The 115,343-nt window shown below is 42.3% G+C and carries 80 protein-coding genes (1 of these 80 running past the window's edge); 43 read left to right on the top strand and 37 right to left on the bottom strand.

From position 1 onward, the window contains the following. The 7 genes from LEP1GSC192_RS11660 to LEP1GSC192_RS11690 form a co-directional block, all read right to left on the bottom strand. Window positions 1-3,453, bottom strand: a 3,453-nt coding sequence (locus LEP1GSC192_RS11660) for a SpvB/TcaC N-terminal domain-containing protein (protein WP_020770202.1), incomplete at its 3' end; no start/stop codon positions are given. Window positions 3,454-3,479: 26 nt separating this feature from the next. Beyond that, entirely contained in the window at window positions 3,480-7,763 is a 4,284-nt protein-coding gene (locus LEP1GSC192_RS11665) for an LIC12048 family lipoprotein (protein WP_020770256.1), read from the bottom strand. Window positions 7,764-8,162: 399 nt separating this feature from the next. Next, window positions 8,163-11,132 carry a TonB-dependent receptor domain-containing protein gene (locus LEP1GSC192_RS11670; protein ID WP_020770195.1) on the bottom strand — a complete coding sequence of 990 codons (2,970 nt, stop codon included), beginning with the start codon at window positions 11,130-11,132 and terminating at the stop codon, window positions 8,163-8,165. Between the two features lie 30 nt (window positions 11,133-11,162). Beyond that, the gene (locus LEP1GSC192_RS11675; protein ID WP_036089927.1) at window positions 11,163-11,783 is read right to left on the bottom strand and encodes a hypothetical protein; all 621 of its coding nucleotides are present in this window, start codon (window positions 11,781-11,783) and stop codon (window positions 11,163-11,165) included. Between the two features lie 55 nt (window positions 11,784-11,838). Further along, window positions 11,839-13,110, bottom strand: coding sequence for a hypothetical protein (locus tag LEP1GSC192_RS11680; RefSeq protein WP_020770204.1), 1,272 nt, complete (start codon window positions 13,108-13,110; stop codon window positions 11,839-11,841). Window positions 13,111-13,244: 134 nt separating this feature from the next. Next, window positions 13,245-13,556: a hypothetical protein gene (locus LEP1GSC192_RS11685; protein ID WP_020770183.1), complete on the bottom strand. Its 312-nt coding sequence runs from the start codon at window positions 13,554-13,556 to the stop codon at window positions 13,245-13,247. A 172-nt stretch (window positions 13,557-13,728) separates the two neighbouring features. Next, the gene (locus LEP1GSC192_RS11690) at window positions 13,729-15,417 is read right to left on the bottom strand and encodes a bifunctional diguanylate cyclase/phosphodiesterase (protein WP_020770209.1); all 1,689 of its coding nucleotides are present in this window, start codon (window positions 15,415-15,417) and stop codon (window positions 13,729-13,731) included. A gap of 538 nt (window positions 15,418-15,955) precedes the next feature. Between LEP1GSC192_RS11690 and LEP1GSC192_RS11695 the strand changes: the two genes are divergently transcribed. Beyond that, window positions 15,956-17,077 carry an alkane 1-monooxygenase gene (locus LEP1GSC192_RS11695; RefSeq protein WP_020770213.1) on the top strand — a complete coding sequence of 374 codons (1,122 nt, stop codon included), beginning with the start codon at window positions 15,956-15,958 and terminating at the stop codon, window positions 17,075-17,077. A gap of 131 nt (window positions 17,078-17,208) precedes the next feature. On the opposite strand, the gene pepN is transcribed toward LEP1GSC192_RS11695, so the two are convergent. Genes pepN through LEP1GSC192_RS11710 form a run of 3 tightly spaced genes read right to left on the bottom strand, consistent with a single transcriptional unit; the run spans window position 17,209 to window position 21,611 of the window. Beyond that, on the bottom strand, window positions 17,209-19,755 hold the full coding sequence (pepN, locus tag LEP1GSC192_RS11700) for an aminopeptidase N (protein WP_020770222.1): 2,547 nt from the start codon (window positions 19,753-19,755) through the stop codon (window positions 17,209-17,211). 2 nt (window positions 19,756-19,757) lie between these two features. Then, a complete protein-coding gene (locus LEP1GSC192_RS11705) occupies window positions 19,758-21,017 on the bottom strand; it encodes an MFS transporter (RefSeq protein ID WP_020770198.1) in 1,260 nt (419 codons plus the stop codon). 9 nt (window positions 21,018-21,026) lie between these two features. Next, complete coding sequence (locus tag LEP1GSC192_RS11710; protein ID WP_020770218.1) at window positions 21,027-21,611, bottom strand: NUDIX hydrolase; 585 nt, start codon at window positions 21,609-21,611, stop codon at window positions 21,027-21,029. Between the two features lie 641 nt (window positions 21,612-22,252). Here LEP1GSC192_RS11710 and LEP1GSC192_RS11715 point away from each other — a divergent pair. Genes LEP1GSC192_RS11715 through LEP1GSC192_RS11725 form a run of 3 tightly spaced genes read left to right on the top strand, consistent with a single transcriptional unit; the run spans window position 22,253 to window position 27,187 of the window. Continuing rightward, a complete protein-coding gene (locus tag LEP1GSC192_RS11715) occupies window positions 22,253-24,274 on the top strand; it encodes an ATP-dependent helicase (RefSeq protein ID WP_036089954.1) in 2,022 nt (673 codons plus the stop codon). Window positions 24,275-24,278: 4 nt separating this feature from the next. Beyond that, window positions 24,279-24,923: a lipopolysaccharide assembly protein LapB gene (locus LEP1GSC192_RS11720; protein ID WP_020770254.1), complete on the top strand. Its 645-nt coding sequence runs from the start codon at window positions 24,279-24,281 to the stop codon at window positions 24,921-24,923. Next, the gene (locus LEP1GSC192_RS11725; RefSeq protein ID WP_232421014.1) at window positions 24,827-27,187 is read left to right on the top strand and encodes an AsmA family protein; all 2,361 of its coding nucleotides are present in this window, start codon (window positions 24,827-24,829) and stop codon (window positions 27,185-27,187) included. Before LEP1GSC192_RS11720 ends, LEP1GSC192_RS11725 begins: the two co-directional genes overlap by 97 nt. Before the next feature lie 138 nt (window positions 27,188-27,325). Here the strand turns inward: LEP1GSC192_RS11725 and lpxB are convergent, their stop codons facing one another. The 7 genes from lpxB to sucC are packed head-to-tail and all read right to left on the bottom strand — an operon-like array spanning window position 27,326 to window position 34,834. Beyond that, window positions 27,326-28,603: a lipid-A-disaccharide synthase gene (gene lpxB / locus LEP1GSC192_RS11730; protein ID WP_036089931.1), complete on the bottom strand. Its 1,278-nt coding sequence runs from the start codon at window positions 28,601-28,603 to the stop codon at window positions 27,326-27,328. Next, window positions 28,551-29,405 carry an LpxI family protein gene (locus LEP1GSC192_RS11735; protein ID WP_020770187.1) on the bottom strand — a complete coding sequence of 285 codons (855 nt, stop codon included), beginning with the start codon at window positions 29,403-29,405 and terminating at the stop codon, window positions 28,551-28,553. Before LEP1GSC192_RS11735 ends, lpxB begins: the two co-directional genes overlap by 53 nt. Before the next feature lie 2 nt (window positions 29,406-29,407). After that, window positions 29,408-29,647 carry an FmdB family zinc ribbon protein gene (locus LEP1GSC192_RS11740; RefSeq protein WP_020770251.1) on the bottom strand — a complete coding sequence of 80 codons (240 nt, stop codon included), beginning with the start codon at window positions 29,645-29,647 and terminating at the stop codon, window positions 29,408-29,410. A gap of 25 nt (window positions 29,648-29,672) precedes the next feature. Next, window positions 29,673-31,106, bottom strand: a complete 1,434-nt coding sequence (locus tag LEP1GSC192_RS11745; protein ID WP_020770215.1) for a hypothetical protein — start codon at window positions 31,104-31,106, stop codon at window positions 29,673-29,675. Between the two features lie 18 nt (window positions 31,107-31,124). Beyond that, complete coding sequence (locus LEP1GSC192_RS11750; RefSeq protein ID WP_020770230.1) at window positions 31,125-32,723, bottom strand: TolC family protein; 1,599 nt, start codon at window positions 32,721-32,723, stop codon at window positions 31,125-31,127. 27 nt (window positions 32,724-32,750) lie between these two features. Further along, window positions 32,751-33,635, bottom strand: a complete 885-nt coding sequence (gene sucD, locus LEP1GSC192_RS11755) for a succinate--CoA ligase subunit alpha (protein ID WP_020770232.1) — start codon at window positions 33,633-33,635, stop codon at window positions 32,751-32,753. A 26-nt stretch (window positions 33,636-33,661) separates the two neighbouring features. Beyond that, complete coding sequence (gene sucC, locus LEP1GSC192_RS11760; RefSeq protein ID WP_020770261.1) at window positions 33,662-34,834, bottom strand: ADP-forming succinate--CoA ligase subunit beta; 1,173 nt, start codon at window positions 34,832-34,834, stop codon at window positions 33,662-33,664. 496 nt (window positions 34,835-35,330) lie between these two features. Here sucC and LEP1GSC192_RS11765 point away from each other — a divergent pair, with 496 nt between their 5' ends. Beyond that, window positions 35,331-36,515, top strand: coding sequence for a hypothetical protein (locus tag LEP1GSC192_RS11765; protein WP_020770186.1), 1,185 nt, complete (start codon window positions 35,331-35,333; stop codon window positions 36,513-36,515). 102 nt (window positions 36,516-36,617) lie between these two features. On the opposite strand, the gene LEP1GSC192_RS11770 is transcribed toward LEP1GSC192_RS11765, so the two are convergent. From LEP1GSC192_RS11770 to LEP1GSC192_RS11780, 3 genes are all read right to left on the bottom strand, one after another. Further along, window positions 36,618-37,064, bottom strand: coding sequence for a DoxX family protein (locus tag LEP1GSC192_RS11770; RefSeq protein ID WP_020770258.1), 447 nt, complete (start codon window positions 37,062-37,064; stop codon window positions 36,618-36,620). Window positions 37,065-37,321: 257 nt separating this feature from the next. After that, entirely contained in the window at window positions 37,322-37,957 is a 636-nt protein-coding gene (gene ruvA, locus LEP1GSC192_RS11775; protein ID WP_036089959.1) for a Holliday junction branch migration protein RuvA, read from the bottom strand. Window positions 37,958-38,268: 311 nt separating this feature from the next. Beyond that, a complete protein-coding gene (locus tag LEP1GSC192_RS11780; RefSeq protein ID WP_036089935.1) occupies window positions 38,269-39,375 on the bottom strand; it encodes an MBL fold metallo-hydrolase in 1,107 nt (368 codons plus the stop codon). 191 nt (window positions 39,376-39,566) lie between these two features. Here LEP1GSC192_RS11780 and LEP1GSC192_RS11785 point away from each other — a divergent pair, with 191 nt between their 5' ends. Beyond that, window positions 39,567-40,508 (top strand): fatty acid desaturase, encoded by a 942-nt coding sequence (locus tag LEP1GSC192_RS11785; protein WP_020770214.1) that lies wholly within the window; start codon window positions 39,567-39,569, stop codon window positions 40,506-40,508. Between the two features lie 11 nt (window positions 40,509-40,519). Then, a complete protein-coding gene (locus tag LEP1GSC192_RS11790) occupies window positions 40,520-43,645 on the top strand; it encodes an efflux RND transporter permease subunit (protein WP_081603594.1) in 3,126 nt (1,041 codons plus the stop codon). 153 nt (window positions 43,646-43,798) lie between these two features. Here LEP1GSC192_RS11790 and LEP1GSC192_RS11795 read toward each other — a convergent pair whose 3' ends face one another. Then, on the bottom strand, window positions 43,799-44,278 hold the full coding sequence (locus LEP1GSC192_RS11795) for a hypothetical protein (RefSeq protein ID WP_020770181.1): 480 nt from the start codon (window positions 44,276-44,278) through the stop codon (window positions 43,799-43,801). Next, on the bottom strand, window positions 44,275-44,457 hold the full coding sequence (locus tag LEP1GSC192_RS11800; RefSeq protein ID WP_020770200.1) for a hypothetical protein: 183 nt from the start codon (window positions 44,455-44,457) through the stop codon (window positions 44,275-44,277). The genes LEP1GSC192_RS11795 and LEP1GSC192_RS11800 overlap by 4 nt, the downstream gene beginning before the upstream one ends. Before the next feature lie 306 nt (window positions 44,458-44,763). Here LEP1GSC192_RS11800 and pyrB point away from each other — a divergent pair, with 306 nt between their 5' ends. The 12 genes from pyrB (at window position 44,764) to LEP1GSC192_RS11860 (ending at window position 56,026) form a co-directional block, all read left to right on the top strand. Then, the gene (gene pyrB / locus LEP1GSC192_RS11805; RefSeq protein WP_020770246.1) at window positions 44,764-45,690 is read left to right on the top strand and encodes an aspartate carbamoyltransferase; all 927 of its coding nucleotides are present in this window, start codon (window positions 44,764-44,766) and stop codon (window positions 45,688-45,690) included. 10 nt (window positions 45,691-45,700) lie between these two features. After that, window positions 45,701-46,060, top strand: a complete 360-nt coding sequence (locus LEP1GSC192_RS11810; protein WP_020770201.1) for a DUF2203 domain-containing protein — start codon at window positions 45,701-45,703, stop codon at window positions 46,058-46,060. A gap of 4 nt (window positions 46,061-46,064) precedes the next feature. Next, a complete protein-coding gene (locus tag LEP1GSC192_RS11815) occupies window positions 46,065-47,291 on the top strand; it encodes an LL-diaminopimelate aminotransferase (protein ID WP_020770228.1) in 1,227 nt (408 codons plus the stop codon). A 199-nt stretch (window positions 47,292-47,490) separates the two neighbouring features. Next, entirely contained in the window at window positions 47,491-48,510 is a 1,020-nt protein-coding gene (locus tag LEP1GSC192_RS11820; RefSeq protein WP_020770220.1) for a hypothetical protein, read from the top strand. Further along, a complete protein-coding gene (locus LEP1GSC192_RS11825) occupies window positions 48,510-49,166 on the top strand; it encodes a hypothetical protein (RefSeq protein ID WP_020770255.1) in 657 nt (218 codons plus the stop codon). The genes LEP1GSC192_RS11820 and LEP1GSC192_RS11825 overlap by 1 nt, the downstream gene beginning before the upstream one ends. A gap of 108 nt (window positions 49,167-49,274) precedes the next feature. Next, a complete protein-coding gene (locus LEP1GSC192_RS11830; protein WP_020770264.1) occupies window positions 49,275-50,396 on the top strand; it encodes a PAS domain-containing protein in 1,122 nt (373 codons plus the stop codon). A 208-nt stretch (window positions 50,397-50,604) separates the two neighbouring features. Beyond that, window positions 50,605-52,032: a transcription termination factor Rho gene (gene rho, locus LEP1GSC192_RS11835; protein ID WP_020770244.1), complete on the top strand. Its 1,428-nt coding sequence runs from the start codon at window positions 50,605-50,607 to the stop codon at window positions 52,030-52,032. Between the two features lie 20 nt (window positions 52,033-52,052). Further along, window positions 52,053-52,253, top strand: coding sequence for a 50S ribosomal protein L31 (gene rpmE / locus LEP1GSC192_RS11840; protein ID WP_008592280.1), 201 nt, complete (start codon window positions 52,053-52,055; stop codon window positions 52,251-52,253). A gap of 377 nt (window positions 52,254-52,630) precedes the next feature. Next, window positions 52,631-53,425 carry a pentapeptide repeat-containing protein gene (locus tag LEP1GSC192_RS11845; protein ID WP_020770233.1) on the top strand — a complete coding sequence of 265 codons (795 nt, stop codon included), beginning with the start codon at window positions 52,631-52,633 and terminating at the stop codon, window positions 53,423-53,425. After that, a complete protein-coding gene (locus tag LEP1GSC192_RS11850; RefSeq protein WP_020770224.1) occupies window positions 53,412-53,603 on the top strand; it encodes a hypothetical protein in 192 nt (63 codons plus the stop codon). Before LEP1GSC192_RS11845 ends, LEP1GSC192_RS11850 begins: the two co-directional genes overlap by 14 nt. A 136-nt stretch (window positions 53,604-53,739) precedes the next feature. Continuing rightward, window positions 53,740-54,057 (top strand): hypothetical protein, encoded by a 318-nt coding sequence (locus tag LEP1GSC192_RS11855; protein ID WP_157186906.1) that lies wholly within the window; start codon window positions 53,740-53,742, stop codon window positions 54,055-54,057. A 43-nt stretch (window positions 54,058-54,100) separates the two neighbouring features. Beyond that, window positions 54,101-56,026: a triacylglycerol lipase gene (locus LEP1GSC192_RS11860; protein ID WP_232421015.1), complete on the top strand. Its 1,926-nt coding sequence runs from the start codon at window positions 54,101-54,103 to the stop codon at window positions 56,024-56,026. Window positions 56,027-56,628: 602 nt separating this feature from the next. Here LEP1GSC192_RS11860 and LEP1GSC192_RS11865 read toward each other — a convergent pair. Both LEP1GSC192_RS11865 and LEP1GSC192_RS11870 read right to left on the bottom strand, forming a co-directional pair. Continuing rightward, a complete protein-coding gene (locus tag LEP1GSC192_RS11865; RefSeq protein ID WP_020770245.1) occupies window positions 56,629-57,288 on the bottom strand; it encodes a TetR family transcriptional regulator in 660 nt (219 codons plus the stop codon). Further along, window positions 57,278-58,279, bottom strand: coding sequence for an SDR family NAD(P)-dependent oxidoreductase (locus LEP1GSC192_RS11870; RefSeq protein WP_020770252.1), 1,002 nt, complete (start codon window positions 58,277-58,279; stop codon window positions 57,278-57,280). Before LEP1GSC192_RS11870 ends, LEP1GSC192_RS11865 begins: the two co-directional genes overlap by 11 nt. 685 nt (window positions 58,280-58,964) lie before the next feature. Here LEP1GSC192_RS11870 and LEP1GSC192_RS11875 point away from each other — a divergent pair. After that, entirely contained in the window at window positions 58,965-63,296 is a 4,332-nt protein-coding gene (locus LEP1GSC192_RS11875) for an LIC12048 family lipoprotein (protein ID WP_020770190.1), read from the top strand. A 60-nt stretch (window positions 63,297-63,356) separates the two neighbouring features. Further along, entirely contained in the window at window positions 63,357-70,814 is a 7,458-nt protein-coding gene (locus tag LEP1GSC192_RS11880; RefSeq protein WP_020770208.1) for a SpvB/TcaC N-terminal domain-containing protein, read from the top strand. Between the two features lie 36 nt (window positions 70,815-70,850). Here LEP1GSC192_RS11880 and LEP1GSC192_RS11885 read toward each other — a convergent pair whose 3' ends face one another. Next, window positions 70,851-71,948, bottom strand: coding sequence for a helix-turn-helix domain-containing protein (locus tag LEP1GSC192_RS11885; protein WP_020770265.1), 1,098 nt, complete (start codon window positions 71,946-71,948; stop codon window positions 70,851-70,853). Between the two features lie 751 nt (window positions 71,949-72,699). Between LEP1GSC192_RS11885 and LEP1GSC192_RS11890 the strand changes: the two genes are divergently transcribed. Beyond that, complete coding sequence (locus tag LEP1GSC192_RS11890; RefSeq protein ID WP_198289319.1) at window positions 72,700-74,451, top strand: C45 family peptidase; 1,752 nt, start codon at window positions 72,700-72,702, stop codon at window positions 74,449-74,451. Between the two features lie 113 nt (window positions 74,452-74,564). Here the strand turns inward: LEP1GSC192_RS11890 and ispG are convergent, their stop codons facing one another. Beyond that, a complete protein-coding gene (gene ispG / locus LEP1GSC192_RS11895; RefSeq protein WP_020770260.1) occupies window positions 74,565-76,562 on the bottom strand; it encodes a (E)-4-hydroxy-3-methylbut-2-enyl-diphosphate synthase in 1,998 nt (665 codons plus the stop codon). A gap of 192 nt (window positions 76,563-76,754) precedes the next feature. On the opposite strand from ispG, the gene LEP1GSC192_RS11900 reads away from it, so the two are divergent. From LEP1GSC192_RS11900 to mdoH, 9 genes are all read left to right on the top strand, one after another. Then, window positions 76,755-77,381 carry a hypothetical protein gene (locus LEP1GSC192_RS11900; protein WP_020770184.1) on the top strand — a complete coding sequence of 209 codons (627 nt, stop codon included), beginning with the start codon at window positions 76,755-76,757 and terminating at the stop codon, window positions 77,379-77,381. A 350-nt stretch (window positions 77,382-77,731) separates the two neighbouring features. Further along, window positions 77,732-78,628: a hypothetical protein gene (locus LEP1GSC192_RS11905; RefSeq protein ID WP_036089940.1), complete on the top strand. Its 897-nt coding sequence runs from the start codon at window positions 77,732-77,734 to the stop codon at window positions 78,626-78,628. A 130-nt stretch (window positions 78,629-78,758) separates the two neighbouring features. Then, window positions 78,759-80,753, top strand: a complete 1,995-nt coding sequence (locus LEP1GSC192_RS11910; RefSeq protein ID WP_020770216.1) for a hypothetical protein — start codon at window positions 78,759-78,761, stop codon at window positions 80,751-80,753. 225 nt (window positions 80,754-80,978) lie between these two features. Next, window positions 80,979-81,296, top strand: a complete 318-nt coding sequence (locus LEP1GSC192_RS11920) for a hypothetical protein (RefSeq protein WP_020770179.1) — start codon at window positions 80,979-80,981, stop codon at window positions 81,294-81,296. A 70-nt stretch (window positions 81,297-81,366) separates the two neighbouring features. Further along, window positions 81,367-82,644, top strand: a complete 1,278-nt coding sequence (locus LEP1GSC192_RS11925; protein WP_020770231.1) for a hypothetical protein — start codon at window positions 81,367-81,369, stop codon at window positions 82,642-82,644. A gap of 287 nt (window positions 82,645-82,931) precedes the next feature. Continuing rightward, complete coding sequence (gene gltB, locus LEP1GSC192_RS11930) at window positions 82,932-87,419, top strand: glutamate synthase large subunit (protein ID WP_020770221.1); 4,488 nt, start codon at window positions 82,932-82,934, stop codon at window positions 87,417-87,419. Between the two features lie 155 nt (window positions 87,420-87,574). Continuing rightward, window positions 87,575-89,170, top strand: a complete 1,596-nt coding sequence (locus LEP1GSC192_RS11935) for a glucan biosynthesis protein (protein ID WP_232421016.1) — start codon at window positions 87,575-87,577, stop codon at window positions 89,168-89,170. Continuing rightward, entirely contained in the window at window positions 89,157-89,567 is a 411-nt protein-coding gene (locus tag LEP1GSC192_RS11940; protein ID WP_020770211.1) for a hypothetical protein, read from the top strand. Before LEP1GSC192_RS11935 ends, LEP1GSC192_RS11940 begins: the two co-directional genes overlap by 14 nt. Next, complete coding sequence (gene mdoH, locus LEP1GSC192_RS11945; protein ID WP_020770234.1) at window positions 89,564-91,738, top strand: glucans biosynthesis glucosyltransferase MdoH; 2,175 nt, start codon at window positions 89,564-89,566, stop codon at window positions 91,736-91,738. Before LEP1GSC192_RS11940 ends, mdoH begins: the two co-directional genes overlap by 4 nt. Before the next feature lie 165 nt (window positions 91,739-91,903). On the opposite strand, the gene cfa is transcribed toward mdoH, so the two are convergent. From cfa to LEP1GSC192_RS11980, 7 genes are all read right to left on the bottom strand, one after another. Then, the gene (gene cfa, locus LEP1GSC192_RS11950; RefSeq protein ID WP_020770237.1) at window positions 91,904-93,022 is read right to left on the bottom strand and encodes a cyclopropane fatty acyl phospholipid synthase; all 1,119 of its coding nucleotides are present in this window, start codon (window positions 93,020-93,022) and stop codon (window positions 91,904-91,906) included. Window positions 93,023-93,234: 212 nt separating this feature from the next. Further along, window positions 93,235-94,350 carry a hypothetical protein gene (locus LEP1GSC192_RS11955; RefSeq protein ID WP_020770207.1) on the bottom strand — a complete coding sequence of 372 codons (1,116 nt, stop codon included), beginning with the start codon at window positions 94,348-94,350 and terminating at the stop codon, window positions 93,235-93,237. Beyond that, the gene (locus LEP1GSC192_RS11960) at window positions 94,350-95,150 is read right to left on the bottom strand and encodes an RNA methyltransferase (RefSeq protein ID WP_020770194.1); all 801 of its coding nucleotides are present in this window, start codon (window positions 95,148-95,150) and stop codon (window positions 94,350-94,352) included. The genes LEP1GSC192_RS11955 and LEP1GSC192_RS11960 overlap by 1 nt, the downstream gene beginning before the upstream one ends. Further along, window positions 95,147-96,019, bottom strand: a complete 873-nt coding sequence (locus tag LEP1GSC192_RS11965) for a class I SAM-dependent methyltransferase (protein WP_020770248.1) — start codon at window positions 96,017-96,019, stop codon at window positions 95,147-95,149. The genes LEP1GSC192_RS11960 and LEP1GSC192_RS11965 overlap by 4 nt, the downstream gene beginning before the upstream one ends. 4 nt (window positions 96,020-96,023) lie before the next feature. Then, window positions 96,024-97,271, bottom strand: a complete 1,248-nt coding sequence (locus LEP1GSC192_RS11970) for a class I SAM-dependent rRNA methyltransferase (RefSeq protein WP_020770243.1) — start codon at window positions 97,269-97,271, stop codon at window positions 96,024-96,026. A gap of 66 nt (window positions 97,272-97,337) precedes the next feature. After that, the gene (locus tag LEP1GSC192_RS11975; protein WP_020770253.1) at window positions 97,338-98,624 is read right to left on the bottom strand and encodes a citrate synthase; all 1,287 of its coding nucleotides are present in this window, start codon (window positions 98,622-98,624) and stop codon (window positions 97,338-97,340) included. A 154-nt stretch (window positions 98,625-98,778) separates the two neighbouring features. Next, window positions 98,779-101,034 (bottom strand): lytic transglycosylase domain-containing protein, encoded by a 2,256-nt coding sequence (locus LEP1GSC192_RS11980; protein ID WP_020770189.1) that lies wholly within the window; start codon window positions 101,032-101,034, stop codon window positions 98,779-98,781. A 57-nt stretch (window positions 101,035-101,091) separates the two neighbouring features. On the opposite strand from LEP1GSC192_RS11980, the gene LEP1GSC192_RS11985 reads away from it, so the two are divergent. From LEP1GSC192_RS11985 to LEP1GSC192_RS12010, 6 genes are all read left to right on the top strand, one after another. Further along, window positions 101,092-102,372: a hypothetical protein gene (locus LEP1GSC192_RS11985; RefSeq protein WP_020770242.1), complete on the top strand. Its 1,281-nt coding sequence runs from the start codon at window positions 101,092-101,094 to the stop codon at window positions 102,370-102,372. Window positions 102,373-102,660: 288 nt separating this feature from the next. Next, complete coding sequence (locus LEP1GSC192_RS11990; protein ID WP_020770206.1) at window positions 102,661-103,431, top strand: hypothetical protein; 771 nt, start codon at window positions 102,661-102,663, stop codon at window positions 103,429-103,431. A gap of 119 nt (window positions 103,432-103,550) precedes the next feature. Beyond that, window positions 103,551-104,015: a GNAT family N-acetyltransferase gene (locus LEP1GSC192_RS11995; RefSeq protein WP_020770257.1), complete on the top strand. Its 465-nt coding sequence runs from the start codon at window positions 103,551-103,553 to the stop codon at window positions 104,013-104,015. A 166-nt stretch (window positions 104,016-104,181) separates the two neighbouring features. Beyond that, complete coding sequence (locus LEP1GSC192_RS12000; protein WP_008592184.1) at window positions 104,182-104,625, top strand: polymer-forming cytoskeletal protein; 444 nt, start codon at window positions 104,182-104,184, stop codon at window positions 104,623-104,625. 17 nt (window positions 104,626-104,642) lie between these two features. Beyond that, entirely contained in the window at window positions 104,643-105,617 is a 975-nt protein-coding gene (locus tag LEP1GSC192_RS12005) for a PdxA family protein (RefSeq protein WP_020770238.1), read from the top strand. Continuing rightward, window positions 105,617-106,081, top strand: a complete 465-nt coding sequence (locus tag LEP1GSC192_RS12010) for a hypothetical protein (protein ID WP_020770229.1) — start codon at window positions 105,617-105,619, stop codon at window positions 106,079-106,081. Before LEP1GSC192_RS12005 ends, LEP1GSC192_RS12010 begins: the two co-directional genes overlap by 1 nt. Here LEP1GSC192_RS12010 and LEP1GSC192_RS12015 read toward each other — a convergent pair. Then, the gene (locus tag LEP1GSC192_RS12015; protein ID WP_020770210.1) at window positions 106,056-106,754 is read right to left on the bottom strand and encodes a metalloregulator ArsR/SmtB family transcription factor; all 699 of its coding nucleotides are present in this window, start codon (window positions 106,752-106,754) and stop codon (window positions 106,056-106,058) included. The two genes, LEP1GSC192_RS12010 and LEP1GSC192_RS12015, sit on opposite strands and share 26 nt — an antisense overlap. A gap of 72 nt (window positions 106,755-106,826) precedes the next feature. On the opposite strand from LEP1GSC192_RS12015, the gene LEP1GSC192_RS12020 reads away from it, so the two are divergent. The 5 genes from LEP1GSC192_RS12020 to LEP1GSC192_RS12040 are packed head-to-tail and all read left to right on the top strand — an operon-like array spanning window position 106,827 to window position 110,792. Beyond that, window positions 106,827-107,399 carry a class I SAM-dependent methyltransferase gene (locus LEP1GSC192_RS12020; protein WP_020770226.1) on the top strand — a complete coding sequence of 191 codons (573 nt, stop codon included), beginning with the start codon at window positions 106,827-106,829 and terminating at the stop codon, window positions 107,397-107,399. 53 nt (window positions 107,400-107,452) lie between these two features. Then, a complete protein-coding gene (locus LEP1GSC192_RS12025; protein WP_020770236.1) occupies window positions 107,453-107,782 on the top strand; it encodes a helix-turn-helix transcriptional regulator in 330 nt (109 codons plus the stop codon). Window positions 107,783-107,823: 41 nt separating this feature from the next. After that, complete coding sequence (gene arsB / locus LEP1GSC192_RS12030) at window positions 107,824-108,888, top strand: ACR3 family arsenite efflux transporter (protein ID WP_020770180.1); 1,065 nt, start codon at window positions 107,824-107,826, stop codon at window positions 108,886-108,888. Continuing rightward, window positions 108,885-109,508 carry a phosphotyrosine protein phosphatase gene (locus LEP1GSC192_RS12035; protein WP_020770247.1) on the top strand — a complete coding sequence of 208 codons (624 nt, stop codon included), beginning with the start codon at window positions 108,885-108,887 and terminating at the stop codon, window positions 109,506-109,508. Before arsB ends, LEP1GSC192_RS12035 begins: the two co-directional genes overlap by 4 nt. Before the next feature lie 21 nt (window positions 109,509-109,529). After that, a complete protein-coding gene (locus LEP1GSC192_RS12040) occupies window positions 109,530-110,792 on the top strand; it encodes a hypothetical protein (RefSeq protein WP_020770185.1) in 1,263 nt (420 codons plus the stop codon). Between the two features lie 59 nt (window positions 110,793-110,851). Here LEP1GSC192_RS12040 and LEP1GSC192_RS12045 read toward each other — a convergent pair whose 3' ends face one another. Together LEP1GSC192_RS12045 and LEP1GSC192_RS12050 are read right to left on the bottom strand one after the other, a co-directional pair. Beyond that, window positions 110,852-111,706, bottom strand: a complete 855-nt coding sequence (locus LEP1GSC192_RS12045; protein WP_020770182.1) for a sterol desaturase family protein — start codon at window positions 111,704-111,706, stop codon at window positions 110,852-110,854. A gap of 69 nt (window positions 111,707-111,775) precedes the next feature. Beyond that, window positions 111,776-112,828 (bottom strand): AraC family transcriptional regulator, encoded by a 1,053-nt coding sequence (locus tag LEP1GSC192_RS12050; protein WP_020770192.1) that lies wholly within the window; start codon window positions 112,826-112,828, stop codon window positions 111,776-111,778. Between the two features lie 518 nt (window positions 112,829-113,346). Here LEP1GSC192_RS12050 and LEP1GSC192_RS12055 point away from each other — a divergent pair. Then, window positions 113,347-114,333 carry an ATP-binding protein gene (locus tag LEP1GSC192_RS12055; RefSeq protein ID WP_198289320.1) on the top strand — a complete coding sequence of 329 codons (987 nt, stop codon included), beginning with the start codon at window positions 113,347-113,349 and terminating at the stop codon, window positions 114,331-114,333. Here the strand turns inward: LEP1GSC192_RS12055 and LEP1GSC192_RS12060 are convergent. Further along, on the bottom strand, window positions 114,330-115,343 hold the 3' portion of the coding sequence (locus LEP1GSC192_RS12060; RefSeq protein ID WP_036089947.1) for a chemotaxis response regulator protein-glutamate methylesterase. The gene runs 57 nt beyond the window's last position; only the last 1,014 of its 1,071 coding nucleotides appear in the window; the start codon falls outside the window, past its right edge; its stop codon occupies window positions 114,330-114,332. The two genes, LEP1GSC192_RS12055 and LEP1GSC192_RS12060, sit on opposite strands and share 4 nt — an antisense overlap.

Raw genomic sequence — 115,343 nt, forward strand, 5'->3', positions numbered from 1 at the left:
CGCAAAATACCAAGTAGGCTCTTTAAGATGAATGATCCCTATATCGGTAAGTCCATCTCCGTTATAATCTCCTTGGATCCACTGGAACGGATACACCTTGGTCATCAAATCCGGGCGATCCATGGACAAGGCAAATACAGGAGAAGTAGCGGAGATAATTTTACTTTGGGAAAGATCGTAAACCTTATTCTCACCGTCAGAAACTATGATCGGGTTTCCTCTATGATCGAATTGGTTATTAAATCCTACAAGTCCCGGATTATATACCGTCCGTGTGACAGTAGTTGCAGTAATTCTAATTTTTGAAAATACGATAGAAGCAGGTTCGGTAGGATCTTCGTAAACGATCGAATTCCCGGAGACTTCCGGATACAATGCATATTGGATCCCAGCTTGGCTTGTTTTATCATATACAGTAGTGGAAACAGGAACGCTCACAGTGCCGGTTGGTGTTAATAGTTTAAAAGTAATGGCAGAAGTTCCTATGGTTCCTAAATACCATTTATGTGTAGTTCCGGTCCTATCTACGAGAAGAAGTTGAGCCTTTCCTACTCCTGAAAAATCTCCGGAGAAAATGCTGAAAAGATTTCTTCTGTTTCGATTCGTTTCACTTCCTACTTGGAAAAGATTTTGCAGATAAGAATCTAATACATCTCCCGCAGTTGTTAAATACTTAGTTCCACTCGGTCCTGTGAGTAAAAACCTTTGGGCGCTATTCGTAGTTAGGTCGTTTAAAACCAAAGCCGATTTGGAAGAAGTAGAATCAAAATAATCGATCGCGTATCCGCTTGAATTGATATCGAAAGATACAACTTGAGAATCACCGATACTAGCAAGATCCGTTCTTTTGAAAGCAACTCCGCTGTCTTGGGTCACGACAAAAAATTTACTAGTAGTTCCAAAGTCTCCGAAAAACAGAACTTCGTCGCGAGTATTTGCTGTATAACGATCCGCTTTTCCGTTATTGATAGCTACAATCCCACCGGTCTCCGGATTAAAACCGGTAAGAACCGCTTCCGTAAACGTAGAGCCCTTCTTAAAATCAAATACTCCTGTTCTTCTATCGAACAAAAGTAACTCAGGAGAAGCGCTGCAATCGTTTGCGGTAAAACATCCAGGATACGCGATCTCTCCCTTTCCAGGGTTGGAGTTCCCATCATATTGATAATCTAAAAGAACCGTTTTCGAATCGGAAGAAGTGGAGAAGACTCCGAATCCTTTCGTAGGTTTTACTTCATCCAGAGGTAGAGGAGTTTTCATCACCCTCTCTTGGTTTGGACCGTAACTCATATCGCTATAGATCTTATAACGGAACCCGTTAGACGTTGCTTCGCCGATCCAGAATTTTCCGTCACTCTCCGAGAAAAATCCGACATCTGTCGCACCATCCCCGTTAAAGTCTCCTTGCAACCAACGAGTGATCGTTTTGAATTGAGGAGCCTTAGACCAAATTTTAAAATTGATGGTCCTGTTTACGGTTTCTCCTAACGTCCATTCGCCGGAGGAACGATCGAATAGCAAAAAGTCGGATGTCCCGTCTCCGTTAAAGTCTCCGGAAAATTGGTCGTTCGAAAATAAAGCCTGCTCGGGTGCAGTAAATACTTTGTATAATACCCAATTGGTCTTAAAATAGATCGGATCCGACTTATCGGGATTTCGGAGATTTTCTCCTACAAACCATTTTCCAGTTCTTTGATCATAAAGAGAAATATCCGTTAGTCCATCCGCGTTATAATCTCCGCTTAAGAACTTAAGCTTTGCTCTATCTTTTCCATCGATACTAGTATCGTTGGTGCTAACACTATCCAAATTCGCATTCGGAGAATAATCTCCTCGAAATACATTCTGGAATTTTTTACCTACTTTCAAAAATTCGAAACTACTACCCTTGTTCAACATCAGGGTCCAAAGACCGGTGGGCTCGTCAAAAAGTAGGGAATCAGAAAGGCCGTTTCCATCATAGTCACCGGGAAACCATTCCATCCGGAAAATATCCGGTATCCCGCTCATGAGCCTTCCATAATTACGAAATTGGAATACTTGTCCGTCGTGTTCGGCTACGATAAAATCCCTGGTCTCAGGTAGATAGAATGCGATATCGGATCTTCCGTCTCCGTTAAAGTCCCCGCTTACATTTCCCTTGAAGAATCGGATCTTAGAAGGACCGTCATAGTTCTTATAACGGTTTGCATATGTTTTGAAATTATATCCGCCTTCTTTTCTGCCTTCTGCCGCTTTCCAATTTCCGGTTTGGGGATTAAAGAATACGATATCCGAGATCGCATCTCCGTTAAAATCTCCTTCGAAATATTCAGTTGAGGCCGGCAGAACTTCCGGCTCACTCGAAGCCTGATTTGCAATATTCTGCCAAGTTAATATACGAGAAGAATTGCTGTATTTGAAATCCGGTTTGGTAGTATGGCGATCCGATTCCACAGTTTTAAGGATAGGTCTTCCGGAATCGAAAGAAGTATCATACACCATTGTGTATGTCCAAAGTTTCCCGCCTGTCCAGCCAACCTCTATTTTATCCAGAAGTTTGTCCATGACCATGGTGAAACCGGGAGCCATACTCACATAAGAGTCTCCTCTGGACTTTGTGATAAATTTTACATATTGTTTCGCAGGAAATCCACTTCTGCTATTTCCGGTGTATTTAATTTCCTGAACGTATAAGTTTCGTTTTTCGGAATAGTTGGAAGTGTCGTAAGTAACTTGCATATAGTTTCCATTCCGATCTTCCGTTTTCGAAAGATACCAACTATATGTTCTCGAGATTTGGTTCGGATCATAGATCCGATTGGAAGAGGAATCTCCAAAGATCGTCTTGGTCCCATCGGAATCCAAAACCTCCCAGGTTCCCCCGTTTTCTATATTCGTTAATTTTAATAATGCAAAATCTTCTTCCGTGATCTCGGGTCTATACACCCCGTTCTCATTAGAAGTGGAACCGGAAACTTTGATCAGTCTTTTTCCGTTCCAAGTAAATGTATCTCTGGAATCATAGAACAAAGCTCCGTATTCAGGAGTCCTTGTGATCGCTCCAAGTCCTATACTCCAACCAATCCCAGTCCATCCATCTCCTCCTGTAGAAGAATAGGACAACGCTAAGCTCGGCTGAACCCCAGCTCTACCCGCCGGAACTTGGATCGGATAGTTTAAGGAAACCGCACCGAAATTATTCGGTTCCGGTGGTGCAATAAATAAAGCTCCGGCTAACGCATCCGCTTTTGTTTCCGGATCATCGATCGCCTCACTGTAGTTTGTCGAAATAGAAAATAGATCACTTCCTTCCGGTGCAGGCGCGGAACCAGGAGATAAGAAGGATGTGCCGGATGGTAAAACGCCGGCAAATCGGAAGAGACGATTCATCATGTCCGATCCGCCGGAACAGGAAGTGAGAAGAAGGGGAAAGATGGCCGAATAAACGACCATTCTTTTCCAATATTTCATATTCACTTTTTCCAAACGTTTCTACGTTACTCGGTAACTTTTGTCCAAATCGTAAAATCTCTCTCAATCATAGGGGCGATGAAGAAATTATTCATTCCATATTGAAGAGCGCCAGGGTTGGCTATATTCATATAGGCTCCTCGGACTCTCGGTTGTAGAATATCCTGCGATAGCCACACAGCAAATCCATTGTTTCCACTCCCCGAAATTTCGGGAGCTGTTTGATTTCCCTCATTTGTTGTGCTGACAAAGAAATCGCCCGGTCCCTTGACGGCCAATGGAGAAAGAGAAACGGACCTGCCTCGGATTGTGGATTTCCCACCTTCTAAATGTTCCCAGAGAAGAACAATAGTATTTCCGGAGATAATCAAACTGCCCATTTTCTTGCTAGTCGCTGAGTTTGTTGAGTCGACTACCAGTGGAGAGTTTGACTGGAATTGGCCGGAACTGAGGTCGACTGTTCTAATATAAATTCGATTAGCTTTCGAATAGCTTACATACGCAATATTGCCACTTGCTTCCGTCTGAACATTAGTTACACTCGTGTCAAATGTCAATTTTGAGCCGAATGAATTTCCGGAAGAATCCAAAATAGCTCCGTAAAGTGTTCCATCGGATTCGATCCAAGTTCCTAAATGTTTCGATCCATAGTCGGTCAAACTTAAATGAGATATGTTTCCTGCACTACTACTACTATCACTAAAGATGATTCCGCTTCCCGTAAGCGTTCCAGTCGTCAGATTTACAAGCTTAAATCCGACACGAAAGTCTTGTGCATTCGTATTCATAATTCCGCCGATAAATCCGATTGATCCTTCTGCTTCCGAAAAAACATGACTATTATAAGCGGAGGTGGCACTTTGAGATATTGCGGTAAAAGAATTGGCTAGCGGTGTAATCGGATCTAATTGGTAAACTCTTCCTTTTACATAATGAGTGGAGGTATTTGTTCCATCTTTCCAGGAAACGATAGCTCGGGTTTCCGTACCGGCTACGGAAACGCAGCTAATACAACTGTATTGATTCGACTCTGTTAGAGATTCCACTAAAACTCCTGTGCGAGAGGCGGTTGGCAAAGAACTGATATCGAAAGCATCAAAGTAAATTTCATGCGTATCTGTTTCTCCAGTTATCGTGCGACGCCAAGCCAATAATACTTTCGAACCTTTAATATCGATCGAATAGTCATTATATCCTCCATAATTACTTAGCAATGCAAATTCACCTGTAAGTGCTTGTCCGGTAGTAATATTAAAATATCTTCCTGTTAGGCTATTTGCAGTAGTAATACCTCTGACAACAAGAGCAATATTATTATAGACAACTACCTTTGGGCTGTATAAAGAACCCGATCCTACATTTTCACTTAAAATTGCATCCGATTTAGAAGCATCCAAACGATATACTTTTCCGGAATTAGTGGATAAGCCGAACAGTCCACTTGAGAGGAAGCTAGGAAAATAAGAAGCATCTGCCCATGAATTCCAGAGAGCCACACCTTTATTATAAGCCCCAGACCAGTTGATTGCGTCTAAATTCGGAGTGACTCCTAGGCAGCTTAAAGGATGAAATGGAGTTGAGCTGCAACTTACTGAAGATGTTGTTTCAAAAGGAAGAAATTGTTTCGTATTCCAAGCATCCGGAATAAAACTAGATTGTACCTGAGTATTCCAATCGGTTTGAAATCCGTTTTCAACGGTAAGTCGTACATCTGCCGCCGTAAGTGTTCCTTTGACAAATACTTCCGTGGTCTTTTTGCCTGTTTTTTTAATAGTCGTCCCTAGGGTAACTATATAAGACCCGTCCGAAGCAGGTGTCCCGATCGAAGAGATAGGATACGCATTCGGATCCCCTAAGATATAAATATTTTCTCCGACTTCCGCAAGGCCCGTTCCGTTCGAAACTTTAATTGTAGTATCTCCGATTTCGGCAGGGTTTCCAAGCTCTCCTCTCATTTTTCGAACGTCCTGGTAGGGCAGGGGCCAGATCGTTCTGCGGTATGCGTTACTTAAAGAAGGCCGCAGATACAAATTGATTAGGCTTACTTCCGGATCCACATATTCATGTTCGGTTGGCAATTCTATACAAAGAGTAAACAATTGGTTTACGTAATCTAGAGTCCTTCCGCAGTTTTTTAATTTAAACGAATTAGAATTATCTAAATCTTTTACGATATGGAACCAATCGGATCTTTGTCCTCCGAATCCCATCGATATTTCCAGGTCTGCTACCTGGTCGATGGATAATTTAGGAACGCTTGTCGTAATATTATAACTGAAGTTTGAAAAATATTGGAATAGTCCTCCATCAATTGGGGTTCCGAAGTTAGGAGTCAAATATTGGTTATTATCCAACTTGATATTTAACTCGAATCTTTCTCCGAATCCTAATTTCCCTAAAAAGAGAGATTTTACTTCCGGATCATAAGGATAACTTCCGAGAGAATTTAGATCCCAAGAAGTATTCAACTTATATTCTCTTTGTGTCTCTAAGGGATTTGTTCCGAAAGTTTGTTCTTCTTCCTTTTTTAAGAGATCCTTGAAGGAGATATATACGATATCATAATAATCTCCCGCCCAGATCACAGAATCTACTCCTTTTACCATTGGGGTTTTTTGGCTATTCGTAGGATCGAAAGTCCGAATAGAATCATCCAGGTCCTTAAAATATTCCGTTAGATTATAGTATCTTCCGTTCGAATAAATTGCCCAGACTCCCGCATTAGTTTTCTCTTCTTCCGTCCAGGTGCTGAGCGGCTTTTGGACACAAGCGGTTCTAGTTACCCCGTCGGAACCGGTATGAGTCTCATTTACGCAAGGGATATTGGTCGGGACTGGACCTAAAGTTTTGATTCCCTTTAAGTGCAATTTGTATTCTCCAAGCGCAGGGGCTATTTCGGATAGATCGATCACATAATCTTGGAATTCGATCTTTAAGCCGTTGCATTGCAATCTCTCTAAGGCTTTTCTCAAAGTGATCCCAGGAGAAAGAGAGGTCGCAGTTCTCGCGCATGGATCCGAACTATCCGGAACATCGAATGCGGCAACACGATACATTTGTCTCATGTTCGGACCGTAAACTCTTATTAATCCGGTCCTTCCTTTTGCATTCTCTTCTATAATTTTTAAGTTGTTACCTGAAAAATTCAAAAGTGCCGATTTATAGTTAGAATCCGGAACATGACTCATTTCATAGTCCACGATGAAAATTTTAGGGTTATATCCCGCAGCAATTGCGTTCTCTATCTCCGAAGTGTTTAATCCCGAAAGTTGTACTACATAAGGTCCGAATTCCGAACCGCCGTAAACGCTCACTTCGAAAAGGCTATAATCGTCGTTCCTTAAACGGAAACTCTGGATCGGAATTAGATCTCCGGTCCCGTTCTCGAACATAAGAGAGCAGAGTATATTCGTCAATTTTACAGGCATATTGACGGAAGTGTTTTTGATGTATAATGCGGCCCTTACGTAGCCTGCATTTGCATCTATTTGTGAGGTCTCGTTAATTTTTTGGGTCTTTTCCGATCTGTATTTTTTTGCTTTCGAGGCTGCCGAAGACGATTTTAGATTATTCGCCTGGGTATCAATATTATTTTTAAAAGGTTTATCGGCCCATTTGGTTGTTGTGGTAGAAAGTGAATTTTTTGCTTCCCAACTATTCGAATTGCTTGAAGCATAATTGAAGCCTAGACTAACGGGTCCAATTTTAGTTTGTGCGCCATAACTCATACTTGTGCTAGTGGAATTTGATAACTCATTCGAACTTGCATAAGAGTCTTGGAATTGGACTGTCCTTAAATTAACTTCATTTTGGTGAATTCGTTCAGAACCTTGGTTTTTAGTTGATTCGAAGTCGCTTGAATTAATTTCGCTAGTTATTTCATCCGATGTGTTTTGCGAATTCTTTAGGATTTCGATCTTCATTGTGACCGGAGGAGCTACAATAGCTTCGATTACCGGATAGTCTGCCACCCACACGTTAGTGGTGGTTTCATCCGTATTCAGTATACCATCGCCGTCAAAATCATTTACAATTGTGGTGCCGGTCGGATCGATTGTTCCGCCTAAGGCAGCCGCCTTTACTTTAGTACCAGGAGGAAGAGTGAAAAGATTATTTACGGGAGTTGTAGGCGTAACGCCTGGAACACCGCCCTTATCTACAACCAAGGGGACTTTTTCAGCTACGAGCCAGGTCGCTTTGGATAGATCTACGTTTCCGCTATCCCAGAAGTTCCAATTTCCGGAACATCCTATTATAAATTGGATAAGTAGATACGTAATAAAGGTTTTAATTTTGATTCGCTGGCTCATATATGAAATTCCTCGCAGAGATATTTAATAAAATATCCCTGCTGACATTTTCTTGTGTAATTTGTTTTTGAATTTTCGATAACTAAATTGACTGACTAACGTTGGTCGGTTTAGTGTCAATTATTTAAAAATTTATTTTATTACAATTTGATTATGTTAATATATCCGAGTTGGGATATTTGAGAGTGATCGGTTCTAAAATTCTCTGAACCGTAATGATTATTTATAGATGAAAAGAGGGACTCATTCCTGTTTTATAAGAAAGGAATAATGTTCTGGGGTTACACTGGTTTATTTGCGCGGAAATTTCGCTTTTTCGCAGGCGTCCGCGATCTGTGAACAAACGAGTCCCCGAACGAGAGTAAAAAGATCCGTTCGGGGAATTAGGCTGGTTGTGTCTTACATTTTATAACTTGCGGAAATCGAGATAGAGATACCTTCCCTATATTTGAAATAGGTTTGTTCTACCCCGTATACATTATCCACTTGAGTCGCTTTGAACATAGTGTTGGTAATATTCCGGACCGCAAATTTTAGATCTAGATGTTCTCCTTTTTGCCATCCGTAGATAAAATCCAAAACTCCTGCCGGTTGGTGGATTGCGTTTGGCACACCGTTACCTCCTACTACTACGATCCTTTCCGAGAAATAATTGTAGTATAATCCGAGACTATGGTGTTTTTCCTGATCCGGGAAGTAGGTAAACTTAAGATTGAACACTCTTTCGGATTGGCCTTGGAGAGATCTGGTTTTATCCGTAGGAGCAAGTCCAAATAATTCGGAATAAATGGATACAAATCCGAGTCTTGCCGCATAGTATTCGGAATCGTTTAGAACAGTAACCTTGGATTTGATGAAGAAAAGATTTCCTTCGATCCTAAAATGGTTCCAGAAATCTTTTCTATAGTCTAACTCGATCCCTTCTATATCCCCTTGTTTTGCATTTGCAAATGTATAACGAACTTGAGGTTGCCCTGCCACAGGGATACCGATCTGTTCGATCGGATCGGACATTCTCTTTTTGAAAATTGCCGCTCCGATATAATCGGTCGCAGTCAAATACCATTCGTATCTCAAGTCATAATTATGGATATAGGTCCTGTTCAGGTTTGAATTTCCTTGGATCCTATCCGCAGCGAAATAGGGAGAGAAATAGAAAGGAGAAAGTTCTCTTAGATCGGGTCTTGTTACCGTTTCCGAATATCCAAGCCTTAAGTTCATATCTTCTTTGAATTCCCAGGTCAGGTTTGCGGAAGGAAGAAGGTCCCTTGTTCTTAAATTTCCGATCCCGTTATTATCCGCCTGGCAGATCCCATTTGCAACTGCATATTCTCTGACAAGACTATTCTTAATGCTACACCCGCTTCCATAGATCTGAGAGAGAGAAGTTTCGTATAGATAAGAATCTCTTAATGCAAATGTTGCCACCGTTTGGCTGCTGTCCTCGTATCTGGCTCCCCCTAAGAAGTTCAGCTTGGAAGCGATTGGCATTTCCAATTGCAGGAAATAAGCATGTAATTTTTGTCCGGCGTTGTACGCGTTATTGTCCCCGAATCTTTCTCTAAACTGTCTATCCCCGTTCAAAAGAGTGATCGGATTGTAAGTGATCTCTCCCGGCACAGGATACAGATCTATCATTCCGGGTGCTGCGGCCAAGTTTTGCTGGAATTCCCTGAACCGGAACAATTTGGTCCGATCCAAAGCGGTTGCTCCAAATTTTAATTTGGACTGTAATCCGTCCCATTGTTTGAAAGGAACCGTATATTTAGCGTTTATGCTCGCTACATCATCGGTAGTATTAGAGAAGTATCTTTGTCCGTCCGGATTTCCTGTACGAGTGAAGTTGGAACTTGTGGAGTTAATGGAACGCTGCCAAAGTTGGTTTCTGAGGTCCGGTTGGTCTCTTTCTGCTCTGGCAAAGTTTCCATGCCATTCGAATTTATGAGGTCTATCTCCGAATGGAGTCCAAGCATGAGTTCCACCCACGGTTTGGTTGAAAAGTGTTCTACTAGTCCACTCCAGGGAATTATTGATATAATTGAAGGTATCTATATTATTATATCCGAAGGAACTTCTTACAATTTTATCGGACTGGATCGTATGTAATAATTTATAATAGATTTGTTGTCCTTCTTTTAGCTGAAAAGTTACGTTTACATTATTTCCGAAATTGACTTCCTCGTTCCAAGTTTGAACATCTTCTTTCTTTAAAAGATTTAGAGAGGTAAAGTCGGTGAGCAAAGGGTTTATTGAGTTAGCAGAGCTGTATCGATTTTCTTGAGTTTGACGATACCTAAAGTTCCTGGAGTATGTGGATCCGAGTAATACACCTAACCTCATATCTCCGTTTTGGTTTAGTTTGTATGTATTTCCGAAAGAAAGGTTAAAGGATTTATCCCAAGGAGCGGTGATCTCTTTGGAAGACCAATCGTTTGAAAAACCGGAAACAGCCATCGCGCTGATCGCTTGTTGTGATAAATTCGAGGTAGGGGAAAGCGGAAGAATATCCGGTAAAGAGCTTACCACTCCCGGTAATTTTTGATTACTCCCGGTCATCCCGAAAAGATTTGCCATTCCGCCACCTTCGAATGTCTGGAAGGCACGACCGGTCGTAATACTATTATAACCTAGGCCGAATCCTATACTCGCTTCTAATTTATCAGGATAATCTTTAGTCTCAATTTTTACGACTCCACCTGAAAATTCGCCGGAATCTTCCGGAGCAAATGTTTTAATGATACGAATGTTTTTGATGACACTTGCTGGAAATAGATCTAGAGGGATCACTCTCTTGTCAGGCTCGGTGGAAGGGACCACCGAATCGTTTAATACGGTAGTGGAGTATCTTTCTCCGAGGCCTCGAACGAAAACGAATTTTCCACCTACAAGAGTTATACCGGTAACTCTCCTAAGTACATCTCCCGCGGAGGAATCCGGACTTTTTTTGATCGCTTCTTCAGAGATCCCGTCGGAAACGGTCCCGGATTTTTTTTGCAATTGCAAAAGAGCCGATTCGGATTTATTCAAACCCCTACCTTGCACGTTTACTGTATCTAATGTCTTAGCACCCAATGTCACATTTACATTCACCGTTTTTCCGGCCTGAATGGTAACATCTCGAACTACCGGATCGTATCCTGAATACTTGAATTCCACCTTGTGTTGACCCGGAGGAAGTTCCATATTGAATTTTCCGTCAAAATCCGTACGCATCGCTTTACCTGCGGAGCGAACGATGACTGCTGTCAAATTAAGGGCATCCCCGGAGTCCGCATCTATAACGGTCCCTGTTAAACGTCCCGTAGCCTGTGCTTGCAAGTAGACTGTCGTTGTCAAAAACAGCGAGAGAATGGCTAGGTATTTTTTCATCTGGTTTATTTTCCCTGGTTGATATTTTTGTTACGGAGCGACAATACAAACTTTGTATTCACCGCCGACCGATAGTATGGATTTGATTTCTTCCAATATGATTACTTTTTTTTCAGGTACGGTTACTTTAATATTTTCTAAATTAATGAACCGGATCGCATTGTGTTGCCGAATTTTTTTAGTTTCTAGTTGAAAAGTGACTTCCGGACTATTGATAAGTGTCGGATTTCTAAATTTTGAACGAATGCGGGAAATCCCTAATAATTGACGAGTGCGGATAGTTGTCTGTCTATCTTCAGGGCTCATATATACCATCCCGTATTTTTCCAACAGAATATTCGGCATAATGATTTTTTCTATATCGTATGAATTGCAGATAGATTTCGGAAATTCAGTTTTGGGATCTAAAATTTCTAAAAGAAAATTACGAATTGCTTCTTCTTGATTTTTGTATGAGTTCTGTAAAGTGTATTCACTTTTTACTTGGGATAATAGCAGGTTAATCGATTTCTTTTTCTCTTCCGATTGGCTGGAGTAATTTTCAATTACGGACTCTTTGTATTTTTCTAATTCCCCTTTGCATTGGGGAAAAAATAAGAAACTGAATATCGTGAGTGTTAGAGATATTTGTAATTTATGTTTCTCTTTCATTCTTCTTGCAAACCGGTCCCCTTTTTTAAGGGAACCGGTTTCTTTACTTTTTAAGTTAGTTTGCTCTGTAGTAAGTCCAACCGCTATACCACTGTCCGTCTGCACCATTGCCCCCATTGATGGACGCATTAATAAGGGTGTAATTAGGCGTTGTAGTGAATTCACAGCTGCTTTCGCCGTATTCAGTAATATCAGCGTCAGCATCGTCCGTTATTGAGCCGGTAATCGATGGAGATCCGGTCACACTAGTCGAAGTGGCTGGTGTTTTGAAAACAGTTGCTGCGAAAGTAACAGTAGTTTCATTTGATCCGGTAGTATTCTCTTGTGTATTGCCTGCACTGGAATTATTTCTCGCCATAAAGATTCCGTTACTGAAATTTCCATGGAATCCTTCTCTAAATTTGTAAGCAGCGGATCCGGAAACACCGGCGGTAGGAATTCCGATCGCAGTAAAATTCGTGATCGTTGCGGTATATGTACCGTCTCTATATCCGGCCACTGGGTCTGCTCCTCCCCCTGCAAATCCGTCCATTTCGAAACTTCTTGGATCAGAAGAGTAAGTTCCACCACAAGCAACAGGGTATTTGTGAGTAATGAGAGTATTGATAGTACCTGCGTAAGCTTCATCCAAGTCGATATCGTCATCCATACCGCCTGTCACAAGAATATGGTCCATATTGACACTGCCGCCCCAAGCTTCGATACCGTCGTCTAAACCGCGGTGTACTTGAACGTAAGAGATCGTGGTCCCGGTTCCGACCCCGTAAAGAGAAAGGCCGTTTAACTCGTCACCGGAAGCGACTTCGTTACCTGCGAATTCGATACGAACATAATTTAAAATTCCCGAATTATCCGCTTCGTTCGCAGCGGCAACAGTTAATCCGTAAGGTTGAGGGTTTACTCCTTCAGTGTCCCCAGCGGCAGCACCGGAAGCTCTACCGATGATCACGATTCCACCCCAATCTCCTGGAGCCCGAGATCCCACTGCAATTCCGGATGTGAAAACGATCGGGCTTCCTGCGGTCCCATCTGCGAAAATTTTTCCGCCAGGAAGTACTAAGATATAAGACCCAGGAAAAGCTTTTACTGTAGTTCCTGGAGCAAATGTAATACTTCCTCCGCTCTTTACGGTTGCAATTCCGCAAAGTTCTACATTGCCGGAAAAACTTTGTGCAGAGGTAATATCTCCACAAAGTGAGCCTGAACTTAATAAAGCTAATAAGGCTGAAGCATCGTTAGATTTACTTGCCGGTGGGCAATTGATGTAAGTTATAGAAAGTGCAAAGACCGAAAAAACACTAAGCACTCTTTTTATTTTTGTTTTCATAAACAAAATATCTCCTTCGAATGATCCGAATATTCGCTTATTTGCGCTGAAATGTTTTCGAACCTGATATAGAACATAATCCTTTATCTTTACGTACACGTTACGTCTGGATTAGAGTTGGATTAAAAACTTGGTTACCAAGGTAAAAGAAGGAACAATAGTCCGAACCCGCCAAGGATCCCGTAATCAGTATATCTTTCCTTATCAGGATAGTTTTCCTGTTCCTTTTGTTTCCACTCCACAGGTTTGGCTTCTACAGTAACGGACGTTCTGTCAAAACCTCTACGGGAGCCGTCTTCGAACTCAACGATCACACCCTGTTCCGTCTGAGTGGTTTTTACGTTCTCGATCACTTCTTTGGTTTTGATATTGGTCACGGTGTCCGCAGAAAGGGTCCCCAAACATATTAGAAAAATTGAAATTGTAATAAAAGTTCTCGTAATCATAATGTAATACTTCCGATTCGCTCTATCCTCCTTATGGAAAGTATGGATACTCCTGCAATTCGATTAAGGAGAGAACTGTTACAAACAGATTAAATGTAATAAAGGGAAAGGCCGGAAAGTTTGGATACGGATCGATCGATGCGGACCAGTCGATCTGTTGTTAAAAGTTGTTTTAGGTTTGGACGAACTTCTCCAATTCTTCCAAAAGTATAGGTTTACTTAAGAAATATCCCTGCGCTTCATCGCAACCCAGATCCTTGATTTTCCGCATTTGAGCCTCGGTTTCCACACCTTCCGCGGTGATTCGAAGTCCTAAACTTTTTCCCAAAGCAACGATCGTTTTGGATATTGCCAAAGAATTCGGATCCGTTAGAATTTTGCGTACGAAGGATTGGTCCACTTTGAGTGTTTTGAGCGGAATTTTACTTAAATAAGAAAGGCTGGAGTAACCTGTTCCAAAATCGTCCAAGGCGAGGGAAATCCCCCAGGAATGTAACTCTCCTAAAATTTCCAAAGCTGGCTGCGTATTGGTGATTAAACTCGATTCGGTGATCTCCAATTCCAGATCTTCCACACTCAAATCGTTTTTCTCCAAGATATCTAAGACCTTCTTAGTGATATTCTTATCTTCCAATTGTTTTACGGATAAATTCACCGAGATACGGATCGGGGGAATTCCTCTTTTTTTCCAATTTCCTAAGTCCTCCATTGATTTGGAAAGGACCCATTCGCCCATCTCAGCTATAATCCCGCTTTCTTCCGCGATCGGTATGAAGATAGTAGGGGAGATGAGCCCGTATTCCGGATGTTTCCATCTGAGTAATGCTTCTGCGGAGATCTTTTTTCCGGTTTGTACTTCTATTCTGGGCTGGTACTGAAGGAATAATTGGTTTTTAGATATTGCAAGTCTTAGGTCTTTTTCGAGTAGGTATTTCTCCTTCATTCTTTCCTTCCATTCGGAAGAATAAGTTTGGATCTTTGTGGTCCCCGAAAGTTTTGCTTGGTTTAAAGCAGTCTCCGATTTCCATAAAAGTTGATCGGACGATTTTCCATCATAGGGAAAAACCGAAATTCCAATCTGTATCTCGGAAGAGATCTGATGGTCTACCACATTCAAAGGAGAAGATACGCTGTTTTGGATCTTCCCTGCCCAGATCTCCGAATCCGTTTCTAAAATTTGGGAAGAAGAAGGTGAAGGAAAGAAAGAAAACTCTCCATCTCCTGTCCTTGCCAGGATGGTTTCCGGGCCGAGCATCGTTTCCAATTTTTGGACTAAAGCTCTCAGATATAGGTCCCCTATATGCACACCGAAATTGGATCGGATCTGTTTTAAGTGAGTCGCTTCTAAAGATAGAACAGGAAAACTTAATATTTCCTCTCTCATGGAAAGTTCATGAAGGGAACTACTCAGTCTTTCCAAAAATAGATCCCGATTCGGTAGTCCGGATAAACCGTCATAGTTAGCCATATAATGGATGAGCTCGTCTAACTTGCGCACAGCGGTAACCGTGTCCGCCATCAAGGAACCGGCTTCATCTTGGAATATTGTGGGTAAATTCGGGAGCTCTCTCTCACTCAGATATCTATTCAATGATCTTGAAGTAAGCATCACCGGAGCTAAAAGTTTATGTAAGGCGAGAAGAGTGGCCGCAGTTCCTGTAAGAGTTGCCGCAAGAGCAATCCCTAAAATTTTAAGGGCGGTTTGAAAATCCTGTACGGTGGATAAAATGAAAAATAATAAAAGTGTGATTAAGGGAACATGTGTCCCAAAAAAGGCCACAAGCATAATTTTACTGGAATAGGTTTTAAGAATTCGGATACGACTAAGATAGGAATAGAAATTTAATCCGTTAAGACTCATTAAGGGTTTCCTCGGAATGGGAACGTTATACGTTTTCGCGTGGGGGAAGTTTTTCGTCTTAAGGAAGGTGAAGTTTTCTTCTTATAAACCATGCTTTTGAAGAGGCCTTCCGAAACAAGGATAAAAATCGAAGGGGCTAGACCGAAGTGTGTAGTTGATAATTTATTTTTTAGATGTAGGAGTTCGACAGGCCCACATGTATGAGATTCTTCCACTTGTAAGGGAAGACTATTGTAAATTCTGTAACAATGTTGCGGCAGAACCTCCGTGAACTCTGTCCGAATCAAATGCAAAAACATGTTTCGCACAGAGACACGGAGCACACAGAGAGTTGGAAAAGAGCAAATGTATCTCTACAGTTCCCGCACCATTCCTTTATGATTTCCCGATCCGGCTTATTATAAAACAATTGTTAGAAAAAATATTCGTTTTGAAATTTTTTTCTTGCCTCGAATTCAGCGTATGTTATAATACCAAACGTTCGAAATAAATTAAATCGATTGATTTTCCCGGAAAATCTGGGATAGGAGAGAGAGAAATGAGTGTTGGGAAAAGATTATCCTTTTTGATTGCATACCTAATTCCGGTTTTGGCCGTGTTAGGTTATTATTTGGGTGGATACTATAATTTTTTAACTTTGGCGGTGGTTTTCGGGATTCTTCCGATCATGGACCTTTGGATCGGTCCGGATGCGAGCAATCCTAAGGAAGAAGATGTCCCTGAATTGCAAAAGGAATTCTATTTTAGGTTCCTAACCTATGCTTGGGCTTGGATCCAGTTCGGATTGGTGATTTGGGCTCTGTGGGAAGTCCAAACCCAACCTCTTTCTACATTGGAATGGGGAGCTTTTGTTTTAGCGATCGGTGTGAATACAGGTGGGATCGGAATCACCGTAGCACACGAATTGGGGCATAAGAATACAAAGATCGAGCAATGGTATTCCAAGTTCATTCTTATGACCGTATGTTATATGCACTTCTTCATAGAACATAACCGAGGCCATCATGTGAATGTTTCCACTCATGAAGACCCGGCTTCCAGCAGGAAAGGGGAGTCCTTCTTTTCTTTTTATCCAAGAACCGTTTTTGGAAGTTTGACAAGCGCTTGGAATTTAGAGAAAAAAAGATTAGGTAAGCTGGGAAAATCCGTTTGGACTTTGGAGAATGAGATGATCACATCCATGATCATTCCTCTTTTATTTATTTCCGCGGTGACGGGGATATTTTATGCGATCACCGGTAATTTGAACTGGCAGGTGCCTGCATTTTTCTTTGTGCAAAGTTGGATCGCATTCTCTCTGTTAGAGTTGGTGAACTATATCGAACATTACGGCTTAGCTCGTAAGGAAGTTTCTCCGGGAAAATTCGAGAAGGTTTTACCGATCCATTCTTGGAACCAAAACTTTAGTTTGTCTAACGCGTTTTTGTTCCAATTACAAAGACATTCCGATCATCATGCAAACGCAGGAAGAAGATACCAATCCTTACGTCATTTCGAAGAAAGTCCGCAACTCCCTTACGGATACGAATTGATGATCCTTTTGGCTTTATTCCCACCTTTATGGTTTAAGGTAATGGATAAAAAATTAGATGAATGGAAAAAACAACATGGAGAAACTTCGGTAAACTCCTCCGGAAAAAGGGAACCTGCTACCACATAATCCAGTCTAAAATATAGATCTTTTTGGTTAAGAGTTGGAGGCTGCCCTCTAACTCTTCTTTTTTCTTAGGGAATTAGAAAGACCGTTTAGATCTTATAGACCGTTTCAAAAATTAGGTTATCGCTTAGTGTTTAGTCACGGGCTTCAAGTGCCGATAGGCTCTTATACTTTTCCAAAACTTTCAAGGTTCTTTGCATATCGTCCCTCTGCTGTTGGAGATCCTTTCTCAATAATTCCGGTAGTTTTTTATTTTGGTCCAGAAACTCTTGTGTCCTTTTTAACAGATTCGGATCCGGCTCAAAAGAAGGGAACATGAGATGTCCGAATGCGGAGGCAAAATGAGGATCTCTTGTTTCATACACGGAGATCACCGAGTTAAAATACTCCTCTGTATAAGTAACCAGCAGATCCTTTTGGTGATTCCATTGGAATCCTCTCATCCCATATCTTAAAAAATCCGTCGAATCTCCGTCGATCGGTTTCAAAAATCTTTCCCAGGATTCTTTTTTGGTTTTAGGGTCCGGGAAGGAGACTTTTGCTAAGAACGCTTTTTTTGCTCCCAGATCGGTATTGTCTTTAGTAACTTCTTCTTCGATCCGTTTAGAAGATTCCGGATCTCCGTGGGCGCTTAGTCTGGAAAGAATGACCCAACGTCTCTCTTGGTCCATTGCGATCCCTGGAATACTTTTTTTCTGATCCAATAATTCTTTTAAGTATGCGAGTTGTTCGGGAGATTTAGAGGTATTTTCTAATATTCTGAACCATAGGATCTGTTCTTGTTCCGGGTTTTGGGCTAAAAGGGATTTTTCCTTGGCGATACGATTAAGTTGATCGGACCAGGTTCGCTTTTCAGTCTCCGGAATATAATTGTCTATTACCGTCAAAGCTTTGGTAAGTATATGACTGTTTCGAACGGAAAGGTCAGGTTCTTTCAGTCCTTGGTCCAAGGCTAATTCCAAAAATTCCTTGGGAGAAAGTTCCGCATCTCTTACCATCTGCCATAAACTTCCCCATACAACTCTTCTGGAAAAACGATCCTTTAGAGTGTGTAAGCTTCTTTTTAAGATTGGAAGCGATTCTTTACTTAGATAGGTTTTGGCATAGGCGAAGTCTTCGGTGTTTAAGAGTAGAAGGTCCGCTTCTCCGGTATAATTTTCCTCCAATAGGGTTTCTTTTCCTTTTACGAGAACTCTTTTTTTCCAGACTTCTTCCAATACTCCGTTCTTTTCTCGGAATAATGTTGCTTGAAGTGCGTGCGTGCGTAAAAGTCCGTTTGTTGCGGAAGGTCCTTGGTGTAAAAACAATCTACCGTTTTGTCGGACAGGACTGAGAGTGTTGACTCCTGTTGTTTCCAACCATTCCTTACTCCATCCTCTGATATCGATGCCGCTTGTTTCCGACATACAGGAAAGAAAATCGTTTAGGACTGTGTTTTTCTCCGCATGTCTTTTAAAATAAAGTCGCATCGCTTCCCTGAATTTTTCTTCTCCCACGTAGTACATCAATTGGCGAAGAACAGAAGCTCCTTTGGAATATGAGATCCCGTCGAAATTGCTGATTGCTTCCAAGGTATTTTCCGCTTTTCCGGCGATCGGATGGGTGGTGGAAAGTTGGTCTTCTCTATAAGCCCATTCTTCTCTTACATAAAAATGTTCTAATGCATCTGGGAAAATTTTTCCCTTGGACATAGAATAATAAGAAAGATAATCCGCAAAACTTTCGTTTAGCCAGAGATCGTTCCACCATTTCATTGTGACCAGGTTTCCGAACCACATATGTACCATTTCGTGATACACAGTATTGGCTCTATTTAGATATTCCGAGTAGATCCGTGGCCCGCGGAAAATATAACTTTCGGAAAATGTGACCGCTCCCACATTTTCCATGGCTCCCATATTGAATTCAGGCACGAATATCTGGTCGTATTTTCCGTACGGATAGGGAATCCCGAAATATTCCTGTAAAAAACCGAACGCTTCCTTGGTGATCGCAAACAAATTCTCCGCATCCATATATTTGGAGAGGGATTTACGGCAGAATATTCTAAGAGGGATCGCTCCCGCTTTATCTTCCCAAACCGCATAAGGACCTACGATGAGAGAGAACAGATACGTGGAAAATTTTTTGGTCTTCTGGAACTTTATGTTTTTATAATTTCCCTGGGTCTCTTCCGATTTCGGGACCGTGTTGTGGATATAGGTCCATTCCGAAGGTCCGGTAATCTCCAGCTCGTAAGTCGCCTTTAGATCCGGCTGGTCGAAAGAGGGGAATAATCTATGAGCTTCGAACGGTTCGAAGTCCGTATGCATGTATTCCGCTTTGTCGGATGGGTCGGTGAATTTATGAAAGCCCGAACCGCTATGATCGAAGGCATTTTTGTATTTTACTTTGAGTTCGTTTTTACCTTCCGCTAATAATTCTCCGGATAAGAATAGTGCGGATTCTTTTTTTTCGTAATTTGTTTCTTCTTTACCGTTCAGCCAAAGGATCTCGATCTTTTTGGAAATAAAATCCACTTTGAGTTTCCCTTTTTTGCCGCCGTTGTATACGAATCGGACTGTGGTCTCTCCCTCGTATTCTTGGGATCCTTTTTCTAGTTTTAATTTTAAGGTGTAATCCACTTCGGAGATCTGTCCGGAGCGGAGCATTGCCTCTTGTTGGGTAAGAATATTATCCATATTTAAACCGTTATATCCTTTAGATCCATTTTTCTTAGACGAGGTGCGATCGCGGTAACGATCCCTACCGTTAAAAGAGTAAGAGTTCCTCCTAATACCACGGAAGGGACTAGGCCGAATGCTTTGGCGGCGGCTCCCGATTCGAATGCTCCCAACTCGTTAGAAGAACCTATGAAGATATTATTTACCGCGGAGACTCTTCCCCTCATATGTTCCGGGGTATACATCTGAACGATCGTATGTCGGATCACAACACTTACCATGTCGAAGGAACCGCTTACGACCAGGGCCGCGCAAGATAGATAAAAATTCTTGGAGAGCGCGAATACGATCATACAGATCCCAAAACCGAATACGCTACTGAGTAGTATAATTCCGGAATTTGTTTTGGGAGGTTTGACTGCGATAAATAGCGCACAAAGCACCGCACCGATCGCTGGAGCCGATCTCAATATTCCGTAATATTCCGGGCCCATTCCTAAAACTTCTCGGGAGAATGTCGGTATAAGTGCAACTGCTCCTCCGAATAATACCGCAAACAGATCCAAACTGATCGCGCCTAAGATCAATTGGTGGCCGAATACGAACTTCCAACCGGTTCCCAAACTTTTCCAGATGGATTCCTTCTCTCCTTGTTTTTCCGGAACAGGTTTGGACGGAACTAATAAAAGCAGGAATAAGGAAAAAACCATAATGCAGAAGTCCGCAAGATAAGCCGTTTGTACTCCGTTAAATCCTGTCAGAAGTCCGCCAAGCATCGGACCTAAAACCGCGGAACCCTGCCAAGCAACACCGCTCCAAGTCGCAGCATTCGGAAAAATTTCCTTAGAGACTAATTGGGTTTGAAAAGCTGCGATACTAGGGGATAAAAACCCTCTGCAGATCCCGGAGAAAAAGATCGCAGAATAGATCGGATAGACCCAATAATTTTCGATAACCCATTCGAAACCGGGAAGAGTGAATAATAAAAGTAAGAAAGAACTGAAAGTCAAGCCGGTGAGTGAAAGGAAGATGATCTTTTTTCTTGGAATACTGTCCACAACCAATCCGGAAAATAGGGAAACTGCAACATTAGGCACAAGCTCTGCAAATCCTATGAGACCCACGAAGAATGCATCGTGAGTGATATGGTCAATCTGCCAAAAGACCACAGTGGATTGCATAATGAATGAAAGGGTGACCAAAAATTTTCCGGCCAAAAAATTCCTGAATTCAGGGACCTGTAAAGAGACGAATGGGCTCGTGCTTGCGGTTTTTGTCATGAGATAGTTCTACTTCTTCTTTTCTCCGTATTTTAAAAAGAACAATCCGAATGCGGCGACGACCATCCCATGGTGCAGGATATTCTTATCTAAAATTTCGGGGACTTTGTTTAGAGGATATTGATACACTTCTATTTGTTCGCTTTCATCCAGATCCTGTCCACCAGGGTGAGGATAAATATTTCTGGCAATGTAAGTATGACACCAGTTATTCAGGATTGCCGGATTTGCGGAAATTTTTCCTAAATATTCCCAATCATCCGAGGCAAAACCGGTCTCTTCTCTCAATTCTGCCTGAGCGGATTCTAGGATGGAGTTTTTGTCCGCGATCCCTCCGGGGATTTCCAGACAATAAGAATGTAAACCGTGTCTGTATTGATCGATCAGGATCACGTTTTCGTCCTGGGTGAGTGCGATCACATTCACCCAATCCTTAGATTCTATTTTGAAAAAATTCCCGGAGATCGTTTTGTCCGGAGAAACTTTCGGAACGGAGACTAACTCGAAAATCGGGGTTTTGAATATGGAAGTTTCTCTTCCTGCTTCCCAGAGATTGGAATCGGGGAGGTAATTTTCTGGGAGGAATTCTTGCATAGTCGAGCTTTCTTCCAGTGTTTTGAAATCCATTCAGATTCGCAAACCTTTGCCTGTACACGGTTGACAAGAAGAGAAAAATCAGGATTATGTCGCTTATACCTGGGGTTCGAAAATCAGGATTTTTCGGATCCAGGGATTATTTTGCCCTCATAAATCGGATGAAAGAAGAAACGAATCAAAGTCTGGAGCTAGATCTGTTTTCCCATTTGGAAATTCCAGAAGAGAAGTCGGAGGAGCCTAGACAAGAGCCGCCGCTCCTCAGCTTTTCGGAAAGTATTTCTATGGAAGAAGAAGGTCCGCAAATGGTAGGAACTCCCGCTCCGTCTCCGCAAGAAGAGATACAAGAGGAATCCTACGGTTCTTCTTTTTATGAAGAAGATGATTTCATGGAACCTGAGTCAACGGTAGGAACTCCAGAGCAAGTCGAAGTCTCAATTCCCGCTTTGGAAGAGTCGGATTCCTTAGAAATTCCAATTTCGGCCGAAGTTCCATCGAATTTAGAGGAAGTTTCAAGGGAAAAGGATGTCGACGCATCCGAAGTATCCCCGACCTCCGAAAATTCTAGTTCCGAAGAAAAACTTCCCGCCCCCAAAAGAAAGAGAGAAGAAAGACCGAAAGAGTCTCGGGATTCCACGTCCATTTTTCAGAGTCTTTCTCCCGAACAAGCCCGCGCAGTCCAAACAGTCCACGGGCCGCTTTTGATTTTTGCAGGTGCCGGTTCCGGAAAAACAAGAGTGATCTCGAATCGGATCGCCCATATGATCCAAGATCATCATATTCCTGCGGGAAAGATCGTTGCATTGTCTTTCACAAACAAAAGTGCCAAAGAAATGGGAGAAAGGGTCCGCAAACTTATTCCAAGGAACTTATTAAAAGGGATCGTACTTTCCACCTTCCATTCTCTCGGGCTCGGAATATTAAAAAAACATATTGAAAAGCTGGGATACAAACATCCGTTCCTTCTTCTGAACCAAGCGGACCAAGAAGGACTTGTCACAGGCATGCTTGTGGCCCAAAAGTTGGAGCCGAAACGTCCTCAGATCATGGAAGTCCTTTCTAAAATTTCCAGGATCAAAAACTCAGGGCCGGATTATTTGTCGGATATGAGAACCTCTATGAATGAGGGAGATCTTTTAGCTGCTTCTCTTTTTCAACAATACCAAGATACTTTAAAAGAACAGAACTCGATCGACTTCGACGATTTGATCCTTCTTCCTTCCAAACTTCTAAGACAGTTCGAAGAAGTAAGAGACGAATACCATAAAAAGTACCAATACTTCATGGTGGACGAGTTCCAGGATACCAACCCGATCCAATACGAATTTTTAAGAGCGCTCATGGGTGAATCGGACAATCTCTGCGTAGTCGGGGACGACGATCAATCCATCTATGCATTTAGAGGTTCGGATGTAAGCTTGATCCTTGGATTCGAGAACGATTTTAAAGGTGCGAACGTTATCCGTCTTTTGGAAAATTATAGATCCACGGATATCATAGTCTCCGCCGCAAACTCTCTCATTCGTCATAATCTTTCCAGAAGATCCAAGGAACTTTTTTCCAAGGTACCCGGCGCCCTCAAGGTGAAGTATGTGGAAAGAGCGGACGAAAAAGACGAAGCGGAATGGGTAGCGGAAAATATCCGAGAAGAGATCATAAAAGAGAAAAGAAAAGGAAGCCAGATCGCGATCTTATTCCGTACGAACTTCCAATCCAGACCTTTCGAAGAAGCGTTCCGAGCCAGGGAAATGCCTTACAAGGTGGTAGGCGGTTATAACTTCTTCGACCGTAAAGAGGTCCGAGACTTGATCTCTTATATTCGTCTTATCGCAAACCAAAAGGACGATGCGTCTTTATTACGAATTATTAATTATCCGAAACGGGGGATCGGTGCAGGATCCATTTCTCTTGTGCATGAAAAGGCGGCTCAGAACAAGGAATCTCTTTATGAGACATTATTCCGAGTATGCGAATCCCCCGATTTTATCCCGGATCTGAACCGTAAAATCTCCTCCGAGATCTATAATTTCGTAAATCTGATCGAAAAGGCAAAGAAAAAGTTCTCTTCTTCGCCCAGGTTATTTTTCGCCTTACGAGAGTTAATCGCGGATCTTGGACTGGAAAAAGAGATCGTTTTGGAAGAGAAAGAGGAGAAGGTCGCAAAGGCTCGTATTTACAATATGTCCGAGCTTGTGAATATGTTGGCTTTCTTCGAAGAGAACAACGACTCCGGCGAAAAGCCTACTTTATTCGACTTTATTAACCGTTTGGCGATGCTTATGGAAGACGAGCCTTCGGATGAGAAGGAAGACAATCGAGTACAGTTACTCACCATTCACCAGTCCAAAGGGTTGGAATTCGAGTCTGTTTATGTCGTAGGATTAGAAGAGGGAATTTTGCCTTCCGGAAGGGCTACTGTAGAAGACCAATCTGTGGACGAAGAGCGGCGTTTAATGTATGTAGCGATGACTCGGGCGAAGAGGCATTTATGCTTGACAGGTGCCGCCAATCGCCGCAAATTTGGGGAGCAATTGGCCTCCGAGCCTTCTCGCTTCCTTAAGGAGATAGATCCGGAGACTTTGGACTGGCTTTCCAACGAGGAAACCAGGCAGCAGGAGACTAGCGATTTCCTGCAAGAACTCGAAAAATTGAAAATCGGATGAGAAAATGAGTAAATATCTGACAATATTGTTTATCGGAGCTCAATTCCTCCTCTACTGTGCAAGTACACAAAAAGAAGGGGCGGTTTCCGCCAATTTAGAGACCCAGGTCCGAGCGGAAATCAAGGGAATAGACCAACAATTAAGCGATCTACACCCTGAAGATAAAAGACGTTCCGAGCTACTCCTCCAAAAATCCAAACTACTACTAAAAATCGAATCTTTCAAAGAAGCTTCTCTCGTTTTGAGAGAATTGCAAAACTCCAAAGAAGGTCGCAATCTTCAACATTTGGACCATTATTTAGGTTCTGCCTATCTCGGGATCAATGACTATGATAATGCTATCGTGCATTTCCGTAAGTCGGACAATGTGGATCGCGATTTTGAGTCGGTAACCCGCAAAAAAATGTGGGCAAAAGCCTATTTCGAAGACGAGAAATACGGCCAGGCTTTGGGTATTTTAGGTAGAGCTTCCAGAGAGAAAAATTTCGAAAAAGATCTATTCTACTATGAAACCGTAGTGGTCAGCTTCTACAGAATTAAGGAATACAAAAGATGTCAGTTGGTTCTGGAAGAGGGATTACAGAAATTTCCGGAAAGCCTAGTACTGAAGGAAACCTCGGAGAAAATCAACCAGGTACTCCAACGGTAATTTTTTTCTCTTTTTCTCTCCCTAAAAATCCATTCTTCAAAAAGGACAGTGTGACGTTCCGGATCGCTGTCCCATCTAAATTGTATCGATTCGTATCTTCTTCTTTTTCAAAGATACAATCTATCGCCGAAAAACCTTCCTTTAGAAAGATCTCCATTGCTCTTGTTGTGGTATTTCTTCTTTTAGCCGCTGCAAAAGAAACAGCAGAATGGTACTTCGTGAGAAGAGTTCTGGACCTCCGAGGAGTGAAGGAACTCACACGAGGATTCATTAACGAAGAACTGGATAGGGCGGTGACTTTGGGAGTCGTAGAATACGAATTCCCGAACCATGTATTTATAGAAGATTTGAAAATTTCCAGCGACGAAGACTTTGCTTCCCAACGGATGATCTTCAAAGCGAACAAGATTGAATTATTACTACGAGGTCTTTGGAAAGGACAACCTTCCGTAAAAGCGATCCGAGTGCGTAATGCACAACTCAGTATCGATCTGGAAGATCGGATCTCGGGAGAAATTCTTTCCTATATCCATAAGATCAATATTCCAGAGATCCGATTAGAGGATACAACAGTCACTGTTTATAAGGGTGGCAAAGTACTTCTGGAGAATGTAAAGGGGATCGATTTTACGATCAGAAAAGAAGATACTAAGATCAATGTCCAAATTTCCGACTCTTTATTTCCTATTCCGGGTTTTAGATATGTTAGCGGAAAGTTCAGTACGGATATCGGAAGTAAGAACATGAACCTGGAGATCTTGTTCAAGAATGCAAAGGCGGAATCTTCCGGAGGTTTGTATTCGGAATTCTCCCAATTCTATCCGAAAAAAGGAAAAATTTCCGGTCGGGCTGTTTTAGAATCGGACGGAACCAATCTGAAGGTCCAAGGTAATACAGAATTTTCTAATGTAAAAGGGATCGTATTACAGGAACTTCCTTTACAAAGTGAAGTTTGGGAATGGAAAGAGATAGATCTGGAACATGAATGGACTCGCTCTCAAAAAGGAGAATTCTTTACGGAAGAGCACAAGATATTGGTGGGAGAAGATAAACTCACTCTTCTGAAATCTAAAAACGAAAAAGGACTAAAATCCTGGGATTTAAGCCTTACGGTCCAAGATCTAGACGATATCCGGAATTTTCTACCTGTTTCTTCCGATCTGGAAACGCTAGGCGGAAGTCTGGATCTACATTGGAAGGGAACGGAGACCGGAAGTTACGGAGATTGGATGAAGTCCGAGGCAAAATTTTCTCTCCAAAATTTTAAATGGAAGGATCCTTATTTGGACCTGGAAATCAAAGATGCGGAATTGGGATGGAGTCTTGCAGGAATTTTAGAAGCAAAACTGAAAGGAAAACAATTCGGTCTTCCCTGGTCTGCAAATCTGAAAGGTAAAACAGGATACAGAAAGGGAGTCAAAGGAGACGGGAGTTCCTATTTTCCTTTACAGGGAGAGTATAATCTCGAGTTAGAAACTGACTCCATCGTTCTTTCCAACTTTTTTCCTTTGTATAATTCCGTTCGTCAATGGATCAGAGAAGATATCCATACCAGAATGGAAAAGTTAATCCCTGAAATTAATTTTACCAGAACTCCTATCTATAAATATTTTTTAGAAAATCCTACGGGAAGTCTCAAACTTCTTGCTAAGGAAGTGAAATGGGATCTTGGACTTCCTAGTATGGGAAAATTGGATGTAGGTTTGAAATTTGCACCTTCTCAATCTCGTTTGGATGCAAGTATTACGGGTTCCGGAACCGCTAAGTTGAATTCATATTTTACTTACGGAACGGATAATCCTTACTTCGGGATCGATTTTGAGACCATCAATTTAGCTTGGGGAGTTCCTAGCTTTTCTTTCTGCGGCGGTGAATTGATCCCAGAAACTTTGGACTCCGACGGTAATATTAGATTTAACGGAAATAATTTCTTAGACATTCACGATAGAATGTACATCACCATAGACAAGGTGAAACTTTCCAATACGATCTGGAAAGGTAAGGGAGAATTTCCCGTGCCTGTTCCTCCTAAGTTCGAGATGGGATTCGATTATTGGAACCCTGGGAGTCCTCCAAAGCGAAATGTGTATTGGAAAGGCGGAAACGTGAACGCTACTGCGAACTCTTATGTGGATTCCGACTCCGTAAAATATTTTGTGACAGGGAATACTTACTCACTTTCCAGTGAATCCAATTCGGCGGTTCCTATCTCCGCGTTTGCGTTTAAGATCAAAGAGAATAGCGCGGGTTGCGTGAAAGAGTAAGGTCGTCCCCACCCTCATTGGGCGGGGGCCGGCGCGGTGGTACGCGCTTACCGAAAAGTTCCTTATCACAAAACTTGCATTCCTGCAATCTATTTTTGTGTCCTAGACTTGTAGGAGTTCCTACAGGGCGAGATCTTCTTAGACGGTAGTTGGCTTTTCTTTCAAGAACTGAAGGATTGCCCGGCTCGCGTTCTTAGAACTATACTCCTCTCCTAAGGATTCTTTTACGGAGCGGATCTCTTCTATCATCTGGTTCCTATATTTTTTGTTTTTTAGGATGGCCATCGTTTCTCTCACGGTTTCTTCCGGAGTACATTCGGCCTGTATGAGTTCCTTCACGGTTTCTCGTCCGCTCAGAATATTTACGAGTCCGATAAAAGGTGTACGGATGAGAAGGGCAGAGATAAAATAACTGAGCAGGCTGACCTTGTATAGGATAACCATCGGTTTTTCAAAATATACAACTTCTAAGGTTGCCGTTCCAGAAGTTACAAGGACAATATCGGAAATTTCGATACATCTCAAGGAACGATCGAATAAATATTCGATCTTAATACCTGGATGAGCTTCTTCCGTTTCCTTAATTTTCGTTTGGATAAACTCTTCTTCTTTTACGTTGATATTCGGAATGAGAAAGCGAACATGTTTTTTCTCCGCTTCGGCTTCGGCATGAATAAGTGCCGCTGATCGGAGTAATGTATCCAACATTCTATGGATCTCACCGGATCGGGAGCCGGGCATAAGAGTGATCGTCTGTAGATGCGCTAGTTGTTTCTCGTCGACCGGGATCGGGGCCTCTTTTCGGATCTTCTCCTTAATCCTCTGGGCAATCGGATGCCCTACAAATACGGAACGAACTCCGTAATCGTCGTAGATCTTTTTCTCGAACGGAAATAATACCAACATCAGATCGATAGATTCTTTGATCTTATGGATCCTTCCGAAATTCCAGGCCCAGAGTTGGGGAGAAACATAGAAGATCACTTTGATCCCTAATTTTTTAAGTCTAGCTGCAAGCCTTAGATTGAATCCTGGATAATCGATCAGGACGGCATGTGTACAAGAACGCGCAACTGCTTCTTCTACCAATCGATCCATAAGCGCTTTTAAAAATTTGTATTTGAATAGTACCGCGGTGAATCCGATCACGGAAAGTTCTTCCATATTTTCTATGGAGTCGAAACCTTCTTCCAACATTCTGGGGCCGCCAATCCCAAAAAACGTAAAGTCAGGATCATGTTTTTTAAGTTCTTTTAATACTTCTGCCCCGAGTAGATCGCCTGAATGTTCCCCGGCTAACATCATAAATATGGGAGAAGAGGGTACGGAAAGGTTTTCCGTCCTGATCTTGTCTCCGGCCTTTTTAGGCTTTAGGGAGCTTTTTTTGGGAAGAGTTAATTTTCGAGACGTTGCCACGGCCGATGCTCAAGATATGGATTTTCAATTTTTCTGCAAGGTTAATAAATTCGGAGGGATTTACGATTATGGTCTCTCCTTCCCGAACTGCGAGCGTATCGCAGTTATGTTCACTCATTACTTTTAAGGTTTCTACTCCGACTGTAGGTAGATCGAATCTAGGGTCTTGGCTTGGTTTGGAACTTTTGCAAACGACTGCCTTTCTTTTTTTGGCGAAACTTCCGCCTCTTCGAATTGCTTGGTCCGTTCCTTCCACCGCTTCGACTGCCAATACGGATTTGTCTACGACGACTACCGCTTGGCCAATATCCAGGTGTGCGATCTTCTCCGCGTATTCCATTCCGAAGATTACGTCTTCAACCTGTTTTTTGTCCAATGCTCTTTTTGTATAACGTCCTTCCGGAAGTAGAAGAGACTTTAAGTAGGTCTTTTGGGAAATAATATGAATACCTTGTTTTTCGAAATCTTCCGCCACCGTTTTGAATATGGAGTAGTCGTGGCGATTCACCATTCTGGCGAGTAAAGCGAGCGCTTTTAGATCGAAGTTCAGGCTTTTGAATATGATCTCTTTTTTAACTTTTCCTAATAGAAGAAGTCTATCTATCTGATTTGTTTTGCATACTTTTAACACTCCGCCGATCTTCGCGATCCGGATCGGGATCACTCTATCCGGATAATTTCCCGGAGTAAAATCGGACTCGGCTATGGAAAGAAAGAACGGATCTTCCCCGGCGGCTAGAGCTTCTCTCATGCCTATCTGAGGAAGATTTCCTCCTCCCGCTAATATTCCTAAACGTCCCAAACTTAGTTGGAAGAAGAACCGGAAGAGCCGGTGGATGATTCGGAACTTTTGGAAGAAGATTTATAGTCCGTAACGTAAAACCCGGAGCCTTTGAAGATAATCCCTCCTCCGTTAGAGATCAACCTATCTACTTCTCCGGTTTTACCGCAAAGAAGACAGGTAGTTAAGGGATCGTCCTTCATGGATTGAAAATGTTCGAAAGTTTGTCCGCAAGTCTTGCATCTATAATCGTAAGTAGGCACTGATTTTCCTCGCTCGATCTAAAGATCAAAATAAAAACTTAAAACTAAACGCTGCCGCATTGGAATCGGATCTTTTTTCCGCTTGTTGCATACAGAGTTTGAATAGAACTCCCTCCGTGGAGGTAAGGTCTTCTTCCGGAGAAATTCCTTGTAATACGGTTTTTTCTCCTACTACTAAAGACGCCGATATCGCTCCGTTTGCGGAAAAAATTCCTAATTGGAATCGTTTCTTTCCGCCTGAATTCCCAAGTATATATTTGTTTCTATTGATGGAGATACTCTCTCTGTCAAGGTCGATTTGATAGGCGGACTTCCACTCGCCGGGTCTGCCTGAATACAGTTTAAAAATAGGAACGGATTCTTCTCCGCTTAAACTTGCCGTTAAAAATTCCAAAGATCTAAAAGGTTCTTCTACGATCCTACAAATCTCTTTGTATTTTCCCGTTTTAGATCTGTGTAGAACGATCCCATAATCTCCGTCTAAGGCTAATTTTTCCGTAGGAATATATTCTCCATGAAATCCCGGAGGGAGCTTATCTTCCGTCCAAAATGCAAAGTCCCAGGCTTGGCTTTTTTCGGACTGGGAGAATGCTAAAAATGTTTCTTCCGCTTTTACGATTGGATAAGGATCTTCTTCTAAAAAATGGGAGAAGATCCAGCCCGAGATCTGCAACTCCGGAATATATACTTGGACCCAATTTCCTTTTCTTCCTTGTACTGTTTCGGAACGGGGATCCTTGTCTAATGCGTAAAGTAAGACGCCTTTTTTCAAACGAGCTTTTCCGGGGTTTTCCGTTCCCGGGCCGGTCCTAAGATTCGTATTCTCTCCGGTGTTTTTAAATCTGGATCCGAGTAACGTGGAGTCTTCTCTAACGGAAAGAAAACCTAATAATTCTGAAAGATTGTTTTGGTCGGCGTCAGAAAGTTTAGTCTCTCTTCTCAAAACTTTTTTCAAAACGGAAGAATAAGAAGAAATCCCTAATGTAACCGGATTACTTCGGATCAGTTCCTTTAAGTCACGCAAGAATAGAATATCATCTTCCCATTCTCCTGCGATCTCGATCCTGGAAAGGATCGCCTTTTGTCTCCAGTATCCGCCCGGTCTGAGTTGTAGGATAAAAGGATCTTCGAATACGGGAAATTCCCCCTTGGATTCGAGGGATTTGCCAGAGCCGATGCCGTTCTCTTTTAGGAGTCTTGCCGAAATTTTCGCCCTGTCTTCCGAGTCTTTAGTGATCAGTTCCGCGTTTAATTTGAGAATTGACTGGGAAGCGTAAAAAAGATCTTCCGGAGTAGGAGAGGAGGACTTTTTTACAAGGGAGATTACCTTCTCCCATTTTTCCTTTTTATAATATTCGTAAATAGTGTCGGATGGTTTGGGCCAAAAACGAACGGTAAGCCATACGATCAGCCCGAATAATACGATCCCGAATATAGAAAGGAAAAATCCGCGTTTCAAAGAGAACTACGAAACCTTTTATTCCAAATTAGGAAGAAGTTTTTCCGCATCCAGATCGAATCTTTCCAAAAGCATGTTTTTAGCGATATAGTATCTCATCAGATCTATATTAAAATTCACTTTTGCTTGGGTAAGACTGAGCTGGTCTCTTACCAAAGTATCCAACGCGTTCTTAACTGCTACCGCATCAGCTCTTCCTTGTTGGAAGCTTCGAACCACACCGTTATAATAGTTTTGGGTTTCTTTTTCGGTGACTATCGAGTTTTTATAAATTTTATAACTAGCTTCTAAAGAATCGATCCTTCCTCTTAGATCGTCTCTTACTTCATTCTTAACTTCGTTCTCTTTTAAAGTTGCCTGACGCACTCCGATCTCGGAATCTCTTCTGCCTGCTGCCACTCCCTTATCGAATAACGGATAAGCGAAACTTACTTTTCCGTTGAAGTCTTTGTAACGTGCAGACTGCACGCCGTCTGTAGCGTCCGTAAAATTTTTATCAGGGCTAGTGATCGTTTGCGCTTGTGAAGAAGCGGAGCCTGAAAGAGTCAGACTAGGCAACTGATCACTTTTGGCGTTTTTTAACATAAGTTCGGCGATCTCTTTTTCTCTAACTGCGTTTAGATAATCCGATCTCTTTTTGTAAGCGATCTCTAAGTCTTTATTGTAATCGGGTTTCTCCGGAATTTCTTCCATGAGGTCCGTTTCTTCCGAAAGATCCGAATCGCTCTCTAATTTTAAAGTACGAGCCAATTTTCTTTTAGCCTCGTCCTTTTGAACGACTGCGGTTTCTAATTGGCTATCGGCTTGTGCAAGTAAGGCGTTCCACTGGTTGACTTCGAATCCTTCCGAAAGTCCTAAACCTTGTTTACGCACGGTAAGATTTCTAATATTGCTTACGTTTTCTTTTAATCTGCGGAATGTTTTTAAGGACTGTAATTTAACCGAGTAATCCCAGAAATCCACAAGGGATCCTACGATCGCTTCAGAGATCTGCAAAGAGACTTGGCTTTTCGCCATTTCTTTTTGGTTATCCAGGATCTTCTCCTGATTCCTTCCTTTATAACCGAACGAATTCTTTAGTAAGTCCTGAGAAACCGTAGCTGTAATAAATCCCGTATAAAGAGGAGGAAGTGCGAGTCCTGCAAAACCGGAAGTGAGCGGGTTGTTCTTATCCTCGAAAGCGTTGGAGTCGAATCTTCTATTACCCGCTTCTAACTTGAAGTAGGTCCCGGTAGCACGGATGGTTTTTTCAATCCCTCCCTTGATCGTATCATCGGAAGTTTTTGTTCCGGTAAAGACGTTGTTTTGGTTCAAAGGAAGCACGGTTTGTCTGAAACTCCCGTCGGCTACTAATCTCCAAGAATATTGGGACTCGGCTTTCAGGTAGTTTGAATCGGTTTTTGCCAATTCATATCTTAGGTTTTGTAATTTGAAGTTACTATCTAAAGCCCTTTTGACGGTTTCTTCCGTAGTTAACTTCAGGACTTTTCCGGATTTATTTTCTTGGGAAAATACTCCGGAAAGACCCGAAAGGAGGATAAGGTTCGAAACCAAAAAGACGGAGATCGTCTTCCAGCTCATTGTATTGGTCCAAAAATTCCCGTTTTCTAATTTCATAACCTTTCCTCCGATTAAAGTATTAGATTAACCTAATGCTTTTTTCATTTTTTCGCCGACTTCGGCGATAGATTGGCAAACAGAAATGCCTGCATCCTGCATAGCTTTCATTTTGGAGGAAGCAGTTCCCATCCCTCCGCTGATGATCGCACCCGCATGCCCCATCCTTTTCCCAGGAGGCGCAGTTTGGCCTGCGATAAACCCTACTACAGGTTTTTTAACATTAGCTTTGATATAAGCGGCAGCTTCTTCCTCGGAAGTTCCACCGATCTCTCCGATCATTACGATACCTTTGGTTTCAGGGTCTTCGTTCAGAAGTGTTACCGCTTCTGTGTGGTTCATTCCTGGAACAGGGTCTCCACCGATACCGATCACAGTGGACTGTCCCAAACCATGTTGGCTTAACTGTGCAACCGACTCGTAAGTTAAGGTCCCGGAACGGGAAACGATACCGATTGTTCCTGCTTGGTGTATAAAACCGGGCATGATCCCCATTTTCACGTTGTACTTCGGAGAAATGATCCCTGGACAGTTCGGTCCGATCAGTCTGGTTTTCGAATTTCTTAAAGCGCTATACACTTTCAACATATCGTGAGTTGGGATTCCCTCAGTGATACAAACCACCAGAGGGATCTCGTTAAAAATTCCTTCTAAGATCGCGTCAGCAGCGAATGGAGGCGGAACGAAAATGATGGATGCGTTTGCACCTTCGTTAACCATCGCGTCTTTTAGGCTATTGAATACCGGAACCGCCTTACCGACTAAGTCGGCTTTTTGTCCCCCTTTTCCTGGAGTGACTCCGCCGACCACATTGGTTCCGTACTCGATCATCTGCTGGGCATGGAAAGAACCTTCTTTACCGGTAATACCCTGAACTACAACTCTCGTATTGTTATCTACTAATACTGCCATGTTATATTAAGTTAACCTTATGTTTTTTATTTAATGGCTTCCGCCACTTTTTTGGCCGCGGTTCGAAGATCTTCTTCCGCGATGATATTCAGACCGGATTCGTTTAGGATCCTTTTGCCTTCTTCCGCATTGGTTCCTTTCAAACGAACCACTAACGGAACGTGGATATTTACAGCTTTAGCGGCTTCGATGATCCCCAGGGCGACTCGGTCACAACGAACGATCCCTCCGAAAATATTCACGAAGATCCCTTTTACGTTCGGATCGCCCAAGATCAGTTTGAATCCGTTAGTAACGGTAGTAACGTTCGCTCCACCGCCTACGTCGAGGAAGTTGGCCGGTTCTGCTCCTGCAAGTTTAACGATGTCCATAGTTGCCATTGCAAGACCTGCACCGTTCACCATACAGCCGATGTTTCCGTCTAACTTAACATAGTTGATATTGTATTCGCTAGCTTGGACTTCCAAAGGATCTTCTTCGGAAATATCTCTAAATGCAGCGTTTTCAGGATGGCGATACAATGCATTCTCGTCCAGATCGATCTTACAGTCACCTGCAACGATCTCGTTCTCTTTGGTAAGGATCAAAGGGTTGATCTCTAATAAAGATGCATCTTCTTTAATATACGCGTTGTAAACGGAAGTCAAAAGTGCTTTGAAAGACTTATGGGATTCGGCAGGAAGTCCCAGGTCGAAAGCGAGTTGGGAAGCTTGGTTCGGTTGTAATCCGATGCCCGGATCGATTGCGATCTTTAGGATCTTTTCAGGATGAGTTTCCGCAACTTCTTCGATCTCCATTCCACCTTCGGTAGAAGCCATGATGATTGTTTTGCGGATCGCGCGATCTAATAAGACACTTAAATAAAATTCCTTCGCGATATTGATCCCTTGCTCCAGATAAACTTTCAGGACTTTTTTACCTTCGACTCCGGTTTGAGGAGTGATAAGTTGCATGCCAAGGATCTTGTCGATAGCTGCTAATGCGTCTTCTTTGGTTTTGGTGACTTTAACTCCGCCGCCTTTTCCTCTTCCACCCGCGTGGATTTGGGCTTTAACGACAACTACAGATGCTCCCGTTTTGGAAGAAACTTCTTCATGGGCTTTTGCACCGTCTTCTTTTTTATCAATTACTACGCCGAAAGGAACTTTGGCGTTATGGCGTCTCAGGATTTCCTTGGCCTGGTACTCGTGAATTTTCATGAATCAACCTTGTTTTTTTGGATGTGAGTTCAGTTTGGAATGCTTTTTCTAAGGATTTTACCTGGAAGAATCCTGTCCATCCCCTTTCAGCAGGAGTTCCAACAAGAGATTTTAAATGAAGAGACAAACCTAAGTCCAAAAGCCTCCGCGACTTCACGTCTCTGCGTGAGCCTATGATTTTTACTTTTGAAGATGTTTCGGGCCGGGTGTTCGGACAAAAAGATTCCTCGGCGAGGGCGGCAGCGGCGGGACTCCAGATTTGCAGCTCATCTGGGTCCTAGTCTCACATTCGGAGCAATACTGTTGCTCCTCTGCGCTGCGACTGGGGGAGTCATCTCCCTTCGAGACATATCTGTGGTAATACTTTAGAAACTCACTCAATATATTCTCCGTTATTACGCCCGTTTTTCTGTTATATTGTATATTTCGGGTGATTTTGTAATCCTTCCAAGCAAAAAGAGCTAACTCGTGGCTTGCCGCGTTAGGAGAAATATATATGAAGGTGATCTATATTGGGCTAATACTCGGCCTAGTTTCGGGGACGTTTGTCTCCTGCGATTCAGGGGGTGGCGATTCCAATTCCGCATTGGCGGTTTTGGCAGGTTTTGGAAATTCCATTCCGGTCAGTTCGGCTTCGGATTTAACGAATGAGTCTGCGGCTTCTTATGATGATAACGAATGGGGGCTCATCACTGCTTCTCGTCTGGAGTCTTGGGTAAGCGATTGGCAAAACCAAAAGCCTGCTCATATCAGCGGTAAACTTGTGATCTTACAGAGTAGTCTTGCGAATAATTTTTCGGGAGATACGAGCGGGAGATCCTACATCAAGTCTGATAATGCGAACGGAGTCTATGTGTATCATCTGGACGATTTCCAAGCCGGATTTCGTTTTAATCAACAGAGAAATACCGGACTCATTCGTAACTCAGTTCGTTACCAAGCGGATGGGGCAACTGTGGACCAATGGCTTCAGGTGTATGGGATCAATTTGAATACGGATCTGGTAGTTTTTGCGGTCGGGTCCGCGAACAATAACGGTACCGCTTATACGAACGGAAGTCAAACCCAGGATATTACGAGAGGGATTTATTGGTTGAGATATTGGGGAGCGGACATCAAACATCTTGCGATCTTAAACGGAGATATCAGGACCAATTTTACGAACGCTACTTATCTTTCCGCGACGAAGGATACGGCCCCTAATGCGAACGGGAATTTTAGCGTAAAACAATTGAAAGTGGATAATACGATCATCACTCTAACTTTAGAAGATATCATTAAGATCGTAAAAGCGAATGGGGCGGCCTCCGTTTCCGGACTTACCGGGACACAGATCATAGTAGATGCAAGACCTACCGCTCAGTTCGATCAAACTGTCGGAATCACGAATGCAGGAGCGAATCATATCACTACCGCTTGGAATGATTCCGGCGCTCCTGCTGCAGGTGTGAGTGGAACTCCTAAGAAGTATGTTTTGTTTGAGACCAGGATCAAAGGAGCGAAAACGTTTCCTTGGGCTTCTCTATTGGACACTTCTGCTCCGAGCGGGACCATCAATTATAATTCATACGCTTCCGGTGGAACTGGTAGCCCCTATGTGACTGTGGCCCAAGCTGATATCGATCCTTCTGCAACTACTACACGTAAGGCGCAATTGGAAGATAAGGCTTATAAATATTAATTTCGAAAACCTCCGTGTTCTCGGTGGGCTCCGTGCGATCTAAAAGTGTAAAAACATTTCGCACGGAGAACACTGAGTTCACAGAGGGGTTGCAATTTTATTTTAGAGTGAAGAAAGGATCGCTAGATCCAAAGAGTAAGCTCCTCCGCCTGTAATCGCTAACGCGATTGCAAGTCCGATGGCCAATATTTGGAATTCGTAACCTTCTCCTTTTTGAGCTCCGAACCAGTTGATAAAAAATCCATGTTCTCTGTGAACGAGTAGGGCTGCACCTAACATGATGATACCGATTGAAATTGCGGAGAAACGAGTGAGTAGTCCTAGGACGAGTGCCACCGAACCGAAGGATTCACCTATGATGACTAAGAATGCGATGATCCCTGGAAGTCCCGCAGTTTGTGTAAAATAACCGTAGGTTCCTTTGAATCCGTAACCGCCGAACCAACCCAATAACTTTTGGGCGCCGTGCGGGAAGATTACGATCCCGAGGGTTAATCTTAAGACCAGTGGAACGATATCGTTGCTGGTTGCTAAAAGTGTTTCTAACATTTTGAATACTTCCTTCTATTAATTTAGGAATTAATAGTTTATTATTAAAGTATATTACTTTGAATATGAAGTATTTCTTACAAGTTTTTTTCACCTGGGTCGGCCAAAAATCGGAAATTTTTTCAGGTAGGAACTCCCGTTTCCGGACTTGAGTTGAAGAATACGGCAATAGATTGCCGATTTGGCAGGTATCCAAAGAGGCAAAAGGGAGGTTCGCGCTGTTATTTGTTTCTCGGCAAGGTAGAAGCCGAGCTAATTTATAGATTTTTCAATATCTCTCGGATCAGTTCTCCTGTATCCGTAAAATTTTGTTTTTTTAGGATTTTCTCCACTTCCTTTAAAGCGGATTTGTCTTCAAATCCTAATTGAACGAGTGCTTGTACTGCGGTTTCCTTAAAACGATCTTCCGGAGAAGGAAGTCTTTCTTTGGAAGTTTCCGGAATAGAAGGATCCTCGGAACCTGCTTCCAAGAATAATTCCAGTTTTTTTAAATTTTGTTTTACTTCGAAAAAGATTTTTTCGGAGGTTTTGGCCCTGACTTTCGGGATTTTTTCCAAGTCCTTTGCTTCTCCTGAGGAAGCGATCTTATGCAATTCCCAAGGACTGAAGAAGGATAAAACTTTGAGGGCGGTCATTTCGCCGATCCCATGCAAGCCCTTCATCACTTTGAAAAATTCTTTATCTCTTTCTTGCAGGAATCCGAAAAGTTTTTGTCCTCTTTCGTTGATGGAATGATGTATATGCAGTCTGACTTCTTTTGCGGAAGTTTGGTATTCTTTCAGTTCCCAATAGGTTTTGAAGGAAATTATTATTTCATAAGTTACTCCGTGAACATCTAAGTGCACGGTACCAACTTCTAGTTTTCGGATGGAACCTTGGAGTCCGGAGATCATTTCAGGAAGGTTAAAAAGGGATACGTTTGGAGGCAATCATTTCCGCAAATCCTAAAAATTTCGGTTCGCTCTTAATCTGTATTTTTGTTTATTCGGCGGGGAACTTGTTTTACTTCGCTTTGCTAATATGTATAAGTTCCTTCCTTCTCTGCCGTCAAAAGAGGGGGAAGGAAAACTTATGCATATTAAAATATTGTAATGTATTTTAGGGCCGTTTTTCGTAAATCGATTTTAAGGAAACATCCTTGAATACATTTTCGACCTGAATTCAAGAAAAGTTTCAGTAGTCTTTTAAGGTAGATTTTTGGAAATCATTCCAGGTCTATTCCACTTCCGATAGTCCAAGGTAGAATTTTAACCCCATCTTTATTTCCCCAGGAAATTCCGTCGGAACTAGGATAGATCCCTTGTGTATCCGGTGAAGAAGGAAAAGATAATCTTTGTTTTAGATCCAACATTGGCTCCTTGGGAAGATCGTCCCCTAAAGGAAATGTTCCCCAATGGATAGGTGCAAATGACTTTGCATTTAGATCCTTGGTCGCCAGCAAGGCTTCCTCGGGTCCGATATGCGCATATTTCATAAACCATCTAGGTTTATACGCTCCGATAGGCAGAAGTGCGAGATCGATGGGTTTACCCAGTCGTTTCGAGATATTTTTAAAATGGGAAGAATATCCTGTGTCTCCTGCAAAGTAGACGATCTTTCCTTGGGCTTCAATAGAATAACTTCCCCAGAAATATTGGTTTGTGTCCGTGAATCCCATTCTACTCCAGTGATGTGCAGGAAGAAATGTGATGTTTACCGAATCCTTACCGCTAACTTGGCCTAACTCTTGGGAGACGGTTTTTCCCAGCTTTTCTTCTTCCGAAAAGGATTGCATGCCGGAAGGGAGAAGTATCAGTAGGTCCGGATTTTTACTTCTTAGGTAACGCAATGTATCCCTGTCCAAATGGTCCCTATGAGCATGACTCACTACTACAAAATCAACCGGAGGAAGATACTCTTTCGGGATAGGAAGATCGACTAGCCTAGACACAAGGATAGGAGCTTCAAAAATAGGGTCCGTCAGAACATTTACCGTTTTTCCATTTTTTGTGGAAGAGATCCAAACCGTTGCATGCCCGAACCATACCACTCGCACTTTTCCTTCCGGAGCGATCAAATCTTCCGAGTTTCTTTCCAATACTAAGGGAAGTTCTTCAGTTAGTCCTTCTACAGTAGGTGGATCTTTGGGACCTAAGACCTTCCAGCGCAGGATTGCCAAAGGAGATTTACCCTGTAATTCTTCATCCGGATCCAAATTATGATATCTGCCTTCTCTATAACTGGGGGACTTTAGTCTGTCCGGATCCAGGGGAAAACAATAGAAGCACGAGAATGCAAGTAAGAGAGTCGCAGGATAGAATATTAAATTCATATTGTTGTTTTGGACCTCTTGTAACATTTTTGGAGCCGAATTTTTTCAAAAGAACAGGGTCGGTTTAATTTATTTCCATTCTTTCGGCCTGGATGAGAACTAAATATTTTTTTTCAAACCGACCGATGTCGCCGCTACCCAATTCAGCAGGTTGCTTGCAGAAAATTCCGATCTCACCCGATCTATCCTAAATGGAAGCTTCTATCCAAATCAGGGAACTACCTTTTGCGAAAAATAGAAAACTTTCGCTGACGGTATTAATTCTATTTATCGGCTTCCATTATTTGTTACCCTGGGGACTCTTACATGAGGAGTTTCCATATTGGATAGCTTGGGTTTTTGCCGCAGTTTTAGGACCGGTATCCTATACTTTTTGGAATTTGATCCATGAAAGTATCCACGGGAATTTTTCAAATGAAAGAAAACAAAATCATTTTTGGGGAAGATTCCTTTGTATCGTGTTCGGAGCTCCTTATTCCGTTCTGAAATGTAGTCACTTGATGCATCATAAGTTCAATAGGGAGCCCGGGGATAGGATCGAATTTTTTGATCCTTCTTCTCGAAAGCCTAGATGGTTCCAGAATTTGAATTATTATTTCAGAATTACTGTGGCCACATATATTTTCGAAGTTGGTACTGGGCTTTTACTTTCACTACCGTCTCGTTGGACAAAACCGATCGTGGATCAATTCATTGAGTATCCGATAGAGGAAGGTTTTTTTAAATGGATCTATCGCCCCGAAATTTTGGAAGAATTACGAAAGGATATTTTTTGGATCTTGGCCTTTTATATTCCTTCTTTTTTGCTTTTCGGGAGTAATTGGCCTTTGTTGGTATTTCTTCTTCTGAGTAGATCCTTTTTTATATCATTTTTTGATAATGCGTATCATTATGGGAAAGAAATTAATGATAAAAATTCGGCTTATAATTTAACTCTACCTGAAACGGTAAGCGCGTTTTTTTTACATTTTAATTATCATAGGATCCATCATCGATTCCCGGGATGTTCCTGGGATCGATTGCCGAAACAGATGGAAGTTTGCGGAGAAACCTGGGATAAAAGTTTTATAAAACAAGCATGGAGCCAATGGGGCGGGCTCTTAGAACCTTTGGATGGAAAAATTTCTAAATAAAAAGAAAATATATGAGAACAATAATACAATCTTTCATACACAATAGACTCTTCATGTATTTGGGGGTCATATTCATTTTTGCCGCGGGGGGAATGTCCCTTTGCGGTTTGCGCAGGGACGCTTTTCCGAACGTAGATATGAAACAGCTCGTAATCACTACGAAATTTCCCGGGGCTTCTCCGGCGGACGTGGAATTGCGGGTAACGTATCCTATCGAAGAAAAGATCAAGGAAATAGACGGCATTGATGAGATCCGTTCCTTCTCCCGTAACTCCGTTTCGGACATAGACGTTCGTGTAAGCTTAGAGGAAAAGGATCCGGAAAAAGTTTTGGATGAGATCCGAAGAGCCGTAGACAATGCTATCTCCGATTTTCCTCCGCAGGTTACGGAAAAACCGAAAATTACGGAAAGAAAATCTGGTTCCTTTCCGATCATGGATTTCTCCGTTTATGGCGGTAAGGACGAGATAGAACTTCATACTATCGCGGAATTTATAGAACTGGAATTGGAAAAGATCCCGGGAATAGCCAGAGTGGACGTATTCGGAAAACGTGATAGAGAATGGCATATACTCGTAAACGCGGATAGATTAAAACAATACCAATTGGATCTTTCGGATATCACAAGAACGATCCGTACTCGGAATATTAATTTACCTGCAGGTTCCGTGGATTCGGAGAATGCATTCGATCTCAGGATTGACGGTGAATTTAAAAGTCCTTCCGAGATCGGAAAGATCCCTATACGGACCAACGATATATTCTCCACCGTGCGTATCGGAAATCTGGCAAGGGTAGAGGATACGTTCGAATATCCGAGATTCCTTGCGATCGCAAACGGACAGCAGGGGTTGGTTCTTTCCGTGATCAAAAAAGAAAGAGCAGATGCGATAGAAGTCGCAGATATGGTCCAAACCAGACTAAAAGAACTGGAAAAAGTTTACCCTGAAGGCATTAAAACATTCAAATTAAATGATGAAGCACAAAGGACTAAGAACAGATTGAACGTGGTTTCTTCGAATGCGCTCATCGGGTTTTTAATCGTTTTCGGGATCCTGTTTTTGTTCTTGGATTTCCGGACTGCAACTTTGACTTCCATGTCCCTGCCGATCTCGATGCTTATGACATTTGCGGCGCTTCCGTTCTTTGACGTTTCCTTCAATATGATCTCCATGATGGGACTCATCATCTCTCTTGGGATGCTTGTGGATAACTCCATTGTGATTTCGGAAAACATTTATACCTATATAGGCGAGAAGATGGACAAAACTTCCGCCGCCTTGAAAGGGACCACGGAAATGTTGGTGCCGATATTCGGATCATATCTCACTACCGTGGCCGCATTCCTTCCCATGTTATTTATGGCGGGGATCATGGGGAAATTTATCTGGCAGATCCCGCTTGTGGTGATCATCGCATTGACTGCAAGTTTGATCGAGTCTTTCTTATTTCTTCCCTCCCGTATCGCGGCTTTTGCGAAAACTCCGGAAGAATTAAAGAAGGCATCCAAGTTCAGAAGAACTTTGGACGATTTTTTTGCAAGAATGGAGGAAAGGTTCGCCGATTTTGTAGCTTTGATGATCCGTAATCGAAATAAATCCTTCTTTGCGATCCTGCTAATCGTTATGAGTTCCTGCGGTGTCATGTCCCAGATGGACTTTATTCTTTTTCCGAAGGAAGATATTGAGATCTTCCTGATCAAAGCGGAGTTTCCTCCTTCTTCTCGTATCTTCCAAACCAGAGATAAGATGAAGTATATGGAAGAGATCTTGAAAAAGATCCCTAAAGAAGAATTGGTGAGCTACTCCACCAAGATCGGAGTGCAACAAACAGATCCGGACGATCCATTATCAAGATTCGGAGAAAACTTAGGAGTGATCATGGTATATCTCACTCCGGAATCTCAAAGGGTGAGAAAAGCCTCCGAAATATTAGCTTCCATCGAGGATGATATTCGAAAAACTCCAGGACTCTCCGATGTATATTTGGAAGAAATGGCGATGGCACCTCCGATCGGTGCACCTATTACGATCGGAGTACTCGGAAAAGATTACGAAGTTCTAAAAAAAGTTTCCGCTGATCTACAATCTTTCTTAAAAGGAATCAAGGGTGTACATTCGGTTCGAGATGATTATCGGAACGGACGAAAACAGATGTATATCCAGCTCGATGAGGGATTGGAAAGTTTTACCGGAGTTTCAACCTTCTCCGCTGCAAACATGCTCCGAACAGCATACGATGGAGAAAGAGCGGGTAATGTTCGGCAAGGGAAGACCAAAATTTATCTGAGAGTCATGTACGATAAGAGTTTCCGAAAAAATCCGGAAGAAGTCAAAAGTATTCCTCTTCGGAATAAGGCTGGAAATATCACCAACCTTGCCAAAATTTCCAGAATGGATCTGAAAGATTCTCCTGAATTACTTTCTCATAGGGATTTTGAAAGAGCGATCACGGTGAATGCGGATATTAAGATGGAATCCGGAATGACTTCGAGAGAAGCAAATCAGAAGGTAATCGACGAGTTCAAACCTTTGATCGAAAGACAATATCCCGGAGTATCCATTGTGTTCGGAGGAGAGGAGAAGGACACACAAAGATCCATGGCCTCACTCGGAAAAGCGGGACTCATCGCGTTACTCGGGATCTTTATTATTCTTGCGTTAACCTTGCAGAACGTGGTAAGGCCTATACTAATCTTGAGCACAATTCCACTTGGGTTTGTGGGGATCGTAGCAGGATTCGTATTGTCCGGAAAGGCATTCAGTTTCTTAGCTATGATCGGTATCATCGGACTCGCAGGAGTGTTAGTAAACGCCTCCATCGTCCTTGTGGATTGTATCGATTCTATCCGTAAATCTTCCAATGCACCTTTGGATGAGATATTACTCGAAGCAAGCCGCAGAAGATTCCGTCCTATCTTATTAACCACATTGACTACCGTTGCGGGACTTCTTCCTACTGCGTATAGTGTAGGTGGATCGGATCCGGTTTTGATTCCTATGACCTTAGCTTTAGGTTGGGGACTTGGATTCGGGACACTGGGAAGTTTACTTTATGTTCCTGTAACACTTTCGGTATTCACTAATCTAAGAGCTAAGATGGGGTTTACGTCGAAGCCCGCGCCTAAGCATCACTAAGAAAGCAAAAATAAAGGCGCACGGAACTCACCGAGGACACAGAGAAAAATTGGGAAAACTAAACACCAAAAACTCTCTGTGAACTCAGTGTTCTCTGTGCGAGATGATTATACTTTGAATCTTTCTAAAGCCTGGTACTGAAACTTGATGATTTTAAGATCGATCTTGTTCTTCTAAAATTGCTTGGAGTTCTGCAATCGCTTCAAAGTCTTTTGGGCGACCGCTTGCTTTTTTAAGTTCGATCAGTTTTCGTAAACCGATACATTTACATTTTTGTCCAAAAATTTCCAGATCTATTGTGTCATTCTTTAAACTTTCGTAATTTCCACCGGGAACCTCTGCTAGAAGATCTATATCTCCTAGATCCGTACTTAAGGTGAAATTCAAGCCAGAAGAAAGAGTTCTTTCATCGAATTGAAAAGGTAAATTTGGAGGAGCTCCTCTTAGATATGGATGTAAGGAAGAAAACATTTCCGAAATCTTTTTGCGATTTTCAGAGGATCTAGAATAGATCAGATCAATGTCGGTAGTTAAACGGGAAGAACCGAAGGCAGTTGCCGCAAGACCTCCGATTAAAATATAATCTATCTCGGCATTCTCTAATAGTTCTAATATCTTCTCAAATTTTGTCATTTATGAGATTGCAGCCATTTCTTTCCTGCCCGTCTTGTTTCTTCGGCAACCTGTTGGAGTTCCTCCAATTTACGAATACGTTCCGTCGGTGTCAATTTTAGATTCTCCCGAATTAAGGTTCGATCTATATCATTCTTATATATATCTATAATTTCCTGGATGGAATCTTTCTCGGTCATAGAAAACTTGTACTAAAGATACTCTTTTACAAAGGTTGGGAAAGCTTTTTTTAAACGATTAAATCTCTTCACTAACCGGAATCGAAGCACCATTAAGAGGAAAGTCTCAGAGGATTAAGAGGCTCGGAGATATTTTCACACAGAGGCTCAGAGCCGCAGAGAGGATTTGAATTTTAGTTAACCCAACTCCGTGTCTTTGTGGCTTTGTGTGGGAAAAACGCTGTGTCTCTTTTTGACTCTGTATCTCTGTGCGAAACTCGCTAATTCTCTTGCCTCCGATCCAGGTCGGATCAATCTGTCCAGAAAATGGCGTACGAGCATAAGAATATCCTGGATACGGACCAGTTTTCCAAAGAGGATCTGGACTTTTTAGTCGAAAGAACTCGAGAGATGGAAAGGCTGGTGGAGCAAAATAAGGCCTTTGGGATCTTAGAAGGCAAACTTCTGGCATCTTTATTTTTCGAAGCTTCTACAAGAACCAGGCTTTCCTTCGAGGCCGCCATGGAAAGACTGGGTGGAAGGGTTATCTCCACTGTTGGTTTTCAATTTTCTTCCATCTCTAAGGGGGAAACCCTGTATGATACCATGAAAATGGTAGAGGCTTATGCAGACATAGCGGTCATCCGACATCCGGTAGAAGGTTCTTCTAGGATTGCGGCAGGTGCCGTAAAGATACCGGTCATCAATGCGGGAGATGGGGCAGGGCAACATCCTACTCAAGCGCTACTGGATCTATACACGATCATTTCCGAAAAAGGAAAATTGGACGGACTTACTCTTGCCTTCATCGGCGATCTAAAATACGGAAGAACGATACACAGTTTGATCAATCTTCTCCGCCATTATAAAGTTCACTTGTACCTGATTTCTCCGCCTGAGCTTGCGCTACCCGAGTCTTATAAGAAGGGGCTTGCAGGATTTCCCATCACTTTCGAAGAATCGGACGATATCAAAAAAGTTTGGGAATGCGACGTAGCCTACGTTACCCGCATCCAAGAAGAGAGATTTCCGGATCATAGGGAATACGAAAGATTAAAAGAATCCTTCAAGTTGAACAAAGAATTGATACTTGCATCCAAAAAAGAGACAACAGTGCTTCATCCTCTTCCAAGAGTGAACGAACTCTCTACGGATGTCGACGATCTTCCGAACGCGGCATATTTTCGTCAGGCAAAATACGGAGTGGTGAGCAGAATGACATTACTCTGCCTTTCGTTGGGCGTTCGTTTTTAAACGGAGTGGAATGGAACGTAAGATCTGGACATATGAAGAAGCTCGTAAAATCCTTCCCTATGTCCGATCCATCACGGAAGAATTTTACGAAACCGTGGGAAAGGTTCACCAAGAACTGAAAAACGGATTATACCAGGAGAATGAACAAGAAGCCAGAGAGACCAAAGTGGAAGAACTTCTGGTGGAATGGTCCGGAAAGATCCGAGAACTTGGTATAGAGGTCAAAGGGCTTTGGCTCGTGGACTTCGACAACGGAAAAGGTTATTATTGTTGGCATCTGGGAGAAGAGGATCTTCTTTTCGAACACGGATACGACGAGGGTTTTGCGGGACGCAAACCGATCCAAAACATAGACGAGGATTACGAATAATTCAATGGCGAATATAAACGAAAATTATCTGAAATTAAAAGCCGGGTACCTTTTCCCGGAGATAGCAAGAAGAGTAAAAGTTTATTCAGAAAAACATCCTAACGCGAAGATCATCCGATTAGGGATCGGTGACGTTACTCTTCCTTTGGCTCCTGCCGTTGTGGATGCGCTTGTTTCTGCATCGAAAGAAATGGGAACTCCGGAAGGATTCCATGGATACGGACCGGAGCAGGGATATTCTTTCTTACTCAAAGCAATTGCGGATAATGATTACGCTCCTCTTGGTGTAAAACTGGACGAGAGCGAAATTTTTGTATCCGACGGATCCAAATGTGACTGCGGAAATATCCAGGAAATATTCTCTGGGGACGCAAAAATCGCGATCGGTGATCCTGTATACCCTGTGTATGTTGATACAAACGTAATGGCAGGAAGAACGGGAGAAGCTGGACCTGACGGAAGATATGCTAACCTGATCTATATGCCTTCCACTAAAGAAAATGGATTCCAGCCTGATTTCCCGAAAGAAAGACCGGATCTGATCTATTTATGTTTTCCGAATAATCCCACCGGAACAGTTGCTTCTAAAGAATCTCTCAAAGCTTGGGTGGAATACGCGAAAAAGAATAATAGTATTATACTCTACGATTCCGCATACGAGGCATTCATTTCCGAACCGGGAGTTCCAAGATCCATTTACGAGGTAGAAGGAGCTAAAGAGGTCGCGATAGAATTTCGCTCCTTCTCCAAAACCGCAGGATTTACCGGACTTCGTTGCGCTTATATCGTAATTCCTAAAGAATTAAAGGGAAAAACAAAAGACGGTCAGGAAGTTTCGATCGGACAACTTTGGAGCAGAAGACATACTACCAAGTTCAACGGTGTTTCTTATGTGACTCAAAAAGCGGCAGAGGCAATCTACTCTCCTCAGGGCAAAAAAGAGATCCGCGCAAGTATCGATACTTATATGAGTAATGCCAAACTCATCCGAGAAGGATTGATCAAGGCGGGTTACGAAGTATTCGGCGGGGTGAACGCGCCTTATATCTGGCTCAAAACCCCGAATAATCTCAGCTCATGGGACTTCTTCGACCATTTATTGGATAAGGCCCAGGTGGTAGGAACTCCAGGCTCAGGTTTTGGACCGGCTGGAGAGGGTTACTTCAGACTTTCCGCCTTTGGCAAAAAAGACGACGTAATCGAAGCAATCCGCCGGATTAGTTCTCTTTAATTTTATCAAAATTTCGCACAGAGCTCACAGAGAACACGGAGGGGTTTCTTTCATGTAGGAACCGCCAAATCCTCTGTGATCTCCGTGGCCTCCGTGCGAACCTTAATCTCTGTGCGAACCAAAAAACCTGACTTAATTCCTCAAAAAAAGAGAATATACATTTCGAGACCCTGCCGATAGACTACTAGTAGGGAAAGCTATGGGTTCGAAATATACACGCATTCTTCTTTTATTATTCGCTGCGACGCCGATTTTTTTCACGGATAGGACTTACGCCGTTTCTCCCGACCAGACAAATCTCGCGATCCTGATAGATGAGAATAAAATAAATATAAAGTTCATCAATATTTGTGTGAGTAATCTTGCACCACCGTTGGAAGAAGGTGCGGGACCTAAATCCCAGGCAGGAGTGGCAACCGCTGCGGAGAATGCCCAATCGGGACAAAAGACAACGACCGGTGGGCAGGAAGAACTTTTCAAAAAATTGAATACTTTGGACAATTATAGATCCTTCAAAAAGGCAAACCAAGCGGACTTCAACGGAAATATGTGGTATTTCCAAAGTAATTACAGTTTATCTTATAAAAACCTGAAATCCGCCCAAGGGGAAATGAAAGATATTTTCCAGGTAGTTCACGAGAATTATATCAAAACCGCTCGTATTCTTTTGGAAGCCGCTTCTCCGATGATCATTCGTTCCAACGATAAGATCGCACAACATTTATTGAAGCTTGGTTTCCGAGATCTGAAATCTTCGGAGGACAATTTTACCAGCGCTTATAATTCTTCTCCGTACCAATTCAGAGTGAAGCTGGTCCTTTTCGGAGAAGGGATCAAGATCGCAAGAAGGGCCAGAAGATTCGCACTTCTTGCAATGATCGCATCTAAAACTCCGAATGACGATAAGCGTGAATTCCAGTTCGTGAACCTGGACGAGGTCAGAAATATCGCGGAAAAAGAAAATATTTCGGATTACGATCGTATCAGAAACACACTTATCGATTATATAGATAACGAATTACTCAGCCAAAAGATCGCTCCTCCCGGAGAAGGAAAGGACAATCCGGTAGATATACTGGAAGTCCACGACGATAATTATAGTTTTATCACGAATGGAAGAGTTTCTTTTTTAGAAAAAAGTAATGAAGAGATCCGGGTGGACGATATCAACAAAAAAGAAGCGCTACCTCCGGTTCCTCCGCAAGGAGGGAGCAACTAATGGATCTTCCGACTCCTGCCGAGATCATTTCCCTGAGAGTAAAGGGAAGGGGGTTTTGGAAATGGCTGGTAGTATTTTCCGTACTCGCGGCTACAATTCTGGCAGGAAGGATCTATTCTTCTCAGTCCACACAAGGATTCAGAGAAAGAAAAAAATCAGTGGATTCGAAAGTTAGGATACTAAGAGAGATCGGAAATTCTTTCGAATCTTCGGAACTCAAAAAAGATCTGCAAAAAATAGAAAATTATTCCGCAGACCTGAACTCCGCTTCCAAAGCGGGAAGTATTCAGGAAAAGACGGATAGCCTAGCGTTGCTCGAAAGAGCGTTGCCTGAATCCATGAAACGTTGGTCCGAATTTGCGGAAACTTCTTCCGATAAATTACTCCAACATGTGGCAAAAGAATCCCGTTTTTTAAAAATGGAATCCGAAGATCGTCATCCGCTTACCGCCAAGGAAGAAGAGAAGGCAAACGATTACTTTAGAATGGCAAGAGAGGAATGGCTTTCCGGAAATAAATTCCGTCGAGATGGCAATCATCTTTACGCATTAGTTCTATATAAGAGATCTTTAAAATACTCCCTTTCCAGCTTGAAAGTATCCAAACTTCCTTATCCCGAAGAATACCGCAAAGCTGCAGACCGCCTCATTAAGTAATAGTCTCAAATCAAAAAAACTATCCTAAGCGCAGAAAAAAGTAGAGGAATTTTCTCGGTTAGGCTTCAAAAGAAGTCATTCGGGAGGAAAATTATCCTCCTTCTTCCAATGAGAATCGAAGTTTTATATAAATTTTTTCTCTATAGCCCTGCCAGTCATTTACCTGTTTGGGAAGAAGGAAAAGGTATACTAGGATTACTCCCTAAAGAAAGAGTTTTAATGGAACTTGCGGACTTAAGCGCTTCCGAAAGGGAGTTCGAAAGGATCCCTGAAGAGTTTCTTATCCGAGAAATTCCGGAAACCGTTCTTGCATTTTTCCAAAAACAAAGGGCAATACCTGTTCTAGGTCCCTTGGGAGAAAAATTAGAAGACTGGGACAAGCCCAGGTTTCTCGCAGAACTGAGTAGATCGTCTTGGATGGCAAAGGAGACGGAAAAACCAAAACCTTCTCCGCAAAAAACGGAAGAAGAAAAAGAGAAACAAAACCAGTGGTTTATGGAAGTACTTCTCCAAAACTTTCCGGATGGACTGATTGCTACAGACCTGGATGGACATACCGTATTTTATAACGAAACGTTCGAAAAAGAGATACTGGTCAAAAAATGGTTTAGAGACAGTATTCTTCAGGCGGAAAAACTTCTGAAAGAAATGTCCAAAGACCTACTGGGAAATTATCTCAAGACCCACGAGTTAAGATTGGAAGAAGGTAGACTTTCCGTTCAGACATTTCTTCCCGATCTGGATTCCATCGTTAGAGTATCTATCCTAAAACAAAAAGGAAAACCTCTGGGTTATCTGTATCATTTCTCCCCGGCTTCCGCAAAACTAAACAGCCAAGACGGAGAAGGGATGGAATTCCCTTCCGTTACGGAAGCGTTCAATCAAAAACTTCCTCTAGAGACCGTATTAAAGGAAGTGGAAGGAAGTTATATTTACCATACACTCAAAAGAAACCAAGAGAACGTTTCCCATGCAGCTTTGGATCTGGGAGTACCAAGAACCACATTACAAAATAGAATTAAGTTTTTGGATCTAACGGGTAGGTTTAAATTGAATAAGGACCAGCCGATTCCTAGGAAAAAAACCGGTAAACAAACTTCGACCAAGAAGACTGTTCCACAAACAAACAAACCTGCAATCGCGGAATCCAAAACTAAACCGGCTTCTAAAAAAAAGTCGGTAAGTTCGAAGAAAAAATCCGCGTCTAAAAAAAGGACAAAGCAAAAATAAAATCCTTGACAGAGCCTGTAATCTGGAAATAGTCCACATTAAGAGCCGACCCTTTCCTCTCTTCCGAGCAGATCGTTCGTTTGAAAAAATAAGGGATTCCCCGGTCGCTTAAAAAAGAACCGACTACCCGGACCCTTCAAAACCCGCTCTTAATCGAATAAAAATGAATACAGGAAGGTTCTCCTTCCAAATCCAATAACGGTATTCCATGGCTAACCCAAGACGAGACTCCAAGCCCCGAAACAACTATCAAAACAACAATAACGACTCTTCCAACGATACAAACGAAGAAGAACCGAATTTACCGGAAGATGATCCGGAAACGGCGGAGATTCGTTCCCGAAAAAGACGTCGGGGTTCCTATGAGGGACCTACGCCCGCTCCTATAGATCTAGTAGCGCTCAAAAAAACATCCATTGCGGAACTGATCGAAGTCGCTAAAAACCTTGGCGTAGAGAATACAGGCGGACTAAAAAAGCAAAACTTAATATTCGCCATCCTACAGGCCCAAGCAGAGAGAGAAGGACAGGTCCATGCAGCGGGGGTAATGGAAAGATTACCCGATGGATACGGTTTCCTAAGGTCTCCCGATTATAACTATGTTCCGGGACCGGACGATATTTATGTGTCTCCTTCTCAGATCAAATTATTCGGGCTCAGGACCGGAGACACTGTAGAAGGTCAGATCCGTCCACCGAAAGAATCCGAAAGATTCTTCGCGATGCTCCGTGTAGAAACCGTAAACGGTTATACACCGGACGTAGCAAGCAAACGTGCGTTATTCGACAACTTAACTCCGCTATATCCGAACGAAAGATTGAGAATGGAACATGATCCTTCTCAACTCGATACAAGGATCGTAGATCTAATGTGTCCGATCGGAAAAGGACAAAGAGCACTGATTGTTGCGCCACCTAGAACAGGTAAAACGATCCTGATGCAAAACGTAGCCAATGCGATCACAAGCAATCACCCAGAAGTTACTTTGATCGTTCTACTCATTGACGAGCGTCCGGAAGAAGTGACCGATATGGCCCGTAATGTAAGAGGTGAAGTGGTCAGCTCGACATTCGACGAACCTGCTACCCGCCACGTACAAGTTGCGGAGATGGTGATCGAAAAGGCAAAACGTCTTGTGGAACATGGAAGAGATGTGGTCATTCTACTCGACTCCATCACCCGTTTAGCTCGCGCTTATAACCAGGTCATTCCGACTTCCGGAAAAATACTCTCCGGAGGTGTGGACTCAAACGCACTTCACAAACCGAAACGATTCTTTGGTGCCGCTCGAAATATCGAAGAGGGTGGATCTCTCACGATCATCGCAACGGCGCTCGTGGATACCGGATCCAAAATGGACGAGGTCATCTTCGAAGAATTCAAAGGTACCGGTAATATGGAAATCCACCTGGACAGAAAACTCTCCGACAAGCGGATTTTCCCGGCAATTGATATCAATAAGTCCGGAACCAGGAAGGAAGAACTTCTACTACCTAAGGAAACCCTTCAGAAGGTCTTTGTTCTCCGAAAAGTGCTTTCTCCCATGAGCATCACAGAAAGCATGGAATTATTACTCGAGAAGATGAGGCAGTCTAAGACTAACGAGGCTTTCTTGGGTAGCATGAACGCCCAATAGGCTTTGGAAAAGGGGACAACATGAAAACAGACATCCATCCTAAATACGCTGACGCCAAAATTCGCTGCGCTTGTGGGGCAGTTTACGAGACTCGCACTACGGTCGGAGACATCCACGTGGAAATTTGCTCCAACTGCCACCCATACTTCACCGGAAAATCCAAAATTCTGGATACAACCGGTCGAGTGGACAAGTTCAAGAAAAAATACAAAATCTCCTAATCGACTTTGGGAGAGATTCGAGTGCAAGGTGGTTTGCTATCTATCGATAGCACCAACTTGCCTTCAGCAGTCGTCTTCTCGTTCCAAGGGGTTTTCATTCAAGCGTATCGAGTCCGGCAAAAATTTTGCCTCCTTCCGTTCGGCAACCCTTCGGGTTTTTCGCTCCCTACGGGTCGCTCAAAAGGGTCGCTGCGAAGGGGGCGTCCCCTTCGCACTTAGTGCGAAGGTCGGGCTTCTCCGGGCTGCGCTTGCGCTCCGGTCGCTTCGCGACTGCTACGCACTCTTCGGATCCCTGACGCGGACAAAAAAGAAATCTTCCTTCCTAAAAGTGCTTTCCTGCGCTATCAACAAAGTCTAATCTAAGAAAGGCAATCATCATGTCAGTAATGGATTTTAACAGATACAAAGAGATCAACGACCAAAGGTTGAACTATAGAGAAATGGAAGATGCAACCGTGGTTTCCAATTATCGGAACGTTGGTTGTGGAGACGGGTATCGTATTTATCTCAAGATAGACGAAAACAGAAAAGTCACCGACGCAAGTTATACTACCACTGGTTGTGGGTTCGGGATCGTTGCACTTGCAATGGCCACAGAGATCGCAAAAGGAAAATCCATAGACGAACTAAAAAACGTCACTGTAGACGACGTTGAAAAACAATTCGAGTTCCCGGAACGCAGAAAAAATTATCCTGAATCTGCAGTAGCTGCTCTCCAACAAGCGATCCATGATTACGAAACCGGAGCGGGAGTCCCGAAGGAAAGAAGGATTACTGCTGCCAAAGCAAAAGAAATACTCTCCCAAAAAGGAAACCTAAGAGGAGAGGATCTATCTTCTATCATATTAGAAAAAGAAGATTTACATGGCGTGGATTTTTCCGGAGCGAATCTAAATAATGCATTCTTAACCAATTGTAATTTTTCGGGTGCTAATTTCGAAGGAGCACGACTTCGTGGTGCATTCTTGAATGGAGCGGACCTAACAGGCGCCAATCTAAAAGGTGTGGATCTACGCTGGGCAAAACTTGCAGGAGCCAAGATCGAAGGTGCGGACTTTACCGATGCAGTCTACGATATAGGCACTCGAGTGGACCAAAGACAAATACATATTTTCTCTTCCATGAAGAAGGAAGGAAAAGATATCTATATGGAGAAACATGAAGCCGGGTGATAAAGCTAAACTGATCAAAAGAAGTTTTCTTTTAAAAGGAGTGATCGTACTTACCGGCGCTCAAGTAGAGATCCAGGAAATCAACGGAGACAAGGTGTCCGTTCTTTATAACGATCGGGAAGGTTACCCACACACGATCGAAGATCTCACTCTCGCGGATCTAGCACCGATTAAATAAAACTCTGTCGCGCTTGCGACTTTGCGCAAAAATTCTCAGTGTCTCTTAAAACTCTGCGCCTAACACGGATCTAGTTTTAAATCTGCTTTACAAATCGACAGGAAAGTTTTAAGTTCCTCGCGGAGAAATTAGAGAGATGATACAAAGAACACTCATTATTATGCTATTGGCTGTGGTTACTTCTATATCCGCAATATCCTGTTCTTGGATGGACGATGTTCCGATCCTCACCTGGTTTGTGGATGACGACGAGGAAGAAAGAGAAGAGTTTCATGACCTTTTGGTATTGATAGCGATTGCTTCAAATAGAGGTAATAACGGAAATTTGACCGTAGAAAATCTGGAAGTAAAAACAAAAGTCGCTTCTTTATCCGATACAAACAGGGCAGCATTCTGCTCCTTATTGCAAACTCAAAACAAAAAAGATTTCCAAAATTACTGTTTGAATCCTTAAGAGAGTTCGAACAGAGTTCAAAAAGAACACGGAGTTAGGTCACATGGGTAAAACTTTTCGTAACTCCTTTAACCTCGGTGGCCTCCGTGTTCTCCGTACGAAAAAAAACGTTTTGCAAAAGTTTTTCATTCTAGGCCTTGCTTTCTTCTTCCAATGTACAACGGCAACATATTCCACAATTTCCTATTCAAAATACGAACAGATTCGTACTGTTCGTGAAAACGCGATCTCTTCCAAAAATTTAAGTCTGATCACGACTCGTTTTTTAAAAAGTAACGATCTATACAAAAGATACCAAGAAACTCCGCAGGTAGTCATCTACGATTTGGACAATCGTTTAGTGGCGATAAAAACCAGAGAACTTGCGTATTATCTGTCCGAATTATGTTATCATGCCGGATCGGACCTGGATCTGGAAGATCCAATGTTTGCAAGAATGTTCGCTTCTTCTTTAGTGTACTCCTATACATATTTATTCGATAAGAAGGCGATCCCGGCTGCGGATCCTTTCTCAATGGAATTTAGGTTTGCACTTGAAACATACAATAGATCACTCGCACAATTAGTTCGATTTGCCAAAAAGAATAGAAAACTTGCCAATCTAACGGACTTAAGTCTTCCGCTCATAAGAGGAACTCTTTCCATGACTAAAGCGGAAGTGGATACCGCTTGGACGCCAAAAAATTTTTTGGAAGTAGAAGTCGCTTACGATTATAAGAACGGAGGATTTTCCAATCAAATCAGTAAATTCGGGATAGGAACTCCTTTAATTCTCATCCGAAAACATCCCGAAAAAGAACCTATCGAAAGAAGAAAATACGAATTCGTAGCGGGCGTAGGCCAGGCTTATCCCGGAACGGCTCTTGTAACATTGGAAGAATCTTATTTAGAAAATCGTAATTTAAATCTGAAGGCGATCATACATCTGTATGATCCGGTTCATAGGGACCGGGTCCAATTTTCCGGATTAGATCTGCCGATGGAGAGCGATACAACCACTCCGCTTGCATATATGTTATCGGGAGCGGAAAAGAGGGACGGATTTTTCGCTAAGTTTGACGGAGAGGAAGCCTTGCAACGAAAGGGGCTTTATCTGGTCTATCCTTATAGAAAAGGAAAGATACCTGTGGTGTTTGTGCACGGTCTTGCTTCTTCTCCATTTATATGGTTTCCCATGATTAACGAACTTTTAGCGGATCCTAAGATCAAGGACAATTACCAATTTTGGGTCTACTGGTATCCTACGGGAAATCCGATCACCTTTTCCGCGGCGGATTTTAGGGATACACTTCGAGACCTGCGAAAGACGTACGATCCAAAGGAAGTAGATTCCTCTTTTGATAAGATGATGATCGTAGGTCATAGTATGGGTGGACTTCTTTCCAAGCTGACGGTGACCAGAAGTAAAAAAGAAGATTGGATGAAAGTTGCTAACGTTCCCCCCGAAAAATTCGATTCTTTGAATTCCGAATCCAAGGAAGAGGTTCGACGAGTATTCGATTTTAAACCATTACCTTTTGTGAAAAGGGTAGTATTTATAGCTACACCTCATAGAGGTTCCAATCTTGCCGAAGGATTTTTGGCTTCTATCGCTAGGATCTTGTTCGTTCTTCCTAAAGGTGCTCTTAATAATATAGGAAAAGTTTATAAGTTTTTAACCTTAGACTCCGAGGAAGAGTCCATTCTTCCGGAAACCTATGGAGTGGATGGGCTTTCTCCGAACAGCTTATTCATGAAGGTAACCGGAGAATTAAAACCGGAAGTTCCGTTCCATTCTATTATAGGGAATTCTAAGTTTAGGGATTTGGAATGGATCAACGATTCCGTAATATCTTACGATAGCTCTCATTTGGACGGGGCCGAGTCCGAAATCCTGATCGATTCGGATCATTCTGTCCAAGATTACATGCCTACGATTATAGAGATCAAAAGGATTCTCTGGGAACATTCAGGGATTTCCGGAAGATAGATCGCCCTCCTTTATTGTGTACTAATAATATTCTAAAAATTTTGTTCTTATTGGTTTGTTCGATTTTGTTGCGGTAAAATTGAGTATGTAATTTGGTATATAACGTATTACTTATATACAATTTGGGATAAAAATTATTTTTGTAAAAAATAAACAAATTCATTTGCTTTGGAGTTGGGGTCGCTTTTTATTCGAAAAAAAGCGAGATATTAGCTAAGTTAAGAATTTTTGTGTCTGTATTGTTGGTGCTTAGCGTTAGTTTTGATAGTACTTCTTGTTCGGATCTTGATGATCTAAATCCGTTTAACACCGTTGATGATAAGGGGGCTATGAATAACTTTATTAAACTTTGATTTATCGTAGTTGCGACCGGGCAAGCCATGGCAAATAACCCTCCGCCTTGGTCTCCTACCTCTACAAATGTGGAAGATGCGAGGGCTGAGTGGAATAAATTAGATCCTGCTAAAAAGCAGAGGCTTGTGCAATCGCATTTGCCAGTGGGGAGAAACCTCCTGCGGAGCTTTGTACGAAATAGAAAGCGAATTAACTCGGATCGGTGGCGTGGCGGAATTTCCTTGGTCAGCACGTTGCCGGTCTTTTCTTTAAGAATTCATTCCTTTCCATAACCAATCAAAGGACTCGGAAAATACCTGATCCAAATCTCCTTCTAAGAGCCAAAGGTTCTTATTTCGGAATGCCTCTTTTACTTCTTTGGGAGGATTGTGATGCTGCCAAAGCATCAATGCTAAAAAATAAAAACGTAATATAAATTTTCTGGCATTCGAGATCGTAAGTCCGGTTTCTCTGGAAAGCCAGATTCTTGCCAGTTCGTCCATTCCATCGGAAGTGTTCTTTTTGAATTCGTATAAAAAGGCACGGTCCACATTACTTTCTAAAATTCCGGGTATTATAAGGCCTACAAACATGAAAGTTTCGTTTTTGGAAAACTGATGAATGATCTTCTCCTTTAGTTTCGCTAAAGAATATTCGGGGCCTTGTAGTAACTCCGCCATTTCCTTAAAAAATAATTCCGTTTCCTGTAAATGAAGAGTAAGAAAAATTTCTTCTCTCGTTTTGAAATAAAAATAGATCACACCCTTTGTGACTCCTGCGGCCTCCGCAATCTCCTGGGTGCTGGGCAGCGGATGTTTTTGTTTCACCAGAAGCTTCCGCAAAGCAGCCACAATGGACTGCTTTCGGATCTCTTTTTCTTCCGGCCTTCTGGCTCTTTTTTTATCCACTCTCAGGAAACTATACGGCACCCGACAACATCCAGTCAACTGTCTCTTGCAGAGATTTTTTGATAGGCATAGGCTTCCATTGGAATTCCTTTGCTAATCGATCCGAATCGTACTCCTGTTTTCTTTGGAGATAATCTTGCACTATCTCCGAGTTGATCTGTCTATCCAAACCTGTGACTGCATGTTTGAAAGCATCCAGATAAGGCATGATACGAACGATAAAAGAAGGAAGTTCCTTTCCGGTCGTTTTTGCCTTTGGATGGATCTCCTTAACTAGTTTGCAAATTTGAGAAACGGAAAAAGTTTCCCCGGTTGCGATATATCTTCCTTGTGCGGAGGGATTTTCATAGGCAAGGATATGCGCCATCGCAACATCTCTCACATCCACATAGGAGAAAGTCATCTTCGGTGCGAAAGGAAGTTGTCCTTTTAGGATGTCTTGGATTAGCTTTAAAGAAGAAGTTGGTTGAGTGAACTGGGGACCCAAAATGGTACCAGGTAGGACAGTCACTAAGTTTAAGCCCAATTGTTTCGAAAGTTCCCAGGCCAGTTTTTCGGATTTGGTCTTGGATATTGCATAAGGTTCTTTCGCTGAATCATTCCAAGCGGATTCATTCAGAGGAGGTTCTCCTTCTGCAATTGTGCCCACTGCTGCAATGCTGGAAGTATAAATGATCTTTTTAATCCCCGCTTTATAGGCTTCTTCCAGAATATTTCTGGTTCCGTTAATATTCGGTTCCACTACTTCTTTCCACGGATCTTTAGCTGTCAGGTTGAACGCTGCTGCTACTTGAAACAGACCATCCTGTCCTTGGAGAACCTTGCGAAGAGATTCTCTATCTCCCAAATCCGCGGAGACCAGTTTCACTCCTAACTTTTTCAGGTTGGCTGTCTTCTTTGCATCATTCGAATCTCGGACCGCAGCCGTTACTTCATAACCTCTTTCTTGAAGAAGTTTTACTAAAGAAAAACCTAAGTGTCCATTTGCACCCGTTACCAATACTTTTTGCATGAGTTCCTACCTCGTTAATTAATATACTATTAGACATTAAATAATATACTACTGGTAAATTATATAGCAAAAACTAATGAGGAAGGAGAAACGTTTGAAAATCTTCATTGCTGTCAATTTGGCAGTATTGGGAGAAAATTGTTATTGGAGCAACGATAGAAACAGAATCCGAGTGGTTTTATATAAATAGTCTCTGGAACAGAAAGCAGAATCGTATTCGGACTATCGAAATATCAATAGGAAGAAAGGAGTAATTTATACAGCGGATGGTAGGGAAGGAGTTTCTGAAAATATAAATATTATTTAATTAATATATTATGAATACTTAATTATCAATGAGAAATATAATTTGTTATTACGGCCAATAAGTATATAAAATAAATATAATATTAACTTTATTTGCTTATCCCATTTGGGATATGATTAATTTTCACTTTTTCCAAAAAGGTTCCAAGATTTATTCTTTACTAAGCGAAATTCTTTCCCTTAAGTGACGGAGAAAAGATGGAGCAATAATAAGTTTCCATATCTGACTTTGAGATGTGTGTAGATGGATTATCTCTATCTATATTCATATTTCATAAATAACTATTATCATTATGCGGGTAATGGTTAGATTTTAAACCTGTCATTCTTTGGTTTGTATGGGTTTGGACGAAGTCATGCGAAAATAGGGAGGAAGTGAATGAAAAGTTTAGTAAATCGGAATGTTTTTGGGATCGGATTCGTTTTAATCTTAGTTCTTACCTTTTTTTCCTGCTTAGGTGATTGGGGATTCAGTAGTAGGGATGTAAATCTCTCTCGGGCGACCTGGTTAGTTACTCAGAAAGTTCCCCTGGTTGTGGACAAGGGAGGAACCGGTGCCCCAGGAGTTGTTACACCTGTTAATAATTTATTCTTACTGCCTCCGGGAACGAAAGTAAGTGCGCAGGCATTAGGTGGCACAATTGATCCAACAGGCACTACTATCTTAAATGATTTTGATGGAGACGGAATTTTAAATATTCATGAAACCACTACCAATATTTGGGTGGCAGATTATCCGGATATAGACACAGTTATCGCCCCTCCGGTGACTATGAAGATCGAAATCCAAGAAAATTCCGTCGGAGTGCAGGACGAAATTATAAGCGAGATCAACTCCGATGATTTCGAATCTACAAAAGTGAATGGCTCCGAAAAAATCCACCAAAAGGAAGTGAACCTTAGAACGGTTCAGTATGTTGATAAATTTTCAAGTTCTCTTTCTTTGGGGCAATCTACAGGAAGCAGCAGTAATTATGGAGCGAGTATCGGCGCTTCTAGTATTGGTCCTCAGCTAGGATTATCTTACGGCACGAGTAGTTCGAATAGTTACAATGTTGCCAATTCGATCAGCGTAGAAACCACCAAATGGAGAGATAAACCTTTTAAGAACGATCTGGATCGCGACGCGTGGAGTTTGAAATCGGAGGCCACTGGAAAGAAAGCCAGAAAATATCGATCGGAAAAAACTTCTAAAATCAACACCACTTCAAAGGTGGATGCAGATGCAGGTTATGTAAGAGCTGCATTATATATTAAAAACCAGTCGGTAAATATGCCTGTTAAACTTAAAAACATACTTTGTTCTTTAATGTTCGAAACGGGAGATGGAGATTTAATTCCTGTCACAAGTTTTAAACTTCTCAACCAGGATTATAGTCCTTTCGAAGTGGAAGTTTACGGTGGTTCTGAATTCGGTCCTTATGTGATTGAAGTAAATAAGCTCAATAGGGTGGAAGTTGAGAAGGCTATTACGGCCGGATATAATCCTAAAATTTTCATTGTCGATTACGAAATGACTCATGTCGCCGATTCCAATTATAGATCTGCGCTTCTTAACTTTACAGGCGATAATTTAAAAATAGTAGAGGAGAATGCAAAAGGACGTACGGGGCTTGTAAAGATTTACGGGCCGAATATTAGAGAGTCTTTTAGAGTGGCTGCTTTTGATACTCCGGGAAATGCGGATCCATGTACTACTGCCTCCGCTTCGACTTTATCCCCAGGTATCACACTGCAAAAAGTTTTGAGTCGGATCGCATGTTCCGGAATAGAAATAAAATATCAAGATTATATAGTCGATTTTTCCGAGTTTGCCCCTGCGCTTGCACAATCCAGAACTCATATAAAAGGAATTAAATCGATCGGCGGTGTTGAAAATACGATTCCTTGCGATATGGTTACTTCTACAGGTTCTGATGGAGTAAGTAGAACGGCTTGCGCACAACGTCCATTTTCCTCTTGGACGGAGGAGCAAAAAAATGCCGCCGGAGTTTGGACAATTTTTTCTAACGGTAAATATTACGAATTCACTGAATACTTTAAGGACGGTCAGGCAATTCGTTATTTCGATCCTACAAGTCCTAGGAAAGCCCCGATGCTCAAAGGGACGGACTCTATCGTTTGGGCTGGAGATTATTTCGATATAGTTTATATTTCCGTAAAAGATTTTATTAAACAAGAGGAGTATTTCGGTACTAATCCTCTCGTCACAAATGCTTCTTTTAAAATGAACACTGCCTGGGATCTGCCTGCCTTGGGTGAGAATCCTTATTATCCTGCGACTAAATCCACTTACCTAGGTTCCGCCGGTTTTGGGGAACAAATCGAACTCAACATTAAGCTGGATAAAACAAGGTATCTAAAACCTAATTTTGGTCTTCCCGAGAATGCAGGAGCATTCCAATATTTCTGGGACTTTAAATACGATCTAAATAGGCCGGTAACTTCTAATTTATACGATATTACTCAAGCTGCTGATTTTGAGATTAGTATGAGTTTAGGCGGAACAAGAACGGACTGGATCCATATCGAAAAAGGAATTCTCCCGATCGGAAACGATAATTATAAAATCGAATCCTGCGGAAAGACCTACAGATTGGCCGAACAGACATTTACGATCTGTTTAAGACTTCCTAATTTACATTCTTCATTAGATATTAATAATACAATTATAGATTTGTATTTGCGCCCTTCTTTGAATACTGCGTATAGAAATACAGTTTGGCCTCTTCCTTATACGGAAGTTAAGAAAATGCGCGGAGAGTTAGGAGCTCCTACGGTTACAGGAAGTTTTTCTATTCAAGTAGCTAATCTTAGCGGTATTATGGAATTAGGGGATATTATACAGATAGAAGGCGATTCTACACCTTATACAATCGTTGGACCTGCACCTACCGTCGATTCGGAAGGAGTTTATACGGTTAATGTGGATACTGCGATCCGTCCCGACATTAAGAAGAAAACGACTAGAGTTTATATTAACGGAAATTTAACAGGACCAGATGTTCGCTTGGCTGTAGATAACGGTTTTTATACGGAATGGACTACGCATGTAAATACGAATTTTCAAGCGGGCAATTATAATGCTGCTCAATTTAATACTCCATTCTTATCGACGAATGCGGTAAATTGCAATACGGTAAACAACATGTTTCATCCTGCGGCTTGTCTGGGCTTCACTCCTGATTATAATGCGGTGAATTGGATGGGCGTATTTAACCAAGGAGTGGCTGCTTGGAATTCATGGGCAGATGGAGGAAATTTCCAAGGATTCCTTGCAAACGGACTTCTTAGATTACCTGTCGCTAGCGGGAAATCCTATCGTTTAGAATCAAGTAATAATGATTATTTAATAAACGAAAACGTAGGTGTTACTACGCTTTCCGAACCTAAAACAGTCTCGCAAGGTGATATTGCGCTCGCCGTTTGGAAGCAAGACAGCAATTTACGCGGTAAATTTTATCAAATTTCGACCGGATCTCCTCCTCCGGGCGCAACTACTTCTTTTCAAATCAATTCGGTAAATAATTCCGTTACCGGGCGATTCAAATTAAAAGTATTGAATGGAAGAGCGGTAATCGCCTGGGAGAACAATGCAAACATTGTGATAGCTGCTAGGGACATGACCAGTTTTGCAGCAATCGGTACAGAGCAGCTTGTTACGACAAGATTATCTAGCGGAACTGCAAATTTTGCACTCGCTATGGGCTTGAATAGGGCATTCGTTTTTTGGATCAACGGTTTTCCTAACGCGTATTCCATACGCGGTCAACTTTTTGATCTAAGCTCAGGAGCTATAACAGCTGTCGGTTCCAATTTTATAACTTCTACCGGGGGAGGTAATTTACCTTATATAGATGCTGACGGGGGAGGAGGGGATCGAGTTGTAGTCGGATACGTCTATAGTAACTGGGTGGATCGTTGGTACGTAATTAATACATCGATGTATGATTGTAATACAGGACTTGCTATAGGTCCGCCAAAGCTCGTAATTTTTCACCCTGGTGGAGGCTTTATTTGGAATTTTTGGGTCAAGGCGACCGATCAAAGCGCTCTTTCTATTTGGAAAAGATCAGATAATGCTCTTATTGGGAGAGGGATGGCTGTCCACGATATTAGCCCATCGATTTTAGGAGGAGCTCTTTTAGGCCCCGGCAACTTTACATTAGATACGAATGTTTTAGAAGCAGATTTACAAGTTTCCGGAAACTGGGGGCTCGTATCCTACTCAAGCACAAGGAATAAAAGTGTGTATTTAAGAGTTGTTGATATGCTTGAGGGAGCATTGCAGTATGGCGGCACTCCATTTAGTATGGAATCATCCACGAAATCTACGGGAGTGCAAAGTCGTAAGCCAAGATATACTGCACTACATGATAATACGATTATCAGCCTATGGGAACATGAAGAATCTTCTAAAAAGACGATTCGTGGAAGAACGATCACTCTTTCTCCCGCTCTTGCATTAAAAGGACCGGGAGAATTTTTCCTGAGCACCACAAATTTTGGAAATCAAAGCGGTCCAGGCATAGTGTTAAACGGAACTTCCGGTTTTGCGGCTTGGTGGTCCCAGGATGCGACACAACAAAATATCCGCGGATTTAACGTTGATATTCTAAATCCGGGAGCCTTACAATACGGTTTAAATAACTTTTTCGTCGCTCCTTTGATCGAAAGAGATTATACCATTTGGTCTAGAGTTAGATTTTAATTAAATTATTTCACTCGTATTGGCTATCTGTATATGTCGATCGTATGGAATAATAAACGAATGAAAAAGAAAAGTGTCGTAAGTAAAAAAAACGTACGTTTCACTTTTCCCTTTTTCATTGGATTTCTATTTTTATTTTCATCCTGCTGGGGTGGCGCGAATATATTAGATCGGATCTGGGATAGGATAGGGGGACTTCCCCCTGGAGTATCGTTTCCTTCTCCGGGCTCGGCTCCCGCACCGGAAGGAAGCGATCTATTTTCGATTAGTACGAATCATAGCGAAACAATCGAAGACCCGAATACAAAAGCGGAACCGTTATCCGGCGCTTTGTTTATTTCCCCTCCGGAACCGAATAATTACGGAGCAGTTTCTCTTTCTTACCCTATTTCCGTTCCTGTAGGGAGAGCGGGCGTTCAACCGAATCTTGCGATCTCTTATTCTTCTACTGGCAGCGACGGTTGGATCGGTGTCGGCTGGAATTTGGGGCTCGGGGCTATCTCGAGAACGCCGGAATACGGGGCTTTGTTTTATGATTCCAGGGATACTTTTTCTTGGAATGGAAAAAAACTCATTAAGGAATCAGGGTCCACCTCGAATGAAAATGGAGTGTATCGGCCTGAAATCACGGACGAAAACGCAACATTATTAAAATTAACGAATATAGAGTCCGGAGGGATATGGGAAGTTTTGGATTCTTCCGGTTCTAAGACGATCTACGGCAATTCAGCGTCCAATCGGATTTACGATCCGAATCGGATCAATCGGACTTATAGTTGGTATTTTTCCAGACAAGAAGATAGAAACGGAAATTTTATGCAAGTGGAATACGATACTTCTCAGTATTCCGAAAAGCATTATTTGTACATTAAAGAAATCAGATATACTGGAAATTCCAGGACTGGCATTTCGGCTCGTCAGTATGTTAAATTTATCACAAAACCGAGGGAGGACTCTTACGTTTCCAATACTCCGGGTTTTTTAATGAAGATGGACCGGATCTTGGAACGTATTGAAGTCGGTTGGAACGGGGAAAAACTTTGGGACTATGATTTGATCTATGGAATTTCTCCGGATTCCGGAAGACCTATATTAAAGACGGTGGAGTCCAGTCGGCATACGACTAAACCGGAATTCGAATACCAGGTTTCGTCCCGTAAATTGGTTTGGCAAAATTTAATCAACCAGGCTGCAAACGAGCCGGAGGACTTACCGGACGATACGGAATATTTCGAAGGTGATTTTAACGGGGATGGGATTTCGGACCTTTTGTTCTTCAATCCTAAGAACGGAAATTGGCGGGCAGCGGAGGGAAGCAGCGAAGGCGGTTATAAATTCAAAATTTATGCAAACCGTTATAAGAACTATGTCGGACCGGAAAAGATCCGCTTTTTTAAAGGAAACGTCAGCGGAGACTATAATGGGGATGGAAGAGCTGATATCGCTTTTTATCTCCCTGAAACAAGAGAGTTCGTAGTAGCGGAGCATGACGGGAGAGTATTCCAATTTCGTAATTATGGAAGGTTGATGTCCGGAATTCCTGATATATTCCGTATGGAGTGGTTCCCCGGGGATTATGATGGGAACGGACTCTCCGATTCGGTTCTTTTTGACGAACCGACCGGCCAATGGACCCTCATGTTGAACAAAGGGGGAAGTTTTGAATTTCTAAAATTTTCCAAAAAATTCCAAAACGTTTTTCGTGGAGATTATTCACCGAACGGAAATCTGGACAGTGAATCCACTTCGGATGTAACCAAAGAAGGTTTAAATAGGGGTAATGTTCAGTTTCTGATTGGAGATTACAACGGGGACGGCAGGACCGATATCTCTCTCTACGATTCCAGAAGTGGAAAATGGATCGTAGGAGAAAATCATCGCAACGAAGACAAAGGTGATCCTTTGTATTTTAAACTCCAGTGGCGACTGTATAAGATTTTTACGGCACCGGAACAGGCATTATTCGGAAATGATCGTTTTTCGGGCGATTTTAATGGAGATGGGCTTTCTGATTTTCTTTTATTCGATCGGTCTTCCGGCGAATGGACCTTGGGAGAAACAGGAAATGGAACGATCAACTTTAGAGTTTGGTCCAACGTTCCCCAATTTAAGGAAATCACCAGATGGCTGCAAGGTGATTTTAATGGAGATGGAAAAACAGATATAGGATTTTTCTCGGCAAGCGACGGAAAGTTTTGGATAGGGGAAGCAACTAAAACAGGATTTCGTTATAGAATCTATAGTGATATGAGTTACGGGCCCGATCAGAGTAGGGTCATGCAAACTCCTCTGCCCAAAGATGAGGTCAAACTCACCAAAGGATTTTCAGCCTTATCTGTAGGATCTAAAACAAAAACAATTCTACTGGATTATGTGTACGATGGAAATTTTACACCGAATAGAGGGGAGCTGGCATTTGCCGGATGTTTTACGACTGATGATTGTTCTGCAAATCCGGAACTTCTAATTTATGATAGAAAGAGCGGCGCATTTGATTTCAAACAAGGAGCTAACTTTACAAAAAGAGTATATACTAGTTTAAATCCGGAAGATCCAAGCATCCGACTTCTATTTGGAGGAAAAACAAATCGTTATACTACGAGCGCGAAAGACGAAATTTTATTTTATAAAAAGAACGGAAATATAAACCAATTCTTTGTTTTAAAACACAGTTCCGGGAACTCATTTACATCTTCTAATTTAGGAAGTTTTACTGATTCGAATATTGAGTCCTTTAGTTTGAACGATGGTGTTTATTTAGTCGATAACTTCGACTCGACTGCAACCAAATCCGTTCTTGTGTTGGATGATCAATCCGCTACGGGATCTGGTAAATTTTATATCAGTGGTCCAGCAGGATCCAGGAATTTGAATGTTACCGGTGATGTTTTACCTTCTTATTTGTATGAATTATTTCAGTACGGAGATCCGAATAATCGACTTGGGAGAAGAAATTTTAGTTTTTTCTCGGGAGATTTTTTAGGAAACGGAAAAGCCCAAATCCTTTTTGTAGATAGAAGATTTCCTACGCAAAAATGGTATTTAGGAACCATAGGTTCGAGTGCGATCTCATTCAAATTATTAGCCGGAAATCCTGTGTTTCCGATTAGCAGCAACGATTATGATCCGATCAGCCAAGCAGGGACTCCTTACGGATTATTATCCGAAACCGGGATCGAGTCTATTGTAATCGGAGATCGAAACGACGGAGGTTTCACCTTCTACCGATTCAAAATAACTCTCGGAACAAATATTACGAGAACTGCATATACTCCGGATGCTGTCGGATTCGGAGGAGATTTCGACCATAATGGAAATCCCGTTGTCTTGATCAATGGAGAAAGAAAACTCATAGACATTCTTCAGAACAAGATCTTGCCGGTAGGCGGGACGGTAGTTTCTAAAAACGTGGATCGGCCGGATCTAATGTCGAAAGTTTATGTGTATCGCTGGATACAGGGAGACTATAACGGGGACGGGTTGACCGATATCGGGATTATTCATCTAAAAGAACCTAATTGGTATTTTGCGATGTCCGACGGAATCGTTCCGGATGTGATTAATAATGTTAAGAACGGGATCGGAGGATGGTATGAATTACAATATGAGAATTCCACTAAATTCGATAATACCGGAGAAGATGACATTTCAGATCTGCCAGGAAATTACAGGGTCTGCACAAAGATCACCGTAGACGACGGTGTTGGAAATAGGACTTTTAAAAGTTACGAATATTCCGACGGATACGCTTTTTCTGCCTTTATCGAAGGTAAAAGAGAAGCGGATTATTTTGGATTTTCTCGGTTCGTTCAAAAAAATCCTTACGGGGAGAGAACGGTTCATAAATATAATAACGTTCCTTATGCTGATTTCAGAATGAATCGTGCATTGGCCGGTGCAGAGAAGGAATCCAATATAGTCGGCTCGGACAACCAAGACTACGGTTCCGTTAAAAAATTCCATGAGATCAAAAAAATTGAAATCGGTCCGGGGAAAGCTAGTTATCTGGTCGTTCCTACTCGCATTGAAAATTTCATAAAAGGAACTAAGACAAAAACTACGGAACAGGTGATCGTTTTAAACGGTTATAATATTTCTAAAAAGACGGAAATGTTTACGGACCATTATTCTGACGGTGCTCATCCTTCCGTTCAAACAACAAATATTACGGATTTTGAAACTATCAACGCGACTAACCAGACAAGGGTAAAACGGTCCGTTTCCTTGTCCGGTTCTGCGAACGAGATAACATCCTTATTTACTTATGATGGCCAAGGAAATCAAATTCGGAGCGTTGTTTCTTATACAGGAAGCGGACTGGCCCCGGCTTCTCCTAAAATTACAGATATAAGTTACGATTCTCTCGGAAATGTTCTCTCCGAGAGAGATTCTTCCTCAAGTCCTGCCCGTGGAACAGAATACGAATATGATACTGAACTCAGACAATTCGTAGTTGAAAAAACTTCTTTCGGAGGTTCTGTCCGGTTAAGGACAAGATTCGAGATTAACTACACTTCTTCTTTTGGTGCTCCCAATCGGGTAACGGATCCGAACGGAAACAAAACGATTTTTGAATATGATTCCTTTGGAAGGATTACTAAGTCCAGCGTAGATACAGATCAAGGAACTAAGGTATCTGCGATCTATAGTTATGATCCTAATTTTCCTTTGAGTGCGAAGACCGTTTTCCCGTCCGGAACTTGGGATCCTGATTTTGCTTCTCGGGAATATCGGGATGGGATCGGTAGAACCATTTACAAAGTAAAAACTGCCTCCCAGGGAAGAGTAGTGCGTACTGGGAGAGCCATATACGATGGGGCAGGGAGAATTTCTCGTCAAAGCCAAATGGACTGGACGGACTCCGGAGACTTAGATGTTTTTGCGTATCACCTAGAAGAAAAAAATCCAACGAGCTTCGAGTACGATGCTATCGGTCGTGTTAAAACTACAACCTTACCGATTGCAGAAGGAGAAACAAGTCCAACCATCCTTACTTCCACATACAATGATCCTTATGAAGTGATAGAAACTCATAGCGGAGGAACAAGTAAGAGAAGTATAAAAAATGCCAGAGGTCATGTGCTTTATGTGGAAGATTCCGGTGCGGACGGAGTAAACGCTCAGATCGGTTTCTGCTATGATCTTGCCGGAAATCGGACCAAGAAGTCCGATCTGAACAACGGCATTCCTTTAAATTGTAATGATATATCTACTGGTATCACTCGAAGAGATACCTCCGGTCAAAACCAGGCGTATTGGTCCTATGACGGATTTGGTCGAGTTAGAGTTCAAAGCGATCCAGATCTGGGACTCGAAAGAATGGAATACAATTCCTTCGGAGATCTTAGTAGGACTACGGATGCGAACGGTTTAGTAACTACTCTAACATACGATTCCTTAGGACGTCTGATCGTTAAAAATCAAAGAGAAGGGGCCACCTACCTTACATACGACTCCTTGTCCGGAAGTCAAAATTCCTTAGGCAAATTGGTTCAGGTAGAAGATAGAGCCCAGATCAAAACCTTCAGCTACGACAAATTAGGAAGAGTAAAAAAAGAAACCAGGTCATTTAAAAATATTCCTCTCCGAAATGGAGATGTTCCTTATATTACAGAATATGAATACGATTTACTCGGACGTGTAAGTAAAATCGATTACCCGGAACATCCTGTAAATCATTCCAGATTGCAAGCCTGTTATACCTATGGGACCGCAGGCTATATCACCGGAATTTCAGTACAAGTAAATACAAACGGGATCCTACCAGGACTCTGTAATAAAACGATCGTAGAAGGGATTACTTACAACGAGTTTGGCCAAACTGCAGGATTTCGTTTAGGGAACGGGATCCAAACCGATTATACGTACGATTCCAAACAGAGATTGGTTCGGCTACATTCTTCCGGAGAAGTAGGTGGAGTAACAAAAGTTCTCCAGGATGCGATCTACAGTTTTAATAGTAAAAACAATATTACTGCAATTACGAACGCGGCCTCCGAATATAATACTCAATACAATTACGAGTATGACGGATTAAATCGACTCGTAAACGCATCCGGAACTTATACTGAAACTGCCGACGCCTATACGAGACAATTTCGGCAAAGTTTCAGCCATGAGAAGAATGCAAATTTAGCGGCCAAAAGATCCCATAACTTCAGCAGCGGAGCCGTTCTGGATGAAAGGCTTTACCAGTATGAAAACCATCAAGTCCGACAAATCGATTCTTCCCAATATGGAAACGATCTAATTTCCGCTACTTACGATCCTTCGGGCAATATGATCTCTCAGACGGATCGTGTTGCAGATCTTACGAAACGAATGGAATACGATTCAGAAAACCGGATCGTAAGAGTTCGAGATAAAAATGGAAATACAGTCGGAAGATATTGGTACGACGACGGAGGTTTTAGGGTTCATAAAAGCGCTTTGATCCCGGAAGGAGCTCAGTCAAGACACCAAGAGATACTCTATCCAAGTAAATTCTACGGCATAGAATATATGGAGGAGGAAAACATCCTCCGATCCATTAATAATATTTATCTCAATGGAGTTCGGATCGCCGCATTAGCGGAAGATGGAAGGGCCGCTTATTTTCTCACCGATCAAGTGGACTCGGTCTCCACAGTTTTAGATGATTCTGCAAATACAGTCTCTCGAATGCAGTACGAACCTTACGGGGATACGTTTGTCCAAAGAGGAAATCAGGATCTTAATCCTAAATACAATTCCCAAGAACTAGATAAAGAAAGCGGATTCTATTTTTATAATGCACGTTATTATGATCCAAAGATTGCAAGATTTACGAGTGCGGACAGTATTATTGATGGGGAGTATGATACACAGGGTTGGAATCGTTTCTCTTATGTAAAGGGAAATCCGATTACTTATAAGGATCCGACTGGGCATGAAGTAATGGTTCTAAAAGCTGAGACAGGAGCCGGAGGGGCAGGGCATACAGCTGTTTTAGTAGAAATGACTTGGCTAGAAAAAGACGATCCAAATTATAATAAATGGAAATATTTTTCTAAGAATGGGATTACGAAGGAAGGTGTCTCTTCAATTGAAGATAAGGCATTCTTTGGTTTGTTTTTAGATAAAAATGATAAAAGGCATACAAATCATGAGCAAATATTTGATAGCCCAGATGCGTTTTTTGAAAACCAAGAGAATGCTTCGAAAAAATATAGTAAGATGATTAAAAATGGAAAAACAGAAAAAGACATGTCTAAAGAGACATTGGAATATGTAAATAATAAGGGTAAAATTAGATATGAAAAAGGGCTTCTGCTGAGCACTAAAAACCCAAGTGTGGATAAATCTATTCATGATAAATTATCCGACCTTAATAAGCAGCGGTATAATTTGTTTTTCGGTGGAAACTGTAACGATCAAGTTGATGACGCGATTGACAAACATATGTGGACTTCCGATAGTCCTATTCCCAATTTATGGTATTATAGAATGGAAGGCTACGTTAAACCGAAAGGTAAGCGTCAACCTTTATCGCCACCTTAAAGTAATAGTTGTTTATCCTAGTTCAATTTAAAAATATTATTTTAAACTTCTACCATCCTTCCTATACGTCGCTGGTGACATTCCCATAAACTTCACGAACTGCGAATGAAAGGTAGACTTGGAATTAAAACCAACCGCAAAGGCAATATCTAACACCGAACTATCAGGTTCTTCCTTTAAACGCTTACAGGCTTCTTCCACTCTATACCGATTGATTAGTTCATAAAAATTCATCTTATGAACTTCGTTCAGATATCTTGAAGTTTGGTGCAAATTCAACCCAAGCTCTGCTGCCAAATCAACTAACCTAAGTTCGCTATCCCTGTATAAATATTTGATTTCTAATAGTTCTTTCAGTTTTGCATTAGCTGCTTCTATTTCTTTGGTGAGTAGTGGAGTGTTTTGGTATTTCGCATTTTGGATGACTTCGCTGATCTCGCTGAAAAAACCTGGATGTCTTTCTCTGACTAAGAATAGCAAAAGTATCATGACGCAGATGAGAGAGGCTCCAAGATCGAACAAATATTTGTTTTTTAGAAAGTAAGCAGTTCCTATGAATGTATTTGCGAATACCGGCAAAAGTAATACGAGCCATACCAATTTTAATTCGTACATTTCATATCTTCTGCTTACCTTATGGTAGAGATAGAGACAAAATAGGGAATATACGGAAACTTGGATACTTGCAAGAAAACTCCCTAAATGAGCCCAATCCAGCCTGAATTCTTTTGCGCCTTGTAGTACCTGGGTTTTTAGATCGGAACTATCTTGAGAAAAGTAAGCAGATTCAAAAACGGCGAATAATAATACGGGAGAAAAATGGAGTCCATAACGAATGAGTCTTTCTTTTGGACTTTCTTCTTCGGTTTCTAAGAACGAACGGATATACGTATAGATGAGTGGTCCTACGAAAAGAACGCTAGTATGTAAGAATATGAACAGATAAGGAAATTCTAATAGATCATCCTGCAGATACCAGGAATATCTAAGCAGTATGGTCCCGGTCAGGGTCATAATGAGCACTAAGATCCGATTCCCGGAGCCTGGACGGATAATTTCCAGATAGGCGTATAGGAATGCGGCTCCTGCCCCGAACTGCAGGAATTTCAGAAAAAATATATGTAGGAGTTCCATGACAGACTTTTTGGATCGGATGCTATTTGATTTCTGATCCTGTTTTCTGCCAAATAGATTTGGGTCCCTGCGGCCAAATGCGGAGTGCTCTCGATCGTGCCTCCGGCTAACTCGAGCTTGCTCGCTCTTTACGGATCGCTCGCAAGGTCGTTGCCAATCGAACGACCCCTAGGGAGTGAGATTCCCGAAGGGTAGCGGAGCAAAGCGAAGCTAAATTTCAAACCAAACAAACTGCACCATAATCACTGACCAGCTCCCTATGGGTCGCTGCGGTAATATTCAGCGCATTGATTTTAGCAAGTCTTTCGATTCAAACTTTTGGTTTTGATATAACTTTTCTCTCGTTTGGCCTTCGGCCACCGACTCGCTAAAGCGGTCGTTACCTCGCTCCCTATGGGTCGCTGCGGTAGGGATACGAAGGGCTTTAGTCCGGGCGAAGCCCGGATGAGCGCGAATGCGCGAACCCGAAGTAGCCCGGTCCGAGCATCGCTCGGAACCGCCCGACATTTCGTGTGTAGGACCTCCTACAAAATTTTCCCCGTGAAAGAGGCTTGAAAAGGAAGGGATTTACTGATAGAGGGAAAATTGTCGTTACCAGGGTACCACCGACCGGCCCCCACCCACGAGGGTGGGGAGTAATTACAGCCAAATCGTGCATTGGACCTCCTACAAATGTCCGATCCGATAAGTTCGGCTATCCGAACCTATGGAGGCGGTCGATGAGTGGGCGAAGATCTACTATGATAAGCCTATGAATTCGGAAACATATCCTCTAGCTGTATTACAACTCAAAGGCTCCCAGGAAGAGATGGGACGACAATTCGGTGAGATAATGAATACGATCGGACAATTCGAACCGATCTTCGATTTTTATCCTGTGATGGCCCGCAATCTTTTGTTGGGAAGTTTACCTCGTAGCAATCGGAATTTTTTGGCGAAGGGGGCGACTTCTTTGCTGGTGAATTGGATGTCGAGAAGGATGAAGAAGAATAGACCTTCCGAATTTTCGGCTCGCACCATCGCTGCTCTAACTGCGGCAGGTCGTTCTCCGAAACTAGAGAAGGAACTTTTTACTATGGATTCTTTCCAAAACTCCGTCGGTTTTTTGGGTGCAATCCAACTTCTCCCGGAACTTGCGCATATGAGTCCGAGTAGAAATCCTCAGATGCTTCCCGCTTGTACGAGTGTTGCCGTTTGGGGGGAGCAAAGCCGGGATGGTAAGTTATATCACGCTCGTAATTTCGATTTTCCAGGTGTGGAAGTTTGGGACAAACGTCCGATTGTTGTTTTTTGCACTCCCGAAAAAGGTTTACGTTACGGTTATATTGCTTGTAGAGGTGCGGATGTTCCCGGGATCACCGCTTTTAATGAAGCTGGGCTAACGATTGCTTTCCATACTCGCTTTCATAAAAAAATCGGCTTTAACGGTTTGGGTGTGATCGACTTCGGTCATAAGATCATTTCGGAAGCGAGATCTATCGAAGAAGCTGTGAGTATCGCCAAAAAACATAAGATCAATTCTACTTGGGGACTCATCGTTACCAATCATAAGGAGAAGGGCCCGAAGGCTGCGATCATCGAAACCAATTATGGGAATGTGGATGTGGTTTATCCTAATTTAGGAAAAGATCATATTGTAAATACGAACCATTACCAAAGTGAAAGATTACAGGAAGGAGAGATAATGGCGGCTCCTGTTTTCTATCATCATTGTATCAGTCGTTTTGATCGAGCGGAAGAACTTCTTTCTTCACAAAAGAAGAAAAAAGGGACAAGTGTTGTGGATCTTCAGAATATCTTGAATGATTCGATCGATTGTTCCAGCGGCGAATCTCGCACTATGGGATCTACCATTCGTCAGATCACTTCCGTAAAGTCCGTGGTGATGAGCGTGGAAGCTCGTAAAATTTTCGTCTCAGTGGGAACTGCTCCTACGGGAAGCGGTCCTTATATGGAAATTCCTATGGTTTGGGGAGAGCCAGGTTATAAGGTTTTGGATCTTTCGGATATTAAAAAGGATAAAGGGCGGAAGGTTCCGAAATCCAAGGTCGCTAAAGCGGGTTCTGCGATTCAATATTATAAAAAAGCAATGCTTATTAACGATGACCCGGGAATGGGCGGTATTGACGATATAATTCTGGAATTACAGAAGGCAAATGAGGAATTTTCCGGCAAGGATCCTTCTATACTTTTTTTAGAAGCAATTTTATATCTGGAAAAAGGGAATCTGAATAAGGCTTCGTTCCTATTGGAACAGGCGGAAAGTTTGGAGACTTCTTCTTTCAGAAAACAACAAAGTGCATTGTGGTTGGCAAGGACTCAGTCCGTTTTGGGTAAACAAAAAATAGCGGATCATTTTTACGATAAGATCAAAAATTCTAAAACGGAATTTGCGACTCAAGTCTGGAAAAAGAAGGTTTTCCAAGACAAGGGTAAATATTCCGCGAGAAAACTGAGACAGGTGTCTCCGAATTTTATTATCGTAGAAGCGAACGAGCTTTAAGGAAAGGTTTCGCACAGAGAACGCTGAGGGCACGGAGTATATTGAAATGATCGCCATGTAGGAGTTCCTACATCCGGTCTCCTCGGTATTCTCAGTGGGCTCTGTGTGAAATTTTAAATACTTGTAACTGATTCTCTTTCCATCCACATTCCGGAGTCTTTGATCAGTTGGACCAGTCTTTCGTCTGCTTCTTCGGAAGGAACGTTTTTGAGTACGATCTCTTTCCCTCTATATAAATGCACTTTGCCTGGGCCGGCTCCCACATAACCGAAATCGGCATCCGCCATTTCTCCTGGACCATTTACGATACAGCCCATGACTGCGATCTTGACTCCTTTGAGGTGGCCTGTTTTTTCTTTGATGCGTGCAGTTGTGGTCTGTAGATCGAATAACGTTCTTCCACAAGAAGGGCAGGAGATATATTCCGTTTTTGTAAGACGTAATCTGGTTGCTTGTAGGATATCAAATCCTAGTTGTAGTACAGCTTCCGGTTCGCTGTCGATTACCTTGATCCGTAACATATCCCCGATCCCGTCGGTCAACATTCCGCCGATCCCTATCGAGGACTCGTACAATGCGGTCTCCATATCCGGATATTCCGCACTCAGGAAGATCGGGTAATCGAAATCACTAAGTATTCGGGCTAGTTTTCTATAATCGTGCAATATATGAAAGGTTTGGACCGAGAACGTTACGGATTCTATTCCTGCATTCTTGAATTCCTCGGGTAATCCTTTTAGACTTTCAAGTTGGTAGGCCTGGACATTGAGTTCGGTGATCCCTTTGCCTTCTCTTTTATGCAAAAATTCTAATAAAGAATCCCTGTTTTGAAAATGATGGAACGGATCGACTGTCACTTTAGGGAAAGGGATCAGATCTTCCAATACGTCTTCGAGCAAAAGTTCGTTTTGTTCAACGATAACTCCCATCGGAACGGAGGAGGATTTGCTTGCGGATATACATTCTTCTCTTAGGAATTCGTCGGAAGGAAGAGGTACGGAGACCATTTCCAATTCCAAGGATCTGGATCTTGCATAATTTTTGAGCGAGGCGAGCTCCTGCGAAAATCCGCTTTCCGATTCGAAAGGTAAAACTGATTCGATCCGAACCGAATGATTTTCTCCTATCGGAAGATTTCCCACTTGGATCGGCCTGCTATAAAATTTTTGGTAAGAATAAGGATTTCTGAATTCGGAATATCCTTGGTTTTGCGTTTCCGGAAATCTGAGTTTATTGTATTTGTCCGCGAGTAATCTTGCGACTGGAACTTCGTGGATCGGATCTTCCGTTAAAGAAACTCGGATCGTGTCTCCGAGCCCGTCTTCCAATAATGAACCGATCCCGATCGCGGATTTGATCCTTCCGTCTTTTCCGTCTCCTGCTTCCGTCACTCCTAGATGTAACGGATAATCCATCTGCAATTCGATAAAACGACTGCATAATAATCTGTAAGCCTGAACCATTACCTGCGGATTCGAGGCCTTCATGCTGACTATAATATCTTTATAAGAAAAACTTTCTGCGATACGGATAAATTCAATCGCAGACTCCACCATACCTTGCGGTGTGTCTCCGTATTTATTCATGATACGATCGGATAAGGATCCGTGATTGGTGCCTATTCTCATCGAGACTCCCAACTCTTTACAACGAAGTACCAATGGACTGAATACTTCCGAGATCCTTTCTAATTCTTCTTTGTATTCTTGTTCCGTATAATCCCTAACTGCGAATTTTTTCTTATCAGCGAAGTTACCCGGATTGATGCGGACCTTCTCCACCCATTCTACCGACTTCATTGCGACACTCGGAGTAAAATGGATATCCGCTACAAGCGGGACTTTGCTTCCTAAACGTTTGAGCTCCTTGCGGATATTCGGTAAGTTATCCGCATCCGGTTGAGAAGGTACGGTCAATCGAACGATCTCACAACCTGCGGCTTCTAATTCCAGAATTTGTCTAACGGAGTTTTCGGTATCCCTTGTGTCCGCAGTGATCATGGACTGAATACGGATCGGATTGTTTCCACCGATGCCAATATCTCCTACTTTTACCTCTCTGGTCCTACGGCGTTGGTAAGAGAATGGAGAATGATTGTATCGGAAGTTCATGAGTGCTCTCTTGTTCCATTAAGAAGAGAACGAACCGCTTGTCATTTAGGATTTTTCCGGAATTAGCCCCAATCGGAAAGGTTTTTTAAGGAATTGTAGTACGTTTTATTGTGGAGCGTAGCAGCCAAAAGGGCGGACAAATTCATTAAATTGACTGAAAAAAGCCAATCAACAGGATTGCAGGAACCGGATATGAATCTGTTGAAACGGCTTTTTTCTAGGATCGAATCCCCTGATGATGCGGAGTTTTTTTTGAACTCGGCCTCTTATGTTTTGCTTTTGATCGCGTTTTTGCAAAGTATTCTTTATACCTTTCTTTTGGGTTCCTTTCTCAATTTCTATATGGATATTCTTCTTCTTTCTATCTTCGGGATCGTGATCCGATTCTCTAGAAGTAGGGTCTCCGTTATCCTTCTTTGTATTTTTTCCTCGGTGATTCTTTCGGGAACTATTTTGACTTTGTTCGGGATCTGGACAAGCGTTGGAAATAATATATTGTTAGAGTTACTATTACTTCTTCTTTCGATCCGTATTGCACTGGCGAGTTTTCGATTCCATAAGCTGAAAAATACAAAACTAGTTTGGAAAAATCTTTGGATCAGACATCTTATCGCTCTCGGTCTGGCATTTATAATTTCTGCTTCTCTCTTTATTTCTCTTATATTGGTCTCTAAATTTTTAGGGATCACCAAAATGAACAGTCTTCATGGAGAGGTTATTTTCGAATCTTTTCCTATTTCTTATATTCTTCTTTTACTTCCGATCTTTCCTTGGGCGAAAAAAAGAAGAATGTATTCCGAACCTGAAATCCTTTCCTGAAGCCTTGCCATTCTTTCCTTTTTTAATGATGTTTGGGGGGAAGAGCGACTGTAGTGAACGTTATATTAAATATGAGCTTTTCCTCACTTTTTTTCTAACAGGAATAAAAAATCTAAAAAAAAGATCACCACGATTTGTTGTGCTGGTAAGTCGCCGGGGAGTCTATATGCGCGCATAACGTATCGATTGATCCGTAGTTTTGAAATCAAACCATCGGATCAATTCATATAACACCCGTTTGTTCCTAAATTTGTGTCGTTCATTCCGAGCCAATCCGGGAAATTTCTAAAAAACTCGGAAAAATTCACCGGGTATCGATTAGTTGGGAAAAACGTTAGATGGGAATTGGGATGGATCCTTTATATATAAAAAGCCGTTTTACCAAGATACTACCCGTGTTCGGGATCTTTTTTGTTTTATATTGTTCCGAGGATGCAAAGAGTATTGCGGAGTTGACCGCTGCCGCGAAGGCGGTTTTAGACGGAGTGACAGCTCCCATTCCGGTTCCTCCTGGGGATCCTGCTCCTCCGGGGCAGCCTGTGAATGCCCCTGATTTGCAAGATTCTACGATCACAAGTTTCGATATTTCCGATCCGGACGAGCATAGTTATCTCGGTTTGTTTTCCATACAAGCCATCAATTTTAACCTACCGGTCCATGATAATACAACTGTCTCCGCGTTTATAGGAGGCCAAAGTATGAAACTGATGCCGGATAATACGGTGGTGAATTCATTCTCACATTGGACAGTCACCGCTGGACAATTGGCTCAGCCGGGGGCGAATCCTCCCGCGTTAGTCGGTCCTAGCGACAGAAAGCTGAAGATATTGATCGTTGCTCGGAATGAATTTGGTATTTCTTCCAAAGTGAAACAAGTGGGCCAAACCCATTTTTGCACCGGAGCTGCCGTACTTCCTGCGACTATAGGAAACTGCGGAACATTCTGTGCGACCGCTACGTTAAGCGGGGATCAGGTGGAATTTAAGGCCCAGAAGACGATTGCCCAGGATAATTTCGAATATTTATACATAGATGTTGGTGCGGCTCAGCCGATTTCTTTTTCCATTCCCGCTGTTTCTTTGGGATTTTTCGAAAAATTCGAACCGATCGCCGCCGGGACATACGAAGCAGCTACTAGTTTGAATCGTACCACTTTCGAATATATGTGTGTGGAAGTCAGCGCGTATTCTTTTGTGGATCCGCCTTTTGACATTGATTTTATCAAAGGGAAAGTGATTATTCCTTAATCTTAATACGAATGTGAAAATTAAAAAAAATAATGTTTATCGGGATCTAATGAATAGGTTATTTAATTTTTTATTAATATTTAGTTTTTCTTTTTTGGCAGGATGTTCTTCGGAAGGAGGGGTTGATCCTATGTCCGCGTTTCTTGCGGTCATTTCTCCTTCTCCTCCTGGGGAAGATATTCCGCCGCCTGGAGAAGCAGGAACTCCCGCATGGGTAAGTGCTTCCGACGCAATGTTCAGTGATAAGGTGGAGATTCACTGGGAGCCGGTTCCTGCCCAAGAATACAGAGTATTCAGAAAGTTGGCATTCGAATCTTCATACCAGCAGATCGGTTCGGTGACTGATCCCGCTTTTACGGACTCTATTTCGAACTCTCAAAGTTCTTTTCAGTATGCGATCCAAGTCGTGGATTTGGAAGGGAAAATTTCTCCGATTAGTCTTTTTGATACTGGAACGGTCGGTTTCAATTCTTCTTGTTCCACAAAGTTGAATTCCTTAGGAGGAGGAACTTCCCTTTACGCGCGGTTTAAAAACGGTTTTCCGGGGGCTGCAGTATCTGTTTCCTCTTGGGGAAATTCCGTGTTAATTACCAGCGGAGGGAATGTTTATTTACTGAATGCGAATGGAGATATGATCGGTGTTTGGACCGGGATCTCCCCTAAAACAATCGTCGTGGATGCTGCCAATCGTATTTTTGCTTTGGCGGGAATGAAGGTATTCGAGCTGAATTCCGACTGTTCCCAAACAAGTTTGATCGATCTTCCATCGGATTCCGAACCTAAGGATTTGGCCTTGGATACCGCGGGAGATTTGTATATCAGCGAAGCGAATTTTGATACGGGGACAGACCGTATTTTTAAATATTCTTCTGCCGGTAATTTACTCAAGACTTGGGATCTTCCGGGAACATTCAGAGAACCTTATGCGATCTATATTCATCCTTCCGACAATAGTTTGTTAGTCGCGGATAATTCTTCCTTTAATTTATTCCAATACGATATAAGCGGGGATACTCCTAATCAGATTGCATCCAAACAGATTACAGTAGGACAAATTATCGATATGACGATGAGTGGTTCACAAATCCTGGTTGCCATTCAAAAAAATACCTTTCCGGAAAACGGACCTCATCTAGTTCGATTCCATAGCGGGATGTCCGGAGGTTCCGCGACTATGAAGATCAATCCTGCCGGGCCTTCTACCATCGCAAGTATCGCGACCGATAATCGGAATGGAAACGTTTTTGCTGTGGATACCGAACGATCTTCTATCCTTTCTTGTGCCGCTCCTATCTTTACGAATTGTTCTCCTGTATTGATCGGAATTTCTCCTTTGAGGATCGTTCAAGATACAAAGAAAAATTTTTACATTCTTCATGCAACAAAACAGATCACTAAGCTGAACCCGAACGGAGCTCATCTTTCTAATTTTGTTTTACCTTCTTTCCAGGGATCCACCGTACAAGGCGCGGATCTGGAAATTGACGGAGACTTCTTATATATTTCCGGTAGAAATTCTTCGGATACAAAGGTTTTGGTAAAAGTTAAAACGGACTTTACCGGGGTGACCACTCGCACGTTACCTGCGAATTCATTCGTTCCTTTCACGAATATCGCCGTTACGGACGGAAAAGTATTCAGTGATTTTGTGGATATGGGGGAAGAAGACTTCTTCACTTATTTGAATTTCTCTTCTATCAATGGGGGAGGGGACGGAAATTATTTAGATAATTCTTATAGAGAATTTTTTATCATGAGTACACAAGAGTTGGAAACGGACTATGCCGGGAATTTTTATCATATGATCGTAGGAATGGGCGAAAGTGATATCCATACTTCCATTTCTAAGTTCAATTCCAATACTTTAGATTGGAATAATTTGGCCCAATCCGCTACGACTCCTTTCAAACAGATCACAACGGACAAGTCAGGGAATTTATATACCCTAGAAGGAACTTCGAATAACGGATACAAAGTGTTTAAGCGGGATGGGAACTTTACGGAATTGAATCAAACTTCGATTCCTACGAACCAGATTTCTCCGTCGGCTTTTTATGTTTCCGATACGGGAGATTCTTCCTTTTTAGCGACTCCTTGGAGTTTGCATAAAATTATGTTACCTTAATTTATTTCGCACAGAGCACACAGAGAGCACGAAGGTGTGAGCAGTCTGTTGGAATTCCTATAAGATTTCCTCCGTGGCCTCCGTGCGAAACTTTCGCCTATCGGTAGAAACTAAATTTTCCAAAAGTAAAAAAAATCCATCTCCCGAATTTGAGATCGGGGGGTGGAAAATCCGATACTTTGGTTATAGAAAGTCTAAAAAGATTTTCAAACAAAGGGCCTCGGTATGGAATATCTGGAACCAAAAGACCTGACGGAGAATAAATCATACCGCATCCGCCTAACCGTTGCGATTTATCGAAATAATATTTTATCTTATAAGAATGATATAGTAGTTCCTTCCGTTTACATTAGGAGGAACGAAGCGAGAGCTCATATCCGAAAAGAAGTGACAGAACGTCTGGCCCATTCTTCTTTTTTCCGTTCTCCCCGTCCGGATTATGATCTGGTCCGTTATTCCGAAGAGGCCACTTGCAACACATTCTTGAGATACAGGATCATCAGCGGTAGCCCCAGCGAAGAAACGATTCCTAAGACTGTTTAAGAGAGATCCGTAACTTAATTGTCTTGAATTCCGGTCTAGGGTTGTAAAAACTTGACTGCGAATCCAGATTATGGCAGGTCCAGACAGAAAGGTCATAGAAAAAAATTCCCATGGAGAGTACGTTCTAACCGCGTACGGGGAATTTTTAAGTTATTTCCATACTCATATCCAACTTTTCGGGACCTTGATCTCCGCTAAAAAAATCCCTGCTAAAGAACAAGAAGCTCTTAAATCAAAGATACGTTCTTATATCTCGAGTAATGTCCAAAAGACGGATCATTTTTTCGATCAACTTCCTCAATTCGCTCAGTTTCTCGGAATGGGTTCGGGGGAACTTTCTTCCTACATGAACCGAAACTTCTTGGGGGCGTTAAATAAGGTAAAAACGAAACTTATCGAACAAGAGTCCGCAGCAGAGCAAACCCCTCGTAAGAAAAAATATTCTAAAATTTCTGAAGAGATCTTAGAAGGACTTGGATTTACATTTCCCGCAGGTCATAAATTCGAATCGGAAGAAGGAATGATCTATTTGGTAGAGATTGCTACCGGCAAAAAAAGAGAAGCGGCTGCCTTGGGAGAAGTAGCCAGAGAAACCGCAGCAGCAGGTGCCGCTGCCAGACCTGTCCAAGCTGCTCCGGTGCGTAAAGGACCGGAAACTCCTATTTTAGAAGAAATATTAAAAAAATATGGTGAACTATTCTCCGGTAAACCTTTGATCATGAAGGTAGAAGAATTGGAGGAAGACGATTCTCCAGTCCAGGTGGGAGAAGATATCTTAGCTGATGTGGATGATCTCCATTTCGACGGGGATTTTGGAGGCGATTCTCCAAGTTTCTCCGAACCTCCTGTGAGTATTCCGTTTTCCAAATATATGGATCAGGTCGGGAAGGTCCGGGTATTCCAAAAAGCGGGACAGCTGGAAGAGTATAAACGTTGGGTGGCTTCTTTACCTGTCGAAGAGAATGCACTCGTACAATTACAAACTTCTCTTTTAAAAGAATCTAAAGGAGAAGTGGTAGAATGGGATGGGACCCTCGGCCAATTAGGAGCTCGCACCGGTCTTTCGGAATCTAGACTCAGAAAGGTTTTGGAACTAGGTCGTGATTTTTTCCGCATTCGAAACCAATTGGAATCTTCTTGGAACAAGGCGAGAACTGCAAGCCCGGCGGTGGCCGAACTTGTAAAAAAAGCCTGGCCTCATATCCTGAGGGTCATGGATGAATATCCTGATTTCGCTCAGATCAAAGGAAAGATGGACCAGCTTCTTTCTCGTATCCCTGACTCTAGCCAAAGAAAGATCCTAACCGATCTATTCTTAAACCCAGTTCTTTCGATCCGCAGAAACTAGTTTCGCACAGAGACCACGGAGGGCTTGCTCTACCTTATATCTCCGTGAACTCAGTGCTCTCCGTGCGAACCTGAGGCTGATATAAGCCGTATATATGCGATTTGGCTCTGGATTCCTTTAAAAAGATCGTTTTCAAACTAGGCACTCGTAAATTTACTGGTCTAAGAATCGGACATTTGCTACAAAATTCAGCCAAACATCGCGTGGGTGGGGGTTCCCCGTCCGTGGACCAAGGCAAAGAGTAGAGTCCCGGATTTTATACCAACCCTAAAGAGGAACCTTAGCGGATGTTACACCTTGACGAACAGTTGCGGATCCAAAAGTACTTGGAGGAGAACGGTCTATACGACAGATCCTTCGAGCGCGATAACTGCGGAGTAGGCTTCGTCGCTTCTTATAAGGGCGAGTCCAGTCACCGAGTTGTATCTATGGGTTTGAAGGCGGTCGCATGCCTTACCCACCGTGGAGCCGTAGATGCAGATATGCAAACCGGAGACGGCGCCGGGATCATGATCCGTATTCCTAAAAAACTGTTTGCGAAATACATCGAAGAGATGGGTCACAGACGCCCAGATGAGGATTCTATCGGTGTGGGGATGGTGTTCCTACCAAGAGAGGACATAGACAAACAAGATGTTTGTCGTAGTCTCATCGAATCAGCACTAATGCAATTCAACTTCAAGCTATATGCTTGGAGATATGTTCCCGTAAATCCGGAGGTTCTGGGACCTAAGGCGAACGCTTCTCGGCCTCAGATCGAACAAGTATTGATCGGAAAACCGGATGGGATGTCAAACGAGGATTTCGAGACTAAATTATTCCTGATCCAAAAGAAAGTGATGAGAGATGCGCTCAGGCTTTCCATGAGCGAGGATTTCTATATTTGTTCCTTCTCTTCCGAAAGGATCACATTCAAGGGATTATTCAATGGAAACCAGGTCTCTCAGTTTTACGAGGATCTAAAAAGTGAGGAGATGGTTTCTCCTTATTGTATCTTCCACCAAAGATATTCCACAAACACTTTCCCAAGCTGGGCTTTAGCTCAACCTTTCCGGATCTTAGCACATAACGGAGAGATCAATACCATCGTAGGGAATAGGATTTGGATGCTTGCAAGGGAAGAGGAACTGGCCTGTGAAAAATGGGGGGAGTTCCAAAAAGAGATCCATCCGATCATTCGACCTCATTTATCCGACTCTGCAAGTTTAGACAACGCAATGGAAGCGATCGTACGTTCCGGTAAGGACGTTCTTCATGCAAAAGCGATGTTGATACCGAATGCGTGGAGTAAGAACGTTCAGATGACTGAAGGACTGAAATCATTCTACGAGTACAATAATACTCTTACCGAACCATGGGACGGGCCGGCTGCACTTGCTTTCGCAGAAGGTGATTGGGTCGGAGGAAGTTTAGACAGAAACGGACTTCGTCCTGCAAGATATGTGGTCACCGAGGATGGACTCGTCGTCATGGGCTCCGAAACCGGTTTAGTCCACATCGACGAAGAGATCATCACCAAAAAAGGAAGATTAGGTCCTGGTGATATGCTCGCGATCAACCTGAAAGAAGGTAAGATCTATTTTAACGAGGACGTCAACGCTCTATTCGAGAAAAAATACGATTATAGAGAATGGTCCAAAGAGAATGTGGAGTATCTGGATCAAACTATTGATGAATCTATTACTAAAACCATCACTTATTCCGGAGACGAACTGAGAAGAAGACAGATTCTTTTTGCGTATTCTCCATATAAACAAAAAGCGGTAATTAAACCTCAGGCGATCGCAGGTAAAGAAGCGATCGGTTCCATGGGAGATGATACTCCTCTTTCTATCCTAATGCTTTCTCGTATCGGACTATATACTTATTTCCGCCAGAGATTCGCTCAGGTGACAAACCCTCCGATCGATTATCTGAGAGAGAAGGGAGTTACTTCTCTTTATACTCGTCTCGTAAAGAAGACAAATCTTTTCGCGGATGAAAAACCCCAGAATTGTCTAGTACTTTCTCATCCATACCTAACCAATCTCGGATTACAAAGGATTAGGGACAAGGACGGAAAACAATACAAAGTCCTGACTTTGGATGCAACTTTCGAAGCTCATCATGAAGAAGGTGCGGCAAGAAATTATCTAGAACTTGCATTGGACCAATTACTTGCGGATGCGGTAAAAGCTGCGGAATCCGAAGTGAATATACTGATCCTATCGGATAAAAAACTGAACAAAGACCGTGCACCTATTCCTATGGAATTAGCAGTGGCAGCGGTCCATAATCATTTGATCCGAAACAAAAAACGTGCAGCGACTAGTATCTTAGTGGAAACCGGATCCGCATTCGAAATCCATAATGTGGCGGTTCTGTTAGGATATGGAGCTTCCGGTGTGAACAGTTACCTGATCTGGGACACTCTTCATGACCTATGGTCCAAGGGAGATTTCGATGCGGAAGACGGTACTCGTCCATCTTTCGCTACTCTATGCAGCAACTATCGTGCAGGGGTGGATGACGGACTTCTGAAGATCATGTCTAAGATGGGAATTTCCATCATGTCTTCCTATGTGGGCGGACAGGTATTCGAAGCGATCGGTCTTTCTCGAACTCTAATTTCTAAATACTTCCCGGGAACTTATTCTAGAATTTCCGGGATCGGTATCGGGGGTATCGAGCAGAATATTCTGCGCAACCACGACTCCGCATTCAATAAAGAGATTAATCCGGAAGACTTTATCTCCGAAAAGGACGACCAACCTCATAGATGGTCTCCTAAAGTAGTAAAATTCATCCGCAAAGCGGCGGTGGATAATGATTATGAAGCATTTTTGGAAGCTTCTAAGTTAATGGAAGAAAGTGATCCGATCAATATCAGAGATCTATTCGATTTCGTAGATCGTGCACCTGTTCCGATCGAAGAAGTAGAAACGGTTTCCGAGATCCAAAAACGTTTCTTAACCCCCGGTATGAGCCATGGCGCTCTTTCTATCGAAGCTCACACCGATCTTGCGATCGCAATGAACCGCTTGGGAGCGAAATCTTCCTCCGGAGAAGGTGGAGAGAATCCATCTCGTTACGTCGTGGATTCGAAAGGGGATCTGGCGAATTCTTCCATCAAACAAGTCGCTTCTGGAAGATTCGGAGTGACTTCCGAATATCTGAACTCTGCAAAAGAGTTGGAGATCAAAATCGCTCAGGGAGCTAAACCGGGAGAAGGTGGACAACTTCCAGGCAAGAAGAACAACGAGGAGATCGCGACGAACCGCCATACTCCTCAGGGAATCGATCTGATCTCTCCTCCTCCTCACCACGATATTTATTCGATCGAGGACTTGTCTCAGTTAATCTACGACTTGAAACAAGCCAACCATACCGCTCAGGTTTCCGTTAAGCTGGTATCCGAAGCGGGAGTGGGAACGATCGCAGCCGGTGTTGCAAAAGCGAACGCCGACGTGATCCTGATCTCGGGGCATGTGGGGGGAACCGGAGCAGCTTCTCTTACTTCCATCAAACATGCCGGATCTCCTTGGGAGCTTGGGCTTTCGGAAACACATCAAGTTTTAGTAATGAACGGTCTGCGTGATAGAGTGGTTCTCCGTACGGACGGAGGTATCGTTTCCGGAAGGGACGTGATCATCGCTGCATGTTTAGGTGCGGAAGAATACGGGATCGGGACCGCTTCCCTTGTCGCGTTAGGTTGTATCATGGCAAGAAAATGCCATTTGAATAACTGTCCTACGGGGATCGCTACCCAAGACCCTAAGTTCAGAGCGAAGTACAAAGGATCTCCCGATCAGGTCGCTACTCTGATGACTCTTCTTGCTATGGAAGTTCGTGAGTATCTGGCTAAGTTGGGATTCCGCTCTATGGACGAGATCATAGGCAGAACGGACCTTCTGAAACAGATTACACGTTATGAACAAGACCGCTTGGATTCTTTGGATTTGAATCCGATTTTGGTACGTCTTCCTCTTCTTTATGACCCTAAGAAGAAAAAAGACAGATTCGTAAGAAGAGAATCAGTCGGTGAAGTTCTGGACGATCGTATCCTAAAAGATGCGGAGCCTGCGTTAGAAGGAAAAACTTCTATGTCACTTTCTTATTCGGTGAAAAATACGAACAGGACTGTGGGAGCGAAAGTTTCCGGAATTATCGCACGTAAATACGGCTCCAAAGGTCTTCCCGGAAAATTGGAAATTATTCTCGAGGGAACCGCAGGTCAGTCCCTAGGAGCATGGCTCGTAAAAGGAGTACAGATCACTCTTCACGGGGATGCAAACGACTATGTGGGAAAAGGACTTTGCGGTGGAACGATCGTAATTCGCAAACATAGACGTTCCAAATTAAAAGCGTATGAGAATGTGATCATCGGCAATACCTGTCTTTACGGTGCTACTTCCGGAAAACTTTTCAGTTCCGGTAGAGCGGGAGAAAGATTCGGAGTAAGAAACTCCGGAGCGGATGCGGTTGTAGGCGGAGCAGGCGATCACTTCTTAGAATACATGACTAGCGGGACAATCGTTTGTTTGGGAACAGTCGGTAAGAATATGGGCGCCGGAATGACCGGAGGAAAGGCTTACTTCTTCCAGAAAGATTGGGAGTTGGAACCTTTAATCAACAAAGAATACGTGAAAATCGTGGATCTAGAAAACGAAGATTACGATATCATAAAGTCTTTAATTACTGAACATACCAAGTTAACCGGATCCGAACTTTCTGAAGAGATCTTGAAAGCTTGGGATGATTCCAAAAAGTATTTTGTGAAAGTGACACCTAAATAAAGTTAATTTTTAGGATCTGATTTCGCGTATCAAGGGCAAGGTTGAGATGAGTTCGATGGGGATTCGGGCTTAAAAGACCTTGCCCTATCTATGTACGAATGATACACTGGTCATGAGATCCGTTCTGTCGAAAGGAAGGATAAGAATTGTTACGTTTGCATATAATTCTAGCCTTTGTGGCGACTGCCTTACTCTTTGCCGTCGCAGATAGACAGCAGAGGCGGGATAGAGAAGAACCCGATTTCTCTTCTTCTCCTTTGCTTAGCGTGAGAGAGGGGGAAATTTCCGACCAACAAACTCATCCTACCTTCAAATTCTCATTCTCCGACCTCAAATCAAGAGCGAGGGCATTATCCAAACTACGTTACATTCCGCCTAGACGTTCCACTACCGACTTTTTAAAAGGTCTGCCTTGGGACCAATACAAGAATATTTATTTCCGTCCCGAAAGATCCGTATGGAAAAAGGAAGGAAATCCTTTCCAGTTGCAGTTTTTACATCCTGGGCATTTATACAATACCAATGTAAGAGTATTCGAAGTACGAGGTGATTTCGCAAGAGAGATCCCTTACGATCCTTCCGCCTTTGATCTATCCAAGTTAAAAGGTGTGGGAGAACTTCCACCTAACCTGGGTTATTCGGGATTCAAGATCCACTTTCCGATCAATACACAAGAACATACGGATGAGTTTGCCGTCTTCCAGGGTGCAAGTTATTATAGGATCATTTCCAAAAAACAATGGTATGGGCTTTCCGCTCGTGGGATTGCAGTCAATACTGGTATGCCTTATCCGGAAGACTTTCCTTCTTTTCGGGAATTTTACGTAGTCAAACCGGACAAGACCGATTCTTCGATCACGGTATATGCTCTTCTTGACGGAAAAACTGCTACTGGTGCTTACGAATTCCAGATCACTCCGGGAAAAATTTCCGCCGTTAAAGTAAGTGCAGAGGTGACTCTGAGGACGAAGGTAGATCGGCTTGGGATCGCTCCTTTAACCAGTATGTATTGGTATAGCGAGACGCGAGGAATTCCTAAAGGACAAGCATATCCTGAATCCCACGATTCCGACGGCTTATTGATCCATTCCGGAAAAGGAGAATGGATCTGGAGGCCCCTTGACAATCCGAAACGTAGCACTACATATTCTTTTCATGACGAAAATCCAAGAGGGTTCGGACTGATCCAAAGGGACCGGGAATTCCAGAATTACCAACATAGCGAAATGAAATACCACCTCCGGCCGAGCGCCTGGGTGGAACCTGAAATTCCCTTTGGAAAAGGGGCAGTTCATCTTTTGGAAAATCCTACCATCCAGGATTCGGATGATAATATGGGGGCCTATTGGATGCCTGAGCCTCTTCCCCAACCCGGAACTCCATTCGATTTTTCTTATACGGTTCGTTGGCCGGATACGGATCCACTTCCTGATTCTTTGGCAAAAGTGGTAGCTACCCGGATCGGGGACGCACAAGGAGATCCGGACTTGAAGATGTTCTATGTGGATTTCAAAAGTTCCAACTTAAGTTCTTTGGATCCGTTCGCATACATTCAGGCAAGGATAGATACGGGAGAAAATGCGGAATTATCCGAATATTCCGTTCAAAAGATTGAAGAGACAGGAGTATGGAGACTAACCTTCGGAGTATATCCTAAGAACAAATTTAGGCCATCCGATCTGAAGGCGGCATTGAGCAGAAACCAAGAAATCATTTCTGAAACCTGGAATTTCGTACTTGAGCCGAACTAAGAAAAAACAGGAATTCGAGAGAGACTCGAGTCATTCGGGAAATCCTCATCTTTCCAAAGAATGGGAACGTCTGGAACTTTACTTAAGAGGGATGGGGATCGAAGATAGTTTAGAGATCCATAATACTCTTTCCAAAGTTTTCGAAAAATCCAACTCCTCGGACAAAAATATATTCGAAATTTTTAAAGAAGAAACCTCCGTAAAACTACATCGTGAGTGGGAGAGTAGCTTGCCTCCTTTGGAGCCCGGTTCAATGGTCCCTAGACCGATCGATTTCGGGCCGCTTGCGGACCTGGCTTCTCCTTCTGCGGAAAAACCGGAACCCGTTGCTCTGGTCCTTACTGCATTATTTTGGGCCGCTGTTTATATTTCTCTGGCTTTTTGGTATTTTTCATGACTACGGAAACTTTTCCTACAAGTATACCCGAGCCTGAAGGGATCTTAAAAGAAGCCTTTGACTCCAGAAAGTTTACGTATAGAAGATTGGGTTTCGTAGGAGTTCTCGGACTTCTTTCCTTATTCGGGATTTATTTAGAATATCGTTTTCTTCTAATAAACGGGATCTCTCCGCTTGAATGGGCGACACTTTTGCTTTTCTGTTTTTTATTTCCTTTATTGGCATTCGGCGCCACCACCGCGATTTTTGGGACGATCCAAAGGATCAGAGGCGGAGATCCCACACGTATCTCCGGTTTGATTGCCGGACAGAAAGTGCACCCGAACGAACTCCCGCCAACCGCAGTAGTGATCCCGATCCATTGCGAGGATGTCGCCAGAGTAGCAGCAGGTCTGGAATCCATGATGAAGTCCGCAGCTTCGGTGGGTCTCGGAGAAAACTTGGACTTCTTCTTATTATCCGATACTACCGATCCGGACATTTGGCTGCAGGAAGAGAAAGCATTCTCTAAACTTTCCAGAAAACCGGAAACAAAGGGAAGGGTATATTACAGAAAAAGAAGGATCAACCTGAACAAAAAATCGGGGAATATCGCGGATTTCTGTAGGAGATGGGGAAGACGTTATAGGTATATGATCGTCTTGGATGCGGACAGTCTGGTAACCGGTGAATGTATGCTGAATCTGATCCGTCTCATGGAAGCGGTGCCTAACGCAGGAATCATACAAACCGTACCAAAGATCGTCCGAGGAAAAAGTTTGTTCCAAAGGCTCGCACAATTCGGGACCTGGCTGGGTAATCCTATTTTCGGAGCGGGATCTTATTATTGGCAGGTATTTTCGGGGCCTTTCTGGGGCCATAATGCGATCGTACGATTAAAACCGTTTATGGAACATTGCGGACTTCCCGGTTTACCTGGAGAAGGTGCCATAGGAGGAAAGATCCTTTCCCACGATACGGTAGAAGCGGCCTTAATTAGAAAAGCTGGATATACTGTTTGGTTTGCGTACGATTTAGAAGGTTCTTACGAGGAATGTCCTCCCAATCTTCTGGAAAGTTTGAAAAGAGACAACCGTTGGTGCCAGGGTAATCTACAACATTTTTGGTTCTTGTTCGTAGGTGGACTGCGGATTTCCAGTAGGATCCATATCCTTCTGGGGATCTTATCTTACGGAAGTTCTCTTCTTTGGGCTTTACTTTTGATTGCCACTAGTTTTACCGTAATGGCGGATACTGATTATTATCGATTGGCATCTATTCCGGAAGAATGGGCACAATTTCAGGAAAGCATGTACCTTCCCGTATTCTATGGATTACAAATTTATACTATATTAATATTATTCATGCCTCGAATTCTTTCCTTTTTGGACGGTTTATTTTTCCGTAGAAAAGAAAGTGGGATCGGGTTTTTTTCCTTTATCTTTTCCTTTTCGGTCGAGTTTATCCAGTCGGTGATCTTAGCCCCTGCCTATATGGTCCAATATACCAGATTTCTATGGATGACTTTCTGGAATAGAAAGATAGAATGGGGGCCTCAAAACAGGGATCCGGCGCAGGGGATCGATAGAATGGCAGCGGCTCGCGCCTTACTCCCTCAGGCATTTTATGGTACAGGAATTTCTATATGGCTATTCGTTTATTATCCTGTTCTTTTTTATTGGTTATTACCGATCACCGGTGGTTGGCTTCTTTCTTATTTCTGGGCAGTATGGACTTCGTCTTCTAAGCAGGGGGAAATTTGGAAAAGAAGGGGATTTCTTTTAACTCCCGAGGAAACCAAAAAAGATCCTCTTTTGACGGATACTGAAAAATTTGAAAAAGAATATTCGGAGTTTTTGGAAGGAATGGGATCGGGAAGAGGGATTTTTCTGTCCGTAGTAGATCCTCTTCTATTCCGTTTTCATACTTCTCGTTTGAGAACTCGAAAGAAAGAGTCGGATGCACGCAAAAGATATATGGATACTCTGGTCTCTAACTGGAAAGAATCCGGTCCTGATTCTTTGAATCCAAAGGAAATGAATAGACTTCTTTGGGATAAACGTACATTAAACGACCTACATTTTTGGTTTTGGGAAACGGATCTTTCGAAAACACATCCGTGGTGGAAGGAAAGATTTTTAGAATACCAAACCAGGATACGCAGAGAACAGATTGTTTCCTGGTTTAGATAGCGAAGTCGCAGAGTCAGCAAGAGTTACTGAGTTGTTTTCGCGCAGAGATGCGAAGTCGCAGAGGTGATGCGATGTTGGAGTTCCTACATCGCCTTCACGATTCGATTAAAGTTTCAAAAACCTTGGTGCTCTCCGTAATCTCAGTGTTCTCGGTGCGAACCCTTTTTACCTCACAGCTTGATAGACTTCTTCTCTGGCTCCTTTAGAAAACACGAACTGCCAGAGTTGGATTTTCCGGGAGCGAAATGCACCTGCACAGCTTAAAAGATAAAATTCCCACATTCGTCTGAATCTTTCTCCGTACTTCTTCTGGATCCGGCTCCATCCCTTTTCAAAATTATGATACCAGGCCATGAGTGTCTTATCATAATCTGGACCGAAATTGTGAAGATCTTCCAATACGAAAAGGTTTTCACTCGCCTTGGTAATCTGCGCCGCAGAAGGAAGATGTGAATTCGGAAAAATATATTTTTCGATCCATCTATCGGTCACTTTGTGAGAATCATTGGAGCCGATCGTATGAAGTAAAAATAATCCTTTATCCTTTAGAGATTTATAAACTATTTCCATATAGGTTCGATAGTTTTTATAACCAACATGTTCCATTTGGCCTACGGAAAGGATGGAATCGAAATTGTCTTTCACATCTCGATAGTCCAACAATTCGTATTTTACCTTTAGGTTTTTGGATCTTGCTTCGGCGAGTGCCAATTGTTCTTTGGATACGCTGATGCCAAAAACTTCCGCTCCATATTCTTTGGCTGCATATCTGGCAAGGCCTCCCCAACCACATCCTATATCCAATACCTTCATTCCCGGTTGGAGATCCAACTTCCGGCAGATCAGATCCATTTTGTTTTCTTGGGCTTGGTCTAAGTTGTTAGCGTTCTTCCAATATGCGCAGGAATAAACCATTTCCTTGTCTAACATAAGCTCGAATAGATCGTTCCCAAGATCGTAATGTCTTTCTCCGACCACGAAAGCCCTGTTTTTAGACTGTCGGTTTAATATTACGGATTCTAGATATAGAAATAGATTCCCCCAGGTCTTCGCTGCTTTCTCTATACCTTTATCTAATAGCCTCCGGACTGTTTCGTCGAAACGATCGCATTCGAACCAACCGTTCATATAAGCTTCCCCCAAACCGAGTGAACCGTTGCTGAGAATTTTTTCGAATAATCTATCGTCCTTTACTCGGATGTCCCAATCCGCATTTCCTCCGAAGCTGACTCCTGCCTTTGCAAATAATTCTTCTACTTTACCGCGAACTCTTTCTTTCCACATGATGTTCCTCCCTAAGCAATCGCAGTCGGGGCTTAAAATACTCGATTTTTATACGGAAGAAAAGTAAAAAAAGTAGGAGAGAGTGTTCCAAAGGGTTAACACTCTTTAAGCGAAGAGTTGATATTCGTCAATCGTCGACGTTAAGTAGCGGTTTGAAATAGTTGTAGACCGTATTCTATTTTGCCAAACGCATGTTAGTCGAATGAAGATACTTATTTGATAAGTTCAAGGATCGAATCTTGGATCTCTTTGATGGCGTCGTTTTGAAATCTGGGATCCGGAATAACGTTAGAGGATATCGCGACCTTGGAAGCGTCCTCCCAACGGAAGGAAAATAGGTCCTTTTGAGAGATATAGGAGGATCGATAATGAGATTGTAGCGCTTCTACCAAATATTTGTATTCAGGAAAGTTGCCTCTATCAGTGTAAAGTATGGGAGTTTCTGCAAAATAGGACTCACTTAAGATCCCATATCCCGGTTTGGTCAATACGAAGTCGCTAGCTCTAAGTAGATCCGGATAATGGCAATGTGGAATGGTTACGATCCCCAGATTATTTTTAGCCTCTATCTTCCATTCGATTCCTCCGATTACGATCCTTCTTTTAGAGGGGTCCCATTCTCTCCAATCGAATTGAGAGGAATCGATTCCATAAGCTCCGAAAGAAAAAAGATAATATTCAATTCCTTCTTCAAAGCCGTAATACTTTCTGGCTTCTTCTTTAGTTAGATTGGGCTTACGTCCTAATAAACCGATGTTTTTGGTTGAATGGATGGAAGTGACCGGACAAGAAAGGGGAAGAACCAGCCCCAAATCGCAAAGCGCGTATTCTGTCTTTAACTCTTCGGAATATTTTTGGAATATGGAAGATTTATAATATGAATAGATATAATCCCAGGTAAAATTTCCCAAAAATAAGGAAGGGATCTTTAGATCGTAGGAGATGAGAAAGGGAAAAGAAGAAGAATCAGACCAAATTATATCCGGTTTTTCTCTTTTAATAACTTCCGTTTCCGATTGTAGGAGTGATTCTTTATTCTTCTTAAATTCTAAAATTTCGGATTCGGTGGAATCCAGATCCATTCCGAGAGAATCTTTCTGGACGATACCAACGTCGCTTCTCGTTTTTCGAAACTGGATCCTTGGTCTGACTTTTCCCCAAATACCTGAAAGATCCAGGGAAGATGTAAATTCTTCTCCTCTGGGAGAATGAATGGTCGCGGTCCATTCGGGATTTTGGAGTAATATCCGGATGATCGCTTCTAAGCTGCGGCTAATATGACCAAAGCCGTGGCCGCTCACGAATGCGGAAATATGGATCTTTTTCATTACCGATTCTGTCGAAGTACTTCGTACATTAAAATTCCTGCGGACATTGCCAGATTTAAACTGTCTGCCACTCCCTTCATGGGAAGAGAAATATAATGGTCACTTTGAGATCTTGTATATTCACTTAGACCGTATTGCTCGCTTCCGAAAACAAGCGCGACCTTTCCTTTTAAATCCGCATCCCAATATAAGGAGTTTGCCTCGGGGGTCACTGCGAAAGTTTTATAACCTGCATTTTGTAGAATAGGATAAAGTTCCTTAATATCGGACTGGAAAACATCCAAGGTAAATATTGTTCCGGTGGAAGAGCGGATAACGTTCGGGTTGAATAGATCCAGTCTTGGGTCCGCAACGAAAACCTTATGAAATCCTGCTCCTTCTGCGGTCCTTAAAATGGTGCCGAGATTTCCCGGTTTTTCCACACCTTCGATTACGAGTATCGGATCGTCCGATAGTTTTGTATTAGGGGATAAGGAAAAGTCAGGCAACTCGGCGGTGGCAATCAAACCGTCCGGTCTATCCCTGTATGAGATCTTTTCGAAAATCTGTTTCGGAACGAGGATCGTTTTCGCATCTATAGAAGATACGAGGTCTTCTTCATTTTCGCCTAAATAACAAGCGGGGCAGATAAGTAAATATTCGAATTTGACCTTGCCTGAGACTTTCGCTCTTTGAATCTCTCTAAAACCTTCTATAAAAAATGTACCGGATTTCTCCCGGTTCTTTTTTTCTTTTAATCCGGAGATATATTTCAGCTTTTCATTTGAAAAACTGCTGATTTCCAAAATGTTTTTTTTCAAAGTTTTACTCTATTCGAATAAAATACGCAGTTGGAACCCGCCGGATGTAATCTTCCCGTGGACTCCGAAATGGAAAGTTCTTCCGTGAGATAATTCCCGGGAGTTTTGATCCTTCCTTCCAGAATCCTTCGAAGCGCCAAAGGACTGAATCCTGTGGAATGACAGGTCAAGAATACGAACTCCGGCTTATTATCGCATAATTTCATAAGAAGGTCCATCATCTCAGGCAGATCTTTTTCGATTTTGAATACTTCTCCGCTTGCTCCTCTTCCGAAAGTGGGAGGATCCAAAATGAAACCTATATATTTTTTCTCTCTTCTGATCTCTCTATTCAGGAATTTTAATACATCTTCCACGATCCAGCGCACTTTTTTTCCTGCGAGACCGGAAACTTGTGCATTCTCTCTGGCCCATTCTACCATTCCTTTGGAAGAATCCAAATGGCAGGCATCCAAGCCGCCGGCTAATACGGATAAGGTGGAAAGTCCCGAATAAGCGAATAAATTTAAAACCTCTCCCTGTCCGGATAGTTGTGAAGAAACATTTCGGATCCGATCCCAATTACTCAATTGTTCCGGAAAGATCCCAAGGTGCCCAAACGGAGTAAAACGTATCTTAACCGTTAATGGCGGGATCTGGATAAGAAACTCGTCTTCCGAATCCGGTCTGGATGCCCCTTTCCAACTCCAATTTCCACCACCCTTATCGCTTCTGTGATATTCTCCATCGGCGTCTTTCCAAATAGAAGGTTGAGTAGGCGGCCATGCGGCAACCGGAGAAGGACGGATCACTTTATAAGGGCCCACTTGTTCTAACTTTTTGAAATTTCCAGAATCGATGAGTTGGTATGTATTTTTCGTAGTGCTCATAAGTTCACTGATCTAAGGGCTCGCATTTTTTATAGATATGGACCTTGAAATATTTCCCTTCCGGAAATTCCTTACGCGTAGGATGATCCGGTTCCGGTCTTAATTTGAAAAGATCTTTGTACTTCCATCCTTTGTTTGCCAAGGTTTCTCGACCAATCTTTTCGAATTTGGACTCCAAGATTCTTCCGGAACAAGAAAGTAAGATCAGGTCTCCTCCCGGTTCCAAATGAAAGAGTGCCTTACTAATTAGACTACGATATGCTTTTTTGCCTGCGGGGATAGAGGCCTGGTTCGGAGTCAGATTGGGTGGATCCAATATGATAAGTGAAAATTTTCGGCCTTCTAAAAATCCCCAGTCTTGGAATAGATCCGCTCGGACGAGAAGATGTTTGCCTTTTGTGAAGATCGTGTTTTTTTTCTCGAAATTCGGGATCTCTTGTTCGGGTAAAATGCGGGACGCAAATTCTTCAAGAGCTTCTTTCGCTCCATCGGCAGATAAGACCGACTTTGCCCCGGCTTCTTCCAAACAAAGGGAAGTGAGTCCGGTATGAGAGAATAAGTGTAGGCAATCTCTGTCGCGGGCTAATTCCGATTTTTCTAATATAAACGAGCGAAGATTTCGTACATCTAAAAAGAATCCGCCTTTCTGACCGGGGATCTTCGTTTTCCAATGTACCTGATTCAGAAAAATTTTTTCCTCGTAGGGAATTTCCTTTTTGCCACGCAGAAAACGAACAGGCAAAGATTTTTCGGAGCCGATTCTCTGGGGAGAGATCCAAACGATCTGTTTTGGGATTGGTTCTTCCACACTAGGAGCTGCCGAATAAAGAAGTCGAACTACTAATCTGGAAAACTTTTGTAAAGATTGAGAGTATGTCTGGACGACCCAAGTGGATCCATATCGATCCACTGTGACTCCAGGAAAAAGATCGTTCTCTCCATGTATAAGTCTGTACGCGTTCGTTTTTGTTCTAAGAGGTTTTCGAAGTGCTAATGCATTCTCAATCGTTTGCCTTAATTGAAAAAGGGAGAAATCATTTCCTCTTTGGATGATCCGTATTCCGATCGGACCGGAAGAAGAATAGATCCCGAATCCTAATGTTACGTTCGTTCCGGAAACAAGTCTCATCCAATCTCCATCTTTGAATGCGGAGATCGCAGTGGATAATTTTCCGTTTAAGATCCACGGATGTCCCGAATTCAGGATGAATTCGGTTGTTTTGTTGAGTTGGTAACGGCGAAAACGGTTCATTCCAGAGTACGTAAAAAAGGACAGAGCGTAACCCTGTCCTTTTAAAATTATCAGCCTTAAAAAATTTTACTTTTTCTTAGCCTCGTCATAAGAAGTATTCGTAGCGCCCGTATAGATCTGACGAGGTCTTCCGATCTTCATATCGGGAGATTCGATCATTTCTTTCCATTGAGCGATCCAACCCGGAAGACGTCCCATCGCGAACATTACAGTAAACATGTTCACAGGAATTCCAAGCGCGCGATAGATAATACCGCTATAGAAGTCCACGTTCGGATATAATTTTCTTTCCACGAAATAAGAATCTTTGAGCGCAGCTTCTTCTAATTCTTTAGCGATATCTAATAGAGGATCGTTCACTCCAAGTCTAGAAAGAACCGCGTCGCATGCTTTTTTAATGATCTTAGCGCGAGGGTCGAAGTTTTTATAAACCCTATGTCCGAATCCGGAAAGACGGAATGCGTCGTTTTTATCTTTTGCTTTTTCTACGATCTTTTTCACAGGAAGACCGGAAGCTTTGATCTCTAGTAACATTTCTAACACTTCTTGGTTGGCTCCTCCGTGACGAGGCCCCCAAAGTGCGCAGATCCCTGCGGAGATCGCCCCATACAAGTTTGCGAGCGATGAACCCACCAAACGAACGGTAGAAGTGGAACAGTTTTGTTCATGGTCCGCGTGAAGGATCAAAAGCAAATTGAGAGCTTTTACGATTTCCGGATCGATATAATAGTCTTCACTCGGAACGGAAAACATCATATTCAAGAAGTTGCTGCAATAATCCAGGTGGTTCATTGGGTGAACTGTGGGTTGGCCCAATGATTTTTTATAAGCGAACGCAGCGATCGTAGGAAACTTCGCTAAAAGACGAACCATAGAGATATGTCTATGATCCGGATTTTCCGGATCATAAGAATCTTGGTAATAGGTAGAAAGGGAACCGATCATTGTGGACATGATCGCCATCGGGTGACCGTCTTTTGGGAATCCATTATAAAGACGTTTTAGATCTTCATGGATCAAAGTATGCATAGTCAGCTCTTTGTCCCATTCTTGTAGTTCTTTGTCGGAAGGAAGATGACCGTAGATCAAAAGGTAAGCCACTTCGGTGAAGCTTGATTTTTCGGCCAATTGTTCGATCGGGATCCCACGGTATCTTAAGATCCCTAATTCTCCGTCCAGGAACGTAACCGCGCTAGTGCAGGCTCCGGTATTTAAATAACCGTTATCTAATGTAATGTATCCTGTTTGCTGTCTGAGTTTGGAGATGTCTATGGCCTTTTCGTTTTCCGTTCCCGTAATGATGGGTAGTTCATATTCTTTACCGTCGATTTTTAAGATTGCGGTGTTTGCCATTTTTTACTCCTGTTAGATGAATGATATCGGACGAACCGGCATAAGGTAGACCTTGGGACATTGAGACGAAATGAAAGACTCGGCCCGGTCCTTAGAACTATCCTATGAATCGGAAATTCTAGACAATCCAAAAAAAAGAATCCGTTTTGTCCGCTCAGCGGTTTTTGTACTGCCTTAAACTTTGGTAATTATAGTAGTTCGACGTTACGATCCTGCAATAATCACGGGGTTCTTTGAGAGGAAGTTCCTCTAAAAAATGATTAAAATCTCCGTGATAATGATTCCGTTTCCATTTTCTGAGATTTCCGGGACCTCCATTATAAGCAATAGAAGCCCATTTCAAATCGTTTTCATTGGATGAGAGAAGGTATTTTAGGAATTTTGCACCCATTTGGATAGAAATTTCCGGATCAAAAAGAGAATAAGGACCAAGTCCCAAACCTTGGGCTAACCCTTTTCCGGTAGGTCCCATAATCTGCATGAGACCTCTCGCATTGGAAGAAGAGACTGCATTCTCCTTAAAAAAGGACTCCTGTCTCATGACCGCATACACGATATCTTCTTCGATCCCGAACGATTGGGAATAATGAGAAACAATATCCCTATGGGGTCTAGGATAGATCCTGGACGCGAGTTTAGAAGGAAGAAGGATCACATCATCAGGGATCCTTCTTCTTTTCATTAGATTTCTTGTATGGAAGACTGTCAGATATTGGTTACCGGTCACCTCTCCCAGGGCGGCCAAAATTTCGTCTTTTTCCTCTTCGGATGATCCGGTTTGTAAAACGTACTTATCCACGAGAGAACTTGCGTAAGCCATTTCTCCGATCTCTAAATATTCTTTAGCATTTTGTAATAGATGGTTTCCTCTCACCTTGCTATGAGCGGAATCGATCCGAATATCCAAGGAGAAGGAGTCGGGAAAATAAGCGAATTCCAGATCTCTTCCCAGGATCTTGTCCGAATATTTGGGATCTCCCGAGGTTAAGGAAAGATATTCGAATAATGAATCCTTACTCCGAAGAGGACTATCCGGTTTCTGTATGGAAGAGATCTCCGTCGCAAATTCTTCCCGGATCACTCTGGTGTAATAAGAACCCGGAATGAATTTATAATAAGATCGTAACCAAGAGAGAAGTTCTTCCTGTTTACCCTTGGATTTTAAACTTCTCAAATACCAATAGACTAATCTACCTTTGACCGGAAGATTCGGGATCCGCTTTAGAGCCTCTTTCCAATACGATTCTTCCAGAAAATGGGAATGATCCCCGATCAAAAGATCGATCAGCTCGTCTTGTCGGATCAAATTATAAGGATTTTTTTCCAGAGAAGAAAGTAGTCCGTTAAAATATTTATCCCTTTCTCCCAAACGTTTATAAGCTCGTGCATACGCATATTCCACGGATTCGGAAGAAGAAAGATTCGTTTTTTCTAATAAATCCAAACCTGATTTTGCAAGATTTTGGTTGGAAAGTTCCACGGACATCGCCGCGGTAAATTCGGGAAAATATTCCGCAAAACTTCTATGCCTAGAAAAAATGGAAGAAAGTCTTTCCGGAAAATATTGGACTAACCCTCTTGCGGCTGCTTTCCAGCTTTCCGGCCTTTCAAACGTGGTAGAATTAAAATATTGGTGGGATGAAATGAAGGATTTTTTATCGCTGCTGTTTAAGAATGGCAGAAATAATACTCCTTTTTCCAAAGGGATCTGTTTATAAAAAGATTCTCCTTTCCAAGTCCTTAGATCCGTATAAATATCTTTTTTAACGTAAGAAGGAACATTTCCATCTTCTGCGAGAGCGTATAAAAGATTTTCTCCTTTTTGTGTTTCGCCGAATTTGTACAATGCCTTGGCGTATCTATAGTAAGCCATGGCTCCGAAATATTCTTTTTTATCCTTCTCCGAAAAACTTTCGGCGTAAACTTTTGCCTCTTTGAATTCTCCGTTTTCGTAATGAATCCTTAGTATTTCCCCGATCACATTTTTATACACCGGATCATAGTCCGGAGGAAGTTTTTTTAAATATGAGATAAGTTCGGAAGAAGATACACTTTTTCTTTTAACCATTTCCTCATACAATTTCCAAAAACTCATTTTGGTGATTGCATTCAAAGGTGGGAGAGGGTTCTTGATGATACCCTGAAGTTCGTCCTTGGTGACGCCTACTACGAGTCTGCCCTTTAAAAGGGAAACCAGATATCTAAATTTATTTCCATGGTCTCCGTCCGGATGGTTTTCATGAAAACGTACGAGAGCATAGACCTCGGACTCTTTGGAAGGGGGCCTTTCCCGGAAAATCCTGCGTATTTTTTCTAAACTATAGGATTTGACCAAGTATTTTAGGTCGTCGTCCGCAAAAAGACTGCCGACAACTAGAAACGGGAGTAACCCCAGAATCGTTTTTTTCATGCGATTCTTCTCACTTAATCCGCCTTAAAAAGGGTTCAACTCCAAAAAGGAGTCTTTATGCATATATCGGTATCAAATACGGAATGGCCTGAAATAACTTTAAAACATCCGGACTTCGAAAGTAAAAAACTGGATCGAAAACCAGATACGGAAGTCCTGCGACTCAAAACAAAAATATTAGACCATTATAGCGGAAGTATCTTAACACATTTGAGGCCCTCACATTGTTTCAGGGCGGACTTATTCGGAAGATTCGTATTCCATTCTCCCCGTCTGGACTGGATTAGAGAAGACGGGATCACCGAAAGAGAAGAAAAACTTCTCCGCTTGTTCTTCCAAGAATTATTGGATGAGCTAAAAGGGAATCTGGTTTGGGACCCCGAGTTATTTTTCTTATGTTCCGCGTTCTTACTTTGCGAGGACAGAATTCGAGATTACCAGGAATTGGTGGATTCTTTCGGAGAAGAGCTGAAAGAAGCAAAAGAAGGAAGAAGATTATTATACTTCTTAGGCGCAATCCCCGAGTCCGAAAGTTTTCTGAAAGAAGGTCTAGAAAGAAAAGAAAGGATCAGCTATAACCATAAACGACAAGGATTAAACCAAGAAGAGCAGAATGAATTATTCGATCTGGTAATTTCTTCCCAAGAGCCTGATCTGGCAGGACTTGCTTACTTCTATTTTAAGGATAAAAAAGAAGGCATCCGAAATATAAAAGTTTTAGATGCGAGTATTGCGAGAAGGATCGAAGAATTTTCCAGAACGGAAGCGGATTTTTTCTTGGACCAATATTCGCTCCGGCATTCGATCCTGGATAGATTCTTCTTAGTCAAAAAATGTAAACCGAGAGACTTCGTATTTGAATGGGTCGCAGAGGAAAAAAAGAAAAACGGAAGAGAAGAACTAAAAGAAACTCTACGTGATTCCATCCAAGAAGGAAGCGACGACTCCTTATTCGAACGTTATAAGATCTTAAAAGAACAAGGGATGTCCTACACTCTCAGACCGTTCGAACTTTTGGTGCTTTGGAATTCTACCTTGGCAGGAGAATTGGATTCCGAAATGATCGGAGTCCGCGCTCAAACTCCCGGTTCCTATCTAACCCAAAGAGCGATTGCCGTCCAAGAATTTAAGGATAAAAAATTCGAGGCGTTCCGAGAGAGATTGGTCCTGACAGGAAGATTCCAATACTCTCCCGAGATGGTATATCTAAAAGCGATCTCTCTGTTAGAGACGGGTCCAGTGGAAGAAGGTGTTCAGCTTATGGAGTCCTTGGTGTATAAATTCCCGCAGTCCGATTTTTTAAGATTGGTTTTGGACAGGTATAAAAGTAAGAGTTAAGGATTCTGATGTAGGAATTCCAACCTGGGTTTCAAGACAGCCCCCACCCTGCATTGGGATTGGGGGGCGTGGCTTGTGGGAGCGCGCATTTTCCTTATCACAAAATTCTTCCTCTGTCAATAAAATCTTCCTTTTCAAATCCATGTAGGAATTCCTACAAAATCTAAAAAATTCTCTCTCTAAACTCCATGTTCTCTGTGCGAAACTTCCTCTAATTTGAGTGTAAATTGGCTGGAGAATTTCCTTGCCTTAGAACTGTACTTCTTTTACAATTTGCCCTAAGACCCCATGGCCATCACCCAAGAACAGATCCTCGAACTCCAACGTCATCAAAAGATGATCCAGCAATTGGAGAAAATCCAAAGATTGTCCAAAAACGATGAACAGAAGTATCGGGTCTCCCGGGATCTGGAAAAATATCGAAATCGGATGAGGGAGATTTCCCCCGAGGGAATTCCGGATAATCTCGAAACTGCCGCAGAGCAGATCCGTATGTTCCGTGAAAATCCGGACGCCGCTGGCCGCATCTTGGCCAAGTATCCGATCATGAAAATTTCTCCGAATTCTAACGATACGGAAGTGAATCAAATCGGAACCTGGATCAACGTTTTAGATCGGGAGTATCTTCCTATATTAAATGAAACTCATATTCGTTTCGACTTCTCTCACGGGAACGAGAAGGACGGAGTGGTCAAACATATGGAAAATATCCGCCGGAACATTAAGGTTCTAACCGAGACGATCGAAGAATACCAAGCCGCCGAAAAACAGGATTTCAGAGAACAGTTAAGCCGGATGAAAAACAAACAGACCCGTATTTTTATCGCGGAAGCTTTCGAAATGTTCCAAAAGTTTAATGAATTCCTCTCCAAGGTTTTGGGCGAGTTCAAAGCGGGTGGGGGAGTGATCATGAATATAGAAGATCGGATCACTTTTAATTCTCGTTTTGAGAAGGCTACCGAGTTGGAAGGCAAATCTATTCCGGAGGCTTTGGAGGAATTTAGGGAATTCACTGCGGAAGTTTTAGATCGGATCAACGTTCCGAATATCAAACACTAGATCCAAAATTCGTTTGTATCACGCGAAGGAGTAAAGTAAAAAAGATTTTGAACTTTTTATTGGGAGATGTTTACAACTTTGCGGCTTTGTGTGAAATATCTCCGAGCCTCTTGGTATAGATGAATCATACGATCAGAAAACTTTCTTCCGACGAAACCCCTCCTATGGATCTCTTACTTCTTGCAGATCCTGATCAGGAGATCATTCTTTCTTATTTGGATAGATCTTCCGTGTTTTTGATGGAGTCGGAGAAGGGAGAGTTGATCGGAGTCTACCTTCTTCTTCCCACCCGACCACAAACTGTGGAAATCGTGAATATTGCGGTCTCGGAAAAATTCCAAGGCCAAGGATTCGGAAAAAAATTACTCGCTCATGCCTCGGAAACCGCAAGGTCCCAAGGATTTCTAACTTTGGAAATTGGAACGGGCAATTCGAGCATTGCTCAATTGGGCCTCTACCAAAAATCCGGCTTCTCCATTTCTGGGATCGATTTTGGATTTTTTCTCAGGAATTATCCGGATCCAATCTGGGAAAATGGGATCCAGTGCAAGGATATGATCCGATTGAGCCGGCATTTTTCTTAGGATTTTCCGGAAATTCCGGGGCATGAGTTCCTAGAAACTGCTACAGTCCGAGACCGGAGTAAAAACCGTATCGAAACTAAAAAATTCCTTTTCCTATGCCCAGGGGGCCGTTTAGCTTGTGTTTACACCGGATCTATTCGATCCGAGTCTATAGGATTCAGAATTCATGGCACTTGTTAAGAACTCCTCCGAAGTTACAAACTCCACAATCGGCGAAAATTCCTACTTTAACGGAAAATTCTTTATCAACGGATCCTTAAAGATTGATGGAAAGTTCGAAGGAAAATCTCTCCAAGCGGAACAATTGTATATCGGAGCTTCCGGTAAAGTTCGCACAAACATCACTGCTGCCAGCGTTATTATAGAAGGTATCGTAATCGGAAATATCACCGCTCGTAACAGAGTGATGCTTCTTCCTACTTCCAGAATTTTGGGAGATATCCGCACTCCGGAATTGATCATTCAGAATGGAGTGGTGTTGGAAGGACGTTGTATCATTTCCAGCGACCTAAAACATTCCAACAAAGACCATATCGAATTGGAATATGCTAAGGATTCCTTAACCTTAGAAAGACTTTTCGGTAAACAAACAGCAGCTAAGGAAGCTTAGATCTCCGGTTTTCGTCTTTGGTTCCCATCCTTATCACAGAGGGAGACCCTTGTGGGATCGGGCCGGAAATTCTTCAAAAGTCTAGGGAGAAGTTAAACACTCTCTCCCGACAAAGACAGATCCTACTTATTCGTTCTAATTCTTCTCTTTCCTATTCTGATTGGCAGGAAATCAAAGATCCATTTTCCCTTACTTCTCCTGGATTGTATCTTTGGAGAACGAGTTCACTTTCTTCTTCCGAACAAAAATCTTTGGCAATCGGTAAACCGAGTGCGACTTCAGGTAAGGCCGCTTTTTCAAGTTTAGAAGAAGCAGTCCGAATCCAAAAAAAAATCGGCGGTAACTTGATCACTCTTCCTTTGAGTAAAGAATGGGTGATCAAAGCCGGAATAAAAAAATTCACAGGCCATACGGAATATCTGGCTGAGATCTATCGGAAAAAAACCTACATGCTAATGGCAGGTAGAGAACTGAATGTTCTTCCTTTAACCACTCATGTACCTTTGAAGAAAGTTCCTTTCTACTTGAAAAAAATCCATTTAACCAGTTTCATTTCTGCCGTACGATCCGCTCCTATCTCGCAAGGAAAAATTGCATTCTTAGGTTTGAATCCTCATGCAGGAGAAGGTGGTAAGGTGGGAGACGAGGAGAAGAAGATCCTGATGCCGATCATTTCTAAGATGAGAAGGGCAGGATTAGACGTCACGGACCCTATCTCCGCAGACGGTGCGTTCAGCGAAACTTCCCGGGCAAAGTATTCTTTGTTTTTGGCTTGTTACCATGACCAGGGGCTCATCCCTTTTAAGATGTGGGAGGGAAAATTCGGAGTGAATTTGACTTTGGGACTGGATTTTATCCGGGTTTCTCCGGATCACGGAACCGCTTTCGATATCGCGGGTCTCGGAAAAGCGGATCCTGAGAGTTTTCTGCAATGTTTAGAGTGGGTGTCTAAGCCGGTTTCTGCCGAAAATGATCTTAGGAGATCTTATTGATGTTTCTCGCCCAGTCAGGTTCCTTATTACAGCAGATCGTATTTCCCATTTTTTTAATTTGGTTTGTGGGTTTGACATTGGTGCTGATCCGAAACGATATAGAGATCATTTGGAAGATCGCTACCTTTTTCGTATTTGTGTTCTACTTCTTTCAATTTTTTCCCGAGTTAAAAGAAGCGTATGAAAGATTGTCCAAATCTTATCCTTCCGAGATCTTGAGCTGGCTTTACGGTATTCCAAGGGCGATTTACTTTTTCCTATTATTCCTATGGCCGATCGCTGTGGTCCGCATGTATTATACGGCCTCTCCCGTTTTAGCGAATATGACAGCAAGGACTTTGGTGGCAGCGACCTTGGCATATTGGATTTTCTTTTTGGCGTATCATCAATTCACAGGGCAGATCGATGAGTTCTTTAAGACCAAGTTTATCGAGTGGATCACGATCGTTCCGACGGGGAAGTGAAGCCGCCCTTCTTTAACCGAATCCCCTTATTCGCAAATTCCAAAGGACCTTCCGGGATACGATACGCATTGTATCCTTCTGTTCTTAAAATTTTGACTGCTTCTTCCGAGAGGACACAATATTTCCCTCTGCAATAGGCTAAGATCTTTTTACGTTTAGGAAGTTTATCCAGCCTGGATTTTAGTTCTTTAAGAGGAATAGAGATAGAACCAGGCAAATGTCCCGCGTTGTATTCGTTTTCAGGCCTCACGTCGATTAATACAGTATCTTTGGACAATACTCGCTTTAGAAAGTCTTTATAATCTAATCCTTCCGTCTCTTGATCCGGATCGAAGAAGGACTTCATCTCCATTTGGATCTCTGCATTAAATTTATTGCCTGCAGAATAGATTGTATTGAATATTAGGATACCTGCTTCTTCTATTTGATAAAAAATGTTCCTGCCTTCTTTTCTGTCCCGGACAAGTCTTGCTTCCTTTAAGATCTGAAGGTGATGGGACGTCGAAGCGATACTCATTCCGATCTCTTTAGACATTAGATCGACATTTTTTTCCGCTTGGATTAATAGGTCCAATAGTTCGATACGTTTTGGATCGGAAAGTGCCTTTCCGTATTTTGCTAGGGAAGAATAGATAAAATTCTTAAATTCCCGCCCGGTTTTTATAGAGCTCATAGATCCTCAAATATTCAAATAAACATTTGAATATTTGATTGACAAAGTCAAGCTATTTATTCGAATAGGGGCATGAAAGTTAGAGATAGCGGGATGCCCGAGGCGGCTTATTGGGACACCCTTTTCGATGTTCCTTTGATTTTAGAAAGAATGGATTTACTTCTTGTGGAAGGGAATATCATCGAATTTGGTTCCGGATACGGGACTTTCACACTTCCTCTTGCTGAGAAAAATAAAAGCAGTATCCTTGCTTTGGAGATTGAGCCGGAACTTGTACGGGACCTAAAAGAAAAGGCAGAACTTATGGATCATAAGGGGATTTCGGTTTTGGAAAGGGATATTATTTCTTCGGGGACCGGGTTAAAAGAAAACTCTGCGGATTATGTAATGATCTTTAATTTGTTACATTATGAAGATCCTGTTTCTATTTTAAAAGAGGCGTTTCGTATCTTAAAACCGAGAGGAGTTGCCGGAATCGTACATTGGAATTACGATCCGAATACTCCTCGAGGACCAAAGATGGAGATCCGTCCTAAGCCAGAGGATATACATAGGTGGGCAATAGAGGCGGGATTTAAAATCGGATCGGAAAAACCGATCGATCTTCCTCCTTATCATTACGGTTTCATTGCGAAAAAGGAATAGAGATCTAATTTACACTTGTGCTAAATTACGGGGCTCATCTTGAATAGACCATAATGGGAATTACCAAGACAGAGTTATTTAATAAGAGGCAGAATAAGATTGCCTCTTATGCAAAGGCACTAGGGCATCCCGCTCGTATTGCGATCTTGGAGTACGTCCTCAAAAGAAAAGCCTGCATCTGCGGAGACTTGGTCGAAGAACTCGGACTAGCCCAGGCCACGATCTCCCAACATCTAAAAGCATTAAAAGATGTGGGTATTCTGCAAGGGACCATCGAAGGCCCGTCTATATGCTATTGTATCAATAAAAAAACTTGGAATGAGATCGAAGGATATTTCGTTCCTTTTCTTTCTCAGGTCCCCGAAAGCGGAAATTCCTGCTAAAACCTCTTGACATTAATCGTAATATTGCGATTTAACGATTAATGTCTTCTAGTCTCGTTTCCGAAAAAAAATTATCATTTATAGATAAATTCCTGACTATTTGGATTTTTATCGCTATGGGGATAGGGATCTCCCTCTCTATTTGGTTCCCCGGTTTTGTAGTTTGGATCCGAAGTTCGGATTTTGAAGGGACAAATGTCCCGATCGCTATCGGGCTCATTTTTATGATGGTTCCACCTTTGGCTAAGGTGAATTTTGCAAGAATCCCTAAAGCATTCGGACGGATCGATCTGATCCTATATTCTTTATTTTTAAATTGGGTGATCGGTCCCTTGCTAATGTTCGGGTTGGCATTCCTTTTCTTTCCGGAAAATCCGGAATACCGGGTAGGGTTGATTCTGATCGGAATTGCGCGTTGTATTGCGATGGTTTTAGTATGGAACGATCTTGCGGACGGTGATCGTGAGGTCGCTGCAGGGCTTGTCGCTTTAAACAGTATCTTTCAGCTCCTTTTTTACGGGGTTATCGCATATTTTTTTGTAAGCGTTCTTCCCGGGACTTTCGGATTTACGAACTCTTCCATACATATAAGTTATTGGGATATTGTATACAGCGTATTGATCTATTTAGGGATCCCGTTTTTACTGGGCTTGGGAATTAGAAACGCAAGTTTACGCCTCAAAGGAGAAGAATGGACGACTCAAAAATTATTACCATCCATATCTCCCATAACCCTGATCTTTTTACTTTTGACGATAGTCTTCATTTTTAGTCTAAAAGGGGAATCGCTTATAAATATCCCTTGGGACGTTCTTCAAATATCCGCTCCTTTGCTTGTTTATTTTCTTTTAATGTTCTTTCTGAGTTTTGCTTTAGGACTTTTAATAAAAGCGGATTATCCAAGGAACGTGGCGGTTTCCTTTACTGCTGCGGGAAATAATTTCGAATTAGCGATCGCTGTTGCGATCGGGACCTTTGGTATCGCTTCCGGGCAGGCGTTTGTCGGGATTGTTGGACCGCTCGTGGAAATTCCGGTCCTCGTTCTTTTAGTGGAGATCGCGAAAATATTCAGAGAGAAATTTTATGTAAAGGGTAAGACCGCATGAGCGCTCTCTTTAGTCCGATCCAGGATTTTTTAAGCAAAAGAAAAAACGAATACTCATTTATTTCGGAAGAAAGAAAGGAAATATTGCTTCAGTTTGCAAACGAGATTAGAGGATTAAAATTAGATCAGAATTATTGCGAGATGATATTCGTATGCACTCATAATTCCCGTCGAAGTCAAATTGCACAAATGTTTGCATTCGCCTGCGCGGAATATCTTGGACTTTCCGGGATTCGGTCCTATTCAGGAGGAACTGAGGTTACTTCCTTTCATTCAAACTCGGTCCAAGCGCTTGCCAAGATCGGCTTCAGGATAGAAAAGGAACAAGAGACGGAAAATAATCCTAGATACCTTGTCTCTTACAAAGATAACGCTCTTCCTGTCTCGGCATACTCCAAACTTTATTCGGATCCTGCGAATCCTAAGAAGAAATTTATAGCCGTTATGGTTTGTTCTTCTGCAGATGAAGCTTGTCCTTATGTTCCTGGAGCAGGAAAAAGGATCAGTCTCCCGTACTCGGATCCGAAGGAATTCGACGGCACGTCCGAAGTTCTAAAAAAATACGTAGAAACATCTGAAACGATCGCAAGAGAACTTCTTTTCGTAATGGATCATGTCTAAGGATAAAGAGCGGATCTTCGAATGGAAACTAACTTAGCGGAAATACTGAATGAAAAATGTTCTTGTTCTACTTTGAACAAAGAACGCCTGAGTGAAGAAGCGTATAAATTCCCTGTTCCTGAAATAAGGACCCGGGGGATCGAACATTTTTATTCCGAAACACCTTCTTTTATCAATATTTCGGATCAGGAGAAGATCCGCCAAATTTTATTTTCTATTCGGAAGGCCTTACGTTTACCGGCAGTACGAGATCGCATTTTGTCGGATTACGATCCGATCGAAAGAACAAAAGATATTTCGGGAGGGGTCTTTCTTAGTTTGGATTTTCATCAGACAAAGGAAGGTCCTAAGCTCATCGAGATCAACACGAACGCAGGTGGGGCTTATTTACAGTTAAAACTTTTGGAAGCCCAGATCGGATGTTGTAAGGTTGTGGATATCGCCTTGCAGAATGCGGAAGCTCTCCAAACTTTGGAGGAAAAATTTTTTTCCATATTCATGGACGAATGGACTTCCAATGGAAGAACGGGAAGGCCGGGCTTTATCGCTATTGTGGACGAAAATCCATCCGATCAGTTTTTATATCCGGAGTTCTTGTTATTTAGAGACTTATTCAGATCCAAAGGTATCCAATCGGAGATCCTCGGCCCGGAGCAGATCGAACTTATAGGAGAAGAACTTCACTTCGAGGGAAAGAAGATCGATCTGATTTACAATAGATTGACCGATTTTCATTTATCCGATGTTTCGAATTCTAAAATTTTCCAAGCGTGGAAAAATAAAAAAGTAATCCTTACTCCGAGTCCGGTCGATTACGACTTATTCGCACGAAAGACGAACCTTCATGTTCTTTCGGATAACGATTTTCTAATAAAAGCGGGGTTTGATAAGAAGGATTCGGAAATCCTAAAATCATCCGTTCCTGATACGAAAATCGTAAACTTAGGGAATGCGCAAGAACTTTGGGAAAAACGAAAGCATATATTTTTTAAACCTAAAGAAGGTTTTGGCGGTAAGGCCGCTTATTATGGAGGGAAACTTACAAAAGGAAAGTTTTCGGAAATCATAAATGGGGAATACATAAGCCAGGAATTTATTCCTCCATCCGTTCGGGTCACATCCGTCACCGGAGAAGAAAGAGAATTAAAGATGGATATAAGGGCATATATCTATAACGACGAGATTCTACTTTTAGCTAGTCGGTTGTATCAAGGACAGACTACGAATTTTAGGACTCCTGGCGGAGGTTTTTCTCCTTTATATACATTGCCTGAAATCGTATAGATTGGGTTAGGATCCGCCCCGAACCGGGTGCGGATCGATTTCCAGTCGTTTGTATTCGGTTAGATACTCTCCTGCAATTCTCTTCGTTCCGGTTTTCTGTTGGTTATCTCCGCAAAAGTTTTTTCGTATTCCGGATGAACTGTTCCGAATAGATAATCCCAAACTGTAGTATAAAGTCCAAAGTTGTATCGGAAACTTTGGTGGTGCATATCATGGTTCGTATTCGAATTCACCAATTTTAAAACCTTATTCGTACCCATCCAGCTTGGAAAAATTTCGTAACCGCTATGACCTAGGACATTACGTATGATTTGGAAGGTCATAAAGATCATCAAAGCCAGAGGATGGATCGGGAATGACATGGCAACGATGGGCATAATAAGAGAATGGATCAATGCCTCCCAAGGACTGAAAGAATAGGCCGTCCAAGGAGAAGGTGTTACGGAGTCATGGTGTATCTTGTGCACTCTCTTATAGAGCCATCGAGTATGCATTAATCTATGTGTCCAATAGAAGTAAAAGTCCTGGATCACGAAAATTAATATCATACTTAAAATAAGATATCCCCAACCATGATCTTCTATACGTCCGTAAAATTTAAAGTATCCGTATTTTCTAAATAGGAATACGATCAAAGTCACGGAGGTGTATACAAGTACTGAAGAAACAGAATAGAAGAATTCTTTTCTAAACTGAGACGGCTTTGCATTCTTCTCTTGTATCTTCCTATGTTGGAACGGATGTTTCCAAATGTAGAAGACCAAAAACGCCAAGCCGGCGAATAGAACGTATCTTACAAAATCTATTAGGAATATGATTGGGATTTGGGGAACCAAATCCATCATGTATTGAAATAATTGTTTGTGAAAGCACATATTTGATCCTTTGCTCCTGTGTAGGATTTGATGGATCATTAAAACATTTTTCCGGAATTGTATCCGATGGATTCCGGACAATATCTGATCGATTCCGGATTCGATCGGTTATTTTACCTGGTTTTTTTGTTTTCTAAAATCGCTAGGGGTCATTCCTACAATTTCTTTGAATGCTCGGTTGAATGGTGCAAGGGATCCGTAGCCTAGATCCATTGCGATCCTAAGCACTTGAAAATCGTTTTTACTCGGATCTGAAAGTATAAACTTTGCTTCCTGTATCCTGAATTGATTTAGGAATTCGTTGAAGTTCCGATATCCTAGTCCTTTATTGATCAACCTACGGACCTTCTTCTCCGGAACGTTTAACTGTTTGGCCAAGACGGAAATGGTCAGGTTTTCCTGCAGAAATATTTTTTGGACCTTTAAGAGAGAATCCAATTTTTGCAATAGGGTTTCGTCTAAAGGTTCATCGGAAACTTCTTCCGTTTGTATTTCTTCCGTCGGAAAAACGTTGTCTCTAAACTGGAATATCCGAAAGGAAATGAAAAATACCAAGATAAAAATGAAAGAGGAGTTGATCAGATCTAATTGGAGGGAATATCCGGAATCTTTGGTGATCACTTCCATCAGAACGACGGACATACTGTAGATCCCGGTTACCCAGGAGAAGATTACCCTGAATTCTCTTCTTGATTCCAGCAAATCGATATTCTTATCTTTTAAAACTTTTCCTAATGTGAGTAAAATGAGTCCAAGGTAAAATACCTGGGGCATGCTGAACAACACTTTGGCAAAAATGGTGTTTTGGCTTCTTATATCCGAGGCAAGAAAAACATAAAAACAGAATATATTCAGGGAAAGGAATAATACCGCATGCCAGGTTTTTAATTTGAACCCGTCTTCGAAAAGACTTGTTACGAACAGATAAAAGAAGATAGAAACCGAAAAACATCCGGTATGTACCAGGATTAGAATAAACGTATTCGTAGAATGGTCCAACCAAGGACAAATAAAATAAGCGATCAACGAGGAAGTGAATAAACTTCCTAGAATACTACGAGTGCTTAGTTTTACCCTGATGAGGAAGTTCAGGATCAAAAATCCTAACTGAGCGATCGTGGCCGCTTTTAAATAATGGATTAAGTCGGTAGTTTCTAACATTTGTACTAAAAATAGATATTTATCCTAGGGCTCCTTTTAGGAAGGAACACTTTTCAATGAATACACTGTCTTTCAATCTAAAATTCATTCGGCAAGTATTTGTTGGAATTTAAGAAGAGTTGCGATAATTCGTAACTTAAGTAAGCTAATATTTCAGGGAAAGGAAGGCTTTTCGCGGAACAAATCGTCCTATAACGTAGAGAGGACCATCGATGTCGGTTTCCAATACTTCCAATTCGGATTATATATCTTCAGAAAATTTTCTTAGGTCGAAGCTAATACCGATCTTCGATGTCTGGTCTTCCTCTTTTCCGAAGGAAGAGTTTGCGGTCTTTGATCCCGACCTGAGATGTGTATACTTTCGATTACCTTCTTTTCATCATGGGTCCGGGAACGCGGATTTTTTGGGGAAAAAATATTCTGAATTTGGTCCGGATTTTTTGCCAATCGAGGATGATAAATTTTTACACGTCCTAAAAGGAAGCTCTTTTGAAATTGAGAGTAATTTTGGGGATAGAATGTTTCAGATCCGTATCTCTCTTCTTACGTTTCCGGATACCGAAACGAACCTGATCTTTTTGGCATTAAATGAGCTCGCCAACGAAAGAGGCGCAGACATTTCGAATATTACTGATAAACAAATGTCTTTTTTGAAGCGGGAACAATCTTTATACAGGGAGATCATTTCCATATTTAACTGGAGACAAGAGATAGAAGGGAAGGGGGGAAATAGGATTTGGATGCAGCAGGCTCTTCCCAATTTGAATACTTCCTTAATGCAGGGTTCCGGTATAGGAGCTTTAATTACTTCCTTGGGAGCTTTGTTTGAGACAGCTCAGAAAGATGATAAGAATGCAATCGTACCCCTGGCTTTTATGGATCTGCTGGAAGAGAATTTTCAAGTTACGAAAAGACTGATCAAAACGATGGCTGATGCCCAAATCGTTTTTGAAGAAAATTATCTGAACACGGAAGAATTATCCTTAGCCGAAATTTTGAATCTTGTGGACGAGCAAGTGGATTATATGCATGATATGCTTCAGATCAAGAAGCAGAATGTGGTAATGTCCGTTTTGAAAAACTTAGAATCTCAAAAAGTCGTTATCTGCAAAGAAGCTTTAAAAACGATCGTAAGAGAGATTCTCATAAATGGTATGAAATATTCGCCCGATGGTGCGGAGATCATCGTTCTTTATCTTAGGACAGATAACAATTTTATAATGAAATTCATCAATCCTCCGAATTATAAAGAGATAGAGAATTTGGACTGTAAAAATTCCGAAGAGATCGCACTATTCCAACCCTTTTTCAGACTAAAAAAAGCTGTAGATGAAAGATATACCAAAGAGGAATTCGGGATCGGTCTAGGGTTGCCTGTCGTTCGAAAGTTGGCTGAAGATATGAACGCCAGAGTCTATTTTACAGTCACAAAATCTAATATTTACGAAAAAGAAGAACGCGAAGTTTGTATTTCTTTGCAGTTTCCGATGATTGTTCAGCGTTAGAATCGACTTCCGGAATGTCCGGCTTTCGAAAGTATTTCGGAAGCCATTCTTCTTAAGGGAAGTATCGCTTCCGCTGCTCCTAATTCAATTGCTTCCTTAGGCATTCCGAACACTACGGAACTGGATTCATCCTGGGCCACGGTGTGTGCACCGGATCTTTTCATTTCTAATAATCCTCTAGCCCCGTCATCTCCCATTCCTGTCATGATGATCCCTACTGAGTTCTTTCCTACCTGTTGGGAAACCGAACGAAAAAGTACATCCACCGAAGGTCGATGCCGATTGATCGGGGGACCGTCCTTTAGATCCACGTAAAATCTTGCTCCGCTCATTCGAATGGTCATATGTCTGTTTCCCGGAGCGATCACTGCTCTTCCGGGTGGGATCTCGTCGCCTTGTTCGGCTTCCTTTACTCCTACCTGGCAGATGGAATTCAAACGTTTGGCGAATTGTGCGGTGAATTTTTCAGGCATATGTTGTACGATTGCGATCGGAGGGGAAAGAGGGGGAAGTTCCGTAAGGATCGTTTCTAACGCGTTTGTTCCTCCGGTAGAAGTTCCTATGGCGACTAATTTCCATGTGGTATCCGCGGATAATTTATGGTCGATAGGATTTTTAGTTAGTAGAGGTTTGCTAGTATTCGAGATTGCTAATTTGGAAATTCTTGATTGGGAAGCCGCCTGCACAATCCTTAGGAATGTCTCAGCGGATTCCTCCAAAAAACCGCCTACATTCAATTTCGGTTTCGAAATGATATCCACGGCTCCCGAGCTGAAAGCTTCCATCGTGACAGCAGCTCCTTCCTGAGTTAGGGAGGAGCAGATCACTATCGGAGTAGGTCTTTCCGCCATAATTTTTTTTAAAAAGGATATTCCATCCATTCTCGGCATTTCGATATCTAGTACGATTACGTCCGGCCAATAATTTTGCATTTTTTGGAGAGCGAAAATCGGATCCGACGCGGTAAAAATTTCCGAGACATTCGGATCTTTTGTTAAGATCGTAGTTAA

The sequence above is a fragment of the Leptospira sp. B5-022 genome (assembly GCF_000347035.1).
GTDB lineage: Bacteria > Spirochaetota > Leptospiria > Leptospirales > Leptospiraceae > Leptospira_B > Leptospira_B cinconiae.

Coding starts and splice junctions, on each gene's coding strand:
- LEP1GSC192_RS12040 (WP_020770185.1), top strand. CDS start 109,530: ATGGAAACTAACTTAGCGGAAATACTGAATGAAAAATGTTCTTGTTCT.
- LEP1GSC192_RS11750 (WP_020770230.1), bottom strand. CDS start 32,723: ATGAAATTAGAAAACGGGAATTTTTGGACCAATACAATGAGCTGGAAG.
- LEP1GSC192_RS11820 (WP_020770220.1), top strand. CDS start 47,491: ATGGGTTCGAAATATACACGCATTCTTCTTTTATTATTCGCTGCGACG.
- sucC (WP_020770261.1), bottom strand. CDS start 34,834: ATGAAAATTCACGAGTACCAGGCCAAGGAAATCCTGAGACGCCATAAC.
- LEP1GSC192_RS11890 (WP_198289319.1), top strand. CDS start 72,700: ATGAATTCGGAAACATATCCTCTAGCTGTATTACAACTCAAAGGCTCC.
- LEP1GSC192_RS12050 (WP_020770192.1), bottom strand. CDS start 112,828: ATGTTAGAAACTACCGACTTAATCCATTATTTAAAAGCGGCCACGATC.
- LEP1GSC192_RS11680 (WP_020770204.1), bottom strand. CDS start 13,110: ATGAAAACAAAAATAAAAAGAGTGCTTAGTGTTTTTTCGGTCTTTGCA.
- cfa (WP_020770237.1), bottom strand. CDS start 93,022: ATGTGGAAAGAAAGAGTTCGCGGTAAAGTAGAAGAATTATTTGCAAAG.
- LEP1GSC192_RS11990 (WP_020770206.1), top strand. CDS start 102,661: ATGGCCATCACCCAAGAACAGATCCTCGAACTCCAACGTCATCAAAAG.
- LEP1GSC192_RS11800 (WP_020770200.1), bottom strand. CDS start 44,457: ATGACCGAGAAAGATTCCATCCAGGAAATTATAGATATATATAAGAAT.
- LEP1GSC192_RS11810 (WP_020770201.1), top strand. CDS start 45,701: ATGGAACGTAAGATCTGGACATATGAAGAAGCTCGTAAAATCCTTCCC.
- LEP1GSC192_RS11705 (WP_020770198.1), bottom strand. CDS start 21,017: ATGACAAAAACCGCAAGCACGAGCCCATTCGTCTCTTTACAGGTCCCT.
- LEP1GSC192_RS11860 (WP_232421015.1), top strand. CDS start 54,101: ATGGGTAAAACTTTTCGTAACTCCTTTAACCTCGGTGGCCTCCGTGTT.
- LEP1GSC192_RS11780 (WP_036089935.1), bottom strand. CDS start 39,375: ATGAATTTAATATTCTATCCTGCGACTCTCTTACTTGCATTCTCGTGC.
- LEP1GSC192_RS11970 (WP_020770243.1), bottom strand. CDS start 97,271: ATGAACCGTTTTCGCCGTTACCAACTCAACAAAACAACCGAATTCATC.
- rpmE (WP_008592280.1), top strand. CDS start 52,053: ATGAAAACAGACATCCATCCTAAATACGCTGACGCCAAAATTCGCTGC.
- LEP1GSC192_RS11830 (WP_020770264.1), top strand. CDS start 49,275: ATGAGAATCGAAGTTTTATATAAATTTTTTCTCTATAGCCCTGCCAGT.
- LEP1GSC192_RS12025 (WP_020770236.1), top strand. CDS start 107,453: ATGGGAATTACCAAGACAGAGTTATTTAATAAGAGGCAGAATAAGATT.
- LEP1GSC192_RS12035 (WP_020770247.1), top strand. CDS start 108,885: ATGAGCGCTCTCTTTAGTCCGATCCAGGATTTTTTAAGCAAAAGAAAA.
- LEP1GSC192_RS11795 (WP_020770181.1), bottom strand. CDS start 44,278: ATGACAAAATTTGAGAAGATATTAGAACTATTAGAGAATGCCGAGATA.
- LEP1GSC192_RS11995 (WP_020770257.1), top strand. CDS start 103,551: ATGAATCATACGATCAGAAAACTTTCTTCCGACGAAACCCCTCCTATG.
- LEP1GSC192_RS11825 (WP_020770255.1), top strand. CDS start 48,510: ATGGATCTTCCGACTCCTGCCGAGATCATTTCCCTGAGAGTAAAGGGA.
- LEP1GSC192_RS11720 (WP_020770254.1), top strand. CDS start 24,279: ATGAGTAAATATCTGACAATATTGTTTATCGGAGCTCAATTCCTCCTC.
- LEP1GSC192_RS11885 (WP_020770265.1), bottom strand. CDS start 71,948: ATGGAACTCCTACATATATTTTTTCTGAAATTCCTGCAGTTCGGGGCA.
- LEP1GSC192_RS11675 (WP_036089927.1), bottom strand. CDS start 11,783: ATGAAAGAGAAACATAAATTACAAATATCTCTAACACTCACGATATTC.
- LEP1GSC192_RS12015 (WP_020770210.1), bottom strand. CDS start 106,754: ATGAGCTCTATAAAAACCGGGCGGGAATTTAAGAATTTTATCTATTCT.
- LEP1GSC192_RS11695 (WP_020770213.1), top strand. CDS start 15,956: ATGAGTGTTGGGAAAAGATTATCCTTTTTGATTGCATACCTAATTCCG.
- LEP1GSC192_RS11770 (WP_020770258.1), bottom strand. CDS start 37,064: ATGTTAGAAACACTTTTAGCAACCAGCAACGATATCGTTCCACTGGTC.
- LEP1GSC192_RS11670 (WP_020770195.1), bottom strand. CDS start 11,132: ATGAAAAAATACCTAGCCATTCTCTCGCTGTTTTTGACAACGACAGTC.
- LEP1GSC192_RS11900 (WP_020770184.1), top strand. CDS start 76,755: ATGAATCTGTTGAAACGGCTTTTTTCTAGGATCGAATCCCCTGATGAT.
- ruvA (WP_036089959.1), bottom strand. CDS start 37,957: ATGATCTCCGGACTCCAAGGTTCCATCCGAAAACTAGAAGTTGGTACC.
- LEP1GSC192_RS11850 (WP_020770224.1), top strand. CDS start 53,412: ATGAAGCCGGGTGATAAAGCTAAACTGATCAAAAGAAGTTTTCTTTTA.
- mdoH (WP_020770234.1), top strand. CDS start 89,564: ATGACTACGGAAACTTTTCCTACAAGTATACCCGAGCCTGAAGGGATC.
- LEP1GSC192_RS11685 (WP_020770183.1), bottom strand. CDS start 13,556: ATGATTACGAGAACTTTTATTACAATTTCAATTTTTCTAATATGTTTG.
- LEP1GSC192_RS11920 (WP_020770179.1), top strand. CDS start 80,979: ATGGAATATCTGGAACCAAAAGACCTGACGGAGAATAAATCATACCGC.
- rho (WP_020770244.1), top strand. CDS start 50,605: ATGGCTAACCCAAGACGAGACTCCAAGCCCCGAAACAACTATCAAAAC.
- LEP1GSC192_RS11985 (WP_020770242.1), top strand. CDS start 101,092: ATGCATATATCGGTATCAAATACGGAATGGCCTGAAATAACTTTAAAA.
- LEP1GSC192_RS12020 (WP_020770226.1), top strand. CDS start 106,827: ATGAAAGTTAGAGATAGCGGGATGCCCGAGGCGGCTTATTGGGACACC.
- ispG (WP_020770260.1), bottom strand. CDS start 76,562: ATGAACTTCCGATACAATCATTCTCCATTCTCTTACCAACGCCGTAGG.
- LEP1GSC192_RS11710 (WP_020770218.1), bottom strand. CDS start 21,611: ATGCAAGAATTCCTCCCAGAAAATTACCTCCCCGATTCCAATCTCTGG.
- pepN (WP_020770222.1), bottom strand. CDS start 19,755: ATGGATAATATTCTTACCCAACAAGAGGCAATGCTCCGCTCCGGACAG.
- LEP1GSC192_RS12000 (WP_008592184.1), top strand. CDS start 104,182: ATGGCACTTGTTAAGAACTCCTCCGAAGTTACAAACTCCACAATCGGC.
- LEP1GSC192_RS11965 (WP_020770248.1), bottom strand. CDS start 96,019: ATGAGCACTACGAAAAATACATACCAACTCATCGATTCTGGAAATTTC.
- LEP1GSC192_RS11925 (WP_020770231.1), top strand. CDS start 81,367: ATGGCAGGTCCAGACAGAAAGGTCATAGAAAAAAATTCCCATGGAGAG.
- LEP1GSC192_RS11975 (WP_020770253.1), bottom strand. CDS start 98,624: ATGGCAAACACCGCAATCTTAAAAATCGACGGTAAAGAATATGAACTA.
- LEP1GSC192_RS11790 (WP_081603594.1), top strand. CDS start 40,520: ATGAGAACAATAATACAATCTTTCATACACAATAGACTCTTCATGTAT.
- sucD (WP_020770232.1), bottom strand. CDS start 33,635: ATGGCAGTATTAGTAGATAACAATACGAGAGTTGTAGTTCAGGGTATT.
- LEP1GSC192_RS12045 (WP_020770182.1), bottom strand. CDS start 111,706: ATGATCCATCAAATCCTACACAGGAGCAAAGGATCAAATATGTGCTTT.
- LEP1GSC192_RS11845 (WP_020770233.1), top strand. CDS start 52,631: ATGTCAGTAATGGATTTTAACAGATACAAAGAGATCAACGACCAAAGG.
- LEP1GSC192_RS11855 (WP_157186906.1), top strand. CDS start 53,740: ATGATACAAAGAACACTCATTATTATGCTATTGGCTGTGGTTACTTCT.
- LEP1GSC192_RS11785 (WP_020770214.1), top strand. CDS start 39,567: ATGGAAGCTTCTATCCAAATCAGGGAACTACCTTTTGCGAAAAATAGA.
- LEP1GSC192_RS11905 (WP_036089940.1), top strand. CDS start 77,732: ATGGATCCTTTATATATAAAAAGCCGTTTTACCAAGATACTACCCGTG.
- LEP1GSC192_RS11875 (WP_020770190.1), top strand. CDS start 58,965: ATGAAAAGTTTAGTAAATCGGAATGTTTTTGGGATCGGATTCGTTTTA.
- arsB (WP_020770180.1), top strand. CDS start 107,824: ATGTCTTCTAGTCTCGTTTCCGAAAAAAAATTATCATTTATAGATAAA.
- LEP1GSC192_RS12055 (WP_198289320.1), top strand. CDS start 113,347: ATGTTTCAGATCCGTATCTCTCTTCTTACGTTTCCGGATACCGAAACG.
- LEP1GSC192_RS11765 (WP_020770186.1), top strand. CDS start 35,331: ATGAAGGTGATCTATATTGGGCTAATACTCGGCCTAGTTTCGGGGACG.
- LEP1GSC192_RS11870 (WP_020770252.1), bottom strand. CDS start 58,279: ATGCAAAAAGTATTGGTAACGGGTGCAAATGGACACTTAGGTTTTTCT.
- LEP1GSC192_RS11980 (WP_020770189.1), bottom strand. CDS start 101,034: ATGAAAAAAACGATTCTGGGGTTACTCCCGTTTCTAGTTGTCGGCAGT.
- pyrB (WP_020770246.1), top strand. CDS start 44,764: ATGGCGTACGAGCATAAGAATATCCTGGATACGGACCAGTTTTCCAAA.
- LEP1GSC192_RS11955 (WP_020770207.1), bottom strand. CDS start 94,350: ATGAAAAAGATCCATATTTCCGCATTCGTGAGCGGCCACGGCTTTGGT.
- LEP1GSC192_RS12010 (WP_020770229.1), top strand. CDS start 105,617: ATGTTTCTCGCCCAGTCAGGTTCCTTATTACAGCAGATCGTATTTCCC.
- LEP1GSC192_RS11880 (WP_020770208.1), top strand. CDS start 63,357: ATGAAAAAGAAAAGTGTCGTAAGTAAAAAAAACGTACGTTTCACTTTT.
- LEP1GSC192_RS11815 (WP_020770228.1), top strand. CDS start 46,065: ATGGCGAATATAAACGAAAATTATCTGAAATTAAAAGCCGGGTACCTT.
- LEP1GSC192_RS11690 (WP_020770209.1), bottom strand. CDS start 15,417: ATGAGTCTTAACGGATTAAATTTCTATTCCTATCTTAGTCGTATCCGA.
- gltB (WP_020770221.1), top strand. CDS start 82,932: ATGTTACACCTTGACGAACAGTTGCGGATCCAAAAGTACTTGGAGGAG.
- LEP1GSC192_RS11910 (WP_020770216.1), top strand. CDS start 78,759: ATGTCCGCGTTTCTTGCGGTCATTTCTCCTTCTCCTCCTGGGGAAGAT.
- LEP1GSC192_RS11725 (WP_232421014.1), top strand. CDS start 24,827: ATGTCAGTTGGTTCTGGAAGAGGGATTACAGAAATTTCCGGAAAGCCT.
- LEP1GSC192_RS11665 (WP_020770256.1), bottom strand. CDS start 7,763: ATGAGCCAGCGAATCAAAATTAAAACCTTTATTACGTATCTACTTATC.